Source organism: Occallatibacter sp., from assembly GCF_035317045.1.
Taxonomy (GTDB): Bacteria; Acidobacteriota; Terriglobia; order Terriglobales; family Acidobacteriaceae; genus Telmatobacter.
This window is the reverse complement of the sequence record NZ_DATHHT010000017.1, coordinates 1-99,226: the sequence shown is the minus strand read 5'-3', so window position 1 is coordinate 99,226 and position 99,226 is coordinate 1. Positions and strand designations below refer to the sequence as shown.

94 protein-coding genes and 1 tRNA gene are annotated in these 99,226 nt (G+C 58.6%); 47 read left to right on the top strand and 48 right to left on the bottom strand.

Going from position 1 to position 99,226, the window contains the following annotated elements:
• The 7 genes from VK574_RS07230 to VK574_RS07200 all read left to right on the top strand — a co-directional run.
• The coding region (locus VK574_RS07230; RefSeq protein WP_472799158.1) for a type II secretion system F family protein at nucleotides 1–481 on the top strand (481 nt) is incomplete at its 5' end.
• 8 nt (nucleotides 482–489) lie between these two features.
• Entirely contained in the window at nucleotides 490–2,133 is a 1,644-nt protein-coding gene (locus VK574_RS07225; protein ID WP_472799157.1) for a GspE/PulE family protein, read from the top strand.
• Complete coding sequence (locus tag VK574_RS07220; RefSeq protein ID WP_472799156.1) at nucleotides 2,133–3,050, top strand: type IV pilus biogenesis protein PilM; 918 nt, start codon at nucleotides 2,133–2,135, stop codon at nucleotides 3,048–3,050. Before VK574_RS07225 ends, VK574_RS07220 begins: the two co-directional genes overlap by 1 nt.
• A 1-nt stretch (nucleotide 3,051) precedes the next feature.
• A complete protein-coding gene (locus VK574_RS07215) occupies nucleotides 3,052–3,798 on the top strand; it encodes a fimbrial assembly protein (RefSeq protein WP_472799155.1) in 747 nt (248 codons plus the stop codon).
• Nucleotides 3,795–4,427, top strand: coding sequence for a hypothetical protein (locus VK574_RS07210; protein WP_472799154.1), 633 nt, complete (start codon nucleotides 3,795–3,797; stop codon nucleotides 4,425–4,427). Before VK574_RS07215 ends, VK574_RS07210 begins: the two co-directional genes overlap by 4 nt.
• A 1-nt stretch (nucleotide 4,428) precedes the next feature.
• Complete coding sequence (locus tag VK574_RS07205; protein WP_472799153.1) at nucleotides 4,429–5,034, top strand: hypothetical protein; 606 nt, start codon at nucleotides 4,429–4,431, stop codon at nucleotides 5,032–5,034.
• A gap of 289 nt (nucleotides 5,035–5,323) precedes the next feature.
• A complete protein-coding gene (locus VK574_RS07200) occupies nucleotides 5,324–6,232 on the top strand; it encodes a type II secretion system protein (RefSeq protein WP_472799152.1) in 909 nt (302 codons plus the stop codon).
• A gap of 76 nt (nucleotides 6,233–6,308) precedes the next feature.
• Here the strand turns inward: VK574_RS07200 and VK574_RS07195 are convergent, their stop codons facing one another.
• Nucleotides 6,309–6,689 (bottom strand): HesB/IscA family protein, encoded by a 381-nt coding sequence (locus VK574_RS07195; protein ID WP_472799151.1) that lies wholly within the window; start codon nucleotides 6,687–6,689, stop codon nucleotides 6,309–6,311.
• Nucleotides 6,690–7,030: 341 nt separating this feature from the next.
• Between VK574_RS07195 and VK574_RS07190 the strand changes: the two genes are divergently transcribed.
• The gene (locus VK574_RS07190) at nucleotides 7,031–7,303 is read left to right on the top strand and encodes a hypothetical protein (RefSeq protein ID WP_472799150.1); all 273 of its coding nucleotides are present in this window, start codon (nucleotides 7,031–7,033) and stop codon (nucleotides 7,301–7,303) included.
• A 77-nt stretch (nucleotides 7,304–7,380) separates the two neighbouring features.
• Here the strand turns inward: VK574_RS07190 and VK574_RS07185 are convergent, their stop codons facing one another.
• Nucleotides 7,381–8,586 carry a VWA domain-containing protein gene (locus VK574_RS07185; RefSeq protein WP_472799149.1) on the bottom strand — a complete coding sequence of 402 codons (1,206 nt, stop codon included), beginning with the start codon at nucleotides 8,584–8,586 and terminating at the stop codon, nucleotides 7,381–7,383.
• 105 nt (nucleotides 8,587–8,691) lie between these two features.
• Here VK574_RS07185 and VK574_RS07180 point away from each other — a divergent pair, with 105 nt between their 5' ends.
• Together VK574_RS07180 and VK574_RS07175 are read left to right on the top strand one after the other, a co-directional pair.
• On the top strand, nucleotides 8,692–10,647 hold the full coding sequence (locus tag VK574_RS07180; RefSeq protein WP_472799148.1) for a SpoIVB peptidase S55: 1,956 nt from the start codon (nucleotides 8,692–8,694) through the stop codon (nucleotides 10,645–10,647).
• Between the two features lie 96 nt (nucleotides 10,648–10,743).
• Nucleotides 10,744–11,751 (top strand): NAD(P)-dependent alcohol dehydrogenase, encoded by a 1,008-nt coding sequence (locus VK574_RS07175; RefSeq protein ID WP_472799147.1) that lies wholly within the window; start codon nucleotides 10,744–10,746, stop codon nucleotides 11,749–11,751.
• A gap of 206 nt (nucleotides 11,752–11,957) precedes the next feature.
• On the opposite strand, the gene VK574_RS07170 is transcribed toward VK574_RS07175, so the two are convergent.
• Nucleotides 11,958–12,431, bottom strand: a complete 474-nt coding sequence (locus VK574_RS07170; protein ID WP_472799146.1) for a response regulator — start codon at nucleotides 12,429–12,431, stop codon at nucleotides 11,958–11,960.
• Between the two features lie 275 nt (nucleotides 12,432–12,706).
• On the opposite strand from VK574_RS07170, the gene VK574_RS07165 reads away from it, so the two are divergent.
• The 4 genes from VK574_RS07165 (at nucleotide 12,707) to VK574_RS07150 (ending at nucleotide 17,155) form a co-directional block, all read left to right on the top strand.
• Nucleotides 12,707–13,003, top strand: a complete 297-nt coding sequence (locus tag VK574_RS07165; protein ID WP_472799145.1) for a hypothetical protein — start codon at nucleotides 12,707–12,709, stop codon at nucleotides 13,001–13,003.
• A gap of 18 nt (nucleotides 13,004–13,021) precedes the next feature.
• The gene (locus tag VK574_RS07160) at nucleotides 13,022–13,420 is read left to right on the top strand and encodes an RNA-binding S4 domain-containing protein (RefSeq protein ID WP_472799144.1); all 399 of its coding nucleotides are present in this window, start codon (nucleotides 13,022–13,024) and stop codon (nucleotides 13,418–13,420) included.
• A 152-nt stretch (nucleotides 13,421–13,572) separates the two neighbouring features.
• Nucleotides 13,573–15,861: a ligand-binding sensor domain-containing protein gene (locus VK574_RS07155; RefSeq protein WP_472799143.1), complete on the top strand. Its 2,289-nt coding sequence runs from the start codon at nucleotides 13,573–13,575 to the stop codon at nucleotides 15,859–15,861.
• Between the two features lie 46 nt (nucleotides 15,862–15,907).
• Nucleotides 15,908–17,155, top strand: coding sequence for an FtsX-like permease family protein (locus VK574_RS07150; protein WP_472799142.1), 1,248 nt, complete (start codon nucleotides 15,908–15,910; stop codon nucleotides 17,153–17,155).
• Nucleotides 17,156–17,476: 321 nt separating this feature from the next.
• Here VK574_RS07150 and VK574_RS07145 read toward each other — a convergent pair whose 3' ends face one another.
• Genes VK574_RS07145 through VK574_RS07135 form a run of 3 tightly spaced genes read right to left on the bottom strand, consistent with a single transcriptional unit; the run spans nucleotide 17,477 to nucleotide 18,850 of the window.
• The gene (locus tag VK574_RS07145; RefSeq protein WP_472799141.1) at nucleotides 17,477–17,974 is read right to left on the bottom strand and encodes a GNAT family N-acetyltransferase; all 498 of its coding nucleotides are present in this window, start codon (nucleotides 17,972–17,974) and stop codon (nucleotides 17,477–17,479) included.
• Nucleotides 17,975–17,999: 25 nt separating this feature from the next.
• Nucleotides 18,000–18,200 carry a hypothetical protein gene (locus tag VK574_RS07140; protein WP_472799140.1) on the bottom strand — a complete coding sequence of 67 codons (201 nt, stop codon included), beginning with the start codon at nucleotides 18,198–18,200 and terminating at the stop codon, nucleotides 18,000–18,002.
• Nucleotides 18,201–18,256: 56 nt separating this feature from the next.
• Nucleotides 18,257–18,850, bottom strand: a complete 594-nt coding sequence (locus VK574_RS07135) for a flavodoxin domain-containing protein (protein WP_472799139.1) — start codon at nucleotides 18,848–18,850, stop codon at nucleotides 18,257–18,259.
• 283 nt (nucleotides 18,851–19,133) lie between these two features.
• On the opposite strand from VK574_RS07135, the gene VK574_RS07130 reads away from it, so the two are divergent.
• The 3 genes from VK574_RS07130 to VK574_RS07120 all read left to right on the top strand — a co-directional run bounded on the left by VK574_RS07130 (nucleotide 19,134) and on the right by VK574_RS07120 (nucleotide 22,199).
• Nucleotides 19,134–20,015 carry a Cof-type HAD-IIB family hydrolase gene (locus VK574_RS07130; RefSeq protein WP_472799138.1) on the top strand — a complete coding sequence of 294 codons (882 nt, stop codon included), beginning with the start codon at nucleotides 19,134–19,136 and terminating at the stop codon, nucleotides 20,013–20,015.
• Between the two features lie 30 nt (nucleotides 20,016–20,045).
• On the top strand, nucleotides 20,046–20,795 hold the full coding sequence (locus VK574_RS07125; protein ID WP_472799137.1) for a lytic transglycosylase domain-containing protein: 750 nt from the start codon (nucleotides 20,046–20,048) through the stop codon (nucleotides 20,793–20,795).
• Nucleotides 20,796–21,074: 279 nt separating this feature from the next.
• Nucleotides 21,075–22,199, top strand: a complete 1,125-nt coding sequence (locus VK574_RS07120; RefSeq protein WP_472799136.1) for a lysylphosphatidylglycerol synthase transmembrane domain-containing protein — start codon at nucleotides 21,075–21,077, stop codon at nucleotides 22,197–22,199.
• 252 nt (nucleotides 22,200–22,451) lie between these two features.
• On the opposite strand, the gene VK574_RS07115 is transcribed toward VK574_RS07120, so the two are convergent.
• Both VK574_RS07115 and VK574_RS07110 read right to left on the bottom strand, forming a co-directional pair.
• On the bottom strand, nucleotides 22,452–23,669 hold the full coding sequence (locus tag VK574_RS07115) for an SGNH/GDSL hydrolase family protein (RefSeq protein WP_472799135.1): 1,218 nt from the start codon (nucleotides 23,667–23,669) through the stop codon (nucleotides 22,452–22,454).
• 936 nt (nucleotides 23,670–24,605) lie between these two features.
• Nucleotides 24,606–25,277 carry a DUF502 domain-containing protein gene (locus VK574_RS07110; protein WP_472799134.1) on the bottom strand — a complete coding sequence of 224 codons (672 nt, stop codon included), beginning with the start codon at nucleotides 25,275–25,277 and terminating at the stop codon, nucleotides 24,606–24,608.
• A gap of 99 nt (nucleotides 25,278–25,376) precedes the next feature.
• On the opposite strand from VK574_RS07110, the gene VK574_RS07105 reads away from it, so the two are divergent.
• Nucleotides 25,377–26,180: a hypothetical protein gene (locus VK574_RS07105; protein WP_472799133.1), complete on the top strand. Its 804-nt coding sequence runs from the start codon at nucleotides 25,377–25,379 to the stop codon at nucleotides 26,178–26,180.
• 328 nt (nucleotides 26,181–26,508) lie between these two features.
• A complete protein-coding gene (locus tag VK574_RS07100; RefSeq protein WP_472799132.1) occupies nucleotides 26,509–27,312 on the top strand; it encodes a GvpL/GvpF family gas vesicle protein in 804 nt (267 codons plus the stop codon).
• A gap of 169 nt (nucleotides 27,313–27,481) precedes the next feature.
• Here VK574_RS07100 and VK574_RS07095 read toward each other — a convergent pair whose 3' ends face one another.
• Together VK574_RS07095 and VK574_RS07090 are read right to left on the bottom strand one after the other, a co-directional pair.
• The gene (locus tag VK574_RS07095; RefSeq protein WP_472799131.1) at nucleotides 27,482–30,235 is read right to left on the bottom strand and encodes an ABC transporter permease; all 2,754 of its coding nucleotides are present in this window, start codon (nucleotides 30,233–30,235) and stop codon (nucleotides 27,482–27,484) included.
• A 9-nt stretch (nucleotides 30,236–30,244) separates the two neighbouring features.
• Nucleotides 30,245–30,574 (bottom strand): PadR family transcriptional regulator, encoded by a 330-nt coding sequence (locus VK574_RS07090; protein WP_472799130.1) that lies wholly within the window; start codon nucleotides 30,572–30,574, stop codon nucleotides 30,245–30,247.
• A 486-nt stretch (nucleotides 30,575–31,060) separates the two neighbouring features.
• On the opposite strand from VK574_RS07090, the gene VK574_RS07085 reads away from it, so the two are divergent.
• A complete protein-coding gene (locus tag VK574_RS07085) occupies nucleotides 31,061–32,176 on the top strand; it encodes a hypothetical protein (protein WP_472799129.1) in 1,116 nt (371 codons plus the stop codon).
• Nucleotides 32,177–32,189: 13 nt separating this feature from the next.
• A complete protein-coding gene (locus tag VK574_RS07080) occupies nucleotides 32,190–33,062 on the top strand; it encodes a hypothetical protein (protein ID WP_472799128.1) in 873 nt (290 codons plus the stop codon).
• A gap of 17 nt (nucleotides 33,063–33,079) precedes the next feature.
• On the opposite strand, the gene VK574_RS07075 is transcribed toward VK574_RS07080, so the two are convergent.
• The 3 genes from VK574_RS07075 to VK574_RS07065 form a co-directional block, all read right to left on the bottom strand.
• Nucleotides 33,080–34,087, bottom strand: a complete 1,008-nt coding sequence (locus VK574_RS07075; RefSeq protein ID WP_472799127.1) for a tyrosine recombinase XerC — start codon at nucleotides 34,085–34,087, stop codon at nucleotides 33,080–33,082.
• Nucleotides 34,084–35,154 (bottom strand): site-specific tyrosine recombinase, encoded by a 1,071-nt coding sequence (locus VK574_RS07070; RefSeq protein WP_472799126.1) that lies wholly within the window; start codon nucleotides 35,152–35,154, stop codon nucleotides 34,084–34,086. The genes VK574_RS07075 and VK574_RS07070 overlap by 4 nt, the downstream gene beginning before the upstream one ends.
• 88 nt (nucleotides 35,155–35,242) lie before the next feature.
• Nucleotides 35,243–35,980 (bottom strand): hypothetical protein, encoded by a 738-nt coding sequence (locus VK574_RS07065; protein WP_472799125.1) that lies wholly within the window; start codon nucleotides 35,978–35,980, stop codon nucleotides 35,243–35,245.
• Between the two features lie 364 nt (nucleotides 35,981–36,344).
• Between VK574_RS07065 and VK574_RS07060 the strand changes: the two genes are divergently transcribed.
• From VK574_RS07060 to VK574_RS07050, 3 genes are all read left to right on the top strand, one after another.
• Nucleotides 36,345–37,091, top strand: coding sequence for an HAD family hydrolase (locus tag VK574_RS07060; protein ID WP_472799124.1), 747 nt, complete (start codon nucleotides 36,345–36,347; stop codon nucleotides 37,089–37,091).
• A gap of 336 nt (nucleotides 37,092–37,427) precedes the next feature.
• Nucleotides 37,428–37,796 (top strand): (deoxy)nucleoside triphosphate pyrophosphohydrolase, encoded by a 369-nt coding sequence (locus tag VK574_RS07055; protein ID WP_472799123.1) that lies wholly within the window; start codon nucleotides 37,428–37,430, stop codon nucleotides 37,794–37,796.
• A gap of 80 nt (nucleotides 37,797–37,876) precedes the next feature.
• The gene (locus tag VK574_RS07050; RefSeq protein WP_472799122.1) at nucleotides 37,877–38,731 is read left to right on the top strand and encodes a tetratricopeptide repeat protein; all 855 of its coding nucleotides are present in this window, start codon (nucleotides 37,877–37,879) and stop codon (nucleotides 38,729–38,731) included.
• 130 nt (nucleotides 38,732–38,861) lie between these two features.
• Here VK574_RS07050 and VK574_RS07045 read toward each other — a convergent pair whose 3' ends face one another.
• Both VK574_RS07045 and VK574_RS07040 read right to left on the bottom strand, forming a co-directional pair.
• Nucleotides 38,862–39,938 (bottom strand): SDR family oxidoreductase, encoded by a 1,077-nt coding sequence (locus tag VK574_RS07045; protein ID WP_472799121.1) that lies wholly within the window; start codon nucleotides 39,936–39,938, stop codon nucleotides 38,862–38,864.
• A 179-nt stretch (nucleotides 39,939–40,117) separates the two neighbouring features.
• On the bottom strand, nucleotides 40,118–41,368 hold the full coding sequence (locus VK574_RS07040; RefSeq protein WP_472799120.1) for an Nramp family divalent metal transporter: 1,251 nt from the start codon (nucleotides 41,366–41,368) through the stop codon (nucleotides 40,118–40,120).
• Between the two features lie 336 nt (nucleotides 41,369–41,704).
• Here VK574_RS07040 and VK574_RS07035 point away from each other — a divergent pair, with 336 nt between their 5' ends.
• The 10 genes from VK574_RS07035 to VK574_RS06990 all read left to right on the top strand — a co-directional run bounded on the left by VK574_RS07035 (nucleotide 41,705) and on the right by VK574_RS06990 (nucleotide 52,103).
• Complete coding sequence (locus VK574_RS07035) at nucleotides 41,705–41,980, top strand: ribbon-helix-helix domain-containing protein (RefSeq protein ID WP_472799119.1); 276 nt, start codon at nucleotides 41,705–41,707, stop codon at nucleotides 41,978–41,980.
• 295 nt (nucleotides 41,981–42,275) lie between these two features.
• Nucleotides 42,276–42,812: a hypothetical protein gene (locus VK574_RS07030; RefSeq protein WP_472799118.1), complete on the top strand. Its 537-nt coding sequence runs from the start codon at nucleotides 42,276–42,278 to the stop codon at nucleotides 42,810–42,812.
• Nucleotides 42,813–43,052: 240 nt separating this feature from the next.
• Nucleotides 43,053–44,240 carry a glycoside hydrolase family 172 protein gene (locus VK574_RS07025; protein ID WP_472799117.1) on the top strand — a complete coding sequence of 396 codons (1,188 nt, stop codon included), beginning with the start codon at nucleotides 43,053–43,055 and terminating at the stop codon, nucleotides 44,238–44,240.
• A gap of 329 nt (nucleotides 44,241–44,569) precedes the next feature.
• A complete protein-coding gene (locus VK574_RS07020) occupies nucleotides 44,570–46,087 on the top strand; it encodes a phospholipase C (RefSeq protein ID WP_472799116.1) in 1,518 nt (505 codons plus the stop codon).
• 300 nt (nucleotides 46,088–46,387) lie between these two features.
• Nucleotides 46,388–48,805 carry an ABC transporter permease gene (locus VK574_RS07015; RefSeq protein ID WP_472799115.1) on the top strand — a complete coding sequence of 806 codons (2,418 nt, stop codon included), beginning with the start codon at nucleotides 46,388–46,390 and terminating at the stop codon, nucleotides 48,803–48,805.
• Nucleotides 48,806–48,989: 184 nt separating this feature from the next.
• Complete coding sequence (locus VK574_RS07010) at nucleotides 48,990–49,535, top strand: GbsR/MarR family transcriptional regulator (RefSeq protein WP_472799114.1); 546 nt, start codon at nucleotides 48,990–48,992, stop codon at nucleotides 49,533–49,535.
• Nucleotides 49,535–50,425 (top strand): SAM-dependent methyltransferase, encoded by an 891-nt coding sequence (locus VK574_RS07005; RefSeq protein ID WP_472799113.1) that lies wholly within the window; start codon nucleotides 49,535–49,537, stop codon nucleotides 50,423–50,425. The genes VK574_RS07010 and VK574_RS07005 overlap by 1 nt, the downstream gene beginning before the upstream one ends.
• A 193-nt stretch (nucleotides 50,426–50,618) precedes the next feature.
• Complete coding sequence (locus tag VK574_RS07000) at nucleotides 50,619–51,089, top strand: SRPBCC family protein (protein WP_472799112.1); 471 nt, start codon at nucleotides 50,619–50,621, stop codon at nucleotides 51,087–51,089.
• A gap of 2 nt (nucleotides 51,090–51,091) precedes the next feature.
• The gene (locus VK574_RS06995; protein ID WP_472799111.1) at nucleotides 51,092–51,451 is read left to right on the top strand and encodes an ArsR/SmtB family transcription factor; all 360 of its coding nucleotides are present in this window, start codon (nucleotides 51,092–51,094) and stop codon (nucleotides 51,449–51,451) included.
• A 109-nt stretch (nucleotides 51,452–51,560) separates the two neighbouring features.
• Nucleotides 51,561–52,103 carry a VOC family protein gene (locus tag VK574_RS06990; RefSeq protein WP_472799110.1) on the top strand — a complete coding sequence of 181 codons (543 nt, stop codon included), beginning with the start codon at nucleotides 51,561–51,563 and terminating at the stop codon, nucleotides 52,101–52,103.
• Between the two features lie 146 nt (nucleotides 52,104–52,249).
• Here the strand turns inward: VK574_RS06990 and VK574_RS06985 are convergent, their stop codons facing one another.
• The 4 genes from VK574_RS06985 to VK574_RS06970 all read right to left on the bottom strand — a co-directional run bounded on the left by VK574_RS06985 (nucleotide 52,250) and on the right by VK574_RS06970 (nucleotide 55,885).
• Nucleotides 52,250–53,728 carry a nitronate monooxygenase gene (locus VK574_RS06985; protein ID WP_472799109.1) on the bottom strand — a complete coding sequence of 493 codons (1,479 nt, stop codon included), beginning with the start codon at nucleotides 53,726–53,728 and terminating at the stop codon, nucleotides 52,250–52,252.
• A gap of 154 nt (nucleotides 53,729–53,882) precedes the next feature.
• On the bottom strand, nucleotides 53,883–54,413 hold the full coding sequence (locus tag VK574_RS06980) for a hypothetical protein (protein ID WP_472799108.1): 531 nt from the start codon (nucleotides 54,411–54,413) through the stop codon (nucleotides 53,883–53,885).
• Nucleotides 54,414–54,440: 27 nt separating this feature from the next.
• On the bottom strand, nucleotides 54,441–54,611 hold the full coding sequence (locus tag VK574_RS06975) for a hypothetical protein (RefSeq protein WP_472799107.1): 171 nt from the start codon (nucleotides 54,609–54,611) through the stop codon (nucleotides 54,441–54,443).
• A gap of 17 nt (nucleotides 54,612–54,628) precedes the next feature.
• Nucleotides 54,629–55,885: a magnesium transporter MgtE N-terminal domain-containing protein gene (locus VK574_RS06970; RefSeq protein WP_472799106.1), complete on the bottom strand. Its 1,257-nt coding sequence runs from the start codon at nucleotides 55,883–55,885 to the stop codon at nucleotides 54,629–54,631.
• A gap of 462 nt (nucleotides 55,886–56,347) precedes the next feature.
• On the opposite strand from VK574_RS06970, the gene VK574_RS06965 reads away from it, so the two are divergent.
• Nucleotides 56,348–56,788 carry an ATP-binding protein gene (locus tag VK574_RS06965; RefSeq protein ID WP_472799105.1) on the top strand — a complete coding sequence of 147 codons (441 nt, stop codon included), beginning with the start codon at nucleotides 56,348–56,350 and terminating at the stop codon, nucleotides 56,786–56,788.
• Between the two features lie 129 nt (nucleotides 56,789–56,917).
• Entirely contained in the window at nucleotides 56,918–57,262 is a 345-nt protein-coding gene (locus VK574_RS06960; protein ID WP_348261832.1) for an STAS domain-containing protein, read from the top strand.
• 436 nt (nucleotides 57,263–57,698) lie between these two features.
• On the opposite strand, the gene VK574_RS06955 is transcribed toward VK574_RS06960, so the two are convergent.
• Nucleotides 57,699–57,896 carry a hypothetical protein gene (locus tag VK574_RS06955; protein WP_472799104.1) on the bottom strand — a complete coding sequence of 66 codons (198 nt, stop codon included), beginning with the start codon at nucleotides 57,894–57,896 and terminating at the stop codon, nucleotides 57,699–57,701.
• 234 nt (nucleotides 57,897–58,130) lie between these two features.
• Nucleotides 58,131–58,838 (bottom strand): hypothetical protein, encoded by a 708-nt coding sequence (locus VK574_RS06950; RefSeq protein WP_472799103.1) that lies wholly within the window; start codon nucleotides 58,836–58,838, stop codon nucleotides 58,131–58,133.
• A gap of 82 nt (nucleotides 58,839–58,920) precedes the next feature.
• On the opposite strand from VK574_RS06950, the gene VK574_RS06945 reads away from it, so the two are divergent.
• Nucleotides 58,921–59,574 (top strand): TetR/AcrR family transcriptional regulator, encoded by a 654-nt coding sequence (locus VK574_RS06945; RefSeq protein WP_472799102.1) that lies wholly within the window; start codon nucleotides 58,921–58,923, stop codon nucleotides 59,572–59,574.
• 164 nt (nucleotides 59,575–59,738) lie between these two features.
• Here the strand turns inward: VK574_RS06945 and VK574_RS06940 are convergent, their stop codons facing one another.
• The 3 genes from VK574_RS06940 to VK574_RS06930 form a co-directional block, all read right to left on the bottom strand.
• Nucleotides 59,739–60,317 carry a LemA family protein gene (locus tag VK574_RS06940; protein ID WP_472799101.1) on the bottom strand — a complete coding sequence of 193 codons (579 nt, stop codon included), beginning with the start codon at nucleotides 60,315–60,317 and terminating at the stop codon, nucleotides 59,739–59,741.
• A gap of 90 nt (nucleotides 60,318–60,407) precedes the next feature.
• The gene (locus VK574_RS06935) at nucleotides 60,408–61,262 is read right to left on the bottom strand and encodes a TPM domain-containing protein (RefSeq protein WP_472799100.1); all 855 of its coding nucleotides are present in this window, start codon (nucleotides 61,260–61,262) and stop codon (nucleotides 60,408–60,410) included.
• 361 nt (nucleotides 61,263–61,623) lie between these two features.
• A complete protein-coding gene (locus tag VK574_RS06930) occupies nucleotides 61,624–62,343 on the bottom strand; it encodes an SDR family oxidoreductase (protein WP_472799099.1) in 720 nt (239 codons plus the stop codon).
• A 121-nt stretch (nucleotides 62,344–62,464) separates the two neighbouring features.
• On the opposite strand from VK574_RS06930, the gene VK574_RS06925 reads away from it, so the two are divergent.
• Together VK574_RS06925 and VK574_RS06920 are read left to right on the top strand one after the other, a co-directional pair.
• Entirely contained in the window at nucleotides 62,465–64,711 is a 2,247-nt protein-coding gene (locus VK574_RS06925) for a S9 family peptidase (protein WP_472799098.1), read from the top strand.
• A gap of 357 nt (nucleotides 64,712–65,068) precedes the next feature.
• Nucleotides 65,069–65,884, top strand: coding sequence for an energy transducer TonB (locus VK574_RS06920; protein ID WP_472799097.1), 816 nt, complete (start codon nucleotides 65,069–65,071; stop codon nucleotides 65,882–65,884).
• A gap of 21 nt (nucleotides 65,885–65,905) precedes the next feature.
• Here VK574_RS06920 and VK574_RS06915 read toward each other — a convergent pair whose 3' ends face one another.
• Entirely contained in the window at nucleotides 65,906–67,180 is a 1,275-nt protein-coding gene (locus VK574_RS06915; RefSeq protein ID WP_472799096.1) for a nickel-dependent putative hexonate epimerase, read from the bottom strand.
• A gap of 941 nt (nucleotides 67,181–68,121) precedes the next feature.
• Nucleotides 68,122–68,198 (bottom strand) — tRNA-Val (locus VK574_RS06910).
• A gap of 129 nt (nucleotides 68,199–68,327) precedes the next feature.
• On the opposite strand from VK574_RS06910, the gene VK574_RS06905 reads away from it, so the two are divergent.
• Together VK574_RS06905 and bshA are read left to right on the top strand one after the other, a co-directional pair.
• Nucleotides 68,328–69,197, top strand: coding sequence for a ChbG/HpnK family deacetylase (locus VK574_RS06905; protein ID WP_472799095.1), 870 nt, complete (start codon nucleotides 68,328–68,330; stop codon nucleotides 69,195–69,197).
• A 102-nt stretch (nucleotides 69,198–69,299) separates the two neighbouring features.
• Entirely contained in the window at nucleotides 69,300–70,439 is a 1,140-nt protein-coding gene (gene bshA / locus VK574_RS06900) for an N-acetyl-alpha-D-glucosaminyl L-malate synthase BshA (RefSeq protein WP_472799094.1), read from the top strand.
• A gap of 20 nt (nucleotides 70,440–70,459) precedes the next feature.
• On the opposite strand, the gene VK574_RS06895 is transcribed toward bshA, so the two are convergent.
• From VK574_RS06895 to VK574_RS06885, 3 genes are all read right to left on the bottom strand, one after another.
• On the bottom strand, nucleotides 70,460–71,023 hold the full coding sequence (locus tag VK574_RS06895; protein ID WP_472799159.1) for a 3-hydroxyacyl-CoA dehydrogenase NAD-binding domain-containing protein: 564 nt from the start codon (nucleotides 71,021–71,023) through the stop codon (nucleotides 70,460–70,462).
• Nucleotides 71,023–71,205, bottom strand: coding sequence for a hypothetical protein (locus VK574_RS06890; protein ID WP_472799093.1), 183 nt, complete (start codon nucleotides 71,203–71,205; stop codon nucleotides 71,023–71,025). Before VK574_RS06890 ends, VK574_RS06895 begins: the two co-directional genes overlap by 1 nt.
• A 105-nt stretch (nucleotides 71,206–71,310) precedes the next feature.
• Nucleotides 71,311–71,868, bottom strand: coding sequence for a hypothetical protein (locus tag VK574_RS06885; RefSeq protein WP_472799092.1), 558 nt, complete (start codon nucleotides 71,866–71,868; stop codon nucleotides 71,311–71,313).
• Between the two features lie 304 nt (nucleotides 71,869–72,172).
• Between VK574_RS06885 and VK574_RS06880 the strand changes: the two genes are divergently transcribed.
• Together VK574_RS06880 and VK574_RS06875 are read left to right on the top strand one after the other, a co-directional pair.
• Nucleotides 72,173–73,072 (top strand): hypothetical protein, encoded by a 900-nt coding sequence (locus tag VK574_RS06880; RefSeq protein WP_472799091.1) that lies wholly within the window; start codon nucleotides 72,173–72,175, stop codon nucleotides 73,070–73,072.
• A 26-nt stretch (nucleotides 73,073–73,098) separates the two neighbouring features.
• Nucleotides 73,099–73,827: a TraB/TrbI/VirB10 family type IV secretion system protein gene (locus VK574_RS06875; RefSeq protein WP_472799090.1), complete on the top strand. Its 729-nt coding sequence runs from the start codon at nucleotides 73,099–73,101 to the stop codon at nucleotides 73,825–73,827.
• 816 nt (nucleotides 73,828–74,643) lie between these two features.
• On the opposite strand, the gene VK574_RS06870 is transcribed toward VK574_RS06875, so the two are convergent.
• From VK574_RS06870 to VK574_RS06830, 9 genes are all read right to left on the bottom strand, one after another.
• The gene (locus VK574_RS06870; RefSeq protein WP_472799089.1) at nucleotides 74,644–75,756 is read right to left on the bottom strand and encodes an ABC transporter permease; all 1,113 of its coding nucleotides are present in this window, start codon (nucleotides 75,754–75,756) and stop codon (nucleotides 74,644–74,646) included.
• The gene (locus VK574_RS06865; RefSeq protein ID WP_472799088.1) at nucleotides 75,753–76,802 is read right to left on the bottom strand and encodes an ABC transporter ATP-binding protein; all 1,050 of its coding nucleotides are present in this window, start codon (nucleotides 76,800–76,802) and stop codon (nucleotides 75,753–75,755) included. The genes VK574_RS06870 and VK574_RS06865 overlap by 4 nt, the downstream gene beginning before the upstream one ends.
• Nucleotides 76,799–77,866 carry an HlyD family secretion protein gene (locus VK574_RS06860; RefSeq protein WP_472799087.1) on the bottom strand — a complete coding sequence of 356 codons (1,068 nt, stop codon included), beginning with the start codon at nucleotides 77,864–77,866 and terminating at the stop codon, nucleotides 76,799–76,801. The genes VK574_RS06865 and VK574_RS06860 overlap by 4 nt, the downstream gene beginning before the upstream one ends.
• On the bottom strand, nucleotides 77,850–78,605 hold the full coding sequence (locus tag VK574_RS06855; protein WP_472799086.1) for a TetR/AcrR family transcriptional regulator: 756 nt from the start codon (nucleotides 78,603–78,605) through the stop codon (nucleotides 77,850–77,852). The genes VK574_RS06860 and VK574_RS06855 overlap by 17 nt, the downstream gene beginning before the upstream one ends.
• 467 nt (nucleotides 78,606–79,072) lie before the next feature.
• On the bottom strand, nucleotides 79,073–81,244 hold the full coding sequence (locus tag VK574_RS06850; RefSeq protein WP_472799085.1) for an FUSC family protein: 2,172 nt from the start codon (nucleotides 81,242–81,244) through the stop codon (nucleotides 79,073–79,075).
• A 2-nt stretch (nucleotides 81,245–81,246) separates the two neighbouring features.
• Nucleotides 81,247–82,485 (bottom strand): multidrug transporter, encoded by a 1,239-nt coding sequence (locus VK574_RS06845; protein WP_472799084.1) that lies wholly within the window; start codon nucleotides 82,483–82,485, stop codon nucleotides 81,247–81,249.
• Between the two features lie 30 nt (nucleotides 82,486–82,515).
• The gene (locus VK574_RS06840) at nucleotides 82,516–82,803 is read right to left on the bottom strand and encodes a YtcA family lipoprotein (RefSeq protein WP_472799083.1); all 288 of its coding nucleotides are present in this window, start codon (nucleotides 82,801–82,803) and stop codon (nucleotides 82,516–82,518) included.
• 16 nt (nucleotides 82,804–82,819) lie between these two features.
• Nucleotides 82,820–84,265 carry a TolC family protein gene (locus VK574_RS06835; RefSeq protein ID WP_472799082.1) on the bottom strand — a complete coding sequence of 482 codons (1,446 nt, stop codon included), beginning with the start codon at nucleotides 84,263–84,265 and terminating at the stop codon, nucleotides 82,820–82,822.
• 110 nt (nucleotides 84,266–84,375) lie between these two features.
• Complete coding sequence (locus VK574_RS06830; protein WP_472799081.1) at nucleotides 84,376–84,783, bottom strand: YciI family protein; 408 nt, start codon at nucleotides 84,781–84,783, stop codon at nucleotides 84,376–84,378.
• Nucleotides 84,784–84,805: 22 nt separating this feature from the next.
• On the opposite strand from VK574_RS06830, the gene VK574_RS06825 reads away from it, so the two are divergent.
• Nucleotides 84,806–85,678, top strand: a complete 873-nt coding sequence (locus tag VK574_RS06825; RefSeq protein WP_472799080.1) for a maleylpyruvate isomerase N-terminal domain-containing protein — start codon at nucleotides 84,806–84,808, stop codon at nucleotides 85,676–85,678.
• Between the two features lie 41 nt (nucleotides 85,679–85,719).
• Here VK574_RS06825 and VK574_RS06820 read toward each other — a convergent pair whose 3' ends face one another.
• From VK574_RS06820 to soxR, 3 genes are all read right to left on the bottom strand, one after another.
• Nucleotides 85,720–85,983 (bottom strand): hypothetical protein, encoded by a 264-nt coding sequence (locus VK574_RS06820; RefSeq protein WP_472799079.1) that lies wholly within the window; start codon nucleotides 85,981–85,983, stop codon nucleotides 85,720–85,722.
• A gap of 107 nt (nucleotides 85,984–86,090) precedes the next feature.
• Nucleotides 86,091–86,693 carry an ankyrin repeat domain-containing protein gene (locus VK574_RS06815; RefSeq protein WP_472799078.1) on the bottom strand — a complete coding sequence of 201 codons (603 nt, stop codon included), beginning with the start codon at nucleotides 86,691–86,693 and terminating at the stop codon, nucleotides 86,091–86,093.
• Between the two features lie 227 nt (nucleotides 86,694–86,920).
• Nucleotides 86,921–87,424, bottom strand: coding sequence for a redox-sensitive transcriptional activator SoxR (soxR, locus tag VK574_RS06810; RefSeq protein ID WP_472799077.1), 504 nt, complete (start codon nucleotides 87,422–87,424; stop codon nucleotides 86,921–86,923).
• Between the two features lie 69 nt (nucleotides 87,425–87,493).
• Between soxR and VK574_RS06805 the strand changes: the two genes are divergently transcribed.
• A complete protein-coding gene (locus VK574_RS06805; RefSeq protein ID WP_472799076.1) occupies nucleotides 87,494–88,042 on the top strand; it encodes an NADPH-dependent FMN reductase in 549 nt (182 codons plus the stop codon).
• Nucleotides 88,043–88,354: 312 nt separating this feature from the next.
• Here the strand turns inward: VK574_RS06805 and VK574_RS06800 are convergent, their stop codons facing one another.
• A complete protein-coding gene (locus tag VK574_RS06800; protein WP_472799075.1) occupies nucleotides 88,355–89,827 on the bottom strand; it encodes a two-component system sensor histidine kinase NtrB in 1,473 nt (490 codons plus the stop codon).
• 711 nt (nucleotides 89,828–90,538) lie between these two features.
• Between VK574_RS06800 and cyaY the strand changes: the two genes are divergently transcribed.
• Nucleotides 90,539–90,862 carry an iron donor protein CyaY gene (cyaY, locus tag VK574_RS06795; RefSeq protein ID WP_472799074.1) on the top strand — a complete coding sequence of 108 codons (324 nt, stop codon included), beginning with the start codon at nucleotides 90,539–90,541 and terminating at the stop codon, nucleotides 90,860–90,862.
• Between the two features lie 114 nt (nucleotides 90,863–90,976).
• Here the strand turns inward: cyaY and pstS are convergent, their stop codons facing one another.
• From pstS to VK574_RS06780, 3 genes are all read right to left on the bottom strand, one after another.
• Nucleotides 90,977–91,978, bottom strand: coding sequence for a phosphate ABC transporter substrate-binding protein PstS (gene pstS, locus VK574_RS06790; RefSeq protein ID WP_472799073.1), 1,002 nt, complete (start codon nucleotides 91,976–91,978; stop codon nucleotides 90,977–90,979).
• A 96-nt stretch (nucleotides 91,979–92,074) separates the two neighbouring features.
• Nucleotides 92,075–93,505 (bottom strand): sensor histidine kinase, encoded by a 1,431-nt coding sequence (locus VK574_RS06785; protein WP_472799072.1) that lies wholly within the window; start codon nucleotides 93,503–93,505, stop codon nucleotides 92,075–92,077.
• 38 nt (nucleotides 93,506–93,543) lie between these two features.
• Nucleotides 93,544–94,242 carry a winged helix-turn-helix domain-containing protein gene (locus VK574_RS06780; RefSeq protein WP_472799071.1) on the bottom strand — a complete coding sequence of 233 codons (699 nt, stop codon included), beginning with the start codon at nucleotides 94,240–94,242 and terminating at the stop codon, nucleotides 93,544–93,546.
• Between the two features lie 298 nt (nucleotides 94,243–94,540).
• Here VK574_RS06780 and VK574_RS06775 point away from each other — a divergent pair, with 298 nt between their 5' ends.
• Nucleotides 94,541–95,278 (top strand): aquaporin, encoded by a 738-nt coding sequence (locus tag VK574_RS06775; protein ID WP_472799070.1) that lies wholly within the window; start codon nucleotides 94,541–94,543, stop codon nucleotides 95,276–95,278.
• Between the two features lie 138 nt (nucleotides 95,279–95,416).
• Here the strand turns inward: VK574_RS06775 and VK574_RS06770 are convergent, their stop codons facing one another.
• From VK574_RS06770 to VK574_RS06760, 3 genes are all read right to left on the bottom strand, one after another.
• Complete coding sequence (locus VK574_RS06770; RefSeq protein ID WP_472799069.1) at nucleotides 95,417–96,763, bottom strand: TROVE domain-containing protein; 1,347 nt, start codon at nucleotides 96,761–96,763, stop codon at nucleotides 95,417–95,419.
• 169 nt (nucleotides 96,764–96,932) lie between these two features.
• A complete protein-coding gene (locus VK574_RS06765; RefSeq protein WP_472799068.1) occupies nucleotides 96,933–97,268 on the bottom strand; it encodes a hypothetical protein in 336 nt (111 codons plus the stop codon).
• Between the two features lie 1,034 nt (nucleotides 97,269–98,302).
• Complete coding sequence (locus VK574_RS06760) at nucleotides 98,303–99,052, bottom strand: class I SAM-dependent methyltransferase (RefSeq protein WP_472799067.1); 750 nt, start codon at nucleotides 99,050–99,052, stop codon at nucleotides 98,303–98,305.
• Nucleotides 99,053–99,226: the final 174 nt, after the last annotated feature.

The window sequence follows — 99,226 nt, the reverse complement described above, 5'->3', positions numbered from 1 at the left end:
CACTATCGACGGCATTCGTGTGCGCCTGCCGATCTTCGGCAAAATCTGGCTCAAGTACCAGGTCGCGCTTTTCTCGCGTACCCTTTCCACGCTGCTCACCGGCGGCCTTCCGCTGGTACCTTCGCTCGAAACGGCCGCGCGGTCCATCTCCTCGCGTCGCGTATCCAAGGCCGTCGGGTCGGCAGTCAGCACCGTACGCGAAGGCAAAAACCTCGCCGATTCGCTCAGCAACACCGGCGTCTTCCCTGACCTGTCGACCGAAATGATTTCGGTCGGCGAACAAACCGGCGCTCTTCCTCAAATGCTCAACTCCGTCGCCGAATTCTTTGAAGAAGACGTAGCCACGGCTTTGACTGCCGCACTCTCACTCATTGAGCCCGCCATCTTGATCGTGATGGGCGTGGTCGTCGTCTTTATTCTTATCTCGCTTTACCTGCCGATCTTCTCGCTCGGTTCGGCAGTTGGTGGACCACAGGGTTAATCGCACATATGGCAGACACTACAATCACGGTGCCAACCGGGCCGATGGTAAACGGTCTCGACGAGCGTGCCCAGGCTGAAGCCCTGGCAGCACGCTATCGCGCCGAATTCGTGGACTTAAAGAATTTCAAGATCCAGCACGATCTGCTCCGCACGGTTCCCGTGGAACTGATGTTCCGCTACAACTTCGTGCCCATCGAGCAGCAGGCAGATGTGCTCGTCATCGCCGTCAGCGATCCCTCGCGCCTTATGGTGCTCGACGAAATCGCCGGTCTCCTCGGTCATCGCATCATTGCCCGCGTCGCCACGCTCTCCCAGATTACCGACCTGCTCAAGAAAACCGAGCAGTCGCAGCGCGTCCTCGACGAAGCCAGCGAAGGCCTCACCTTCGACGTCGTCACAGGCGATGACTCGAATCCCGACGAAAATATCTCCATCGAAAAGCTGACCAGCGATGAGGACATCAGTCCCATCATCCGCCTGGTCGACACCACCATCTTCACCGCCCTCGAGCGCCGCGCATCCGATATCCACATCGAGACCTACGACGATTCGCTCCACGTCAAGTACCGCATCGATGGCGTCCTCCAGGAAGCAATGGCGCCCATCGCGCGCGAGCACCACACCACCATCCTGAGCCGTATCAAGATCATGAGCGAACTCGACATCGCCGAGCGCCGCGTGCCTCAGGACGGCCGCTTCCGCGTCCGGTACAAGGGCCGCCTCATCGACTTCCGCGTCTCCATCATGCCCACAGTGCATGGCGAAAACGCCGTCCTCCGCGTCCTCGACAAGGAATCGATGAGCGAAAAGTTCCGCCACCTCACGCTCGACGTGGTGGGCTTCGCTGAAGAGGATCTCCGCCGCTTCCGCCGCTACATTCGCGAGCCCTACGGCATGGTGCTCGTCACCGGCCCTACCGGCTCCGGTAAAACCACAACCCTCTACGCCGCCCTCAACGAAATCAAGAGCGACGAAGACAAGATCATCACCATCGAAGACCCGGTCGAATACCAGATCCGCGGCATCACGCAGATTCCAGTCAACGAAAAGAAGGGCCTCACTTTCGCCCGCGGCCTGCGCTCTATTCTCCGCCACGACCCCGATAAGATTCTCGTCGGCGAAATCCGCGACCAGGAAACCGCACAGATCGCCATCAATTCCGCGCTCACCGGACACCTCGTCTTCACCACCGTCCACGCTAACAACGTCGTCGACGTCCTCGGCCGTTTCCTCAACATGGGCGTCGAAGCCTACAACTTCGTCTCCGCGCTAAATTGCATTCTGGCCCAGCGCCTCGTCCGCACCGTCTGCGAACACTGCGTCCACACAGTCAGCTATCCCGACGAAGTCCTCATCGCCAGCGGCATGAATCCCGCCGAATGGCGCGGGTTTGCCTTCCGTGAAGGCATCGGCTGTATCGAGTGCGGTGGCACGGGGTATCGCGGACGTACCGCCATCCACGAGCTTTTAGACTTGACCGACCCCATCCGTGAGTTGATTCTTGAAAAGAAGCCGACCTCTGAGATTCGCAAGCTGGCTCAGCGCGAAGGTATGAGCTTCCTTCGTGAATCCGCCCTCGACCGTGTTCGTCGCGGGCTCACCACGCTCAAGGAGATCAACAAGGTAACCTTCATCGAGGCATCGCGATAGTGAGTCCAATCTTCAGCAGATCGAAATCGGCAGCGCAATATGCAGGCCGTCCGCCCGCAGCAATCGAACTCACGTCAGAGGGCGTGCTGGCCGCCGCGCTGCCCAACAAGCATGACGAGCCTGTCTTCGCCTATGAACCTCTGCGTCCTGGCATCCTGATACCCGGCATCAGCGAACTCAACATGACGTCTCCCGAGGCCGTTTCTCTCGCGATTCGCAATGCCCTGGCAAGCGTCTCGCCGCGAAGCCGCTTCGTCACCGTCGTCATTCCGGATACGGCCGTGCGTGTCTTCGTGCTCGATTTCGATTCCATCCCTGCGCGCTCCAGCGAAGCGATTCCCGTGCTCCGCTTCCGGCTGCGCAAAATGGTTCCCTTTGATGTGGAGCACGCCGGCCTCAGCTATCAGATCCTCTCCGAAAGCAAGACCGAAGCTCGTGTCCTCGTCGCTATCCTCCCCAGCAACATCCTCGAGGAATACGAGACCGCGGTGCGCGCCGCCGGTTACGAGCCAGGCGCCGTCATGCCTTCTGCCCTTGCTGCTCTGGCGACACTCGAGTCTCCTGAACCGCTGCTTGCCGCCTGCCTCAGCAAGGTCGCCATCACCACCTCGATCACCCGGGGAGACGATCTGCTCCTCTATCGCACCCTTGACCTCCCTGAAGAGCCTCAGCAGCGCCTCCTTGAAGTCCAGCGCAGCGTGGCCGTCGCAGCGGCATATTATGAAGACAAGGTCTCCGTATTACCCAAGGAACTCTACTTTGCCGGAAACGGAACAGCCGCGGAGTTTGAGCATTGGTTTGGCACTTCCGAGTTGAAGATCATCGACCTGGCGTCCCGGCCCTCAACAGGCGTCACTACCAGTTTGTCGAACATGAGCATCGCCGGCCTTACCGGCGCTTTGGCAGGAGCCGTCTAGCGTGCGCGTAGCTATCAATCTTGCCTCACGTCACTTCGCCGACGTTGCACCGGCGCTCAAAAATCTGCGCATCGCTATGGGCGCTTTGGCGCTGGTTGCCATTGCCCTGGCAGTCGGCCTGCACGCTCTCCACGACAAGGCTGAAGCCGCACGCCAGCGGGCTCACTCCCTTGACGGACAAATTGCCCAAATCACCCACGAGCGCCAGCAGTACCAGGCGATGATGCAGCAACCCGACAACGCCCGCACCCTGCAGCAGTCAGAAAACCTCAACCGCCTCTTCGATGAAAAGTCCTTTTCGTGGACCCTCGCCATGGAGGACCTTGAAACCGTTCTCCCCGCTGGCGTGCAGGTCAACACCCTCGAACCGACTGTCAAGGATGGCCAGATCTCCGTCCGCCTTCGTGTTGTCGGTCCGCGCGATCGCGACGTAGGACTTGTCGAGAATCTTGAGCACTCCCGCCACTTTCTCCTGCCCCGCATCGTGGGCGAAACCGCCGAGTCCCAGGGCGGTCCGAATCAGGCCGCCGAACCGGTGAGCGCCTCCAACCGCGTCAATTTCGACATGCTCGCCGATTACACGCCGGGCACCTCGGAAGATCGCAAGCTCGTACCTGCGAAGGACCACTCAAAATCAAGTCCGGATAACGCGCCTCGGCAAAATGGCGTACCAACGGGTCGTTCTCCCTATACCGGCATGGCCCGTCCCCGCGTCCCCGTGCAGCCCCACAGAGGAGTACCGCAATGAGCCCGAACCCCGTCACGACGCGCGAACGGCTCTCTTCTCCTCTCACCTGGCACTACGTGGGCCTCGGCGTTATGGTCCTGCTCATGCTCGGCCTCGCCATTCGATTCGGAATGGACTTGTCGGCCACCGGTTCCAGTTCCACTGACGCCCTCACCGCAAAGCAGATCGAGCTCAAAACCCTCCAGCTGCAGACTGAGCCCCTTCGCGGACTCGAAGATCGCGTCAAGGAATCGCGCACTCATATCCAGGACTTCTACGCCACGCGCATTCCTGGCAACTACTCTTCCATCGCTGTGCAGTTGGGTGACCTGGCCGTCAAAAACGGGGTTCACCTCTCCCGTGTCGGGTACTCCCAGGGAACAACCTCAAGCGACCTCACCGAAATCTCACTCGACTGCGCTATCAGCGGCGAATACCAGCAGATCATGCACTTTGTGAACGGCATCGAGCGCGACAAGACTTTCTTTGTGGTTCGTGCCATGGCCTTCACCGGCCAGCAGGGCGGACTCGTGAGCCTTCGCCTCCGCGTCTCCACCTGGCTTCGCCCCTCCGACGTGCCGGGCTGGATGATGCCCACTCCCGCTGATACGCCGGCTGCAGCCGCTCCTGTCGCAAGGGAGGGCGAGTAACATGGCCATCGCTCTCGGTACAGAAAATAAACGCCAGGTTTACATCGTGATCGCGCTCGCGGCCATCATCGTCTTCGCCGGCGGCTACGAACTCTACAACTCCTTTGGCACCCCATCGACGCCGGCCCCCACAGCGCCCGCTCGAACCGCCGCCACTGCCCGTGGAACGAACCAGCGCGCAAATGCCGCGGGACCGCAGGCCCAGCACGTGGCCAGCAACAACATCGACCCGACCTTGCATTTCGATAAGCTCGCCCAAAGCGAAGATGTAGTCTATGCCGGAACCGGCCGCAACATCTTCTCTGCCGAATCCGCGCCGGTCGTCATCCCGAAACCTCTGATTGGAGCGAGGCCTGGTTCACAAGCGATTGTCACTGTGCCCGAAGTCCCGCATCCGCCCGCGATCGACTTGAAATACTTCGGTTACACCCAGACCCGCGACAAGACCATGCAGGCATTCCTCGTTCGTGGCGATGACATCTTCCTCGCCCATTCCGGTGACGTCGTCGATCACCGCTACAAGGTTGTCTCCATCATGCCAGCGTCCATTCAAATTACCGACCTCGGCTACAACAACACGCAGACCTTGCCCCTGAACGCGAACTAGGATCATCGAAGGGCTCGAACGAAATGAAACGATGGTTTTGAAATGGCACGGCTCGTGGCACCCTCTAGGTCGCGTGCCGATTATCGAAAGCACGCAAGGAAGTGTCATCCTGAGCGGAGCAGCAACACCCGTTGCAATGAAGTGTCGCTGAGCGGAGCAGCTTGGGGCCCCACGAAGTGGGGTAAGCGTAGCGAAGGATCTGCTTTCGTCTCGTATCAAGCCGCGTGCCGCAGGATGCAATAAGAACGACCGGGCTTCAGCCCCTGGGAAAACACAGAGCAATCACGCAATGAATCCGCACTCTCCAATCCGTCGCCGCCCTTCCGAAGAGGGCTACATCCTCGTGGCCGTCATTTTCATGCTCGCCATTCTTATCCTCTCGCTCGCCGTCGCGATCCCACGGGTCCGCGAGAGCATTCAGCGCGACCGCGAACAAGAAACCATGCAGCGCGGCAAGCAATACATTCGCGCCGTTCAGCTCTATTACCGCAAGTTCAATGCCTATCCGCCGAATGTCGACGCGCTCATCAAGACCAACGACATCCGCTTCCTGCGCAAGAAATACATTGATCCCACAACTGGCAAGGATGAGTGGAAACCCGTTCTCTTCGGCCAGAACAAGACACCCCAGGCCATGGGCTTCTTTGGTCAACCGCTGGCCGCCGCTTCCCTCGCCGGCATTGGCCCCGCGGGGGGAAACACCGGAATCGGTGGGGCGCCTGGAGCAAATCCGGCACCAGGTGGAGGTCTTTTCAATAGCACTCCCTCCGGCACGACAGGTGCAGCCGGCGCACCAGGTAGCCCCGCCAGTGGCACCGACGCCAACGGCAACCCCGTCGCCGGAACAGGAACCCCTGGAAACGCTTCGGGCGGAACCACCACAGGCTCTACATTCGGCTCCACCGCCAACCCCTCTGGCACTGGACAGACATTCGGAGGCGGCGGCATCATCGGCTTCTCTCCGCAGAGTCCGAAGCAGTCGATCTTCGTCTACAAGAAGAAGAACCACTACAACGAGTGGGAGTTCCTCTACAGTCCTCTGATGGACCAGCAGACTGCGGCAGGCGGCAACACCGGCCTCATCGGCCAACCCGCGAGCGGCACCACTACGCCCGTCGGCGCAAACCCGACGACGCCCTTCGGCACAAGCCCCACGATGCCCACCGCACCCACAACCCCCACCACCCCGCAGCAATAGTTCCGCGAAATGCCCTCAAACGCACCAAAGCCCGTCCATCTGGACGGGCTTCTTTGTGCCTAAACCGAAAGTCGCGCTAAACGCTGAACGAAGAACCGCAACCGCAAGTCGACTTCACCTGCGGATTTTCAAACTTGAAACCCGCCGCTTCCAGCGTCTCGACATAATCCACGATACAGCCGTTCAGATACATGAGCGACGTCGCATCGACGTAGACACTCAGGTCGTCGAACTTGAACACCTTATCCATCATCCCAGCCTGGTTTTCAAAGGCCATCGAATACTGGAATCCAGAGCAGCCGCCGCCAACCACGCCAATGCGCAAACCCGCGGGAAGCGGATCCTGGGTAGCCATAATCTCGCGCACCTTGGTGATCGCCTGCGGGGTCAGGATAAGAGGAGCTTTCTTTTCAGTTTCCTGCGTCGTTGTTGCCGGTGCTGCAGTCGTCGTTGCCATGGTTTCTCCCAGTCCTCTTGAGGTCTTCCTTAAATGGTACTGTACTGCCCCGCAAGGAGCCGCACAAGACCCATTCGTCTATCCATCCCATTGGATGCTACGAGGTACCCAAAAGTCGCGAAGATCTCGCCGAGCCCTTCCCATCCTAATCCCTGCATTCTCAATAGATTCAAGCCGCCGCCCCCGGTTCTCCCGGCCCAAAATTACCTGTGATTCGCGTCACGGGCACTGGCTCGAACCAAGGCTATGATTTCACCCGTACAACCCCCGCGTCGCCGCAGGACGTCCAATCCACGGGATCTTGCCGATAGCCGGGTGGAATACTCGCTGGAGGTAATTTTATGCCGTTCGTTCCCGTCATGTGGTCCGTCTGGGGATTCACCATCCTTGTTTTGGCGGCCATGTTCCTTTACCGTTCCCGCCTTAGCCGGGACGAAGAAGATCAACTGTTTCTCGGCGACTCCTTCAGCCATGAACAAACAGCCCAGCAGGCGATCGTTGCCAGGGTTAACAAAGTTCAGCCGCTGATTCGAGTTTCCGAGATCGTTGCTGCAGTTGCGACGCTCTTCGTCATCGGCTACTACATCATGGATGTCGTCAACCAATTTAAATAAGCCAGTTTTGCCCTCTCCCGCCAAGGACAAGCGGCAGCTCATCTGCTGCCGCATGCCCGTCTTCAATCTTCACCGCTCTACTCCACTTCCTGCTTCGCCCGGTACCCGTCGCGCGCAATGATGTCGTACTTCAGAGCCTTGTGCTTCTCATCCTGGAAGCGTAACGGCTTCCCTTCGTCATCCACCAGTTCCACGCGCAGCTTGCGATAGGTGCCATCCTGTTTGGCGTCGGTCGGGTGGTACACCAGTTGGTACTTCGACCGGATCGCCTTGTTGATGTCCGAGAAAATGTCCGGCATCTCCCCCACAAACCGCGGCTGAAAAAACATCCCGCCGGTCATCTTGGCGAATGTCTTCATCTCGTTATCCGCCTGCAGATAATCGATGTCCCGCATCTGCTGGTTGACACCCCCACCACCCTCCGTCATCGCCCGCATTGCACCGCCCGTCGAAATGGCAAAGATCGTGATGTCCGGCGTGGTCTTCACCTTCTGATAGATCTTGTCGAGCGTGAGCTTCGAGAATGTGTCGCGCCCCGACGCGATCAGGATGATGTACTTGTGTCCATCGATCCGGCTCAAGCGATCTTCTGCCTCATACAACGCGTCGAAAAGGTTCCGCTCTGAAAATCCCGGAATGACCAGCGACTGAATCGCATTCAAAAGCGCCCGCTTGTCCTGCGTGAAATCGAGCCAGATTTGCGTGCGCATGTCGAACGTCATCAGCGCAACGTAATCCTGTGGCCGCAGTTGCTGTGCAAACTCCCACGCCGCATTACGCATGTCGTAGAGAAATTGGTAGGTGACATTGCTGTTCGCAAATTCGCACAGCATCAGCGCGGTGATTGGCGCCTCTACCCGCTTGAAGCCCGTGACCTTCTGCTCGACGCCGTTTTCGTACAGTTTGAAGTTTGAAGGCTTCAGCCCCGGAACAAACTGGCCAGTCTTTTCGAGCAGCACACCCACATCGACCGAAACCTCGGGAACATTCACCCGCAGCGAATAGTCCGCCGCCCCATCCGGATTCTTGAACTTCGGTTGAGCCGGTGCGGGCGGCGGCGCGGTTTCCGGCGCATCCTTCTTCTTCGGAAGTGCAATGGCTCCGTTATCTCCAGTCGGACCGCCCGCATCGGGAGCAGTCTGATCCGGCTGCTGGGCCGGCGGGGTCTGCGGTGCGGGTGGCGTACTCTGCGTCCAGGCCGCTGGCGAGAGCGCCAGTACGACCGGCAGCAGAAACAAAAGAAAACGGAAACGGCGAATATCGTAAGGGCAATTCGTTGGCATAACGGCCTCTGTGTTCACAGCATAGGGATTACCCGAAGGAATCGGCAAGCAAAGCAGCGCAACCGCGAATACAACCCTCAGCTTCGGGCGTCAAAACCTTAGCGCATGACAATCGGAAAGAACACGCAATCTCCCGGGGCGATGCGGGACCGGTTTACTCTTATAGACGTGAAACCTTGCCATAAGGCATTCCCGACCCCGATTCGAACTCTCGCCCCAACCCTCGGCCTGGCCTTGTCTCGAATTCTCGCAACCGTCCTGCTTGCAACGCTCGCCACCTCCACCCTTCCCGCCCAAACCACACCATCCGGCCCTCCGCCCTCCGGAGAAGGTTTTTTCCCGCTCAACCAGGTGCACCGCGGACAGATAGCCACCGCCTGGACCGTTTTCAGCGGTACCAAACCCGAGCCCATGCAGGTTGAAATCCTCGGGGTTCTGCGTGGCGCGCGCGGGCCCGGGCACGACATGATCCTTGCCCAGCTTCGCGGCACCAAGCCTGAGTACACGGGAGTAGTCGCCGGCATGAGCGGAAGCCCCGTATACATCGGCAACAAACTCCTCGGTTCCCTTTCCTACCGCATCGGACAGTTCGCCAAAGACCCCATCGCCGGCATTACGCCCATCGCGCAGATGCTCGAAGTCAAAGACATGCCCGTCAACACCCAATGGGCTTCGGCATCGCCCGCATCCCCGCTCGCACAAACCGAAACCGGGCTATCCTCCGGCGGCATGACCTTCCAGGCCATGGAGACTCCACTCGTCATGAGCGGCTTCCGCCCCGAGGCCATTCGTCTCTGGCAAAAGGAAATGGCCGGCACCGGTCTCGACATCATCGCCGCCGGTGGTGGCAGCGGTTCCTCAAAGGCTGACACTGATGGCTCCTTTGGCGCCATCTCCCCATCCGCCATTGCCAGCGTCGTTCCCGGCTCTGCTGTCAGCGCCCAGCTTATCCGCGGCGATCTTGAAGTTTCGGCCACCTGCACGGTCACCTACGTCGACCCCAAACAGCTTCTTGCATGCGGTCATCCCATTCTTCAGGCCGGCTCGGTCTCCCTGCCTATGACCACCGCTGAGGTTGTTGACACCCTCGCCTCGCCGCTCAACGCATTCAAGATCATCAACACCGGCGATCCCATCGGCACTTTCACCGACGATCGCGATTCCGCTATTCGCGGCGTGCTCGGTATCAAGCCGCATATGATTCCCGTCCACATCACCGTTCGCGGTGAAGGCGCTGACCGCAAGCTGAATATTGAAGTCGTAGACCTGCCATCGCTCACCCCGCAGGCCGTACTGGTATCGCTCTACGACGCTCTGCTCCAAAACAACCGGAGCGGTCTCGAAACCAGCTATCACGTTACGGGTAGTGTCAACATCGAAGGCTATCCGCCATCGCCGCTCGACCTCTGGGCCCCCGCAGGCGACCAGCTCTCTGCGCAACTTTCCGCGGCCATACAGACCGATCAAACCTTCGCCCAGCTCTACGCAAACGGTGCGCGCCAGGGCGCTATCAAGGCCATCGAACTCGACGTCGATTCCATTCCCCGACGTGCGCAGGTAGAACTCGAAACCGCCCGCATCGACTCCGGCAACATCGTCCACGCCGGCGACACCGTTGTCATCGAAGCGACCCTGCGCCCGTGGCAGCAGCCTGAGCGGAACATCCGCATCCCCATCGTTCTGCCACCGGAACTCCCCGCTGGACCAATCCGTCTTCTCGTCTCCGATGCCGGCACCCTCGACCGCGCTCTCAACCCTCCGCGCATCTCCACGCGCACCGTCGACCTCGACACCGCGCTCGCCGAGGCGCAAAACCACCACGCCGCCGATCGCATCTTTGTCAGCCTTCTGCTGCCCGACGCCCAGGCCGGCGTCGATGGCCACACGCTTTCTACACTTCCACTCTCCATGGCCAATGCTCTGGAGCCCCTGCGCTCCGCCAGGGATGTCACCCTCAACGGTGAGTCCGCTGTGGTCTCCGCCGATTCTCCCGCGGGCGGCGTGCTCACCGGATTTCAAATCCTCAATCTGCACATCGAACCCGGCGCCGGTTTAGACTAAACTTGACCTGCACCGCTTACGTAAATTTTGTCGCACTTTTCTGGGCCCTGCTATACGGCCCTGTTTGCGACCCCCAGCGAGGACTGCGGAACGACCATGGCCTTAATCCAAGGACTAGCAGCTCACGCAGCGGGCGCCGAGCTTTTGCCTTTTCGCTATGACCCGGGAGACCTGGGCTTGCAGGAAGTCGAAATCGGCATCACCCACTGCGGCATCTGTCATAGCGACCTCCATCTCATTTCAAACGACTGGGGCATCAGCCAGTATCCCTTCATCCCAGGGCACGAAATCATCGGGACCATCACCGCAGTCGGTTCGCACGTCAATTCCCTGAAGATCGGCCAACGCGTTGGCCTTGGATGGCAAGCCAACTCCTGCGGCGAGTGCGAGTGGTGCAGCCGCGGCCTCGAGAATCTATGCCCGTCGATGGAAGCCACCTGCGTCCATCGCAATGGTGGATACGCCAGCAGCGTGCGCGCCAACGCCCGCTTCGTCGTGCGTATCCCCGACGCCCTCCCCAGCGAACAGGCCGCCCCGCTTCTCTGTGGAGGCATCACCGTGTATAGCCCGCTGCGCGACCACGGCGTCAATCCCTCATCCCGCGTGGGCGTCGTCGGAATCGGCGGCCTCGGACACATCGCTATCCAGTTCGCCCGCGTCTTCGGCGCAGAAGTCACCGCCTTCTCCACCTCGACCGGAAAAGAGGAAGAAGCTCGTGCCCTTGGCGCACATCACTTCGTGCATTCACGCGAATCGAAATCAATGAAAGAAGTCACCGGCTCGTTCGATTTCATTCTGAATACCGCCAACGCTGACCAGGATTGGAACGTCTACATCCAGGCACTCCGGCCCACTGGTACGCTTTGCTTTGTCGGCGTGCCTCCGTCGCCCGTCTCCCTCCAGGCTTTTCCCCTCATCTCCGGCATCCGCACCGTCACCGGAAGCCCCATCGGAAGCCCGCAAAAAATACGCGAAATGCTCGACGTCGCGGCCCGTCATGAAGTCAAGGCGACCACAGAAGCCTTCGCCATGGCCAAAGCCAACGAGGCCATCGAGAAGGTCAAAAAGAACAAAGTCCGCTATCGCGCCGTCTTAGCCAACTAAATATCTGCCGGCTAAATCAAACGGGCGCCCCTTGGGGCGCCCGTCACGTTGATGAAAACCCTCCGTTTTGAAAGGGCACGGATTTATCCGTGTCATAAGTCCAGCACTATAAGGACGCCTTTAGCCGCTGAGGAATGGTTTCGAGCTTTGTGAGCAGTCAAACGGGCGCCCGTCGAACTTTCTGCTCTCCGATCCTTCGCGGGCAACTATTTCGCTTCAGCGGCTACAGGCCTGTTCGCTTTCAGCCCTTCCGAAACCCGCAGCAGCAGATCCTGCGGATGCAGTGGCTTGTTCAGCAATGTGAAGTGATGACCATCTGCCCGCGCACTTGCCAGCAGATCGGCTGTCGAAGCCTGCCCCGAGAAAAGGATGATCTTGCAGTCCGGGAAAATGCGCCGCACGGTAATCGCGAGTTCGATTCCTGTCATGCCCGGTAGAACCACGTCGGTGATCAGCATCTCCGGTGGCATCAGAAGCGCAGTCTCCAGCGCGCTGTCGGCATCGTATTCAGCCACTGCGGTGTAGCCACTTCGCGTCAGAATCTCCGCCAGCGTGTCGGCAATCACGCTCTCGTCATCGACAACGAGCACCACAGGGCGATACCCGTTGGCATTATTTTCTTCAATGCTCGCGGGCACATCCTTGAGCGGAATCGTGGAGAAATTCTTGTTCTTGCTCACTTGTTTTTACCTCTGAAATTACCCTAGCAGCTTTCTTTTTATACGTGCTAACTCTTTGAGTTTACGGCGTAAATAATTACAATATCGAGAGTTATAGCGCATCATTACACTACCTGTATGCATTCTGCGACATACGAATCTCTGCCCTATCTTTTCCATATAAGAGCTTGACTTTCACTACCGGCTTAGCACTAGGATAGTTTTACGATGGTTTAGCCATACGTTAAGAGCACGTCTCCAGAACGGCGAAGAAATACAACCGCGAGGGTACTTGCATGTCCACAAATCCGAATTCCGACACACCGCCAATGAAGTACCAGTCGATCAAGCAAATCGATGTCCCGAAAGGGAGAGACGGCAAGCACAAGGAAATCGTCACGCAACTCCTCAGCGACATTGAACAGCTGGAAGTAGATCGCGCTCTCAGGATTCCCCTGGAGGCATTGCCCGACACCAAGGAGAACATCCGGTCCGCTCTCAATCGCGCAACCCATCAGAGAGGCATAGAAGTGGCGACATCAAGCGACGCCGAGTTTCTCTACATCTGGAGAATGTCAGACAAGTCCTCGTAACGCTTCCCGCGAGATCTCGTGACCGCTGGGCAAAAATCAAACTCCGTTCGGATCGACAAGTGGCTTTGGGCTGCGCGTTTCTTCAAGACGCGCGCCCAGGCCTCCAAAGCCTGCGACCTCGGCCGCATCCGTTCCAATGAGATCGAAGCCAAGCCGGCCCGCGACGTCCGCGTCGGCGACATGCTCCGCATCCGCAACGAAGGCGGCGAGTTCCAGATCGAAGTCCTTAAACTGAGCGAGATTCGCGGTCCAGCCGCCGTGGCGCAAACCCTCTACCGCGAAACCGAAGCCAGCAAGGAACAACGTCAGCGCGAAGCCGCCGAGCGCAAAGCCATGCAGCAATACGCGCCCCTGCCCGAACGCCGTCCGTCCAAGCGCGACCGCCGCCGCATCATCCAATTCCGCACCGGCCGATAATCCTTTTGATCCAGAATTGTCATCCTGAGTGCCGCGAGCCTGGGGCTCCGCGAACAACGTTCGTGGGGTAAGCGGCGCGAAGCATCTGCTTTTGCTCCTGCCCAAGTTCCTGACCGCCCCGCTTTAGTAGACTCAACGTCAGAATGTTTGCTGTGAATTCCCACTCTCTCCGCCGCTCCTTCGCATTCGGTCTCGCTGCGTTCGCCACACTTTTCCTTGTCCAACCCCTCGCTGCACAGGGCACTCATCTCTGGATGCAGTCCCGCATCGAAGAATTTGAAAAAGGGACACCGCAAGGCGTCGCCATTGGCAGCAATGGCTATCTGCGCGAGGGCCCTGGACTCACCGACATCCTGACCACGCCCTCCGCGTTCGTCTGGTCCGTGGCCGTCGACAAGAACGGCACGCCGTATCTCGGAACAGGTTCGCCCGCTACTGTTCTGCGCGGAGACACTCAAAAAGATTCAAAGCCAATCACTCTCTTTGAATCGCGCGACGTCAGCGTGCAGGTTGTGCGCGTCGGGCCAGACGGCTCGCTCTACGCCGCCACCCTTCCCAGTGGCAAGGTCTACAAGCTCAACCCCAACGCAACTGCAAAGCAGGATGAATCCAGCGCGAAAGTCATCTTTGACGTAGCCAAAGCAGACGGCAGCGCAACAGAATCGAAATCGACCCGCGAATCAAAATCCCACTACATCTGGGACATGACCTTCGACACCGCCGGTAAACTCTACATCGCCGTCGGCGGACCCGGTGCAATCTACCGCGTCGATCCCGCAAATCCCGATGCCCGTCCCGAATTATTTTTCAAAAGCGACGAGCAACATATTCGCGCTCTCGCCTGGGACGCAAAAGGAAATCTGATCGCGGGCTCCGACGGCTCCGGTCTCGTCTATCGCATCAGCCCGCAGGGCAAAGGCTACGTGCTCTTCGAAGCGCCCCGCCGCGAAATCACTTCCGTCGCCGTAGCCGCGAACGGCACCATCTTCGCCGCCAGCGTTGGCGACAAAAGCCACAATCCGCTGCCTCCCCTCACTGTGCAGGGCGTTGGCAGCGTCACCTTCACCATCGTCCAACCAGGCTCGCTGCAGGCCGCAAACGCAAGCACCTCCACGCCGGAGGGCACCGAAATATATGCCCTCGCGTCAGACCAGGCGCCACGCAAAATCTGGTCCAGCAAAGACGACATCGTCTACGCCCTCGCTGCTCAATCCGGCGGCCTGCTCGCCCTCAGCGGCAATCGCGGACACATCTTCCGCATTCAGGAGAACGGCGATTATGCCGACATCGCACACGTCGAAGCGCAGCAGGGCCTCAGCCTCGCTGAAGATCGTGGCAATGCCATCCTCGTCGGTACCGGCAATACCGGCAAGCTCTACACACTCGGCAAATCCGAAAAACATGAGTACGCCAGCGACGTCCTCGACGCCGGAGCATTCGCCCGCTTCGGCCGCATCGAAATCGACCCCGATTCCGCAAATTACGAAATCCTCACCCGCACCGGCAACGTCGAGCAGCCCATGCGCGGTCGCGGCGACTGGGGCTGGTCCGATTGGCAACCCCTTAAGGATGGTGCCGTCCAATCACCCGCCGGCCGCTTCCTCCAATGGAAAGCCGTTCTTCACACAAGCGGCAAACTCTCCGGCGTCGGCGTGAATTATCTCCCCGTCAACGCCGCACCTGAGATCGACGACCTCGTCGTCGTACCCGGCGCACGCCTCAATCCGCAGGCCTCAAATCTGGCCCAGCAGCAAACCGTGAATATCAACTTCCCCGCCGCAAATCAATCCATTGTGATTCCTGTCGATCCCGGCAGCGCCAGCACGCCGCTCCCGGCCGTCAAGGACCGCACAGCCGTCACCATTCGCTGGGCCGCCCACGATGAGAATGGGGACGACCTCGTCTATTCCCTCTATCTCCGCGGCGACGGCGAACACGACTGGCACCTGCTCAAAGACGATGTGACCGACAAAGCCTACAGCTTCGACGCTGCACTCATTCCCGACGGCGGCTATCGCATCAAGATCGTTGCCTCCGACTCGCCCTCGCACAGCCCCGGCGAAGCGCTCACCGGCGCAAAAGAAAGTGAGCGCTTCGAAATCGACACCACGCCCCCGGTCGTCAGTGATCTGCATGTTGAAGAAGCCCTGGCGAAGTGCGCGCAGGCGCCCTGCCCCGCTCCCGTGCACGTAACCTTCGATGCCGAGGACGCAGCCTCACCCATCTCGCAGGCCGAGTACGCGCTCGACGCGGGCACATGGCAGTACATCGACCCCGTCGGCAAACTCTCCGATGCGAAGCGTGAACACTACGACTTCGAGATTCCCGCCAAAGCCCTCGAAGGCAAAACCGGCGAACACCTTATCACCGTGCGCGTCTACGACCGCCACGACAACATCGGCGTAGCTAAAACCGTCTTCGGCTCGTCGGCGGCAAAGTAAGCAGGCACGAAAGTAAGAAGCAGGCACGAAGTAAGAAGCAGGCAAGATGCGATTTGAGCTCTACGTGGCGGCCCGATATCTGAAAGCCAAGCGGCGCCAGGCCGTCGTCGGCGTCGTCACCGCCATCTCCATCACCGGAGTTGCCGCTGGCGTTGCTGCACTCATCATCGCCCTCGCCATCACCAACGGCATGCAGCGCGACCTGCAGGACCGCCTCGTCGACTCCAGCGCCCACGTCCAGCTCTTGCGCGTCAAAAACGATGGCATCCGCGACTGGCAGCCTCTGATCGCAAAGCTCTCAAAGCTCCCTCATGTCGTTGCTGCCGCCCCTGAACTCGATGAACAGGTCGTGGTCACACGTGGCGCTCGCGAAGGCTACGCACTTGTTGAGGGCATCGTGCCTGCATACGAAAAGGACGTAAACAAAGTCCTGGCTGGTGCTTCAACCGCCGCTGTGAAAGCACTCGAACCACCGAGCGAAACCTCGCCGCCGTCAGGCCCCGCAGACCGTCCTCTCATTCTCGGCAAGGATCTCGCCGACTCGATCGGCGCCACCATCGGCGATTCTGTAACCCTGATTAGCCCGCAGGGCGATCTGACACCCCTTGGCGTCGTTCCCAACATCGTCCGTTTTCGTCTGGCCGGCACTTATCACAGTGGCTTCTACCAGTACGACTCTGCGTGGGGATTCATGCGCCTCGCCGATGCCCAGCACCTCTATGACGAGCCCGACTTGGTCTCAGTCATCAGCTTCAGAGTCGACAACCTCAAAAACGCTCCCGCAATCGCTCAGGAAATCGAGCAAGCCGCAGGCCCAGGCTTTCAGACCACCAATTGGAAAGATCAGAATCGCGAACTCTTTCGCGCCCTTGCGCTGGAACGGATCGTCACCTTCATCGTCATCACGCTCATCGTGATCGTGGCCGCGCTCAACATCCTTATCGCGCTTACCATGATGGTCATGGAGAAAACCCGCGACATCGCCGTCCTCATGAGCTTCGGCGTCGATCCTTCGCAGATCCGCCGCATCTTTCTCTTGCAGGGCCTCCTCATCAGCGTCGTCGGAACTATTCTCGGTCTCGTCCTCGGATACATTGGCGCGTGGGCCGGCGGCCAGTACCATGTCCACCTCTCGCCTGACGTCTACGCCATTGACACGCTACCCTTCGCGCCCCGCGCGCTCGACGGCCTTCTCGTCTCCGCCGTCTCCATCAGCATCTCGCTCCTCGCTACTCTCTATCCCTCATCGACCGCCGCAAGAATCCGCCCCGCTGAAGCCCTCCGCTACGAGTAACCGCGGCATGGCTTGGAACTCACGAAACTCTGTCTGTCATTCCGAGCGACCAGCGGAAGCCGAGGAACCTGCAGTTGCTTTTTCGACGCTCGCCTCCAAGACCCCTACCCCGCTCCGTCCCATCCCCGCCACACTGTCATTCCGAGCGACCTGCGGGAGCCGAGGAACCTGCGGTTGCTCTTTTTCATTCTCGCCTCCAAAAACCCCTACCCCGCTCCGCCCCATCCCCGCCACACTCTCATTCCGAGCGACCAGCGGGAGTCGAGGAACCTGCGGTTGCTTTCTCTCCGCCCCTAGATAGCCTTGAATATCCGTGCCGGATCAAACCAACGCCAACACCATCTCGTACTGCTTGATTGTCGCGTCATTCGGATAAGCCTCTGCCTTCCCCGTCATCCTGAATCCCAGCCGTTCATAGAACGCGATCGCGCCCTGATTCACGCTCGTCACCATCAGCTTCACATCGCGCATCTCGCGCCCTCGCGCCCACTCCATCACCGCCTCAATCAATCGCCGCCCCACACCTTCGCGACGAACCTCGGGCGCCACCCACATTGAAACCACTTGCGCCCGCAGCGGATTCAACTCCTCGGCAAAACTGAAAACCATGCCGCATCCGCGATCCCCGTCAAACGCCAGAAATCCCGCGGACCCGCCGCTGCTCCAGCGCATCGCGCGCTTCTTCCACTCCTCATCCAGAAACGCCGCCTCCTTCGCATGCGTGCTTGAGAACGCCGTAGGCGCCTCCCGCAATGCGCGCAGCCGCACATCCTTGAAGACAAGGGCTCTCCCCAGTGTGATGTGTTCAATCGCGATCAATGGGACTCCGCAAAAAAGGATGAACCTACTGCGGCGTGATGATTCCGCCCAGTGCATGCCTTCGCGGCAACACGATGCCGCGATGATCCACTTCCGCCGCTGCTGCCTTCGCTGCGGACGCCGGCAATCCGGCACGCTCCATCAATGCCCCACCGCACGCCGGGCACCAGTCCGCCTTCGTATCCTCAGCCAGCACCGCATGGCAATGCGTACATATTCGTTCCATGAACCCAGTCTACTCAATGGCACACAGCACCGCGCATGAACTCCCCGAAGCGAATCTCAGTGTCCCAGCAAACTATTTTTATACGCACTGTACTCGGCAAACTCTCCCCGCCGCACTGCGGTCCCCTTCTGCACGTGCTCCGCAATCCCACCTGCCCACCTGCGGATAAAGTCCCAGTCGCGAATATCCGAAGCCGGAACCTTTCTCATGGGATTGCCGGGAAGCTTCATCGCCAGTCTGAAAACAAACGGCAGATTCAAATGGCGCGGATCGAAACTCCCTCCCATTACGCGCACATCCGCTGCATGAAGCCACGGATACTTCGCCAGTTCCTTGCGCGCCTGTTCCTCTGATGCAGCGAAATGCTTCGGCTCGTTCTCCGTCGGTCCCAGAACAAAAATCCATGGGCGTACATTCCCAAGCTCTCGCCGAAACCTCATCACAAACTGTCGAAACTCCCTCGGAAAACGGCCGACATACAAAGCCGTGCCGATCACTACCGACATATCGTCCGCAATCGACTCCACGTTCGCCATTGGTCTCACATCCACGTTCACGCCGGCATCTTCCATGGTCACGCCCATCGCCTCGGCAACGTCTTCCGTCGACCCGCTCCGCGAAACATACGCAATCAGCACTTCCGCTTGCATACGCGCCTCCGTCAAGCGCAATTCTGCCCCTATTTCCCATTTCCAGGGCGTGCCCACGGTCACATGGTGAAGCATCCCACCAACTCGTTGCACAATTTTCCACTCCCTGAGCACGAGGCCGGACTGGCGCTTCCACTTGGAAGGAGAGTGGGTCTTTTCAGCTTCACGAATAACGCCAAAGGAATGAATGGGTCTTGTCCCGGATCTCTCTTCGTAACATCGCGTATCGCCTTTTCGCCTCCCCCTCCCCGATCTTTGGGATGGCTCCCGGTAAACTAAACACATGCATCCCCCCGTGCGCCTGGTGGCCATTGACATGGACGGCACCCTTCTGCCCACCTTCAGCCAGTCCATCAGCCCCCGCAACGCAAAAGCCCTCCGCGCGGCGCAGCAGGCCGGTATTACCGTCGCTATCGCCACCGGCCGCCGCACCGCCTACACCGCCCCACTCCTCGAAGGACTCGGTCTCCGAGCGGACATGCCCCTCATCACGTCCAATGGAGCAGTGACCAGGACCCTCGGCGGCGACCCGATTGATCGCTCTCACCTCGAAGCTCGCGTGGCCCGCGGCCTCTGCAGTCTCCTCAGACCCTTCGGAACACTTGTCTTCACCTTCGACCACATCGGACGCGGCGAACTCGTCCTTGAAGACTTCGAACAGGCGCATCACCGGATCGCTATTTGGGTCGAAGCCAATCGCGACGCCATCGAAGTCGTCCAGCCGCTCGAGAACGCTCTCCCCGATGGCAACGACCCCATCCAGGGCATGGTCACCGGAGGCCTCGATAAAATGCGTCAGGCCGAGAAAGCCCTCAAAGCCAGCCAATGGAGCGGTTCCTGCGAAGCCGTCCGCACCGAATATCCAGGGCGGGACCTCTCCATTCTCGACCTGTTGCCCCCAGGCGTTTCCAAAGGATGGGCCCTCGAACGCCTCGCCGCCCGCCTCGGGGTCGATCGCAAAGAGACCATGGCCATCGGCGACAACTGGAACGACGTCGACATGCTCGAGTGGGCCGGCCAGGCCGTCATGATGGCCAATGCCGCCCACGATCTGCGTACCCTCGCCAAGACCCGTGGATGGAAGCAAACTCCACCCAATGACGAAGATGGCGTAGCAGTGACTTTGGAGATGGCTGTAGCCCGCCGCACCTCTGATAGAGTCTGAACCAGCCGGAGCAGAAGCAGGAACCTACCTTTGCGTACGCGCCTCCAAATCGCCGTCGCCCTCGCAGCACTCCTGCTCGCGGGCGCATCGCGTCCCGCACAGTCCGCGGAGCGCGTCAGCCTCACCAACGGCTACGACATCGTTTGCCATCATCACGCACAGGTCGGCTCCCACATTCGCCTCTACTTGGGAACGGGCGAAAGCAGCTATATCGATCGTGTCCCTTCCGACATTGCCAAAATCGAAACTGTCCCCGATCCGCCACCACTTCCCGCAGAGCCACTCTCCATCAATCCCCATAACGAACCACGGTCCGAAGCCCGCCTCAGCCCCCTTGACCTCCACGAAATGCTCGCCCAGGCCGGTCAGCAGCACAACCTCGACGCCGACCTGCTCGCCAGCGTCGTCAAGGCGGAGAGCAATGGCAATGCTCACGCCGTCAGCCGTGCCGGCGCCCGTGGCCTCATGCAACTCATGCCCAAAACCGCGGCCGAAGAGGGCGTCAGCGACAGTTTTCGTCCTGATCAGAATGTGCGCGGCGGCTCGGCCTACCTCAACGAACTCCTGGTGAGGTACCACGACAACATCGCCCTGGCGTTAGCGGCCTACAACGCCGGCCCCGCTGCGGTCGACAAATATCGCGGCATCCCGCCCTACCACGAAACCCGCGCCTACGTAGCCCGCGTAATCCACGAGTTCAACCGCCGTGTCCTAGCCCGCCAGGCCGAAGCCCGTCAATCCGCACCGCCTCCTTTCCGGCCTTCCCAGCCCACTAACTAACTCCGTTCCCCCGGCTAGAATTGTCATTCCGAGCGACCAGCGGGAGCCGAGGAACCTGCAGCTGCTTTTTCGACGCTCGCCTGCCAAACCCCTAGCCGCTCCGCCACATCCCCTCCACACTGTCATTCCGAGCGACCAACGGGAGTCGAGGAACCTGCAGTTGCTTTTTCGACGCCTGCCTGCCAAAATCCGCACCCTGTTAATCCTCACACCAACATCGAATAAACCAATTCCGGTTCTTCCCCTAAAATCAAATGCAGTACTTCAAACGGAGAACGCTTGAAAAAGAAGCAATGGATCCTGGGTCTGCTCGTGCTTGCTGCCTTTGTTGCGCTCTTCCTCTGGGGCCGGCAGAAATTCCACTTCGATTTCCACGTCTTCCGTGAACAGATCGCCCAGGCAGACTGGCGCAAGATCCTCATCGGCCTGCTTTGCATCTACTTCGCCTATTTCTTTCGCGCTTTCCGCTGGGCCCGCCTCCTCAAGCACCACCAGAAGGTCTCGCCCATGTCCCTGCTCGGACCCCAGATCATGGGCTTCACGGCCATCGCCCTCATCGGCCGCGTTGCCGACCCCGTCCGCCCCTACCTCGTTTCAAGGAAAACCGGCCTACCTCTCAGTTCCCAGTTCGCCGTCTACATCGTCGAACGCCTCTTCGACGCCGGCTCGATGGCGCTGATCTTTTCCATGGCCATGTTATGGATTCCTGAGGCTGACATCGCACGAGCCACCAGCCACTCCGGCATGATCGCTTCCATGCAGAAGCACTCCCCGCTTCTCGGCACCATCCTCGCCCGCTATGGAGGACTGGTCTTGACCCTCGCCGGAGCCATCTTCCTCGTTGCTGTCCGCCTCTCGGGTCAGGCGGTCGCCACGTTCTTCGAGCACACATTCGGCCTCGTCTCAAAAAAGCTCGGCGTCGCCGTCGGAGAAAAAATCCGCACCTTCCACTCCGGCCTTGACACCATGCGCACCTTCGGCGAGTTCGCAGCCACCGCCGCTCTCTCCCTTGGCATGTGGCTCCTCATTGCCTTTGCCTACTTCATCACCTGCCGGGCATTCAGCGGGAGCCCGCAACTCGTCGCCATATCTCCACAGAAATGCGTTCTCCTCATGATCGCCAGCGGCGGAGCCAGCATCTTCCAGTTGCCCGTCCTCGGCTGGTTCACCCAGATCGGCATCGTCGCCGCCGCCATCACCGGCCTCTTCGGCGCCTCTCCTGAGGCCTCCACGGCTTGTGCCGCAACTCTCCTGCTGGTCACATTTCTGGGAACTATACCCATCGGTCTCATCTGGGCGCAGTTCGAGCACATCAGCCTGCGCAAGGTCACTCACGAAAGCGAAGAAGAAGCCGAACACATCCCCACAGATCCGCCAGCCGCCGCCAATCCAGAGCCGCTATAGGACTGAAAATTTCCCCTGTTCCTTGGCACGATCATCATTGTTCCCTGGCCGCTGTCATCCAGATTCTTTCCCGATGGTGTCATCTTGATTCTTTCCGGATGGTGTCATCCTGCCCGACACAAGCCTGGGGCCCCATCGTCCGCAGCAGCGGACGATGGAGTAAGTGTCCCGAAGGATCTGCTTTTGTTTATTCCGCGGACAGCCTAGCGAACAGCCGATTCGCGCGCTGTTCACTGTTCACTGTCTCCGCCTTCACCGGAACAACCCCAAATCAATCGAATCCGCCATCGCGGCATACCCCGCATCCTTCGGATGCAGATGGTCGCCGCTATCGTATTGCGGCGCGAACATCAGCGGATTCGCCGGATCGCCCGTCGCCTTATCGAAATCGATCACTCCGTCAAACACGCCCGAAGTCAGAATCCAGTGATTGACCGCCTCGCGTATCTGTTCGCCCTTCTCCGTAAAGTAGCCCGCGCCCTTGTATCCCGTCAGCGTCGCTCCGAAGACCTTGATCCCGTGCTCATGTGCCCGCGCCACAAGTTGCGCAAGCCCCTGCTCAAGATCCTCGGCTGTGAGTTTGTAGTCGGGCTGGTTGGGCTCATGCAGCCTGCCGATGTCGTTGATTCCCTCCATCACGATTACGTACTTCACGCCCGCCTGTGAAAGCACATCGCGATCGAACCGGGCCAGCGCATTCGCTGCGACGCAGTGAATCAGAACACAGTTACCCCCGATACCCTCATCAAGCACCGAAAGATGAGCAGTCGCAGGATTATTCTGAAGCCGCACCGCGAGATAGTCCGGCCAGCGATGGTTGGCATTTTCCGTTGACAACGCTCCGTCCGTGATCGAGTCGCCAAACGTCACCACTGCGGCGGCGTGCGTGCTCGTCGCTTCAACATCCACGCCCTTCAGGAAATACCAGGATCCCACCACCACCGGAGAAGCAAATGAAGCATCCCGCACATGGTTGCCAGTCTGGATAAAGTTGTCCTGCTGCGCACTCGAATGCACCGTAACGTCGCTCACCTGCTGCAGCGGCAGGTAGATGCTGACCGCCAAATTGGCAAATGCCGGCGCAGCCATCGAGACAGCGTCGGACACCACTTCCGCACCGGGCGGAATCACGATCGAGGGCGAACCGCCAAACGTGAGATCGTGCAACGTCGCCGCGTCCACACTGCTTACCCCTGCACTCACCCCAATCGTCGCAGCATCCACGCGCAGTGGCTCCGTGCCAAACTCATTCGTCAGCCGCACGCGCACTGTGTTGCCGCCCAGCGAAGTGTGCACAATCTCGCGCAGCGTGGAATCCACCAGTGTCGGCACCGTGTGCCACGGATCGCCGTCGAACGCCGAGGCAGCCCATGTTCCCACCCATGGTGCAGGTACCGATTTAGTCGAAGGCGACTGAGCAGAAACGGCGGCAGCAGCAATGAACAAAAACACAGCAACACGAAAGCGCATTTTAGCGTTGTTCCCTTCCAGCAAAATTAAAGAAGGTCCATCATAAAACGGCAAAGTGACAAAGCGTGTCCGATTCTCAACACGGTCCATTGCCGAATCGTCCACGATTCTCGCGGAGCACTTTTTCGCAGCGACCAAACCGATGTGTGCTGAGCAGCACACTTCAGGCGATTGGGCTGTGATTTCATATTTGCAGGTTTCAGGCTGCATGGGGAGAGCCTTCGCATGGTCCGCGGAACACGGTCAGCCTTGGCGCTGGGTAGTAGCAAGCCTCATGTCGCTCTTACTTGTTGTAGCGCGAGCACAGGAAACAAACATGTTGATAGGTGGCTCCAGAACGGTACTCTCTGAGTCAGAGATTCCCGGGGCAATTCAGACAACAGAAGGCGGCTGTTTTACTCTCACTCCCGAAAAGCCTTAGAGAGCGGTGAGTTCGGCTTCAGCCCGTTGGAGTCTTTAGACGCTTTTATGTTCGGGGTTGGAGACGTCACCAAATAGAACGGGCAAGGCGTGAGTGGGAGTGGCAAAAACTCCCGCGCCTCCAGCTTCCGCGCCGGTTCAAAATCCTTTGTCAACCCCTTGGTCCCACACATTTCCCGTAAACCCTTGAGGCCATTCGTCAAAAACTTCCCTGGCATTTGCAGGTCATTTCCGCAAAATTGCTATCCTTGAATCATGAGCCAGTATCCGGGCATTTCCACCAGCAGATCGCCCTCGGATTCAAGCGTCACAGCGACAAACCTCCACCGCTAAGTCATTTCCTGAGAAGACTCTACGGCTAAGTCCAATACCTGGAAGACTTTGGCGTCGGACCACACTGGCAACTTCTTTGCAATCACGATCTTTCTTGCAGAGTACGGGGGGGGGAGGGGGGAGGGCAACATGCAACCGTTAGATTGCGTATCTTGCAGCGGGAAATCTTGCGCTCACCAGCCGCTACCTCCTCGGCGTAACCGTGTCTTCCTGCCGCTGCGAGAACACCATCCTGTCCGGCGCCACGGCCCCTCCCGTCATCAGCATGCTCATCGCCTGCTCCATCGTCAGATCCGTCAACGTCACCCGGCTCAGCGGCAGCAGTTGTAGAAACGCCGACGTAGGATTGATCGCATTCGGCAGCAATACCGCCGCCAGTTCCTCGCCCGTGTTCGAGTCCACCAGCGTCCGCGTCAAAAACCCGATGCTCTTCTGCCCTGCGATCGGAAAATCCACCAGCACCACACGCTGGTTCGTATCCTTCTTCGCCATCATCGAGTCCAGCAGTTGCCGCACCGACGAATACACCTTCGCCACAAACGGCAGCCGCTCCAGCACTGACTCAAACAAGCTGAACGCCTGCCGTCCGATCACCAGCGACGTCACCCGCCCCAGCACATACAGCACCACCAGCGTCAGCACCACTGCCAGAACCGACTGCATCACCGGCCGCGCCAGCCAATCCTCGGGAAAGATGGCCGCCAGCAGCTGCACCAGCGGCAATCCTGCCTTCGCCAGGCTGCCCAGCACAAAGCTGAAGATCAGCCACGTCACAAATAGCGGCCCCACCGTGATGATTCCCGCCAGGATGTTGCGCTGCAGACTCCGTAATCCTCGTGCAATGACCGGGTTCACTTGTCAGCTCCTGCTCCAGAGCATACGAGAATTGCGCCCCGGTTTTTCAGAATTGGGCTTTCCCCCACCTTCCCCTATAGTTAAGAGAGTGGCAATTCGATGATTGATCCCCTTGGCCCCGATCCTGCTGACCCCGCCAACTCTTCCCGGCGAGTCGCCGAAATTGTCTCCGAATTCGAGACTCCGGGATCGTTCGCTCCCCTCCGGCCCAAGGTCCGCTACGCCAACTACGACAGTCCTGAAGCCCAGGTTCGCAAGGAACAATCACCTCGCATTGAAAATTCGCCCAGCAACGAAGGATCGCCCCGCGTCCAGATCATGGCTCGCAAAGGAGCACCGCCGCGAATTGAAGAAGTACCCCTCCCGATTCCGACTGCGGAACCCGTCGCTTCCGCGCTGCCCCCCGCTCCAAAACCCGGCCCGAGACCCTCACCCAGGCCCACCACCACCGCTTTGGCCCGCCCCACACCACCGAAACCCACCAAGTTAGAGCGCGCCATCAGTGTGGCCAGGACCGTCCTCCCCATCGTCGGCAAGATGCTTCCCCTGCTCGAAGGCAACGTCGTCTCAGCCGCTTCGAATCTCTTCGCCAACCGGCCCATGCACGAAGTCAATCTCAAGCCTCTTGAGGAATCGATTTCCCGACTCCAGTCCGAGCACCGCGCCCTGGCTTTCCACTCCGGTGAGCAGAAACGCGCGCTCCAACGCCTCGAAGACGACTTCACCGTGGTTCAGGAAGCAGTCCAGAAGAACGCCGCCGATCAGGCCGAACTCATCGAGCACGTAGCCAAACTCGCCAAACGCACCTCGTCCTTCATGCGCCTCGTAACCATCCTACTGGTCGTCTCTATCCTTTTCACCGCCCTGCTCTGCGTCCGAATTGCCTACCTCATTCGATTTTGACCAGCCGGATGGCTCCTACCGCCCCCCATAACTCCCTAAATCCCCCCAAAGATCTTCGTCACACCACAATTCGGACCACAATTGAAGTGATTTTGATATCCGCAATATTACATTCGATTTCGTAAAAGCGATTTTGGCCTCTCTACTCACCTTTTACGATCTTCGTGATGCAGGACATTGTCAGTCGTCTTATGTGCGGTCTAGTATTCAGTCCGTAGTTCAATTGGGGATCTTCCGCCCTGTGTCAAAACGCTGTTCTAACTGAGTTCACAGAGCTTCACTAACGAGCGGCGCGCTTACCGGGCGTCCGCACACGGAGTGCCTCCATATGGCATGGTATGCCTACTGCATTGGTGAAAAACAAGCCTTCCCAGAACTAGCCCGTCACCGAAAACCAGTTCCGCTCGAGTCAGTACACGGTGTCAGCGGAAATCAGGTCTTCCTTTACCCAGCCAGTGATCTAGCCGTTATTGTCAGCGAACACAATCCCACAGAATCCTTAAATCAGAAATCCGGTGTGGATCATGCTCGCGTCATCGCTGACTGCTTCAAACATTCCACCGTCCTTCCCTTCCGCTTTGGCACCGTATTCAACGACGACGAAAGCCTCCGCAAATCCATCCGGTCCAACCAGCGTCAGTTTCTCGGCAACATCGATAAACTCCGCGGCAAAACCGAGATGCACCTCAAGATCCTCGTGGACGATTGCTGCGGGCGCGAGCTCGCCCAGCTTTCGACTGACAAAGTGGGTCGCGGTTATCTCACCAATCTTCGCGAAACGGCATCCCGCCAGCGCGAACGCCAGACCCGAGCCCGCGCCGTCAGCTTCCAGATGCATCGCCTCTTTGCACCCCTGGATGAGGAAGTCAGCTGCCGCCTCACCGAGACCGGCAAGATGGTCCTCGATATCGCTCACCTGATCGACCGCAAGTACGTGGAACGCTATCAGAACAAGTTCACCACCACCTGTGCCATGATGCGCGACTGCCAGATGCAGCTCTCCGGCCCCTGGCCGCCGTATCATTTCGTGCACCGCCTCACCCGCGGCGCTCACGTCCCGGCGCAGACTTCCGTGGATTCCGTTACCCCCGCCGCCCCTTCAACCCCTCAACAAGTGGCGGCGATGGTCTAACTCAATTTGAGCCACCAACAAAAAGCCCGGCTCCGGCCGGGCTTTTTCCTTGCTCGATCCCCATCATTTCTCACAGACAACTGTTCCCTTTTCCTTTCTTGTTCACTATCACTCTGTTCCTTGTTCGCTCCACTCTTCACTCTTCACTGTCCACTGTTCACTGAATCGACTACTCGTACCGTAGCGCAACCATCGGATTGATCTTCGTCGCCCGGCGCGCCGGCATGTAGGAACCAAACAGCATGCAAGCGCTCACAATCGCCACCGCGGCAATCAGCGTAATCGGGTCCGCAGGGTTGACGCCGAATAAGCCAGACTTGATGGCCCGGCTCGCCGCAAGGCTCATCGGGATCCCCAGCGCCACGCCGATCCCCAGCAGCACCAATGCTTCCCTCAGCACCATCCACAGGAGCCCGGTCCTGGGCGCACCGAGCGCCATCCTAACGCCCAGTTCGTTCGTCCGCCGTACCACGTTGTACGTCATCACTCCGTAGAGTCCGATCCCAGCAAGAGTCAGTGCCAGCAGCGCGAAGAATCCCGCCAGCTTCGAAACGAACACCTGCAAATCGATAAGATCATCGAGTTGTTCGTCGATGGTCAGCGTCTTGAGCACCGGCAAATTCGGATCGATCTCAACCAGCGCCGACCGCACTTCTTCCGTAATCTTGGCTGGATCGCCCACGCTTTTCACTTGCAGCCAATACGCGTACTGATCGTCGCCCGTAAGCTGGGTTACAGCCAGAAATGCAAACGGCTCCAGTTTCTCCGCGGGACTTCTGTGTTTCGAATCCCGCACTATGCCCACGATGTGCCACACCCCCGGAGCCGCAGGATCGGCAATCGTGAAGCTGTGCCCGATCGCATCGCCATTGGGAAAGTAGCGATCCGCAAATGTCTTGTTCACCACGACAGATTTCACCGCATCCGCCGCATCCGCTGGTACGATCGTTCGCCCGCGCAGCAGTTGAATCCCAAGCGTTTCAAAGTATCCCGCTGACACCCGATTCAGCAGCGTGCTGATGTTCTCGTTCGGTGGCGTTGGCCGCCCATCAATATCTATAGGCGATCCCCAGTTTCCCCGGCTCACCGGCGGCCCTCCCGACATGCTTGCAGAACGAACTCCGGGCAGTTCATCCACCCTACTGATAATGCGCTCGTACAGCGCGTTCAATCGTTCCGGCGGGTAACCCGCAAACTTCGGATTGGTATTCACCAGCAGCACATTTGAACGACTCAGCCCCATGTCCTCCGAACGAAGATTCTGCAGCGTCCGCAGCAGCAGTCCCGCAACGCTCAGCAGCACCAGCGAAAGCGTCACCTGCGTCACTATCAATATCTTTGGCAACAACCCGCGGGAACCCGCGCTCGTGCCGCCCGAGTTGCGCGCATTTGCATTCAGAGCACCCGCCACATTCGTGCGCGAACTGCGCATCGCCGGAGCAATCCCGAACAAGGCGGCCGTAACGATGCACGTGCCAAACGTAAACAGTAGCACACGCATATCCGGCGTCGCCGAAAGCGCCGTCCGCGCCGCACCCTTGTCAATGAAATGAATCAGAACCTGCGTTCCCCAGAAAGCCAGCACCAGCCCCAGCGCCCCGCCAACCATCGCGAGGGCCAGCGCTTCCATCAGGATCTGGCGCGCGATTCGTCCTCGGCTCGATCCCAGCGCAAGACGCGCACAAAACTCCCGCTCGCGCGATGCCGACTTCGCCAGCAGCAGATTCGCGAGATTCGCGCACGCAATCAGCAGAACCACCCCCACCATGGCCATTAACACTTTCAATGGTGTCTGGTACTCGGAGCGCATGTACGACATTCCCGCTCCCCCCGGCAAGATCGGAATGAACGTCCCGCCGATCTGCTGCCGTCGCAACGCCGAAATCTGTGTCCCCTCTCGCAGCGTAAGAAAGCGCTGAAACTCCACTGTCGTCCAAGCCTGCGCCTGCGCCACCGAAACATCCGGCCTTCGCCGCGCCATCATGTGAATCCAGAACAGGCCGTCCGGCTTCAACAGTGACGGCTGCATCATCACTTGCGCCTGCATCGTGATCGGCAGCCACATGTCCGGCATCTGCTCGTTCAGATCCACTCCATAAAATGTCGCCGGCATTACGCCAACCACCATGAACGAAGTTCCGTTGATCGTGATCGAGCGTCCCACGGCATTCGGGTCAGCCGACAAATTCTCCAGCCAGTAGCGATAGCTGATTACCGCAACCGCATTGCTTCCCTCCGTCGCCGTATCGTCTGCATTCAACGCACGGCCCATCAACGGCTGCGCGCCAAGCACACTGAAGAACGTTCCCGAGACAAGATGCCCTTTTGCCTGCGTCGCTGGGCCCGCCGAACCCGATCCCGTTCGCACGCTCACCATCGTCGGAAAGCTCGCAAACGCACAGATTCCCTCGAACTCTTTCCTGTCCCCGCCGATGTGTCGATAGAAGTCGTACGGAAAAATGTCGTAGGGTCCCGGACTACTGGAAGCGATAATTCCGTTGTCGCTTCCATCGCCGAACAAAACCAGCATGCGCGGATCTTGAACCGGCAATTGCTTCAACAGCAAATCGTCAATCACCGTAAAGATCGCAGTGTTTGCGCCAATCCCGAGCGCCAGCGAAAGAACCGCCACCACCGACAATCCCGGCGACCGCAGAAGCTGCCGAAAACCGTATCGCACGTCCTTCCACAACGATTCCACGCGCGACTCCCAACTCGAAGTCCACACGTTGTGCCGAATCATTTCCGAGCTGCGGATCTCCGCCCGCGCTGCCCGCTCTGCATCCGCCCGGCTCATTCCCTGCTGGATTCTGTGTTCCACCGCCGCCTCGCGGAAGCCCTGCACCTCGGCCTCGATCTCGGCATTGCGGGCGCTCGGGCGGAACAGTGACTTGATCCCACTCAAGAAACTTTGGAACAGCATGCCATCTCCTTATGCTTCGAGAATTTTGCCGATCGCCGCCGTCCGGCGATCCCACTGCTGCCGTTCCTCTTCAAGGGCCTTCAATCCGCGTTTTGTCAAAACGTAATACTTCGCGCGCCGATTCGTTGCCGACACGCGCCACTCCGATTTCACCCGTCCCGCCCGCTCCATGCGATTCAGCGCCGGCAATAGCGATCCGGGATTCACGCGAAAAACACCCGCGCTGATCTGCTCGATCCGCAAAGCAATGCCGTATCCATGCATCGGCTCCAGGGCCAGCGTCTTCAAGACCAGCATCTCCAGGGTTCCCTGCACCAGTTCCCGCGATTCATCACCCATCGTCTCTCCACCACTAGATAATCAAGAGGTATACCCATCACACCTCTCGATTGTCAAGTGGTGCGGCGCATCAAAGCTCCCGAGCCTCGAATCCAACCGCCAATAACTACTTTTTCTCTCTGGTGAGCCGATTGTGCGCGATTCTACGTTTCTCAAAGTAGAAGCCACTCGGGAACAGCTCGGCGCGTTCGATCTTCTTGATCGAAAGCACCTTCCCCGCGAAGAAATTCGAAAGGAGTTCACCGTGCCTCGGCGTTTCCTGAGTTTTGCCTCCCGCTGTCCCATTCTTTACTCCAAAGGCCATAGATGAACGGTCGTGATCACAAGGTCGTAATAGGAACTCTGGCGACGTTGGCTGTTGCTTTCGCACCACTGCAAGTTTCTGCGCAAAAAGGTTCGTCCTGCCCTTTAACCGAGGCCCAAAGCAGCAAGGCAGTCGCAGCCTGGGCAAAGATCTCCGCTTTCATAGTCAATGAGCCGCGCTGCGTGAACTGCCATGGACGGGTCAATCCATACATCGATGGCGTTGGACTCGATCCCGCCGACCCCAATGCTCCGGCATCGGAGGTGCAACATGGCGGAGGACGTGAACCTCACGAACACAACGTAAATCCAGCGGACGGTACGGCCGAGATGGATCGTGGCTGCAAAGATTGCCACAGCAACATGGCACCCGGGCGAGATAGCAACTGGACGCTCGCTCCCAGCTTCCTTTCATTCCCGCACAAGGATGCGATAACGCTATGCCGTCAGATCAAGAGGTCGACGGGAACGGCTGATGGGTTCATGCGCCATCTTCAGAATGATGATGGAGGAACTAATTTTGCAGGCACAGCGTTCCTCGGCACGCGAGGCCTCGACGCTGACCAGTATTTGGACAAAGACAATCCAGCATACATAGCGCCAGCGCCGCCTTCCATCACCCACGATGCGTTTATACAGATAGGCAGAGACTGGATTGACGCCATGGGGGGAAAGTTCCAGGGAGACGAGAGCTGCGGATGCGAATTGAAGCTTCCCAGGTGGAGCGGCCAGATCTCCTACTGGGGGCCGCGCACGCGGGTTGAGACCCACAACGAACTGAATGATGTGTCCAGCGCTTTGCAGGATACCGTCATGATCGACGTGCAGGATGGCACCGCAAACTATCACGGCCATGTCGAGCGAACAGTCCAGGCCCAGGGTCGCGTGCGAGTGTCCGATGGAGGCCGCGCCTACCATCTTCAGAAGATCAGCGCGGAAACCATGGATGGAAACGCAGACGGAGATCGCCGGGTAAAGTTAGGCATCGCGGTAGATGATGCCCACCGAACATACTCCATATGGATTGCCGGGTTCGTGGGGCCCAGTGGAGCACCAATGCCTCCTCCGATCATCGGGAAGTCGCATCAATCCAGTTGCGGCCTCAACGATGGAAAATGGGTTTGCTTTCCGCGGGAAGATGACGTTTATATGCCGTCTCTTCACCTGACAGGCCCGCTGTCTGGGAATATGCAGGATCCCAACAATATCCATACCTCGGTAGATATACCGGGCGGCGGGACGATCATGGTGACGCTCGCGCGCTCCGGAAGTCCGAATCACTCCAAAACATCGAAATGAAAAGGTGCCCCTCATGAAAAGTCTTCGGTCAGCTCCTCTGCTTCCAGCGTGCTTGATGATTGTGCTGCTTATATCAGGTTTGGCCGCGCATGCTCAGGATTCCGAGCTTGCGCACAAGCGCTTCACCAACGATGACGTTGTCAGCATGGTGCAGATGGGTCTCTCCGAGGAGGTCATCACCGCGAAGATTCGCGCCATGAATGCGGCAGATCCAGGCTCGTTGCGATTCGACACCAGCGTTCAGGCCCTGCAAGCTCTGAAAACTGCAAGCGTACCTGACGGAGTGATGCGGGTAATGATCAATCCCACACCACCGGCAACTTTCGTTGCACAAGGGGCGGCTCCAATGACCCTCGATCCCAACCTGCCGCCACCCGAGGTCGGCGTGTATTGGAGAGACGAGAGCCGCTTCGTCCTGATCGATGGGCACGTGCTGAGTAACACCAAGATCGGCGGCAAGGCAGGCAGTATGTTCACGTATGGTGTTCGCGGGCTTCACTGGGATGCGACATTGAGTGGCCCGACTTCCAGCCACATCGTTCGAGATCGCCGCCCCGTGTTCTATCTGTATGTTCCCGATGGCGGCAGCTCCTCCGACTATGCGTTATTGAAGCTGATCAAGAAAGGCAATCGCCGCGAATTCCAGGTTGGTGGTTTGGGAGGCAAGTTTGGCGGCGGCAAGGCGGGATTGAAATCGGACAAAGAGATTCCGTTCGAATCGGCGCACGTGGGCATACGCACTTACAAGGTCACGCTGAGCCAGGATCTGAAACCCGGCGAATACGGGTTCTTCATGGCCACCGGCCAGCAGGTGAACGGCACAGAAGGACGCGGCACGGGCGGTGCCGCCACCGGCCGCATCTTCGATTTCAGCTTGCCGGAATGACACTCGATGGCTAAACGCTATCGCGCCCGCGGATGCGTCCGGTCGTAGACCGCTTCCAATTGCGAGGTCGTCAATTGCGTGTATCGCTGCGTCGTCGACAATCTCTCGTGCCCCAGCAACTCTTGAATCGCCCGCAAGTCCGCGCCCTCTTCGAGCAGATGTGTGCCGAACGCATGGCGTAGCGTATGCGGATGCACATCGGCTGAAAGCCCGCGCAGAATCGCCACCCGCTTCACAATCCGCCCCACACTCCGCGTCGTCAGCCGCGCCTCACCGCCCGGCTTTCCCAACCCGCGCAGTTGCAGGCTCAAAAAAAGTGCCGGAGTTGATTGCCCCTTCCCTCCAGCCAACTTCGCCGTCAACCGCGCAGCCCGTTCACCGAGATACGCACGCAGCGCCAGCGCCGCCGCATCCCCTAGCGGAACCAGCCTCTGCTTGTGTCCCTTGCCACGTACCAGGATCGCCTCATTGGCCCAGTGAATATCGTTCAGATTCAATCCCGTCAATTCCGCATTTCGGATACCGCATCCATACAGCAATTCCAGAATCGCCTTGTCCCGGGCCGGCCAGCTCGCTGCATCTTCTTCAACGCTGTCCACCACGCGATTCATCTGCTCGATTGATGGCACGCGCGGCAAAAGCTTCGGCAGTCGCGGAGTCGCCACCAGCGAAGCCTCGTTCTGTTCCACGCGCCCCGTCCGCGCCAGCCACTTGAACCAGCTTCGAATCGCCGCCAGCGCCCGCGCCGTCGAAGCCTTCGACAATCCACGCTCCAGCAACGCCCCAAGATAAGCGCGAATATGAGTATGCTCGATCTGATCCACTGCTTTCAGTGCCGCATGCCGCTTCGCAACATACACAGCAAATCCCATCAACTCCCGCCGATACGCGCGCAGTGTGTGCTCCGATGAGCGACGCTCGAACTCAAGCATGCGCAGATACTCTTCCACCAACCCGGCAAGCGGCGGCGGTGCGAGTTGCGCCGGCGTTTCCAGCTCATCCAACGCATCTTGCGCGATGCTCATTTCTGCTCCTTGTCACCACTGCTCGCGTTCTCGCCTTGGTCGCCGACCCGCTTCTTCTCCTTGCCGCCGTGAATAATGCGCAGCGAGCTTCCCCGCACAGCCTCGCCCTTTGTCGCATTCTCGGCCTGCATCCTGGTCTTCGCTCGCGGATGATGCTCGCGATGCACCGCCTTCAACCGCCCCAGCGCCAGGTGCGTATACACCTGCGTCGTCGAAATGTCCGCGTGCCCAAGCATCGTTTGCACGCTGCGCAAATCCGCGCCATGTTCCACCATGTGCGTCGCGCAGCTATGCCGCAGCTTGTGCGGACTTGCGTCCTTGTTCGCCATCTTCACCAGGTGCCACACCCATTGCCGCGTCAGCGGCATCCCGCGCAATGAAAGAAACAGCCGTGTCGCATCCTGACGCGAAGGAATCGTCTTTGGCTTCGTGCTGATACGCGCCAGGTGCGGACGGCCCTCGCGCAAGTACGTCTCAAGCGATTTCACTGCCGTGCGCCCCAGCGGTACAATTCGCTCCTTGTCGCCCTTTCCGCGCACAAGCACCCGCCCCGCATCCAGCGACAGATCGCCCGTACCCAATCCCGTAATCTCCGAAACCCGCAGCCCGCCCGCATACAGCAACTCCAGAATCGCGCTATCGCGCAATGCTGTCGCCTGCGCCTGCGGATGCTCTGCAGTCATTGCCGCGCGCTCCAGCATCTCCGCCACTTCCGGCTCCGCCAGCGACTTCGGCAACACCTTCCACGACTTGGGCGACTCAATATTCACGGTTGGATCGTGATGGATGCGCCGGTCCAGCAGCAGCCATTTGTAGAATCCCCGCAGGCAACTCAGCTTCCGCGCCGCGCTGCGCGAATCAATCGAATGCTTGCGCAGATGCTCCAGAAACGCGGCCACATCCTGCTGCACCGCCGTCACCAGCACGCCCTGCCGGCCCTCCAGAAACTCGGCGAACGTCTTGAGATCGCCGTCGTAGGCCTCGCAGGTCAGTGGGCGCAACCCCTTTTCCACCCGCAAGTAAGCTTGGTAGTCCTTTAGGAGCCCGATGTTGTTTTCAACGCCCACACGATCAATTATCCGCGCCGAATGAGGTGACCTGAGTCATCTTGCGGAGTTACCGAACCTGCTTCATCAAGGCCTCAAGTTCGTTAACTCAATCCTTGTCGGCTTTCGAGTGGCGCACAAGCGTCTTCACCTGATCAAAAACCTTGAACTCCATCACCACATTCAACGCGGTGCTGACGCCAATATTGATCAAGTACCCCTCCATCGTGTCGCCGTAGCCCACACTGTCGCGCGGCGTATACGCATTGGCCGTAAGTGATGCCAATCCAAGTCCTACCAGGTTGCCGTAATTCGGCATCTCCCGCCCATCATCCCTGAAAGCCACAAATTCGTGCTTGATCGCCCACGCTACCCGCGTCTTCACCGGGCCCTGCCCGAGCACCGGGTATCGCGGGTCCTGATGCACCAGTGCCGGCACAAACGCCGTGTCGAAAAAGATTGCGGTCGAAATATTCAGCCCGTTGTAGCCGACCCTCTTCCCAAATGCACTCAATCCATTCCTCTGAAAATCCGGGCCCGTCCCCGCCGCCATCTCGAACCCTGAGTCCAACGCCGCCTTCAAGGGAGTCTGCGGAGACACAATCCTCCGATACGCCAGAGCATACTTTTGCCGCCCGCTCAGCCTCGCCATTGCAACCGGCGGTCGCGTCGGCATCGGCACAGCGCTGCGCCCGATGGACCCACCTTGCACAGCCGTGCGAGGAATCGGATTCGGTGTGGGCGCATCTGGAAGCACATGCGATGGATCTTGCGCACCCGCCGTCAAGCTCACCGCTCCAAGCGCGCACATCATCAGTACTGACAATCGCGAGAGCCTGTGATCCATGCCTTGTTTCACCACCTGGGCCTTCGCGAAAGCGCAGTCCGTTCGCCTCTCCCGCGAGTCAATAACCAATCTCGTGGCTTAGATGCCGATCCCGCCAGACAAGGATCGGATTCTCGTTATTTCAGATCCAGCCGCCTCAGAATGCCGCCGGCCGCGCGCGATATGCGCATCGAGCTGGCCGATCGATTATTCGGAATCAAGGACTCTCTCCAGTTCATTTCCAGGAGAAGCAGATCCGTCTCGCCCTGAACTGCTTTACCGCATCGATGACTCCGTAGGTAACCGTTCATTCTATGGCCAGGTGCGCTCCCAGGCTGTGATCGACGAGAATAGAGGTGGACGCTTTGAAAAAGGACCGAATCTCTTGTCATCTGCGCAACTTGAAGTAACCCGCTGGACCGCACAACAACTCGAACGCCTCGTCACCGCGGCTTCTCCACGAATCGCCGTCTTCGACTGCGACGGCACCCTCTGGAGTGGAGATTCCGGCAACGGTTTTATGGTCTGGTCGATCGACCAGGGCCTCGTCTCCCGCTCCACCACCGATTGGATGGATACGCGCTATCGCGCCTACGTCGCTGGAAAAGTAGACGAGGCCCAGATCTGCGGAGAGATGGTTCAGATCTATGCGGGCCTTCGCGAGCAGGAACTCCGCGAGGCCGCGGCGCGCTACTTCAACGAGCACGTGCGCCCCAACATCTTTTCGGAATTGGCCGCGCTCATCGAAACGTTGCGAAAACGCAACATCGAACTCTGGGCCGTCAGCTCCACCAACAAATGGGTCGTCTCCGAAGGCGTTCGCGGCTTCGGCATTCCCGAAGAACGCGTCCTCGCCGCCGAAGTTAAAGTGGTCGACGGCCTGATCACCAGCGAACTCGTCGACGTGCCCACCGGGCCGGCAAAAGCTGCGGCCCTTCGCCGCATCGGCCTTCCCCGTCCCGACGCCGTCTTCGGCAACTCGCTCCACGACCTCGCCATGCTCGAGATCGCCGCCCATCCGTTCCCCATCAACCCCTCATCCGCACTTCTCGAAGAATGCGCCAAACGCGGCTGGGGCTATTTCCGCCCCCGCGAAGCTGAAGAATTGCCGGCCCCCATCGCCGGCGAATAGGTTTCTGGTTCGGAATCAAGGTTCACGGTGGAACTTCCTTCGCCGCTGACCTGCTGACTCGCTTGATCGCGAAGCGATCGCTAACTTGCTGTATTTGTCAGAACAAAAACCTCGCACTCTGTTTAAATCCGCCAACGATTCTCGCCCTGTGAAAGAATTATTTGTAAATACAAACAACAAAACATGCGGTCTTCAATTGAATCCTTGAAACATGCGTTGCCCACGTCACACCAACTTGTACTGCAAAGCATTTACACTGGAGAAGTGGAAGAACCGCAGCCTCTACTAAACCCGCGCCCCCCGGGTCCTGCGCTACGTTTTGTCGTCGCAGGTTTGTTGCTTCGCGACGGTCTTGTCCTCATCTGCCAGCGCCGCCCCGACCAGCCCATGGCCCTCCAGTGGGAGTTTCCCGGCGGCAAAATCGAGCAGGGCGAAAGCCCCGAACAGGCTTTGTTTCGCGAACTCCAGGAAGAACTGGGTATTTCCGCCACAATCGGACCGCGCGTCACGCACATCCGCCATAACTACCGCCACGGCGGCGCGGTTGACCTGCAATTCTTCTCCATACCCTCCTTCAAGGGCGAACTGGAGAACAAGATCTTCCACCAGTTCAAGTGGGTCAAACTCGAAGAACTCCCCGATTACGAATTCCTCGCCGCCGATCGCGGACTCATCCGCGACCTCGCCGCCGGCAAACTTCTCTAGTTTCTCGACCCCGTCACAATCCAATCCATCATTTCGAACTATGATGGCTTGTCCGCCATTCCGTTTGACCGAAGGTGCGCATGTTGAAATGGGTGCTCCGCCAGGTTCCTCTTGCAGTCTTCAGTTCACTCTTCCTTCTCTCCGTCCCTTCACCAGGACAAACTCCAAACTGTCTGGGTTCGAGCGCATCGGATAACCCGGCAGCCCGCGAAGAGCTCAATCAGGGCGTCGACTCCTATAAGGGTGCTCGCTATTCTGAAGCCATCAGTCATTTTCAAAAAGCGACTGAACTCGCTCCGTGTCTCACGCTCGCCCGAGCGTATTTAGGTACTGCCCAAGCTCAAAACGTGGTCCCCGGCCTCCACACGCCCGACAATTTGAAAACCGCAGATGCTTCCGTCGAGAACTTCAAGGTCGTTCTCGCCCAGAATCCGCACGATATCAACAGCCTCAAGCAGGTCGCCGCCGTCTACTTCAGCACAATGCGCTTCGACGATGCCCGGGAATGGCAGAAGAAAGTTCTAGCGGAAGATCCCAACGATTCCGAAGCCGCCTACACCATCGGCGTCATCGACTGGACCCGGGCGCACACCCATGCACTAGCTGCGCTTACCGTGGCTGGCTTACAGGATGACGGTGAAGGCAACCACGATGCGCCGCCAGAGGTGCTCGAATCGATAAGCCGGCAGAACCGCGCATTGGTCGAAGAAGGTCTCCAATACCTCAGGCGTGCAATCGAGGGTCGGCCCAACTACGATGACGCGATGGCGTACATGAATCTGGTCTATCGTCGCCAGGCCGATGTGGACTACCAGAACCCCGCCCTGCGCGACGAAGACGTTGCCAAGGCAAAAGAGTGGGCGCACAAAGCCATGCAAACCCGCAAAGAGAACGAAGAGAAGAAGGCCTCTTCCACAGATTCACCCCAACCATGATCTAAGAACACCAGAAGTGAATACAAGAAGCGACCGCCTCAACGGTCATTCCACTTGACCAGCGCCGCATTCCGCAGAATCAGCCTGATGCTCCCTACTCCCTCGACCATGGTCGTTACGTCCCTAGTCCCTAGTCCCTGTTCCTCAGCAGCCCCAGCCGTATCATGCTTTCCGCCGTAGCCACCACGCTATCTTCGCGTGAACGCGGCATCCACCCCAGCACGCGTTGCGCTTTCTCGCTCGTAGCATTTTTCCATTTGCCTAACTCGGGAATAATCTGCTTCACTGCCGGCTCTTTCAACACCGCCAGCCGCATCAGCCAGTTGGGCAACTGCCGCGTTGGCACCCGCTTCGCCGCGTCGCCCAGCCGCGCTTTAATCACCTTGGCGATTTCCACCAGCCACATGAAGTCTCCTGTCACCGCCAGGAATCGCTCGCCCTTCGCCAGCGGATTCATCATTGCTTTCAAATGCAGATCCGCCACATCGCGCACATCCACCACGCCGATACACATCCGCGGAACTCCCGGCATCTCACCGTCCATCATCTTCTGCACCAGCAGAATCGACGTCGCATAATCCGGCCCCAGCACCGGTCCGAACACCCCTACCGGATTCACCACAGCCAACTCAAGTCCCGCACCGTCGCGCGCGATAAAATCCCACGCCGCCCGTTCCGCCAGCGTCTTCGATTTCGTATACGGCATTACGTCCGGTTGTGTCGGATCAGTCCAGTCCTTCTCCGTGAAAACCTCCTCTTGCTCTGGACCGGGTCCCCCACGAACAGGTCCCGGTTCGCGCCGTGGAGGATGCCCATATCCCACGGCGGCAAACGACGACGTCAGCACCACGCGCTTCACGCCCGCATCCCTGGCCGCGCGCAGTACCCGTAGCGCACCCTCGCGCGCCGGAACAATCAACTCATCCTCATCCTTCGGAAGCTTTGCAGGAAACGGCGAAGCCATGTGCAGCACAAATTCGCAACCAGCGACCGCCGCCGGCCACCCCGCATCGTTCATCAGATCCGCCGCGACAAAGGAGAGGCGGCTCGCCTGATCGCAGCCCCCGTTCTTCAACATCGCGCGCACATCGCCCTCGCGCGAAAGACTCCGCACCGTAGTCCGCACATGGTATCCCGCCGCCAGTAGTTGCACAATCGTATGGCTGGCAATAAATCCCGAACCACCCGTAACAAGAACTGTACTCATCGAATGCCCCCTGCCATCCCGATATCCCCGAGTAGCGATCAGCTATCAGCCGTCAGCTCTTTGTCCGTGGCCGGTAAATCCCCGAGGAGTGCCATTGCTGTAGCTTTACCTCGATAAAGCTGATAGCTGAAGCCTGAAAGCTTCTTTCAAAACTGACCACTGTTCATTGACCACTGCATCTAGTGCCCCGGAATCATCCCCCAAAGCATCACTCCCGTCATCCCGATCACGATAATGCTGGTGCTCCACGCCACCACGTTCCACACGTGCGAATTGCGGTGTTTGCCCATCAGGTCCTGACGGTTGATCAGCATCAGCATCAAAATGATCACAACCGGCAACAGCACGCCATTCAATACCTGCGACAGAATCGCAAAGTTGATTAGCTGCGCATCCGGCAGCATCAACACTGTCACCGCGCCCCCCGCGATCAGCAGCGTATAGAGCCAGTAGAACGTCGGCGCCTCTTTGAAACTCTTATCCACACCCGACTCGAATCCAAGGCCCTCGCACACTGTGTACGCCGTCGACAGTGGAAGAATCGAAGCCGCAAACAGGGATGCGTTGAATAATCCGAATGCGAAAAGAAGAAATGCGTAGTCGCCCGCCAGAGGCCGCATCGCCTCCGCTGCATCCGCCGCTACCTGGATTGCGCCCATCCCATGCACAAAAAGCGTGGCCGCGCACGCCACAATAATGAACCACGCCACAATATCCGTGAAGAAGCTCCCCACAATTACGTCAAGCCGCGAGGCCCCGTAATCCTTCACGCGAATGCCCTTCTCCACAATCGACGACTGCAGATAAAACTGCATCCACGGCGCGATCGTTGTGCCTACAATCCCGATGGCCATGTAGATGTACGCCTTGTCGTGCCACACGCTGCGTCCGGGCAACTGGATGGTTGCATGAAGTGCCTGGCTCCAGCTCGGCTGCGACAGAACCCCGGCAAAAATGTACGCAATATAGACCACCGAAGCGACAAGGAAAATCTTTTCCGTGCTCTTGTAGTTCCCTTTCACAACCATGAACCACACCAGCAACGCACACAGGGGCACGGAGATGAACTTGGTCACGTGAAACAGGTGCAGCGATCCCGCGATGCCGATGAACTCCGTCACCACGTTCGTGTAGTTCACAAACACCAGCAGCAGCATCAGCACGAAGGTCAGGCGCAGGCCAAACTCTTCGCGGATCAGGTCGCTCAGACCCTTGCCCGTGACCACGCCCATGCGGGCGCACATCTCCTGCACCACAATCAGCGCAATCGTAATTGGAATGATGGTCCACAGCAGGCTGTAACCGTACTGCGCGCCTGCCTGGGAATAGGTAAGGATGCCACCCGAATCGTTATCGACGTTGGCTGTAATAAATCCGGGGCCGAGAACGGCCAGGAACAGCAGTATCCGGATTCGCCAGCGCTTCCACATGGCTGCGGGTTCCTAGGGTGGGGTCATTTTTCTTCTGCCTTCACGACCATAACAGGCGGACCGCCGATTGGCGAGTGACCAGCTCGCGTCCATCGCACGTTGCGAAAGAAAGCGGTGTCATCCCAAGCACGGGCCCCGAACGCTTTCCGTTTCGGGTGGCATCAGCGGTGTCATCCTGAAAGAACGGGGCCCCAAACGCAGTTCAGTTTGGGAGTGGTGAGCGAAGGATCTGCTTCAGTTCTTCGTGACCTCGCCTGGTGCCAAGCCGCGGCTTGCCACAACGGTCATCTCGCAATCTTCTTGCGCACACCTGTGTATTTTGGTACATTGGTACCAATGGTACAGGAAAAGCAAGATCATCCTCTCGTCGAAGTCGAGCGCGTCCAGACCGGCGTTCGCCTCGAAAAGCGCATGCTCAAGGTCCTCAAAGCAATCGCCGAACAAAAAGACATGACCCTCGGCGATCTCATAGAGGGCATCGTCCTTCACGCCTTCGAAGGCAAAGCACCCTTCTCGCCGCAGACCCTGAAAGAGATCGAGCAGTTCAAATCCCTCTACGGCATGTCCCTCAAAGCCTCTGACAGCCATCACCTCAAGGAGCGCAAACGATGATTTCCAACCATGAGCTTGCTCCATGTCTCAAGCCGCTAGTGCTCCGGAACTTGCCTTCCACAGATTGTCATTCCGAGCGACCAACGGGAGTCGAGGAACCTGCGGTTGCCTTTGTCTTCGCTCTCGCGTCGCATTTCTACTGCGAATAAAGGCTCCCGGAGGGAGCAATCGAAAATAGCCAAGGATGAAATCAGGGAATTCAATTGGCCACAGATCTTTCCGCCCCGTAGGGCCGGACTGAACCCGGCTGCGTTGCAAGGATCCGTTTGTTCGCTCGCCAAAGGAGTTGCAAATAATGAAACTCAACCACGCCGCCGGCGCGATCATCGCCGCCGCAACCGCCATCAGCGCATCCGCACTCGCCCAACCCCCATCACCGCGACTCCTGCGAACCCAAACCGCTTTCGACATCGTAGTTAACCTGCCGTATGCCGAAGCAGCGCCGCTCTTCGGCCCCGAAGGCGAACGTTCCTGGGCCGGCAAACACTGGAACCCGCAATTTCTCTACCCCCAGCCCGCGCACGACGAACAAGGCGCCGTCTTCACTGTCCGTCACGGCTCCGCCACCGACCTCTGGGTTAATACGCTCTTCGATCTCCAAGCTCGTCACTTCATCTACGCCTACTTCATCCCCGACATCATGGTCACGACAATCGACGTGCGTTTCACGTCCTCCAATTCAGCCACTACCCAGGTTTACGTCGCCTACACCCGCACCGCCCTGACATCTGAGGGCAACGACCACGTCACCACATTCACCGCCACCGACAAAACCGCCGCGAAAGATTGGCAACGATCGATCGACACCTACCTCGCCGCACGTAGACGATAGTTTTCCTTCGATCTCTCAACCGTCGGCTAAAGCTGAAAAGCTCAAAACCAAAATGCACTGTCGTTCCGAGCGACCAACGGGAGTCGAGGAACCCGCAGTTGCCTTTGCATTTGCTGTTGCGCACACATTTCGAAACAAATCAACGACCGCACCGCCCTGCTATATTGGAGAGTCTTTTCAAACTGCGCCAGACACGCAGCCGAGCACAACAATCTCCTCCTCTATTCAAGGAGCAGCACCATGTCCAGCGAAATTCCCTCCGACAATCTCGCCAACACCGACACCACCGCCGCTCCCACTCGCCGCAAAATGCTCGGCACCCTCGCCGCCGCCGGCGCCCTCTTCGGCCTCGACGCCGCCACATCCTCTGCCGCTACCACAAAAAAAGAGGCCGAACCGCCCGCTCCCACTCTGCCGTCAGCGCCCGACGCCCTCGTCTCCATGGCCCGCCTGCGCGACTACAAATGTCGCCGCTCCTCTAGTTGGGATCGCACCGGCGGCAACGGCGACTTCATCCCCCTCGATCCCGGCGCCACCGCCACCTTGCTCGACGTCAAGGGTCCCGGCGTCATCACACACATCTGGTTCACCATCAACTCCGATGACCACATGCATCTCAAGAATCTCGTCCTCCGCGCATGGTGGGACGGCGAATCTTCTCCCTCCATCGAAGCTCCAATCGGCGACTTCTACGGCCTCATGCTCGGCGACTATTTCGTCTACCAGTCCGCGCTGCTCGTCGTCGCTCCCATGAAGGCCCTCAACGCCTACTTCCAGATGCCCTTCGACACCGCTGCCAGAATCACCATCAGCAACGAGGGCAAAGTCCGAACCAACAATCTCTACTACGCCATCGATTACACCGCCGTCTCTGCATTACCAGCTAACCTCGGCCGCTTCCACGCTCAATATCGCCAAGCCGCGCCGTGCAAAAAATCCGCCAACGCCAGCGGCAAAAATCTCAACGGCCATGACAACTACGTCTTCCTCGAAGCCACCGGTCGCGGACACTTCGTCGGCGTCACCCACGGCGTCCTCCAAAACGCCGACGGCTGGTTCGGCGAAGGCGACGATATGTTCTTCATCGATGGCGACTCACAGCCCACCATCGACGGCACCGGTACCGAGGACTATTACAACGGCGCATGGGATTTCTACGGCAACGCCTTCGCCAATCTCCGCCAGGGCGCGCCCTACATCATCGACCCGGAACGCACCGGCGGCCGCTATTGCCTCTACCGCTGGCACACCGAGAGCTTCATCACCTTCGACAAGTCCATCAAGGTCACGATCGAACACGGCCACGCCAACGACCGTGCCGACGACTTCTACTCCGTCGCCTACTGGTACCAGACCGAGCCCCACGCCGACTTCCCAGCACTCCCGCCCCCCGAATCCCGCGTCCCAAAACTCATCATGTCGAGTTGAAGCCGGGTGCCCCATCCTTGCGAAGCAAGGCTGGGAAAGCACGAACCCACCCCAGCCGTTGCCGGGTGCCCCATCCTTGCGAAGCAAGGGTGGGAAAGCACGAACACACCCCAGCCGTTGGACAAACCCAGCCCGTGTCATCCTGAGCCGCGCACGCTTGGGGTCTCACAGAGTGGGGTAAGCGGCGCGAAGGACTGCTTTTACTGCCCTCTCTCCAAAACTGAATCCCAATCATCCCCCAAAAAAGTTCGCAGGCCCCCTGCACACCTCACCAATAACGCTTCCCATGGTCCAATCAGCATCCTAGTTAAGTGGGACGTCGATACTCAATGCCACCCAAACGATTAACCCGTCGCGAAATATTGAAAATCGCAGCCGCAACCGGAGCGGCAGGCCTTACCGGCTCCCTGCTCAACAGTTGCGGCGGACGCCCCGCCGTACCCACACCTCCCGGAACCTCCACCTGCGCCAAAATCACCGACATCGATCACGTGGTCATCTTCATCCAGGAAAATCGCTCCTTCGATCATTACTTCGGCAGCTATCGCGGTGTTCGCGGATTCGCCGATGCGAGCGCAGCCTTCAACCAGCCCTATCCCGGCAATACTTCCAGCTCTCCCACCGGCGTGCTCCTGCCCTTCCACCTCGACACCACGCAGACCAACGCCGCCTGCACACACGACATCACGCACGACTGGATCCCGCAGCACCAAAGCTGGGACAACGGCGCGATGGATGGCTTCGTCACCTCGCGCCTCTCCATCAATGCGAACGACGCCGTCCTTTCCATGGGCTACTACACCCGCGCCGACCTGCCCTACTATTACGCAGTCGCCGACGCCTTCACCCTTTGCGACAACTACTGCTGCTCCGTCATCGGACCCACCGATCCCAATCGTCTCTACACCATGGCCGCATCCATCGATCCCGATGGCAAAAACGGAGGCCCGCTCCTGCAAACGCTCGTCTCTAATCGCGCCACCATGTTCGGCAAGCTCACGTACACCACCATGCCCGAGCAGCTACAGACCCGCGGCATCTCGTGGAAGATCTACTCCACCCCTGACGAGAGTGCATTCGGCTCTCTCGAAACCGACAACGTCCTCCCCTACTTCAAGATTTTTCAGGACACGACAACAACGCTCTACAAGAACGCATTCAACCCTGTGTTCCCCACCGACTTTGTTGCCGATGCACTCTCCGGCAATCTCCCGCAGGTCTCGTGGATCACCGGCTCCGTCATCACCTCTGACCATCCTCCATCGCCCTCGCTTTTCGGCGAGAACACGCTCTCCGCCATCATCACAGCCCTGACCGCCAACCCAATCGCATGGGCGAAGACCGTCCTCTTCGTCACCTACGACGAAAACGGCGGCTTCTTCGATCACGTCCCGCCCGTCACTGCGCCCCCGGGTACAGCCGGCGAATACATCACCGCACCGTCAGTCCCCGACCCCACCGTCGAAGGTTCCATCAACGGACCCATCGGCCTCGGCTTCCGCGTGCCCATGTTCATCATTTCGCCCTTCACTCGCGGCGGATTCATCTCCTCCGATCTCTTCGACCACACCTCGGTCTTGCGCTTCCTCGAAACGCGCTTCGGCGCCGAAGTTCCCAATCTCTCCGCCTGGCGTCGCGCCACTGTTGGCGACATGACCAGCGCCTTCAACTTCACCAGGCCCGACACGTCCATCCCCTCACTGCCCTCCACCGTCGCCGCCCTCCAGTCCATCCTCACCGAATGCACCAACAACCTCGCCGGCTTCGCTGGCTTCACCCTTCCAGCCACGCAGACCATGCCCACACAGGAATCAGGCTCCCCCGTCCGCCCCAGCGGCAAGTGCTGAGCTCAATCCCGTCCTCCTGAGTGGAGCGAATTCAAAGGATCTGCCGTGAAATTTCAGACACCGGCACGAACGAGGGTGCCCCATCCAAGCTCTGCTTGGGTGGGAAAGCACGATCTAACCAACAGTGATTCTTGTTCTTTCCGGGTGTCGCGCAGCGACATCCACGACTGCTGTTTCTCTCGAACTGTTTAAACGCCCCGCGCCGCTCGCCTCGCGCCAACCGCCGTCCGTCACTTTCCCCCTAAGAACGCGTCGTTTCGATTACCGTAGAAACATCTGCGCGTCCTATCAGGAGCAGCGATGCAAACCCTTCTGCGCGATCTTCGCTATGCCGCCCGTCAACTCCGCAAATCTCCCGCATTCGCCATCACGGTTGTTCTCACCCTGGCGCTCGGCATCGGAGCCACCACCGCCATCTTCAGTTGCGTCTATGGCCTTCTCCTCAAATCTCTTCCCTTCCAGGATGAGCACAGCATCATCACCATCTCCGAAACCAACTCGCAGGTGAAGGGCGGCAGCGAAGCCACCTACCTCGACTATCTCGATTGGCGCAAACAGCAGATCAGCTTCAGCCAGGTTGCCGCCTACACAACCCTCAACCCGGAATCCGTTTCTCTTCTGCTCGATGGCAAGCCGGCACAGGTGCATCGCGTGCTGGCCTCCGGCAATTTCTTTTCGCTCCTCGGTGTCTCTCCCCTCGCCGGTCGCCTCTTCAACAGTCAGGACGACATCACCGGCAAAGATCACGTCGCAGTTCTCAGCGCATCCGCTTGGGCTACCTACTTTGGACGTGATCCCGGCGCCATCGGCCGGTCTCTCTCTTTGAACGGCACCAACTACACGCTCATCGGCGTGCTCCCATCGAATGCGTCGTTCCCGGCGGATGGTGAAGTGTGGCTGCCCCTCTCACTCCTCGACCAACCCACCCAGGCATCGCGCGTCTGGCACTCAGTTAAAGTTCTCGGCCGTCTGCGTCCCGGCGCCTCTCTCTCTGCCGCGCGTGCTGACATGCAGACCATTGCGCAGCGCCTCTCTGCCGCTTATCCCGCCACCAACCGCAATGAAGGCGTCGCACTCGCCCCGCTGCACGATGACCTCGTCAGCACGCTCCGTCCCGCCATGCTGTGCCTCATGGGCGCGGTTGTTCTCGTGCTCATCGTCGCATGCGTCAATGTCGCCAATCTCCTCCTGGTGCGCGCCACCGAGAGCCGACGCGAAGTAGCAGTCCGCCAGGCACTGGGCGCCGACCGCCAGCATCTTTTCCGCCAGTTCCTCGTCCAGACGCTAGTGCTCTCCCTGCTCGGCGGATCGCTCGGCGTTCTGTTGGCCTCCGTAGCCCTTCCTCTTCTACACGTAGCGCTCGCCCATACCGAAGGCTTCGACGAATCGCTCCTCCAATCCATCGGCCTCAATCTTCCTGTGCTGCTGTTCACCCTCGCCATATGCACGCTCACGGCGTTCCTCTTTGGACTTCTCCCCGCTGCCCGCACATCCTCACCACTGGTCGATGTCCTCCGTTCCGGCGATCGCAGCAGCAGTCACAGCCATCGCGGCCGCGCTATTCTCGTAACCGCCGAAATCGCCATCGCAGTCGTCGTCGTTTTTCTCAGTTCGCTCGTTGTCCGCAGCTTTCAAAAGTTGATTGCCATCGATCCCGGCTTCCGTACCGATCACGTCCTCACTGCCGAAATCACTCTGCCCACTCCCCGCTATAACGACAGCGTTCTCACCAATCGCTTCTACGAGCAGGTCCTCGAAACAATCTCGCAGTCAGGCGGAGTCCTTTCCGCCGCCACCACCACGCAAGTTCCTCTCCGGCCTTCACAGTTGATGACGCGCTTTCTCATCGAAAGCGCTCCCCCGCTCGCACCCGGCACCTTCCCTTATACGCAGATCCGATTCGTCAGCCCTGACTACTTCCGCACCATGGGCATCAGCCTCCTCAAAGGCAGAACCTTCACCCGCGGCGACATCGACAGCACTACTGGCTTCTTCGTCGTCAACGAAGCATTTGCGCGCCACTATCTCTCCGCAAGAGATCCCATCGGCGCCAACATTCTCATCGGCGTCATGAGTCCCGCTCCGAGTAAGATTCCCGTCGTTGGCGTAGTCTCCAATGCTCGCGACCTCGGCATCGACACTGATCCTGAGCCGGAAATCTACCTCCCCGGATTCGGCCTTCACGCCGTCCTCCTCGTCCGCTCCTCACTCGCCCCCGACGCGGCTGCAACGCTGGTTCGGAATGCAGTCCTCGCCGCCGATCCCACCCAGCCCGTCTATCACGTCGAAGACATCGACACAGTCCTTGCTGACTCCGTCGCGCGCCAGCGCATGACTGCCACGCTTCTCGGCTCCTTCGCGCTCATCACTCTCCTGCTCGCCGCCATCGGATCCTTTGGCGTTCTCTCCTACTCCGTCGCCCAGCGCACGCGCGAAATCGGCGTCCGCATGGCCATTGGCGCCAATCGCGGCGACATCCTTCGACTCATCCTGCGTCAGGCTGCCGGATCCACTGGAATCGGCATCTGCGCCGGTCTTCTCGCCGGCTTCCTCGGTGCCCGCCTTATCAATGGCCTGCTCTTCCAGACCAGCCCCACCGATCCCCTCTCGCTCGGAATTTCCATCTCCGCCCTCATCTTGGTAACCCTTCTCGCTGTCAGCATCCCCGCCGTTCGCGCCGCCTCCGTCGATCCCGTCGAAGCCCTGCGCTCCGAGTAGGGCCGTCCCACCGCCTGTCGCACCCCACCGCCCGAGCCGCTGTCATCCTGAGCGCAAGGGGCCACAAACGTAGTTCAGTTCGGGGGTGGTAAGCGAAGGATGCGCTTCTAATTCTCCGAACTCCAAATTAATCTGCAATATCAGATATTTCAGTCATGACAGAAATATCTGATATAATGAACGCATGACGCTGACCAGTTCCATGCAGGAATTCATCCTCCACTGGGGCGAAATGGGCGCTCGCTGGGGAGTCAACCGCACCGTCGCCCAGGTTCACGCCCTGCTCTACCTCTCCGCTGAACCCCTCATCGCCGAAGACATCGCCGACGCCCTCTCCGTCGCGCGCTCCAACGTCAGCAACAGCCTCAAGGAACTGCAGAACTGGAACCTCGTTCAAATCGACAGCCGCATGGGCGACCGCCGCGACTACTTCCGCACCAACGCCGACGTCTGGACGCTCTTCCTCACCGTCGTCGATCAGCGCGTCGAACGCGAGATCATCCCTACCATGACGATGCTCCAACGCCTCGTCGTCCAAACCCGCGCCGAGCGCCCCGCACAGCCTCTCGTCACCGCCCGCATCACCGCCATGCAGCTCTTCCTCGAAGAACTCCACGGCTGGTACACCCAAATCAAAAAGCTGCCGCCCGCCAGCCTTCACTCCCTCATCAGCATCGGCAGCGGCATCACCCGCTTCCTCCCCAAATCCCGCAGACGGAGGTTGGACTAATGCCTGCCACTCTCACCGCCATCGCACCAAAAGTCGAATACACTTCCGACAACTTCCAGCGATACTATGAAGAAGCCGGCCCCGACTACGCTGCATGGAGCCCGCACTTCAACATGCACTTCGGATTCTTCCGCTCTTGCATGAATCCCTTCAATCGCGAAGCGATGCTCGAGCAGATGAATCGCGAAGTCCTTGATCGCTTGCAAACCTCCAGCGATCATCCCCGCATTCTCGACATGGGCTGCGGCCTTGGCGCCACGCTCCGCAGCTTCGCCCGCCGCCTTCCCACAGCCGATCTGCACGGCATCACTCTCGTTCACTGGCAGCTTGAGCAAGGCCGTCTCCTCAACCAATCCACCCCGCAATCGACAAACATCACCCTGAATCTCGGCAACTACGAACACACAGCCTACCCTTCAGAATCCTTCGACGCCATCTGCGCCATTGAGAGCAGCTGCTACAGCGCCGGCCGCAGCAAATCCCGCCTCATCCGCGAAGCCTATCGTCTCCTTCGCCCGGGAGGCCGCTTCGTCGTCGCTGACGGCTTTCTCGGTGCCGGAAAACTCCGCGGCTTGCAACAATCCATCTATCGAAAACTCTGCGATTGCTGGGTCATCGAAGACCTTGGCGAGATTCACGCATTCACCCGCGAACTTCAACGCGCCGGTTTCACAGAAATCGCAATCGAACAGATCCAATCCCGTGTCACTCCGTCCGTCCTTCACGTCCCCTGGGTCACCCTCAAATTCCTTCTGACCTCCGTCATCTTCGGCCAACGAAAAATGACCCGAGCCCGCTGGAACAACATTCTCGCCCCCATCCTCCTGCCCTTCGTCGGCCACCCCATCGGTCCCCTTGCCTACTACATCGTCAGCGCCACCCGCACCTAGAACTCCCCGAATAAATCACGCCGGGTGCCCCAGGCCTCGCTTCTGAGACCTGGGAGGGATGCAAGCCGAAGGATCTCCTAAATGAGGTTCTTCGGACACTCCCCAAAATACTGAAGTCCCCACTTGACAATTTTCCAGGTCTGCCCGATACTGAAGTAGTTGCTTCACTATTAAATACGCAGGAGGTATCCAAATGTCCGATCCAACCGTCGTTCACAGCACCTTCGTTATCGATCGCAACTACCCCCAACCCCCTGACCGCGTTTTCGCAGCTTTCACCCAACCCGCCCGCAAGCGCCGCTGGTACGCCGAAGGCGATCACGAAATTCAAGAATTCGAGATGGAATTCCGCGTTGGCGGCACCGAGCGCTTCCGTTACCGCTTCAAGGAAGGCCACCCCATCGCCGGCTCTGAAATCGCCAACGAGTCCACCTACCAGGACATCACTCCCGAGAATCGAATCGTCACCACCACGAAAATGTCCCTGAACGGCAAGCCCATCCTGATCGCAGTCCTCACCTTCGAGTTCGTCCCCTCAGCATCCGGCACTAACCTCGTATTTACCAATCAAGGAACGTACATCGATTGGCCCGACGGCCCGGGAATGATTGAGCAAGGCTGGCGCAGCCTCTTCGACCGCCTCGCAAAAAACCTGGCAAGCTGACCATGTCGCCCAAAATCAAACACGCAATACCCACAACGCCGCAGCAAATCGACCTCCTGTTCCATGCACTCGGAGATCCCACACGCCGTGCGATCCTCGACCGCCTCACCAGCGGTCCTATGTCCGTCTCGCGTCTTGCGGAACCCCTCGGCGTCACACTCACCGCCGTCGCGCAGCACTTGCAGATCCTCGCGGAGGCCAGGCTAGTGCACACTGAGAAGCTCGGCCGCGTAAGAACCTGCCGCATTGAGCCCGTCGGCTTTCGCGCACTCGAGCAATGGATTCGCGATCATCGCACCGCCTGGGAACGAAAGCTCGATCGCCTCGGCGCATTTTTAGCTGAAGAAGACGAAGCCCGCTAGCCAAAATCTGGGTGCCCCATCCTTGCGTAGCAAGGGTGGGAATCTACCAGTTCGGCCAGCCAACTTAATTCCGCTCCAGCGTCAGGATTGCATCGCCTTCAGAGAAAAGATGATGCCCAAATTCACCAGCCTCTCGCGCCGCAAATTCGTCGCCATCGCAGTTCCAGCCGCTGCGCTGGCAACCTTACCCGCGCCCTCAATTGCCGGCGCCCCCATCGCGCCCTCACAAGGAGAAGACATGATGACCCTGACCCCTTACCTCTTATTCGAGGGCACCTGCCACGACGCCATGGAGTTCTACAAATCCGTCTTCGGCGGAGAACTCACATCAACCAAAGTGAAGGATTCGCCCGCGAAGGACCACATGCCCGCGTTCCAGCAGGACAAGACGATCAACGCTCGTCTGCGCAGCAGTGCGATTGAAATCTCGGCATCCGATTGGCTGATGCCCAATCGCACCCCGGTTCGTGGCAACACGGTTTGTCTTTACTTGAGTGGTGGAACGTTCGAGGACTTGGACTCCCTCTTCGAAAAACTTTCCGAAGGCGCCGATGTCACCGATCCTCTGCGGGAAATGTTCTTCGGAGCCTACGGCGCACTCAACGACAAGTTCGGCGTCCGCTGGATGTTTCAATCCAACAAACCATCCTGACCGCGAGGCGCTGACTTGCAACTGTGTCATCCTGAGCGACACACGCCTGGGGCCCTGACGCGGAAACGCGACGGGGTAAGCGTCGCGAAGGATCTGCTTCATCCTTCAATCTCATCCCGACGCATCGTCTTTTTTAAAATGAGAAATCAGGCCGTTGCGGTTTCAAATTCAGCCTGCATCTGCAGCGGTTGCGGCTCCAAATCAACTTTGCTCAGCAGCTCGTTCACCACGTCCACTGCCGAATAGCTCAATTGACCCGCCTCGAGAAACTGCGACGCGGTATTCAAATCGTCGCCGATCGTTACCAATGGCGGTTCAGCCGAACCGTCCTTGCGCGTCTGCGCGTGGCCAATGTTCGCCATCAGCGCATTGCACAAGCACTTCCGGCCAACCGTGTCTTCAATCTTGCCGCCCTTGGCTACATAGTTTGCCACAGGCTCGGCCGAGCAGCGATACCCGATCTTGTCCTCGCCTATCGCGTACGGTTCACGCAAATACCCCAGATCGCAAACCCGCGTCCGCGCCTGCGCAACGCCTTCGTCTGAATAGGACCCGGCAAGCTGCGCTACCTTGAACGGAAACCCCGTCGGCGATGCCAGTGGATCCGTGAACACCTTCCCCGTCCCCGCTATCGCCTGCCCCAGCAGGGTCCGCTTCAAGTCCGCCCGCATCCCCGATTCCTCGCTGAATGCAAACGCCGTACCCACCTGCACGCCTGCTGCGCCCATGTCGACGGCTTCCTTCACTTTGTCCGCATGCCCATAGCCGCCGGCCAGCCAGAAGGGAACACCCAGCTCGCGCATCTCCGCAATATTCACCTTGTCCCGTTCGCCGTAGATCGGTTCGCCCGCTTCATTCAGCTGCAGCTTTCCGCGCGGCGGAGCATTGTGCCCTCCCGCCGTCGGGCTCTCAATCACCAGTCCGTCCACGCGCCCACTTGCACGCCGCAGCATGGTCGTTGCCAGCGTATTCGACGAGACAATCGCCAGAAACCGCGGCCGTTCCAAAAGCGGCACCCGTCCGTCCGCAAACTCCGCCGGATCGAACCGCATCATCGTGTCCTGGGTCGCAGCAGCTCCCGTCACCGCCAGCCGGTACTCCGCCGGCTTTCCCGCGGCCAGATTGTCCAGCACCCCCGGAATGTGCAGCGGGATTCCCGCGCCCATCAGCACGTACCCCACACCCGCCAGCATCGCTCCATATATCGACGCCAAATGGGGCAATTGCACCTTTTCCAGAAAGTTCACCCCAACCTTGTTCAAGTGCCCCTGGCGCGCAAGAAATACTTCAACAAAGTTGCTTACCATCAGCAATTCAAGCAGGTTGCGCGAGTCGCGCCGCTGGTGCATTTGCGTCGTCGGATACGGTATTCCACTCGGCTTTCCGCCGGGAACAAAGTAGTCGTTCCAGATCTTCCTCGCCATCTCGGGGAACGGAAAAGCGTCCAATCCCCTGCGCATTTGGCCGTCCTTGTCACCATCGGCCAGCCGCCGCACCAGTACCTGGTCAACCGCAGTACCCGACACGACGCCAAGCTGTCCCAGTTTTGAGACGGTCTGCGCCAGGCGCCAGTTGGACACACCGACACCCATTCCGCCTTGAATAATCCGTGGAAGTTGGACCATCCTTGAATTGTTTCACATATTCTGTTCGATATCGGTCTTTAATTTGGAGCTGCCAGTGAAGCTGGTAACCAGTGCGTATCAGTCAAACTCCGCATCACCCGAATGGCTGATCAACCGGCCTGCTAACTGACTGACGGGACTGAGCAATCCCGTCTCAATCCCACGGTGTCTCCTTGAATGCCTGCGCCATCCCCGGATAGAACGCAAGGTATCCGCAAATCAGAAAATTGACCCCCACACTGATGAAGAGCGCCGCTTCCTGCCCCGGCGACATCGGCGTCGGATTTCCTGCCGCCTGGTTGGCGGCATAATTGATGAGCAGCTTTATTGCTGTCGCTCCGGACATGAACATCACCACCCACCGCACCTTCCAGTCGCGGCTATACCACCGCCACGCCATCACACCGTAGAGCAGCGCCGTGATGTAGAAAACTGCTTCAGCTGACACCGCCTTCGGCCACGGATCAAAATTCGCCAGAATATAGTTCGCCGCATCCGTGTCCGGCGCCAACCCCAACGTCAATCCGAATATCAGGTTTACCACTGAACGAAACACCAGGAGCCAGATAAACACCCGGATCAGCGTCGGCAGTTTGTATTGCTCCACATGATCGCCGCGTTCGCGATTTGGCCCTGTCTGCGTCTGCTGCGGTACATACGTCTTGATCGGTTGTAATGGCGGCATACTCCTCCTGATGGTTTAAATGTCCACTCACATCCAAAGCATTTGCGTATCGTCACCTTCGACCGAGAACGCCTTGAATACATCGCGCCTCGCCAAAACCACAATCGCGGCCACATCGATGGTCAACACGACGAAGAGCATCGTTCCAAGTATGTATTCTTTGATCGTTTCAAGGCAGATTTCTGTGAAGGGTAACACGACCTCCGCAAAGGCAACTACAATTTTTCGCGAAGGAAACTGATCACGTGATCGGCCGTCACCACGCCCACCATGCGCCCCTGCGTATCCACCACCGGCAGCGCATGCAGATTATATTTATCGAACATCTCCGCCAAATCGATCTGCTTCATGTCCGCCGGGCACGACAGCACCCGCGCCTCCGCCAGCACTGAAAGACGTGCATCCGGCTGCGCCACTACCAGCCGCGCCAGCGGAACCGACCCTTTCAGCACGCGCTTCTCGTCCAGGAGATAAATCTCGGTCACCGTCTCAATGTCCCCGTCGAAGCTGCGCAGCGCCGGCCCCACCTGCGATACCGTCGCATCCGTGCCAAGATAGACAAAGTCCGTCGTCATCGCGCCGGCCGCCGAGTGCTCGTCAAACTCGAGCAACTCTGCGACCTCCTGCCGCTCCTCCGGTTCCATTTCTTCCAGAATCGCGTCCGACCGTTCCTCCGAAAGCTCGGCCAGCAAATCCGCCGCCGCTCCAGGATCCATCTCCTCCACAATGTCGGCGATCTTTTCTTCGTCCAGTTTCTCGAGCAGAGAAATCTGCAGCTTTGGATCGACCTCCTCCAGTGTCTCCGCCGCCACTTCTTCATCGAGCGATGTAAAAACGGCGTCGCGCTCCGCGGGAGCCAGGTCTTCCAGAATCTCCGCCAGGTCGGACGGGTGCATCTCAGCCAGCCGCTCGTACTCGATGCGCAGCTTGACCCGCCGCGCCGGATCCACCTCGATCACATCCACAAACTGCCACGGAATCCCGCGCTCTTTGAACTTGCGCGACAGCACCTCGAGCGATGTCCTCGGCAGCAATCCTTTGAACACCCGCCGGAATGCCCCGCGCAGCCCTACTTCCACCTCGGCCACCCGCAGCGTATGCTTGGTGCCTTCTTCCTTCCACTCCAGATCGACGTCATTCACGCGAACCACCTTGCGCCCGTGAATGTCGATGATCTGTCTGTCCACCAAATCCTGCTGCAGGTAGAGGTAGTTGCCCTGGTCCTGCAACGGCACCAGCGTATCCGTCGACGTCAGTTCGAGCGTTCCCGCAGGCGTCTCATGCACATCCTGCGAAGGCACCAGCAACAGACCCGTGCGCGTCTTCAGCACCAGTCCTGCAACCTGCCCCGCTTCAGCCCCTGTCGCGACGGCAACGTCCTTCAGCTTGCCGCGCACCTGTCCCTGCGCATCCGTCACCAGCGTCCCCAACAGTGCCGTCAAACTCACGCGCCTTGTGGTGCGCTGATTCATATGCTGAGTGTACTGCGAAGAACTCCAACGTGATCCACCTGCATCCTCCCTCCCCCGCGTCCTTCCCTCGCCACGCCGGGAACGTGTCATTCTGACCAATCACAAGCGCAACGAGTGGAGCGGAGGAACCTGCAGTTGCTTTTCCTTCACACGCCGCAAATCGATCATCGATGCTGCTCACGTTCAATATCGAAATCCCTCATGTTGACCGCTTCAAATTCTTGTCACTCCCCTCGGCACTTTTCCGGTTCGCGATCCCACCCAAACCTCGCCTAACTCAAACCAGTTCTTGACACAACGCCCCTTAGCTATGAAACTGCCCTCTATACACGTTTTCCCGTTCAACTAGGAAAACCAAATTACTTCCTCTCGCGGTATGTCGCGGGGTCCCTGCGAACAGGTCCTGGTTCGTGGGGTCAGAGCCGGGCTTTGCCATTCCCGGTACAGGCGGAGACGAAGCCTTTGATCGAGCCCAGACCAGGTAAGCGGAGCTTCTCGCTACCCTCTACGATGGAGAGCGTCGGCGAAATTGAAGCCGCCGCGGACAAGCTGGCCGAAGACGCTGGCATTGACGAAGAAGAACGTTTCCGCATCACCATGGCCGTGCGCGAGGCCGCCGTCAATGCCGTCCTTCACGGCAACGACTACGACCCCGCCAAACAAGTCACCGCCAGCTTCGAAAACAACGGAAAATCGCTCGTCTTCACCGTCGCCGACCAAGGCAAGGGAGTGGACTGGGAACACCTCCCCGATCCGCTCGCTCCTGAAAATCTCCTGCGCGGCACTGGCCGCGGCATCTTCCTCATCCGCTCCTTCATGGATGAGGTCCACTTCCGTCAACTCGAACCCGGAACAGAACTGACTCTGGTCAAGCATCTCGTCCCGGCGCAGAAAATAACCTGACGCATCTCTGTCTCATCACTTCTGTGGATTGCGCAGTTGCGCTATGGCCCAGAGGCGCCCCGCAAACTGATGTTCGTTTGCGGGGTGTCAGATGCTATAACTTGTATGACTCACAAAGGAGGAATTTCCGTGGCACTTACTATTGCTTCCCGTGAATTGGACGGCGTCACCGTCCTGGACCTCAGCGGGCGGATCACTCTGGGCGAGGGCAGTGTGCAGCTGCGCGAAGCGATTCGCGACCTGATCAGCAAGGGATCCAAAAATATCCTGCTGAATCTGGGCGATGTGAACTATATCGATAGCTCGGGACTGGGCGAACTCGTTGGCGCCTACACCACAGCCAAGAACCAGGGTGCCGCTCTCAAACTGCTCAACCTGACCCGCAAGGTCAAGGATGTCCTGCAGCTCACCAAGCTTTACACCGTGTTCGACATCTACGACGACGAAGCCAGCGCCATCGCCTCCTACAAATAGCCGGTCCGTATGCTCGTTCCGTGAGTCGAAGTTCGCGATCTCATTTTGTATCGCGCCATCAAAGTAAGGCAGAGCAGCCCCCTGCCCGTTTTTCTTCAGACACTCCAGGGCCATCCTCCGCGGATGGCCCTCTTGCTTTCTAGACCCCTTTGCATTTCGGTCGGTCGAGATTTCCAAAATCTGGGTGCCCCATTCATGGCGTAGACTCATCGCGCCATGAGTGGCAAAACTACGAAATCAGAACCATGAAGTCCAAATTCTCTGGGTGCAGCCCCATCCTTGCGAAGCAAGGGTGGAAAAGCACAATGCTCACTCCATTCGTGTCAACCTGAGTGCCGCACGCTTGGGGCCTTGAGAACGCGCCAGCGCTCATGGGGTAAGCGGCGCGAAGAATCTGCTTTGTCTTTGTCTCTATCTGTGACGCAACCAACGCAAACTAAGCACTGCCTTCCGGCCTCACCCACGACCGGATGCTCACCGCATACACGCCGATGCAAAACAGATTCGCCGGAATAAACCCAAGCTGCCCCGTGCGCATGCCGATGACGCAAACGATCACGCTGTTCACGCTCGCTACAACGAGCCCAGTCCACCGCTTGCGCCCCACCAGAACCGTCGAAAACACCGTTAGCAAACAAGAAATAATCTAACCGGAACACAGCAACACCCAGCCTTCCCCTGCCTCCAATCTGCCAGAAGTCAGCCCGATCTACTGTGATTTATCGCACTCCAACTAAATCGAAGGTACTCAAATTCTCCCCGCCCAAAACATCAGGCCAGAGCAGCATCGCCACTCCGGCCACAACTGAAGAAACTGACAGCCCCTAGCAAGCGACTGACACAACTGAGCACTGCTCACTGACCAATGTCACTGCCTGGGAGCCCCAGGTCTCGCTTCTGAGATCTGGGAAGCGATGTCTACATGAGAGACTGCCTTCCACATCTCCACCCCCACCCCCACAAACCAGATCGCATGTGCCAGCACCACCGCCGCCATCCCATGCACATCCAGCCGCAGATGCCCCACACCGATCAGCACAATCAACACCGGCGCAATCAAGCATCCATAAACAGCAATCACCTTTCCCAACCCGCCATTCCGCAGCGCCGATACCGACCAGAGCATCACCGCCACCGACGCTGCCACCGAGTAGATCCGCGCGAACGCCTGGTTGAACTGGAAGACCGCATCAATGATCATCCGCCACTGCGAAACATTCGCTGCGCCGTCGCGAATCATGTGCCTCATGATGTCCGGAACAATGAAGCCGCTTACTGCCGTAGCCAGCAGCAAAGCAACAGCGCCGAATCCATAGCCAACCAACCCGGAAATCGCCAGCCGATCCTGCCGCTCGCCCTCTCGCGCCGCGAGCCGCCTCGTCAGACCGATCGCTCCCAAAAACATCACCAGAAAGCTCACCATCGCCAAGGAGTGTGCAATCCCCGATACCACCGCGAGCCGCTCGAACTGCGCCGGCGTCAGCACTCCAGCACTCGTTGGGTGAATCGCCATCGTTACCATGCCGCCAATGGAACCGGCAATGAACGCCAAACCTGCCTTACGATCGTCTGTCATGTGAGGTACTGTAGAGGGAATCCCAGCGCGCGTGGTGCCCAATCTTCAAGCAGCGACGCGATACTGAACAAAGGACCGCGAAATGTCCGACAACCTCGCCGCACTCAAACCCGAGCCCGCAAAGCCGCAAGCGGAGAAACCTGAATCAGCACGACCCGAGACAACAAAAACCGATCGCCGCATTCTTCGCACCCGCGACACCCTCGGCGACGCCCTCGTCGAACTCATGCACGAGAAACCCTTCGAGAACATCACGGTGCAGGAAATTCTCGATCGCGCCGGAGTCGGACGCTCCACCTTCTACACCCACTATCGCGACAAACACGACTTGTTCCTCAGCGATGTCGAAGACTTCTTCCAGCTCTTCTCCACAGCGCTTACACGCAACGGGGCTGATCCCCGCCGACTCGCTCCTGTGGCTGAATTCCTGACCCACCTCTCCGAGGTACGCGACTTCTACGCCGCCGTCGTTGCTTCGGGCAAAGTGAATGACGTGCTCGCACTCGGTCGCGGATTCTTCGCCCGCTCCATCGATGAGCGTCTCCGTCTTGCCGGCATCCATGCTGAGCCCACACAGTTAGCCGCCCAGGCGCACGCCCTTGCAGGCAGCCTCTTCGCACTCATCGACTGGTGGATCGATCGCGGCATGAAGACCGATCCCAAAGAAGTGGACGCAATCTTCCACCGCATGGCCTGGTCCGGTATCAAGGCAAAAGCTGCCGTCCGCGGAAGTTGAAGATCTTGGTGATTCACATAAGCAACAGAATCGGGTGCCCCATCCTTGCGAAGCAAGGGTGGGAAAGCTGAATGCACCAAGCGGAAACACCAACCTGGGTGCCCCAGGTCTCGCTTTTGAGACCTGGGATCGGCTAACTGAAAACTGATAACTGAAAACTGTTTCTAGAACTTCACGCTAGGCACCTGCTGCGCCGCCGGGCTTGCCTTGAAGTACGCATCATTCGTGTGGAATCCCGCCATCCCGGCCCAGATGCTGTTCGGAAACTGTCCGATAAACGTGTTGTAGTCCTGGATCGCCTGGTTATAGCTCCGGCGCGCCACGCCGATCCGGTTCTCAGTCCCCGCCAGCTCATCCTGCAGCCGCATGAACTGCTCGCTCGACCGCAGTTGCGGATAGTTCTCCGTCAACAGCAGCAAGCGTCCCAGCGCCCCATCCAACTGCCCGTTCGCCGCAATCTTCGACTGCGGAGTCTGCGCGTTCAACATCCCCGCCCGCGCATTCGCGATATCGGCATACACAGAGTTCTCTTCCTTCGTGAACCCCTTCACCGTCTCCACCAGGTTCGGAATCAAATCCGCTCTCCGCTCCAGCTGTACATCCACCTCAGACCAGGACTGCTTCACCGCCTGGTCCTTCGCCACCATCTGGTTCTTGGCGCTTACATAGCTCCCACCCACCAGCAGCAGCGCCACAATGATCACACCCACCACACCCAGCACAACCAGCATTCCCTTGCTCATACCGTTCCCTTCTCCTCCGACCTCAAATTTCTTTTCCTTACGTCCCTAGTCCCTGGTCCCTTGTTCTCTCGTTCCCGTCGTTCCCCGCTCCTACCAGCTTCCCCCCGCTCCCCCGCCTCCAAAACCTCCCCCACCAAAACCGCCAAACCCACCGCCTCCACCCGAATCGCCCCCGCCGCCTCCAAATCCCCCGCCACCCATAAACGGCCCGCCTCCGCCATAGTACCGGCGTCCGCCCAGCGCGCTGTTCAGCAATCCCATCGCAAACAGCAACCGCAGTCCGCCAAACCCGCTGAAAATCAGAATCAGAAAGATGAATGGAATCAAATTCGCCAGTCCGCCCGAGCGATGCCGCTGCGGTACCGGCGGCGGAACCGGCAACTGATCGCTCAGCGTCACATGCGCATCCGTCGCGATCACCTGTGCCACCTGCCCTACCGCGCCCAGAATCGCGGCATCATAATCCTTCGCTCGCAGCGACGGCACCATCGCCCGCCCAAAGTCCCCCACCTTGGCGTCGTTCAGAATCCCCTCAAGCCCGTATCCCACATCGATTCGGTACTTGTGATCGTCCACCGCCAGCAGCACCAGCACGCCGCGATCCGACCCCTTCTTGCCCATGTGCCACTTGTTTTCGAGCTCATTCGCCCAATCGGCCGCGTCATCGCCATCCAGATTACGCACCGTCACCACTGCCACCTGCGCGTTCGCCTGCGAGTGGTCCAGCTCCGCGCAAATACGGTCCAGCTTCGCCACGGCATCCGGCGACAGCACATGCGCATAATCATTTACGTAGTCATTGGGCTTGGGCAGACTGCTGGCTTGCTCGGCTATCGCAATCTGCAAAGGAAGAAGAAGGAAAAGAGCCGCCAGCATCAGCCGGAACATCGTCGAACTCGTGCGGTGAAAGCCTTCCATCGCACTCAATTGTACGTTCCACCCCACCCCAAAGTTCCCGCACCGGTCCCGCAGGGACGTCCGATAATAGCCCAGGGTGAAACCCTGGGACAAATCCGAGCCATCGCCTCCCGCCCCGTAGGGCCGGTCCGAATCAGAACAGCGGGCGCACGGGGCCTTTCACCTCTGCCCTGTCACTCTGAGCAAACGGCCTCCACGAAGTTCCGGGAGGGAACGCAGGAAAATAGCCCAGGGTGGAGCGCAGCGGAACCCTGGGGATAGCAGACGACATGAACCCAATCCCGGAGGGACGTCCGAATCCAGCGCGTCTTCATCTGCGACGCGGGAGCGCCATCCAACCACTGCTTTTACTTTTTGTTCTCGCGTCGGCAAACAAGACTGACCACGACTAGCTATCCCCATAAACCGGAATCGCCGCCCCATGCACCACCTTGGCATCCTCGCTGCACAAAAACAGAATCACCTTCGCGATATCCTCCGGCTTCGGCCATTGCGCAAAGTCAGCGCCCGGCATCGCCTTCCGATTCGCTTCCGTATCGATAATGCTCGGCAGAATCGAATTCACCCGCACGCCGCTCCCCTTCACATCCGCTGCCAGGGAATCCATCATCGCCACCGCCGCCGCCTTCGATGCCGCATAGGCCGCAGCGCCCGCGCCATGATCCACCGCCGCCTTCGCCGCAACATTCACGATCGATCCATGCTTCTGCTTCAGCATCGGCACAATCGCCGCGCGCGACAGCGCGTAGCCCGTTCGCAGATTCAGAGCCAGCATCTGGTCAAAGGTCTTCGTCTCGAGTTCCCAAAGCTTGATGCCCCCGGCATAACCGCCCACCGTATTCACCATCGCATCCAGATGCCCGTGCGACCCAAGTATCCCATCGACAAGTTTGCCGACAGCGCTCTCATCGGTCACGTCAACGCGAAACCCTTCCAGCAATGCTGTCGCAGCTCCCGCCGACTTCTTCAATGCCGCAAATTCCTCCTCGCTTCGATACGTCACTACCACCGCCGCACCCTCAGCCAGAAACGCGAGACTCACCGCTCGTCCCAGTCCGCCCGTTCCGCCCGCCACCAGCACCACCTTGCCTTCAAAGTTTTCTCTCATAGCCCACCTCATTCGTCCGTGTGCCCGTTATACCACCACGCATTCAGACCGCCAGCGCACCTCGCTCACGTTCCCTAGTCCCCTAATCCCTGATCCCTGCTCTTCTACACTTGAAGTTGCCATGACCGACCAAACATCCTTCACACCGCCCATCGCTCGCAAGGACCACCACGAAACCGTCCTCCACGGCATCACCCTCTCCGACGACTACGCCTGGCTCCGCGACAAGGAAAATCCTGAAGTCACTGCCTACCTAAACGCTGAAAACGCCTACGCCGAAGCCGACACCGCCGACCTCGCTCCCCTGCGCGATCAGCTCTACAACGAGATGCTCAGCCACATCAAGCAGACCGACGAGTCCGCCCCCTACCGCGAAGGCGACTGGTGGTACTACATCCGCACCGAAGAGGGAAAGCAATACTCCATCTTCTGCCGCAAGCGCGCATCTGACACAAACCCGGATGCCCCATCAAGCCCGGGCGCCCCATCCTTGACAGCAGCTTCATCGCTGTCAAGGGTGGGAGACCGCAACACTCAACCCGGACCAGACGCTCCCGAAAACATCATCCTCGACGGCAACCAGCTCGCCGAAGGCCAGGCCTTCTTCTCTATCGGCGCCACCGACATCTCCGACGATGGCCGCTGGCTCGCCTACACCGTGGACTTCACCGGCTTCCGCCAATACACGCTCCACATCAAGGACCTCAAGACCGGCGAAACCCTTCCAGGCAAAGTCGAGCGTGTAGGCTCCGTAACCTGGGCGTCCGACAACATCACGCTCCTCTACTCCGTCGAAGACGAAGAACAGAAGCGTCAGTTCCAACTCTTCCGCCACACCCTCCACGCGCCTCACGCCTCCGACGTCCTCGTCTACCAGGATGACGACGAGCGCTTCAACATTGGCGCAGGCCGCACGCGCGACGGCAAGTTCATCATCCTCGAATCCGGCAGCCATACCACCACCGAGTGCCGCGTTCTCCCCGCCGACCAGCCCAGCGGCGAGTTCATCCTCATCAGTCCCCGCGAAGACGAGCACGAATACTCCGTCGACCACCGCAACGGCCAATGGTTCATCCGCACCAACGATCGCGGCCGCAACTTCCGCCTCGTCACCGCACCCCTCAATGCGCCCACGCGTGAAAACTGGGTCGAGCGCATCCCTCACCGCGACACCGTCATGCTCGAAGACATCGATCTCTTCGCCAACTTCTTTGTCGCCTGCGAACGCGAAGATGGCCTGCCGCGCCTCCGCCTCTGGAAGTTCCAGGACGAAACTCCCGATGCCAATCCCGCCGGCGAAATCGCCTTCCCCGAGCCCGCCTACAGCGCCTCATCCGGTATCAACCGCATCTGGGAGACGAAACTCTTCCGCTACGGCTACCAGTCCCTTGTCACCCCGGGATCCGTCTACGAATACGACCTCGAGACCCGCCAGTCCGATCTCCTCAAGCAGCAGGAAGTCCCCGGCGGATTCGACCGCACCCTTTACGCCAGCGAGCGCATCCACGCCACCGCACCCGACGGCGTCCAAGTGCCTATATCCCTCGTCTATCGCCGCGACCGATTTGCAAAGAACCTGGGTGCCCCATCCTCGACACAGTCTTCTCGGGTCGAGAGTGGGAAAGCTCAAGACTCAACCAGCCACGATGCGAATCGATCACCGCTCTATGTCTACGGATACGGCTCTTACGGCTACGCCCTCCCGCTCGGCTTTAATTCCAACCGCCTCAGCCTCCTCGATCGCGGCATCGTCATCGCTTACGCCCACATTCGCGGCGGAGGCGACCTCGGCAAGCCCTGGCACGACGCCGGAAAAATGCTCGTTAAACTGAACACCTTCACCGATTTCATCTCGGCGACCGTGCACCTCACCGCCAACGGCTACGGCGATCCCGCCCGCGTCGCCATCGAGGGTGGCTCCGCTGGTGGACTCCTCATGGGCGCCGTCACCAACCTCCGCCCCGATCTCTTTCGTGCCGTCCTCTCCCACGTCCCCTTCGTCGACGTCATGAACACCATGCTTGACGCGTCTCTCCCGCTCACCGTGCCCGAATACGAAGAGTGGGGCGATCCCAATCAGGAAGCTTACTTCAAATACATGTTGAGTTACTCGCCCTACGATAACTTGAAATCAGCAAGTTATCCAGCCATGTTAGTCAAGACCTCGCTCAACGACAGCCAGGTCATGTACTGGGAACCCGCAAAGTACGTAGCCAAACTCCGCGCACTAAAAACCGATGGCAATCCGCTTCTCTTAGTCACCAACATGGAAGCCGGCCACGGCGGCGCCAGCGGCCGCTACGACTACTTGAAGGAGATCGCCTTCGACTACGCCTTCCTCCTCCGCGAACTCGGATTGCTAAGCTAGTATCCAGTCCACGAAATTCATAAATGCGCGAAGTTCGTAAATGCGCGAAGTTCACAATAAAAGTTGAAGGCGTCATCCTGAGGGAACGTGACCCCAAATGTAGTTCAGTTCGGGAGTAAAAGTTAAAGGTATCATCCTGAGCCAAAGGAGCCCCAAACGTAGTTCAGTTTGGGGGTGCTGAGTGAATGATCTGCTTTCTCTTCTCTCGATGTGACTCCCACCACCAATAAAACTGCCCGCTGTCATTCCGACCGACCGCAACGGAGTGAAGGGAGTGGAGGAACCTGCAGTTGCTTTTCGCGCTTCCCGCTACGCCCATCCCGCGTGATAAAGTGTCTCTTGCTTCCTCCAATCAGCATGAAATCCGCCTTCCTCATCATCCTCCTCGCCCCCTCATTCCTCGCCGCGCAAACCGCGCAAAGCGATCCAGTCAAGATCTACACCTCCGGCCCCGGCGTCACCGCCCCGGAGCTTTTGCCTCATCAAATGTCGGATCCGTATGTCTCCGACCATTGCACCGGCGATCAGCAGGGCAAGATCTCTTTCTCGCTCATCGTCGATGCCGGCGGCACGCCCCGTAATATCTTCTTTCTCCAACCCCTCGGCAATGACCTCGATGTGCTGGCCCTCAGGCACGTCGCGGAAGACCGCTTCAAACCAGGCACCCTAAACGGCCAGCCCGTTGCTGTCGCCGGGTCGCTCGATGTATCCATGCGTACCTGTCTGCGCGACGAAAAAGATGCACACAGCCAGAAACGCATGGTGCTTCACCTGGCCGCTGAGCCCGAACAGGAACTCAAGCCTCCGATTGATCCGCCTCAGCAGGTGGTGCTCGTCTCTGGAAATGGGGTCACTCCAAATCCCGAAGAGCCGAATCCGCTTGTCTACAAAGTCGGCGGCGATGTCAAAGCGCCCCATACGTTCCCTCCATCAGCAGACGCGATGGCGTTTGCCCGCGGGCTTCTCGATCTCGGCGACTACAAAGTTTCCGTCCTGGTGGATCGCAATGGAATGCCCGAAAGCATCAGAATCCTCGACACCGCTCAACCGGGCCGAGAACAGCAAGTCGCGGGAATCATGCGCACATGGCGCTTCAAACCCGCTATGCTCAACGGCCAGCCCGTACCGGCTCGCGTTGAAATTAGCCTTCGATTCACGGCTCATGGCAGGTAATGAGATTCTCAAAATGCCGCGCTAACTTGACAGTCGCGAGTGATGCGCCCACAACCCCAGCCCCGGATTCGAAACAAAGAATAGCTCTTCGCCATCTAGCCTGTTATATCCATGCGATAACTTATCCGGGTTATAGTGCTCCGACGTCTCCGTATAGTTGCCGTACTTGAAGCCCACGCCCTCGATTTCCTCACGGCTCATTCGCCCAGGGCACCACGTAATCGTGAACCGCCCTTCCGACGACCCGTGAATCAGGTGTGCAGCCGCACCCAACTCCGCCGCAAGATCGGCATTCGCTTCCACCGCCGCCAGCGTCGCCGGCGTCCCGCGATACCCGTATTTGCGAATCAACGCATCAATGCACTTGTCCTCGCCAAACTCTCGCACCGCAGGCGCAAGAATAATCAGCTCCGCGCCATCGGCCAGCGCCATGCGCGTCCGATACACCGCCTTGTTTCCCAGCCACGTCGAATGAAACTCGTGCGGATCGAGATACACCACGGCCTTCTTGATCGGCTCCGCAACCAGCTCAAAGTTCACCTTAAGGCTCAGCTCCGACGCCCGATGGAAGCACTCCACATCGTCTCCGATAAACAATCCACGCACCGCCAGCCCGCCATCCGTCCGCCGTCCAACCACAGTTTGCACATACACAATCGGCAGTTCGCGTAGAAAATGATCCGAAGCATAATTCAGCACCGCGCGCACCGGATTCTCCGCGCGCCCCATGATGCGTTCCATCCCGTAAACCGCGCCCAGGTAATGGCTAAGATTAATGCTCTGGCGCCCGCCGGCGCCGATAAGAATGTTCTTGTTGTAGTTCGCCATTCCGATCACTTCATGCGGCACAACCTGCCCGATCGAGAGGATCAGATCAAATCCCCCCTGCGATATCAACCGATTCGTCTGCGCCGGCCAAGGAAAGCTCAGCTTCCCCTCCGACTGATCGCGAATAAACTCCGCCGGAACCTCGCCCAGCGTCTCCACATCCGTTCGCCAGTTGTGTACCCGGAATAACTCATGCGGCATCCCGGGATACATGTGGTCAATCTGCGCCGGCGTCATTGCCGTATGCGTCCCAATCGCCGGCAAAATTGCCTTCAGGCGATCGCCCAGAAGCTCCCTGGCCGCGCACGTCAAGACGCCTGCCTGCGAATGCAGACGCGTCATGTCCGGTGGCACCGCAAGAACTCGCTCGCGCTGCCCAAGTTTCCCAAGGCTCTCCGCAAGCAACTCCTTCAACTGCCCTGGGCCAAGCTCAACGTCGATTCCACCGACTGCGCAATACATACCCATGCGCTCACTTTAACTCAAATGCGGGCCCATGTGCCCCTCACAGCCGGCGAACGGCTCCAAACGGCGTTAGGCCGCTGGCCTATTGGGAAATCGTCATGGAAGAGCAGCTCGAAAGCGGCAGTGTGGTCCGCGCAAAGAAAGGCAGCGGAAACTTGAAACTGTAACCCACCGTGACCTGCACCACGCAGTTGGGGCTATTGGCCCCGTCTTGCGAATCGCATGTCCCGCCCGTTGAGTTTGTACCGGGCCATGAGGTCGACACTGTAAGGTTCGAGGACGAAAGCCCCGGCGGCAGCACCCTGACTGGTGTTAATGCGACTTACCTATGACTTTAACTGCATAACTTTTCTCAATTCCGTTGTCTTCGGGCACAAACTGGCAATCTCGCAGGTGATATCACCAGGGACATCATAACTTTGTTGCAAATTATTCGCTTCGAGTTATAAATCGATCGCAAGGACAAGAACGCACCTGGCGCGTGCAACATCACCCGCGATATCATAACTCCCGATGAAACTCAGCATGGCTGGGTGCTTTCAGTGCCCATCGTGGTCGGAGTATTTGCGAATATGGCTTCCGTTGACTCGGAAAGTTCAACCGAGTTAGCGGTCATCTTTCGTAACTTGAGCACCTAACTCTTCGCATCGGCGAGATAGGGGATTCCCTGATGTCTCAACGCTTTCCGCGTCCTTCGCGAGTTTCGGAAGCAGTCTCTTTGCGCCTCTTTTTAAGATAAGTGTTTTATAACTTCCGTTGACTTGCGGCACGTTCGCCACACGAATCTGAAGACTCTCGCGCCCCTTCAACCTGATCTCCGCAGCTTGTAAAATGTCGTGCGCTGCTTTTGCCGCAATTCTCCGCCTCTCGGAGCGCGAACGCACCGCATCATGCCGAAGCTTGGCACAATCCGTTGCTTTCGGGAGAAATGAAAGAATGGGGGATGGTGGGCGGTCAGGGACTCGAACCCCGGACTTCCTGCTTGTAAGGCAGGCGCTCTAACCAACTGAGCTAACCGCCCCCAAAGGCTGAGGACCGAAAAACGGCCCTTGCTCATCATACCAGCGTTGGAACTCCAAGGCGGATTCCGCTGGCATTCCTCTGGAACAGCCCACAGCGGCATGGCGCTTGGATTGATAAGCTAGTCCTTGTGCCCCGTCTCATCGTGAATGCCGACGACTTCGGACTCGCCCCAGGTGTCAATCGCGCCGTCCTCGAGCTTCATGCTGCCGAGGTGCTTACCAGCGCCACGCTTATGGCGCAGGCCAGTGCTACAGAAGAAGCTGTAAAGATGGCCTTGGCGATGCCTACACTTGGAGTAGGTTGTCATATTGTTATGGTCGACGGCACGCCGGTCTCTGACAGGAACAAGATTCCATCCCTCGTCGATCGAACAACCGGGAATTTCTATCCGAGCCTTGGGTCCTTCCTGAAGAGATCCTTCACGGCGCGCATCCGCAGCGCGGATGTCGAAGCCGAAGCTTCCGCCCAGATAGCTCTTCTGCAGAGTTACGGACTTCGACTTACGCATGTTGACACCCACAAGCACATCCACATGTTTCCCTCAATCCTGCGGTCTGTGCTGCGCGCAGCGAAGACGGCCGGCATCCACACCATCCGCAATCCCTTTGAGCCGATTTGGAGTCTGAATGCCACCACCAATGCGCCTGAATTACGCCGCGCTGAAGTCGTCCTGTTGCGCCGCTTCGAGTCAAAGTTTCGCCGCATTGTCGAAGAAGAAGGATTCCAGACCACCGATGGCGCCGTCGGAGTCCTGGCCACCGGCACCGTCAACATCGCAACCGTCAATGCGCTGATAACCGCAATGCCCGAAGGTACATTCGAACTGGTCTCCCACCCCGGCTATCGCGATGAACATCTGGCAAAGACAAACACCCGCCTCTTGGAATCGCGTGAAATCGAGCGCAACGCGCTCATGGCGATCAAGGACTACCAGGGCATCGACCTCATATCATTTGCCAGTCTCGCTCACCCGATCCAGGAGAAAGCTGCTGACTGAAATCACAGAAATTGCGGGTTTTGCATCCCCCTTCAAACCCGAAGCGTCAAACCTGAGCAGGGTGGCTCTCAAAACCTGATCTCTGAAATGTAAGGCACCGGCATGCGTATCGGCATCACGTGTTATCCCACCTATGGCGGCTCCGGAGTGGTCGCGACCGAGCTCGGCATTGAACTCGCCGCCTTGGGCCACGAGGTCCATTTCATTTCGTATTCACAGCCGTTCCGCCTCAGCGGTCGCGACGACGGTATCTTCTACCACGAGGTTCCCGTCTCAAGCTATCCTCTCTTCGAATTTCCCCCATACGACCTGGCCCTGGCCTCGCGGATGGCTGAGGTCGCCGAATTCTGCAATCTCGACCTTCTCCATGTTCACTACGCTATTCCGCACTCCGTCAGCGCCCTTCTCGCCCGGCAAATGCTGGCCGTGCGCGACCGAAGACTGCCCTTTGTAACAACCCTGCACGGTACAGACATCACGCTCGTCGGCCTTGATCGCAGTTACTTGCCCATCACGCGCTATTCCATCCAGGAAAGTGACGGCGTAACCAGCATCTCAGACTATCTCAAAGCAAAAACCGTCGAAGACTTCGGAATCTCGCGGCCCATCGAAGTCATCCCGAACTTCGTCAATTGCGATGTCTACACGCCGATCGCCGACGAAGAGACTCGAGCCAATGCCCGAGCCAAATTTGCCAGTCCCGACGAAGCCATCTTTATCCACTTGTCAAACTTCCGCCCCGTCAAGCGTGTCGTAGACGTGGTAAAGGTATTCGCCCAGGTGGTGCGTGAAGTTCCGGCTCAATTGATCCTTGTTGGTGATGGCCCCGATCGTTCTGCCGCCGAGTGGCTCGCACATGACCTCAATATCAACCATCGCGTTCATTTCCTGGGCAAGCAAGACCGCGTAAACGAGCTTCTTCCTCTCGCCGACTTGATGGTCATGCCCAGCTCGCTCGAATCGTTCGGACTGGCCGCCCTTGAAGCCATGGCTTGCAAGGTTCCGGCGATCGCAACCCGTGTTGGCGGCGTTCCTGAACTCATAGAAGATGGCGTGACTGGACTGCTCTTTCCCGTGGGAAATGTAGACGAAATGGCCGCCGGAGCCATCGCCCTCCTGAAAGATCGCCCGCGGCTTGATGCAATGCGCGACGCAGCACGCAAGGACGCACAGAAGCGCTTCTGCGCCTCTTTGGTTGTTCCCAAATACATCAAGTATTACGAAGAGGTGCTTGCCGGTTGACTTTCTCCTGGCAAGCTCGATCACGCTGTGCGGTCGGCTTCGAACTTCGGATTGAATCCCACCCGCATCCAGAACTCCCGCACCAGCGCCACGGTTTCCGGCGTCACTTGCGGTGGTGTTCGCAGCAGAATCCCCGCGCCGCTTCCCTTCTCGTCGCCATCCTTCATCGAGTAGCTGGCAAGCTCCCGCATTTCTACGGCAAGCGCCACACACTTATCCGCTCGATAAGTACACGACGCCAGGTCCGCGATCGAGAGTCTCGTCGTCGGCGTAATCAAGACTGTTCGCGGCGGAGCCATACGGTCGAGCAGACAGAAAATCTCCAGCTTCGACTCCAGTTCATCCGGCACGCAGTCGATTACCACGTCGGCCTCGCGCACCGCATCTTCTATCGTGGAAGCAAACTTGACCATAGGCAATGCCGCCGGCCCCAATTGCTGGCGCAGATACTCCTGCGCATGGTGCAGGTTTGCGGGCATTATGTCTTCCATCAGCACCGTGTAGCCCGCGCGGGCCGCAGCGAGCGCGAGCCATCTGCCCAGAGGCCCAGCACCGATAATGGCAACTTGCATTGGATTCCGGATTACTTGGCTGCGAGTGCCTTGGCCACGTCGTCTGCGTTCGGGCTGGAGTGCTCCAGGTGATCGGCGATCCGTGTGCGCTCTTCAGCCGTGAGGGTGGGTATGAGCGCAAGAATGCGGCGCAGCGTCACCGCAACATCATCAATATAGTTCATCAGTCGAATGGCTTCACCAGACAGCGGCATTGGGGTCCTCTTGATTGAAGTCAGTCCCCATTGTAGGCGGTAGGGCTGCTGAGGGAAAGCGCGCCGGATGAGCGATGACCAGGCCTGCTTCTGGAAAATGCGGCCCTACTGGTCAAATCGCATGAGTGTGGAGATCATTCCCTTTGCCAGGTCGTCGGTCTGCTCTGTGAGCAAAGTCGTTTGAGAGAACCACGCGGTCGCGTCCACGCCGTCACGGTCCTGCACCACCAGCTCGTATACGCGCTCGAATCCAAGCACTTTCCCGCTGAAGGTAACCTTCTTTCGGTCGGGATCAAACTGGATCAAAAATCCCTCTTCATCTTCGCGACGGATTTCCAGACGATTTGGATCGGGCATGGCCCCACGCAAAACAGTGCGGCTCGCTTTGGTGTTGACGCTTTCGCAACGAATCGACATAACCTCGCACAAGGCGTTCCATTGGTGCGGAAGCTGTCGCACCAGGAGCGCTGCCCTGCCGTCCGCCTTCCGTTTTTCCTCAACGGCAACGGCCCGCTTGGGCTCGTAGTTCTGCAGCTCTTCTTCTTCCCAGGTCAAGGCGCGCTTTTTCTCGGGCGCAGCAAGACCGTCCACTGGCTTCGTTACCTCGGCGATGCGTTTGGAAATCGCGTCAGATGCGGTTTGGGCTTGGGCTGTCGTAGGCATAGGGGTTTCTCTTCCGATGTTAGCCCAGGTCTGCTCTTCAACAACTGCCACTACCGTGCAGGGTAACGGTACTTTTTGGTGATGCTTCGTTTCGAAGCAATGGCTCTATCGATGGCCGCCTGGCAGGCAGAAGCCTTGCAGTCGCATCAAAAGTTCTACCGGACTTACTGTGACAATCAGAGGCGGCAGCTGGCCTTCTAATTTCGTAGAACCAACCGCCTCGCGCAACCGTCTCCATATCAGTTGTCGCAGTTTCGCATCTTGGTCAAGGTTCACCCATAGATGACGAAACGGAGGCGTGAGCGTGAAACGGGTCGCAAGGTTCGCAGGCTTTGCTTTCATCGTGTGCGCAAGTGGGCAGAGTTTCGCCGCCCCCGCGCAACCAGATTCAACAAGCACAGACTTAACAACCCTCCCCATCGGCACGAAGATTGAACTCGCCGTCACCGCACCTGTCTGGGCTCGCACCGCAAAAGCCGGAGACGCTCTCTACACGCAGGTGGATTTTCCAGTCACCGCCGGAAAGGTCATCGCCATTCCAGCCGGGACCTATGTGCAGGGTGCGATTCAGTCCATCGCCCGGCCATCGCGCTTCAAAGGTCGCGCTCAAATTCAAGCGCTGTTCACGACCCTCATTTTCGCGAATGGGTACGCGGTCCCGCTGCCCGTTCTCTCGACAGCCGCCAGTCCGGCACAACCAGCGGCAGATCCGCTTCAAACCCAGGGTGCAGCCTCGCCACTTTCGCCAACGGTAATGGACTTGACCGTCAACGTCAGTTCTTCGAATGATCTGCTGCTCGATAACGGCACGCAATTCGATATAACACTCGCGGCTCCCATTTCGCTTGACGCAAGACAGGTCGCGGCCGCGATTCCGCTCAGTCGCACGGTCGACCTGGGCAAGTTCAAATCGGCAACCCTGTGCCGTCCAACCCCCGGCACGCCTGGCAGCCCCGGCACCCCAGACACCGTGATCCCCGGCTCACCGGGAACTCCAGATACAACCATCCCCGGCGGCCCAGGTATGCCTGACACTGTCATCCCAGGGACTCCGCCGACACCTCCAACCGTAATTCCGGGAATCCCCGGCACATCGGGGTTTCCTGGAAGTAACTGCCCCGGACCGCCAATTGTGACATCGAGCGTACCCGTTCCATACAGCGCGCTTCGCAGCCCAAACTCCTCATCCACGAACAACCATTGACGCTTTAGCCAAACGGGAGACAAACCATGCGGCTTAAAATTGTTGCCTTCTTCCTGATCGCCTCCATCAGCGCTGCACAAACGCCTACCATTCCGCAGCCTGTCGATCCCGCGGCGACCACCAACACCATCACAGTGCCCATGGGAACCCTCGTTGCGCTCAACCTCATCACCTCCATCAAGAGCAAATCCACCAGGCCGGGCGATCCGGTGCGCGCTGTTGTGGCGTTCCCTCTCGCAATCGGAACGCGCGTCGCCATCCCAGCAGGCACTTACGTTGAAGGAATTGTCGACAAGGTGAATGCGCACCCAAGAGCCGGTAACTCAGCGACCGCACAACTTCGGTTCACCCGCCTTCTTTTCGCGAACGGCTACTCGGTTCCGCTGGTTGCCACAAACGTGCAGGCTAAATTGTCTGTTCCGGGCGCGGAAACACAGCCAACGTATCTGCTCGCAGACGCCCGCGACGGCGCGCCATACCTCGGCAAGGCGTTCGTCGCTGAAGGCCAGAACCCTCCATCGCTTCCACCGCTGCCGCCGCTGCCCTCCGTAGGACCGTCTCCCGGAACCCTGGCAGGCATCGGCATCGGCACAGGCGTAGGCATTCTCGTGCTCTCCCTCGTAATCGGTCATCACCACGCCGGCAGCACCGACTTCATCCTCTTCGATGCGGGATGGCAATTCCAGATGTCGTTGCAGGAAAATCTCACACTTGATGCCGCACAAACCTCCGCCGCTGCGGCCACGGCGCGATGAAGCTCGAAATTGCGGATCTAGTGTCCTGTTTCTAAAATTCGCATCAGAATTGATCTGTCATCCTGAGCGAAGTTTGGCCGGCTATTCGGCCAGGCGGAGTCGAAGGATCTGCCGTGAAAATTCAGACATCGGTACGAACCAGGGTGCCCCATCCAAGCTCCGCTTGGGTGGGAAAGCACGAACTAACTCCGCAATCACGCGCGAAGCGCGGCTAACTCCGATAACCCGTCAAGCCCCCTTCGCGAAAATTCCCGCTAACTCCCTCATTCCACTCGCAAAAAACTTCCCGCCATTTTGCAGGTAATTATCCCCTCCCGGCGCACAATGGAATCGTGATTGAATCCACCAGTTCCGTGATCGTGCGCATGGCGCCCGATACCTCCGCCAGCACCGCCTGTCCGCTAAGTCCAATCCGCAGAAACCTCTATAGCGATCCCCAAGCCTCACAGATCTTTAGCGCCACCCTCGTCTGCAAGTCAATGTAAATAAAATCTTTACCCAGAGAGAGTGAGTAATAGGGCCAAGGAGTCACGTCCATGTTCATCGAATGCCGGCATATACCGCCGGAGCGCAGGTCCCCCTCAATCAGGTCTTCCGCGGGCACTCTCCAGAAGCGCCAAGGCGGCCCACCCTCCCACAAGGAATGGACCGCCTCATCGCATTCCGGACTAACCGTCCTACCCGCCGGAAACTCAAACCTCTAATCCCTATTCGCTGTTCTCGCCTACTGGTCCCGTTCACTGATCACTGTCCACTGTTCACTGTCCACTGTCCACTGTCCACTGTTCACGGCTCTCTGTTCACCGTCCACTGTTCTTAAAGTGTCCTCTTGAACAGCGGCGTTGCAATCAGCAGCGTGCCGATCCCAAACAGAAACAGAAACAGTAAATCTCCCCGAATCGCAACGAACCCGCCATCCTTCAGCAGGATCGCCTTGAACCCATGAATCGCATACGTGAATGGATCGACAATCGCGATAGCCCGCAGCCACTTCGGAAACGCCGCGATCGGATAAATCGCACCCGAAGGAAAGAACAGCAGCGTATTCAGCACCCCAAACATCGCGCGCGGCACCAGCGGATCGTCCACCCGCACCATCATCAAAAACATCATTCCGTTGAACGCGATCGACACTCCCACGATCAGCAAGAACAGCTGGAACAATGCGAGAGGGTGAAAAATCGTGCCCAACCCCGCCATCAGCGATCCAATCACTGTCAGCGAAATCCCCGCCAGCACCGCCTTGATGGCGCCGGCCGCATTGAGTCCCATCACCAGTTCAAGCTTGCTGATCGGTGTCACCAGGTATCCCTCGTGCACACCGCGCGCCTTGTCGTCGATATAAAGCATCCCGCCGCCGATCATCACCGAGATGTACATCGCAAGCGCAATCGACCCCGACAGCAGGTACTTCATGTACTCGACGTAGGGATACAGCTCGACAATCTCCAGCGCGATATTCTTCACCACCCGATCCTGGATCACTGGCTGATTCAGCGCGTCGATCAGCGATTGCATCTCCGATTCAAGGCTGCCGCTCATAAACTGATCGGAGTTGTCGACCACCAGCCCGATCCGTGGTGCATCCTGCGAATAGACGCGCCGCGAATACTGTGCCGGGATGATCACAGCCGCATCCACCTTCCCGGTCCGAACATCCTCCCGCGCTTGTGTTTCATCGTCGTAATTGACTGTCGTGAACGTTGCAATGTTCACCGCAACCGAATCGAACGCCTCGCGAATCCTCAACGCTTGCGGGCCATGATCGTGGTCAACGACCGCCACCTTCGCCCCGCGAATCTTCCCGCCAAAAGCATTTCCCAGAATGATCAATTGCACCAGCGGCAACATCATCGACATGATCATCAGCACCGGCGAGCGGAAAAACTTCCGCATTTCGCGCTCGACAATCGCCATAAACCTGTTCATGGTTGTGCTCCCGGACGCGGCGGCATCATGAAGACCGACTTCACCTGCTCATCGCGCAATTGCCTGCCCGTGTAGTGCACAAAAACGTCATCGAGCGATGTGTTCTGCACGCTCAGCGAAGTCAGCTGCTCGCCCAATGCCTTCGCCATCTCCACCAGCTCCGTCGTGGTCTGCGATCCATTCGACGTCAGTACGCGATAAACGCCCGCTGATTGCGATTGCACCTCCGTCACATCCGGAAGGGCCTCCAGCCGCGCCTTCCACTCTGCATCCTCACGATTGAATTGCACTTCAACCACATTCGATCCCGGCACGCTCTGCTTCAACTCCACCGGACTGCCCAATGCCACCAGCGTTCCGTGATCGACAATCGCAATGCGGTCGCAAAGCCGGTCGGCTTCTTCCATGTAGTGCGTCGTCAACAGCATCGTCAGGTTGCGCGTCTTCTTCAGATTGTTCAGCATCTCCCACACCGCGATGCGCGAGACAGGATCGAGTCCGGTTGTCGGCTCGTCAAGAAAGAAAATCCGTGGATCATGCACCAACCCACGCGCAATCTCAAGCCGCCGCCGCATGCCACCCGAAAGTGTCTTGGTCTGCGCACTCCGCCATTTGGTCAAGTCCACAGCTTCCAGCACATCGGTAATATTCTTCTCCCGCTGCGCCCGCGGAACGCTGTACAGCTTCGCATAAATACTCAGGTTCTCTTCGACCGTTAGATCCTGGTCGCTAGTCAGCGCCTGCGGAATCACCCCGATCATTCGACGCACCGCGTCCGATTCCTTGCTCACATCGTGGCCACCCACAATCGCCTTCCCGCTCGTCACTGGAATCAGCGTTGTCATCATCCGGATCAGCGTGCTTTTCCCGGCACCGTTCGGCCCCAGCAGTCCGAAGATCTCTCCGTCAGCCACGGTGAAATTCACGCTCTTCACTGCTTCGAAATCGCCGTATTTCTTGCAGATGTTCTCCACGCGAATCGCAGCCGACGCATGGCCATGCAAAGGGTCCGGCGTAGGGGTGACGGTATGTGCGTGCGACGTCATTGCTTCACCAGCTTGTTCTTGGGCACGTAGACCTCAGCAGTCATCCCCGGCACAAACTTCTCATCCGGGTTATCGATCAACAACTTCAGCCGCACGGTTCTGATGTCGCGCTTGCGGCCGCCGTTGATGTCGCGCTGCGTCGCAAAATCCGCCTCCGCACTCTTGGCAATCACCTTTCCCTGCACCGACGCGCCGCTCGGCATCACCACCCGCAGGCTGTCGCCAACCTGCACAGCGTCGGCCTGTGTCTCCGGCAGCGGAGCATATACCCAGGTCTGCGTCAGGTCCATAATCGTCGCGATGGTCCCACCCGCCGTCAACACCTCGCCCTGTCTTGCCGCCAGTACATTCACCGGCCCTGAGACAGGCGCAAACACCCTGGCATATCCAAGCTGCACACCAGCCTGATCGGCCAGCGCCTTCGCGTTCTGCACGATGCCCCGCGTCGATGCCACGGTTCGCGCTGAAACCTGCGCCAGCAACTCATGCGCATGCGCCTGCTGCAGCGCCGCTTTCGCTGCCGCCACGTTCGCCTTCGCCGTCTCCACTGCTGCCTCGGCAGCATTGAGGCTGGTTACGGCTTCGTCCTTGGCCTGGTCGCTCGCAATTCCCTGCTTGGCAAGTGCTACCGTGCGCGTCGTGTCTGCCCTCTGGTGCGCAAGATTCGCCTGCGCCTGGGCAAGTGCTGCCTCGCTCGCCTTCACCTGCGCCTCGGCATTGGTCGCCGCACTCGACACTTCGCCTTCATTCTGCCGCTGTGTCTCAACTGTCTCCGCCAGCTTCGATTGATCGCTCTGGACATTGGCCTGGGCCGCTTTTTCGGCCGCCGCCAGATCGTCGCTCTCCACAATCGCAATCAGCTCGCCGGCCTTCACCGTCTGCCCTTCGTCCACACTCAGCGTCTGAATGCGTCCGGGAATCTTCGCGCTCACCAGCACTTCATTCGCATCCACCGTACCAATCAGCTTCAGGTCACCCGAAGTGCGGGCGGTGAACAGATACCATACGAACGATCCCAGCGTAAGCAGCCCGAGGATCATGAAAACTCTATTTCTTGCGTTCATCGTTTCTCCCAAAGAGATGCCGCGTACTCGGCAGTTCCGGCATGGGCGTATCTGCAAGCACGCGAGCCGCTAATTCAGCGCCATGGGCGCGGTCGATAAAGACTGCCTGTCCCAGAAACTCCACCACCGCACGCCGCCGAGCCGCCAAGGCATCGGGCGCGAAAGGCTCAAATGGCATCAAGATCCGCCAAACCGGCGCTGCTAGAAAATAAAAAACATTCGCGCCGAGCGTAGCCAGATGAATCTGCAGCCAGTCGACGTCGATCAATTCGCCCGATGCAATTCCCTCGCGCATCATCGACTGGTACATCGTTTGCAGCGGAGCAAAAACCCGCTTCACTAGCACCGGCAGAGCATCCGACTCGCCCTGGTGCATGCGCATCATCTCCTGCTGCATCAGGCTCTGAAACTCGCCCTGCGCCAGGATGCGGTCAAAATGGTTAAGTGCGGCTCTCAACAACCGCTCACCCGGCGAAGCATCGCGGAGAAAAACAGCCATCGACAGATCCCGTATCTTCGCCGAAATCATCTCCACCGCGGCAATGTAGAGGTTCTCCTTGCTGTCGAAGTGGTAGTAAAGCAGCGCCTTGTTCACGCCCGCGGCCGCGGCAATCTGGTCCATGCGAGCACCTGCCATCCCCAGTGCGCTGAACTCACGCAAAGCCGCATCGAGAATCCGCGCACGGGTTTCGGAGGATCGGTCAGTGGATACGGATGCGTTTTGGATATCAGGATTCATCTTGACCAAATAGTTAAACTAACTGGTTAGTAAAATAACCGAGCCAGCAGAAAATTGCAAGGAAGTTTCATGTAAGAAAATCTTGGAATTCTGGATGGTGTGAGTAAAAATCAGCTCGGGCGCGAACAAATTGTCAAATTTCTAACCTTTTTGGAGAGTCTATGGGAAAGGTAGAGGCGTTCGCAGCTGCACGAAAGCTTTTGCCAGGCACTCAGAGGTTCGACTCGATGGAAGTCTCATTTTCCGCCGGTGATATCCAGCCAAACCGCTCCCAGACAGCTATTTACGCGAAACCGGGTGAAATTGGTCCTGAAAAATGCGCTTCTCTTGCCCATCGTCAGGACTCATTTCTGCTCGAGTCAGTAGCATGCTCTTCGTCCCGAACTATGTGAAAGCTATCATGCACAGCGCTGGCTGCGGTTCCCAGGTCTCAGCGTGGAAACTGAACGGGAATTCCCAGGCAGCCATCAGACTCCAGGGTCCGCTACAGGACCGGCGGGCATCTGGACTTCGTAGAGCCCTTCGAATGCGACTTCACCCTGGAGCCGATCGACAAGCTGTGCGATGGTCCGGGTGAGGCGCAGGAGAGCGCGTTCGCGTTCGGAAAATTCGGTTTCGATTTTTTCCGGCGAAGCATCGAGGCGATCGACGATGCTTGCGATCGAGCCGGGGGGATGAGTGCGCGTGGCAAGCTGGTTCTCGAGGCTCTCCGCGATATGCAGGAATATGCGCGAGCATTCAAAGCGAAAATCGTCCTCGAATGCGGTAAATGACCGGGACTTCAAATCGGTCGTGGCAAAGATGCGGAACTGAAGGAGCGGGGCTTCGAGCAGATAAACGCTGCGCAGGGGAGCCTGCCATCGCCGGATGCGGTCGCGAGCCGCCATATCCCCTGCACGCAAGGGTCCGGTTTCAAAGGGGACGGCGTCGGACTGGGCGTTGACTTCGCCGAAGTGGCGATAGACGGCATCGCGCTGGCGGCGAATCTTGAGAATGGCTGCCGGGTCATCCGCACGCGGTGTGGATGAGAAGAGATCTGCCAGCAGGCGAAGATTGGCGACAAAGATGCGCACCATTTCGTCGGCAGCGGAGCGGGAAAGTAGCCGCTCGAACACGAGCCACATGATGGTGATGCCGAGCAAGACGCCGAGGACGCGGTCGCGCGCGATAGTGAGATTGGTCTGGATGGAAAAGTCGCTGAGGTGGATGAGGTAGAAGGCGAATGCGAATTGCAGGCCGGCGTAGGAGAGCCGTGTGCTCGATGTCCCGATCCACGCGGCGACAAAGGTTGCGGTGGCGAACAGGATCGTGAATCCACCGATGGAATCGAGAAAGGGGAGAACGAAAATCTGGGATCCGAGGCCGAAGATGACTCCGCCGAGAACGAATCCCGCCATGCGGAGGATCTGTTTCTGACGGGAAGAGCCGATGGTGGTAAGTGCAGTGAGCACACAGGTGGTGACGGAGGTAGAGAGGTTGGGCCAGTCCAACGACACATAAAAGATGTAGCAGAGCATGGACGCCGCGGTTCCTCCCAGGATGTAGCGCAGATGCTCGGGATTGGAGAAGGCGTCGGGGATGAAGATGCGCGTAGTATCGGGCGGGTCCTCGATGCTCTGAAGGGCCGGATCGGGAGAGTTCTCTTCGCTAAAGATGGAGGGCATGAGCGAGACCATGGATTCAATCTCAGACATGAGCGGGGTGCCAGGACTGGGCCGGGGCTCAAGGACTGCCTCGCAGGGTTGGCCGTGGGTGTGAAGGCAATGGCGGATGTCGGCGATGCTTCGAGTCAGGCGCTCGGCGCGCTCCTCAAGCCCGGGCAGCAAAGGATAGGCGTCGGCGAGGGCGGCAGCAAAATCAATGGAACGCCCCACCTGGGATACCAGGGCACTCATGCGGGTGCGATAGAACTGCGAGTAGCTTCCGCGGGCCACGTGACGCCGCAAGGCGCCGGCTCCCACCATGGCAAACTGCGGAAGGCGCGCGCGTGTGGCGGCGGAGATGGGCCGTGCCGCAGCGTAATCCGCCATGAGGTCTTCAATCAGGGCAAGACGTGTATCGAGGCCATCGATCAGGTCGTCGCGGCCATGCAGCGCGTAATAGACGACTTCGACGCATAGCGTTACGAGCGCACCAATGAGAGTGGCAGCGACATTCCACAAAGTCAGTTCGACATTTCTTTCCGCAGGACCGGGCAGGTACCAGATGCCGACAACGTTGGCAACGACGAGCGCCATACCGGAGGCGACGGCGTAATTGGCGAGGCAACGGAGCAGAAAGAAGACGATGAACAGGCTGCCGGCCACCCACAGAAAATGCGTCTCGGGAGTGGAAGCGAACAGACGTGCGCCGATGGGGATGAAGAGGGTTCCGAGAGCAAACGCGGTGATCAGGAAGATTGCCGAGCGGGCGGTGGCCACCAGGTTTTCACGCGAGAAGATGAAGGCGGACAATGCACCCACGACACCTCCGGGAATGCGGAAGGTGACGATGAGAATCATGGTCAGGGTGGCGGCGATGACGATGCGTGCGACGAGCGCCCCGCGGCCGGGATAAGGCGCGAGTTCGTTCTTGAGGAAGTCGGGGAACCACTGGTTGAAGTGTTCCTCGTGCGGGATGTGGATTGCCTCGGAGGCCATCTCTATTCCCCGATCTTCGGAGGCGCGTTGCCGCGGATGATGACGACCGCGGATTCGCCGAGGCGAAAGACGTCAGTGGGCTGGTCCTGAATTCGCACGCGCACGGGAAAACGCGAGGCCAGATGCACCCAGTTCAGGGTGCGCTGGACGTCTGGAAGGCCTGGCGCGGTGATATGGCCGACGATGTCGCTGTCGGGCGTGACTCCGAATCCGACGCTGTCGACGACGCCTTTATAGCGAACGCCGGGACGGGACATCACATAAACGTCGGCCGCCATTCCCGGCTGGATGCGGCGCAACTGGGTTTCGCGGAAATTGGCGATGACCCACCAGACGCGCGTGTCGATGAGGGTGAAGATGTGTTGGCCCGCGGTTGCGTATGCTCCCTGGGAAAGGGTGAGGTTGGTGACACGGGCATCGAAGGGAGCGAGGATGCGGCAGTTGTCGAAGTTGTATTTTGCCGTGTCGATGGCAGCCTGCTTGCCGAGAATCTGTCCTTCGAGCGGCTCGAGCGTGGTGACGTTGTGCGTTGCCTGCTGGACTTGCTGGTGGCTCTGATCAAGCAGGGCCTGCACCTGTTTGTACTGTGCCTGGGAGGCGAGGAGGCTTGCCTCGGCCAATTCGAGTTGCGATTTGGCCTGGTTGGCGGCCTGCGTACGCGAAATTTGCAACGTGCGCGCCTGGTCTACCTGGTCGACGGTGACAAACTGGCGCGCCAGCAGCGGTTCAATCCGGTGGAGATTATTCGAGGCGTACACGAGCTCTGCATCGGAGCGGTCAACGGCGAATTTGGCGCCGGCAACATCAGCCTTGGCCTGTTCGATGGCAGCGGCGGCGCGGGCAACGCCAGCCTCGGAGCCAAGTACACTCGCCTTGGCCACGTCGATGCCACTCGATTTGGCGGCGATGATACGGCGCTCGTCGCTGATCTGGCCTTCGAGCGCCTGCTGGTCGGAGCGGGCGCGGGCTAGCGCATAGGCATAGGGGCGTTCGTCGATATCGAAGAGCGGATCGCCGGCCTTCACCTGCTGATTGTCGGAGACATACAAGTGGGTCACGGGTCCGTTGACGAGCGGGGCCATGCCGATGTAATTCGCGAAGACTTCGGCATCATCGGTGCGCGGATTGGCATTGACCTCGTGAACGACCAGCAGCGAGATGAGAACCGTACCGATCATCACCGCGATGCTGATGGTGCGGCCGACGATGTGAAGGCGGTTGTGCGATGGGTCAGAGGGCATCGTTCCTCCTCGAATCAACGAAACAGGAGATCAACTAAACAGGATTAGCCAAAGCGAGCAGGCAAAAAAGAGCGCGAGACACGGATAGACAACCACAGGCCAGAGCAGTTCCTTGTCGAGCGCGAAACGGGCGAAGATGCGATTGGCGATCGCGGCCAGAAGGATACCCGCAACCAGGCAGATGAGCCAGGACGGGAAGAAAGATCCGAGGATGTTGAACGTGGGTGAGCGGCCGCACCCTGTGAGTGCAGCCACGAACAGCGCTGCCGGGAGAGTCAAAAATCGTTGCACGCGATTCACGTTTTTGCGTCGCTCCATTCGCATGAGTTCGGGGTTAAGGGCCTGGGCTCCAGTGCTGGGTTTGAACAAGGTCGCCGGTGCGGAAAGCGAGGTTGGTGACCTGGAGTAACAACTGCGTGCGCGCCGCGATGTCTTCGGAACGGGCCTGCGCCAAGGACTTTTGTGCGGAAACGACATCGAGTAGATTGCGGACGCCATAGCCGTAAGCTTCATGTGCCGCTTCGTACGATTGTTGCGAAGCGGCCAAGAGCGCAGCCGCCGCTTGTTGTTGCCGCAGCGCTGTCTGCATTTCGGAGTAAGCTGCCCATACCTGGTTGGCAATTTGGTCGCGAAGCGCGTCGATCTCGGCTTGCGCAGCTTTTTTGTCGGCTGTGGCCCGGGCGATGTTGTATTCACGCCGCGCACCGTCGAAGAGGATCCATTTGAGCTCGAGTTGCGCGTTCCAGGCTTCGCCTTGTGCGTAGTGTCCTGGAAAAAGGTCTTGCTGTCCGTAGGCCCGCGCCAGGCCTCCATCGCCTGTGAAGCTGAGAGAAGGAAAGTAGCTCGATCGAGCCTGTTTGATGGAAGCATTGGCAGCACGTACACGCGCTAATTGCTGGAGCAAATCGGGGCGCTGGCCGAGGGCCCGATCGATCTCCTGATCGACGGAGGCGGCTATGGATGAAGGAGGCTTCAGTTCGTCAATGCCCTGGACTTTGAATACCGTGCCTGGCGCGAGTCCGACCGCCGTAGCAAGATCGCCGCGAGCGATGTCGACCGCTCCGGCGGCGGCCTGCCGGTCGTAGTCCGCCTGGGTACGCGCGGCGGTGGCTTCGAGTTCGTCGGGCTTGGTGGCGAGCCCGTTGGCGAGGCGTGCCTTTGCGTCCTCTTCGATGGTTCTTGCGTTTTCGAGGCTGACTTCCGCTGCCTGGCGCTGGCCTTCGGCGTTGAGGAGGCGGTAGTAGGCGGATGCGACCTGATAAATGACGCGGCGATGGGTATCGTTGAACGCGAGATCGGAAGCCAGCAGATTGGCTTTGGCCGCGTCGATTTCTCCAATGCGTCCGCCGATGTCGAAGACCAAATACTCGACATGGAGAACGGGTTCAAAGATGCCTTCCGTCTGGCGGTGAAAGAATTCGCCGACGAGGGCCGCGTCACGAAGGGTGACGGCAAGTGCAACTGCAGACATGGTGGGATAAAGAGCGCTGCGGGCAATGCCCAGAGTGGCAGCCTTCGATTTTGCTTGCTGCCATGCGACGCGCGTCTCGGGGTTGTGCTGCTGGGCCAGGTCGATCAACTCGGGGAGTGTATAGGTCTTGTCGGGAACGAGATCGACAGCCTCTTGTGGGCGGACGGCGAGTTCATGTTCCAGAGCCTGAACACCCGTAGGTTGCCAGACGGCGCCCGATGCAGGCGGGGCGCTTTGCGCTGCAAGACGGGCGTGCAGCACGGCCGACGCGAGGATTGCAATTGTCGTAACCCGGCCCGTCGTTGTCATGCGTGCATGATAACGTAGACCCGTCCGAGCACAGGGAAAATCAACTGGCAGTAGTCCCCAGAAACTGAATCAGGAGGAGCAGTCGCATCAAGCCGATACCGGGACTGCACTCAACGTGCGGTTTTCTTTCGTCGCCGCCGCTCGCTCTCCTTCATCATTTCGTTCAAATCCGCAGCCGGACCTATCACAATCGGTCCAAGTCCATACTTGAAGCCTGGAAGCTGTGAGACAAGCTGAATGGCGTGATTGAGGTCTCGCGCCTCAAAGATTTGAAGGCCGCCGAGCTGTTCCTTGGTTTCCACATAGGGTCCGTCGGTCGTTGCGACTTTGCCGTTTTTCCAGGACACAGTCAGCGCGGTCTCCGGAGGCTGAAGAGCTACTTCGGCAACAAGATGTCCGTTGGCGCGCAGATGGTCGTTGTGCTCAAAGCATTCGTCGAGCACTGAAGGGCTACCGTCTAGCCTGGGGCCGACATTGTTCACATGAACAATTTCGATCGAGCCCCTCACAGGATGCACCTCGCGCCACCGATTTGTCTCAATGACGATTTACTATAGCCTTCATCCCATGTCCGACCGAATCTCAGGCACCGAACCGATCCTATGCGCCCCGCTACTTCGCCATGTCGACGGAAAGCTGATTCAATTGCTGCGCGATCTCCGCCCCGCAGAATGGGAATTGCAAACCATTGCGCCCGCCTGGAAAATCCGCGACGTGGCAGCTCACCTTCTCGACACGGTGCTTCGCAAGCTATCCATGGTCCGCGATCATTGCTTCGTCGAAACGCCTCAGATCCGCTCCGACCAAGACGTCATCGACCTCGTCAATCGCCTCAATCGCGAAGGCGTCACGGTCTATCGCCGTCTCAGCCCGCCTGCTCTGATCGGCATCATGGAAATGGCCTGCCGCCAGAACGCCGACTTCCACGAATCCCTCGACCCCTTTGCGCCCGCCGTCTTCAACGTGAGTTGGGCCGGAGAATCCACTTCTCTCAATTGGTTCGATACCGCGCGCGAACTCACCGAGCGATGGCACCACCAGCAGCAGATACGTCATGCCACCGATCGTCCCGGCATCATGACGCCGGAACTCTACCATCCGGTTCTCGACTGCTTCGTGCGTGGACTTCCCTACGCCTTTCGCGATGTTGATTCGCCAGTCGGAACCGCGGTGCAGCTTGATATCTCCGGCAACTGCGGAGGGAGATGGCTTCTTTCGAAAAACAATCCACTTTGGGCATTCGTATCATCATCCGCGAATCCGCCCGCCGCCAGGGTCATCATTCCGCAGCAAATCGCCTGGCGCGTATTTACCAAGGGAATCGACCGCAATGAAGCCCTCGCGCTCTCGACCGTCGAAGGAAACACCACTCTCGGCGAACGCATCTTTCATCTCACGGCCATCGTCGCTTAACGACGCCCGCAAACCCCGTCTGCTTGGCCACGCACCGCGATTCACGCGAAAAAGTTAACATTGGTTTTTGAATCTGATTGGTTTGACAAGGCAGCCGATTGATCATCGCTCCCTTGGGGCTCTTCGGCTTCCTCCGGGTCTTCCTCTTCAAGCCCGCGCTCCGGCGGGTGATCTTTCCCGTCATAGGCGTCGTCTTCCATACGGGCAGCAGGATAGAAGGCAAACGGCGGCTGGATCTCACTCTCAGCCTTCGGAGTGCTTGCCGCTCCTATCGCTCGAACCTCGCGTATCGGGCCGATTTCCATAGAATTCACCGGACTGTCTGTTTAATAGTTATCGGCGGAAACGAGCAACACTTTAGAAAGAAGAGTCAGAATCAAACCTGCTGTCGCTGCGCAAAGCCCCCCAGAGACTACTCATGCCCGCCATGTTGGCGAAGGAATCGGGCTACGTCCTCGTGTTTGAAGAACACCGCTGCATGAAGCGGCGTCGCACTTGCTGTATCCCTGGCATTAATGTCCGCATGGTTCGCCAGCAATATCTTCGTCAGGCGAACAGATCCCGCTTCTGCCGCCATGTGCAAGGGCGTTTCTCCGTCGTCATCGGCAGCTTCAACTTCCGCGTGCCGTGCGATCAGAATTTTCACAATCTCTTCCTGCCGATAGAAAACCGCCGCATGCAGCGGCATTGCACCATGTGCGTCCTTGGCGTTGACATCGGCGCGATTTGCCAGCAGCAACTGCACGACTTCCTGCCAACCCTTTGCCGCAGCCAGGTGCAGCGGAGTGTCCCCATTTTCATCACGCGCAGCCACATCGGCGTGAAAAGACAGAAGAACGTTGGCCACCTCACGGCGCCCGTACAGAGCCGCGAGGTGAAGTGGAGTCGTCCCGTCTCCCTCTTTTGCCAGAGCCAGCGCTGGATTTGCTTCAAGCATCGCCCGCAGCGTCACTACGTCTCCGGCTGCGGCAGCGTCTTCAATCGTCGTGCAATGTGCGAGTGCACTCGAAGTCAAACCGACCACAAGTATGATTAAGCCCGGAACTCGTCGAAAGTGGAGTGCGCATTTGAGCAGTATCAGCGTACGCAGAGCCCCTCGCAGTTCCGCCCGACCCCAACGGAACTCACTGGGTAAAATTGATCTCTATTTGAAAGACGAAGAATATCGTTCTAAGGTTTACGATCACATGCGACGGCGAACACACGTGTATGCCATCTACGACCGCCAAATCGTGTCATCGTCTACCTAACTCCCTTTTTAAGACAGCACATCTCCGGATCCAGCAACCGCGGACCAGGTCCCTCGGCAGCCAGGCAATCCCAGGGGTTCCGAAGCGGGCAAGTTTCCAACGAGAGACATCCGCATCCGATACATCCATCCAACTGGTCTCTCAACCGCGTCAACCGCTCGATCCGATCGTTGAGACGCGCCCTCCACACGACCGACAGCCTTTTCCAATCCCCTGATGTTGGAGTTCGCTTCTCAGGCAGTGTTGCCAATGCTTCTCGAATCTCTTCAAGTGGAATTCCGGTTCTCTGTGCCACCTTGATCACCGCCACTCTGCGCAGCACCTCGCGCGCATAGCGCCGTTGGTTCCCGCTATTGCGCCAGCTGCTGATTAAGCCCTTCGCTTCGTAGAAATGCAGCGTCGATACGGCCACTCCACTCCGTGCCGCCACTTCGCCCACGGTAAGAGACAGGTGGATCTCCGGCCGCTGCCTCTTGTCGCCTGGTCGTGCAATCATCAATCTTCCCTCTTGACCTCAAGTTTACTTGAGGTTCTATTCTTGAGCCAGTGGAGGCAGCAAAATCTTATGGAATCACCAATCAGGGTCGGCCTGGTTTACGGATCGACGCGACCGGGCCGCTTTTGCGACACCGTTGCCCGCTGGGCCTCAGGCCAGATTGTCGCCCGTGAAGGTTTCGCCGTCGAGATCATTGATCCCGCGGCAGTCGAAACCGTGAGTACAGTCTCACTGAATGGCCGCGTCGCTGCATGCGATGCATTCATCGTCGTCACGCCCGAGTACAACCACGGCTACCCGGCTCCTCTTAAAGCGCTCATCGACTCGTTCGGGCCGGAATGGCACGCCAAGCCGGTCGCGTTCGTCTCCTATGGCGGAATCTCCGGCGGCCTGCGCGCAGTCGAACAGCTCCGCCTCGTCTTCGCGGAACTGCACGCCGTCACCATCCGCGACAGTGTAAGCTTCGCCGGTGCGTGGGAACAGTTCGATGCCAACGGCGCACTGCGCAATCCGGAGCGCGCCGAGCGATCTATGGACGCGATGCTCCGCCGTCTCCACTGGTGGGCTGTCAGCCTCGCGCATGCCCGCGACATCTGGCCTTACGCAAAAACCGTCTAGTGTCTGTCTCTAAGATTCGCACCAGAATTAAACTGTCATCCTGAGCGTAGTTTGGCCGGTGTTTCGGCCAAACGGAGTCGAAGGATCTACCCTGAAAATTCGGATATCGGCACGAACGAGGGTGCCCCATCCAAGCTCCGCTTGGGTAGAAAAGCACAATCTGACCAGCAGCGATTTTCATTCTCCCTGTGTTGCGCAGCGATATCCACGACTGCCGTTGCTCTTTGCGGCTTATACGGATCAATCCACGTCTCGGGGGCTGTGCGCAACACACGACTTCAGCGAAAGGGAGCCGCAGTGGCCAGCAGTGTTTCAGGCAGAAATGGAACGATCTTCCGCAGTTCGTTGCCCGCTCAATCCTTGGCGGTCGTACCATTCGCCGGAGGGATCATACGGTGTGAAGACGGGCAGAAAGACGCGAACGGTCGTACCTTGATCTCCCGCGTCTTGCCTGCTTTCAATCTCAATGCTGCCTCCGTGGCCTTCGACAAACTGCTTTGCAACGAACAAGCCGATGCCTGTACCCACAGTGCTTCGGGTCGTGAAAAAGGCCTCAAATACCCTTGGCAGATCACCTTCCGCGATTCCGACACCGTTATCCTGAATGGTCAGGACGATGCCAACCGGGGAATCTATCGCATCCTCGACGGAGATGGACAAGACGCCACCAGCCTGCATAGCGTAAATCGAGTTCATCATCAGGTTTGAGACCACCTGCATCATCTCCCCGCGACGCAGCACGATCTTCCTTGATGAATTAATCGCCTTCTTGATCTCAATGCCTGTAGCTGTACAGCGTGGCTCATAGATCGTGATTGCATTGAGAACGATCTCCCCGATTGAGGCACTGCTTGCCGGTGCATGTTCGCGATAATAACCAAGCGTCTGCTTGGCAATATGCGAGACACGCACGAGTTCCGTCTCCACTGACTGGTAGTAACTGATACCGGCCGGGTCGGTAATCATCGGACGAAGAAGGTAAATCAAGTTCATCACGGCTTCGAGAGGATTGTTGATTTCATGGGCGATCGTCGCCGCCAAGCGGCCGGTTGCCGCAATCTTCTCTGCCTGCAACAGGGCTTGCTCAAGCCGTTTGCGCGTGGAGATATCGCGCAAAATCTTGGACGCGCCGATAACTCGACCGTGCTCGTCTCTTATCGGAGAAACGGTGAGAGAAACATCGAGCAACTGACCGCTCTTGGTGCGGCGCACGGTCTCAAAGTGCTCGACTCGGCGTCCGGCACGGATATTCTCCATGATGTTCTTTTCATCGGAGTGAAGTTCCTCCGGAATAAGCTTCAGAATCGGCGCTCCGATCATCTCGTCCGCGGAATAACCGAAAAGACGCGTAGCGGCCGCGTTCCAGCTTGTAATGATGCCGTTCAGATCCTTGCTCACAATCACATCGTCAGAGGATTCAACAATAGCTGCGAGTTGGCCAAGGCGCTTGGAACTGTCTTCCAGCATCTGCTCCCGTTCAAACAGGCGATCCTCTGCCCTCTGATGTTCGGTGCCAAGCAACGCATAATCCTGTTTGAGCCTTAAATGTCGCTCGTTCAAATCGCGCAAGGAAATCATATCTTCTGAGATGCGACGATCAAGCCTGTTTTCCAGCACTTCGGCCGGGGCTGCAAGGACACACGCAGCGATGGCTTCATGGGTAGCCAGGAACTCCTTGATGTCGTCTTCCAGAACCAGTTCGGGATGTATCTCGGTCCAGTAGTGGGCTGTTCGAATAAATGCAAGAAGGAGTTTGGTGTACTCCAGCGTCTTCCCATCAAACACACATTTCAGGGCACGGAGCGCTCTCGGCGCATCCGGAGTTTTCAAGAAGACATGTGCTGCACAAGCAAAGATTGCTCTTTCCTCCGCGCTGTCCGGCTCTGGAGGCAAAGACAGCAGGCCCAGCCCTTCACACAAGGCAACGTGCTGATCGAGGTCGGATTCAAAAGGAAGATCCCGTCGGAGCAGCGGCAACACTTCATCTAGCGATTGGGGCAGACACTGAGGGTCGCCCGCCGGACGGCCTAACCCCACCAGGAATCCAAGATGTCTGGCGATACAGTAACGGACACTGCAGAAAAGGGATAAGTAAACAAACAACCTCTCCTTCAACAGGGAGGGCAACGGGTTGTCCAGGTACGCGAACTGAGCAAATCCCCACAGATTCTCTGTGATCTTCGGGTCGTCCGTGGTGAGCCGAAAGAAGTTGGGGAGAACTCCAAACCGTTCGAGAATTCTGGATTCCAGCTGACTACCCGTTTGTGCCATGCTCCCCCGTCTAAACACCCCCAGATTACGTCGCTTACAAACCTGTGAGCTCCTCACCACCGTGTAAATTGCGGCAGAGAGAACGATCGTACGCTCTTTGACCAGACAAGTCCGCTCGATTCCATATGAAGGTGCTATGGGGTCAGAGACGCTGGCTGACGAGAATTTCGATTCTTGGCAGATGCGGCTACCGCACCGCCAGCCATCGATTGCTACACTTGAATCATGCAGGATGAAATCGAGTTTCGCCGAGCGGCGGAAAGCGCTCTCGAGGCACTCAAGAAGCACCTGATCGCCCGCGAAGAAGAAGACGAAGCCGGCTTCGAGGTAGAGGAGCAGGGCGGCGTGCTGAACGTTGTCTTCGAAGAGCCCGCGGTGAAATTCGTGATCACACCGAACACCCCGGTGCGCCAGATTTGGATCTCCGCCCTCTCCACCAGCTTCAAGCTCGACTGGGATGCCGCATCCGGCACGTTCGTCCTGCCCCGTACCGGCGAGAAATTGATTCCGCTCGTTGACCGGCTCATCCACGAGAACAGGCAAATCTAGCACGGTTGCATAACTGGGTTTTGAAAGGTCACGGCCTTGGCCGTACCGCGATAAGCGCTCAAAAAAGTGGGGCCGCGCCTTTGCGCAGCCCCGCATATTTGGCCCTGGATGTCTCTACTGCAGCGAGTAAACCGTCTTCAGTTCCTTCTCAACCAGCGTATCCGGCAGTGGAGCATATGACAGCGCCGAAACCTGTCCTTCGCCCGACTTCAGAATCCAACTAAGCAGATCCTTCAGTACGGTGCGATTCGCCTGGTTCGCGCCCTTCACCGGAATTAGCAGATACGTGAAGCTCGAAATCGGATACGCATTTGCACCCGGAGCATTTGTAATCGACACACGATAGTCAGCGGGCATCTGCTTCACGCTCGCAGCCGCGTCAGTCACTCCCTGAATTGAAGCGGTGATAAAGTTCCCTGCCGGGTTCTTTACCGAGCCAAATGCAATTTTGTTCTGCAGTGCATAAATCAACTCGACATATCCAATGGCACCCGGCAGCTGGCGAACAAGGCCCGCGACACCTTCATTACCCTTGCCACCCACTCCCACTGGCCAGGATGGGGACGATCCTTTGCCAGGCCCACCGGCCCAATCCTTGCTCACCTTGGTCAGGTAGTCGGTCCAGATGAAACTGGTGCCGGAGCCATCCGAACGATGCACCACGATGATCTTCTGGTCCGGCAGCTTCGCATCCGGGTTATCTTTCGCAATTCTTGCATCGTTCCAGTTTGACACCTTGCCGAGATAGATATCCGCCAGGACGTCGGAGCTGAAGCGAAGCTCTTTTGCGCCCGGAACGTTGTACACCGGCACAACTGCTCCAAGCACCGTTGGAATATGAATCAGCTTTACCGGTGACGACGAGAGCATTTCGTCGGTCATCGGCATGTCTGACGCTCCAAAGTCGACCAGCCCTTTGGTCACCTGGGCGATACCGCCGCCGGAACCAATCGAGGCATAGTTAACCTCGACTCCGGGGTGCGAGCTACTGTATTCGCTGAACCATTTTGAGTAGATCGGGTATGGAAATGTTGCACCGGCTGCGGTTAACTTCTGCGCCTGGGCTACACTCATCGCCAAAACTAACAAACCCATTGTAAGCAAAGTCTTTTTCACGTAATCGCTCCCGTGCAGGATCACTGCCGTACTTCATTCTCTCTAGCGAATGTTACTGGGATTTGAAAAGCAGGCAGCTTTCTGATTTTTATCAACTTAAACGCCGTTTTGTGCTATTGCGGGGGCGTCGGCATGCTCATCAAGGCGGTGCTTTGAGGGGACAATTGGCAGAGTGAATAGAAACGTCGTTCCCGAGCCAAGTTCGCTCTCCGCACGGATATGTCCCCTGTGCGCTTGAACGATATGCTTCACAATGGCCAGTCCAAGGCCAGTTCCGCCAGCTTCCCGCGATCGCGCCTTGTCAATCCTATAAAATCGCTCAAAGATCCGGTTCAGGTGCTCCGATGCAATGCCTGGGCCAAAATCCCGCACATAAAACTCGATCTCTCCATCCAGCGCGCGCGCGCCTACCTGGATCCTTCCGCCCGACTTTCCATATTTGACGGCGTTTTCAATCAGATTCCCAAAAACCTGGTTCATTGCGTCGGGATCGACCATCACAGAAATATCCGGCGCTCCCGACGACTCCAACTCCACTCCCGAATCCACCACAAGGCCGCCGAGCGAATCAATCGCATCATTCACCATTTCACTCGCCCGCGTCGGCTGCATGGCAAGCTTGTAATCCGGGCTCTCGATCGTTGCCAATGCGAGCAAATCCTCCGTCAATCGGTTCATCCGCGTCGCATTCTTCAGGATCACCTGGAGGAATTCATTGGTCGTTGCCGGATTGGGATGCGGATCCTCCACGAGCGTTTCGACATATCCCTGAATCGACGTCAAGGGCGTGCGCAGTTCGTGGCTCACATTGGCAATGAAATCGCGGCGCGACCGTTCCGCCGACTCAATACGAGTCACATCATGCAGAACGGCGATAACTCCGCCGGTTGGCAGCGGAGCTGCGCTAATCTCGAAGCTCCGGCCCGCTGCCAGCGAATTCGACCGACCATACCGTACTTCGCGCGATTCCTGTGCGCTTTTCACACAGTCAAGCAGTTCCGGATCACGTACCGAATGCACCAGGGGGCGGCCAACGCGGATTTCAGTTCCAGCAATGCGCTTCATCACGGCATTTGACCAGCGGACCAGGCCTTCCGCCGTAACCGCAACCACTGCCTCCTGCATCGAGTCCAGCATCGTCGCCAGCTCGTGTCGGCTGCTTTCGATCTCAGCAAAACTCTGCCCCAATCGCTCAGCCGTCTGGTTCAGCGCGGCCTCCATCGCGGCCAGTTCACCTCCGCGCTCGTGCGCCAGGCGCGCACTCAAATCTCCTTGCGCGATGCGGTGTGCAAACGTCATCACCCGTTGCAGCCGCGCCGTGATACGGCTGGCCGCAAATGCTGCGATCGGCAGCGCTACAAGCAGCGCGATCAGCCCGGACCAGATGGCCTCCCGCCCCAGGCGATGCAGCGTCTCTCCCGCGGAGTGCTCCATCATCCGGCGCAGAATGATCTCCATTGCCGCTGTCTCAAACAGCAGCAGGAGCACGAACAGCGCCATCAATTTTGTGAATACTTTGCGCGTCAATTCAGGGCCTGCTCATGCCAGGATCCTGGCCTGCGGTCTCACTCACCCTTTGGGATCTCGAATCGATATCCGGCCCCGCGCACGGTTTTCAGGTAGCGCGGATTCTCCGGATCGACCTCGATTTTCTCACGGATGCGGCGCACATACACGTCCACCGAGCGGGGCGTGACAAAGCGTGCATCGCCCCAGACCGAGTCCAGAAGGTGGTCGCGGCTAAATACCCGCCCTGGGTGCCGGGCAAGGTAATCCAGCAGCCGAAACTCCGTGGCTGTCGTCGTCGTCAGATCCCCGCGGACCCTGAGCTGCATGGCATTTGCGTCGATCACAACTTCTTCAAAGCTGATCACCGACGGCGTAGTCGGGCGCTCAAATCGCCGCAGCACCGCCTTTACGCGCGCAACCAGTTCGCGCGTGGCGAACGGCTTGGTAATGTAATCGTCTGCGCCCAGCTCCAGCCCGAGTACCCGATCGTTTTCGCCTGCGCGCGCCGTCAGAAATATGATGGGAATCGTGGAAAGTGCCGGATGTGACCGCAGCCTCCGGCAAACATCCAGTCCATCGCCTCCAGGAACCATGATGTCGAGCAGAAAAAGCGCCGGAGGCTGGCGCTCGGCATCGGAAATCACGTTGTTCGGGGTATGGAAAATCCGGGGTGCAAATCCTGCGGCTTCAAGATGATGCTGTACCAGCCGCGCGATGTCAGTATCGTCTTCCAGTACAAATACGGTTTGGCTCAAACCGGAATGCCTTTCACTGGCGGCCGTTGGATTTTCAGTGCAGAGGCCGCTCAATATCGTTAACAGAGTAATTCAGGGAGGCAAACAAATTGCAAACGTTTGATGAATTTGAAACATCGGCCGGCCCCTGGTTGTCGTTCTTGACTCTATTCGGCTGCCTCTGCGACACTCGCTCCGCATGAAGCAAAGGGCTTCTGCCCGTCTCTCCTCCCTCACCGGTGCAGTTTTGGATGTCCGGCACACGCACGAAACCGGGCAACGGCAGTTCTAAGCTGTCAAACAACGACTGGAGGAACCCATGAAAAAGTACTTCGCTGAGTTGGTAGGCACATTCATCCTCGTGCTCTTCGGTTGCGGAACCGCCGTGGTCGCAGGGGACAAGGTTGGTATCCTCGGCATTGCCTTCGCCTTCGGATTAGCACTCATCGGAGCGGCCTACGGAATCGGGCCCATCTCCGGCTGCCATATCAATCCCGCCGTCAGCCTCGGGGTGTGGTCCGCGGGCAGGATGAAGACTGGCGACATGATCGGTTATTGGATCGGCCAGTTCATTGGCGCAATTCTCGCAGCTGGCGTGCTTTCGTTCATCGTTCGCGGCGTTGGCACCGGCTATGACGTGGCCACGAGCGGCCTCGGCCAGAACGGTTGGGGCCCTGGCTACCAGGGAGGATACAACGTCACCTCCGCCATCGTCTTCGAATTCGTGGCGACGCTCATCTTTGTAATCGTCATCCTCGGAGCGACGCAGAAAGCCGCTCCCGCGGGCTTCGCGGGCCTCGGCATCGGCCTGACCCTCGTTGTCATTCACATCTTCGGCATTCACATCACCGGCGTCAGCGTGAACCCGGCGCGCAGCCTCGGCCCGGCGCTCTTCGTTGGCGGCACGGCGCTCGCGCAGGTCTGGCTCTTTCTACTCGTTCCCAGCGTCGCCGGCCTGGTCGCAGGGCTACTGTTCCGCTTGAAATTGCTCGAAGCCGATGAGCCCATGCCGGAAATCAAGAACCGTCGCGGAGTCGAGAACGAAATCGCGGTTTAGCCGATTCGTCTCGTCTTTGCCAAAAACAAACAGGGAGATCTGCTTTCACAAATCTCCCCGTTTGACTATTTGAACCGGGTGTCCCATCCATGACGTAGTTTCATCGCGTCATGGATGGGAAAGCACGAACCCAATCGCTCACTTTGAGTCCGACCGCTCCAGCTCGGCAATGAACTCAACCACCGCCTCGCTCCAGCCATCGACGTGCATCCACGCGCCGTATCCAACACCGTTGCGGTTCGATGCTACGTTGATCACGTAGCCGCGGCCGCGCGGCGCCGGCACCTGGTCGTGCGACTGCTCGTCGGTGATGACCACCATGCGGTCGTATCCCTTCCGCATGTCGGCCTCAACCTGCCCGATCGCCTTTCCCAGGTACGTCCCGCCATGCGGCTGGCTCTGGTCGAGCGCGTCGCGCAACGCCATTCCACGACGCGACGCCACCAACTTCGCCTCGTTCGAGAAGGTGTACACCGTCACCTTCTCTCCGATTTCTCGAAGCAGGATCGCCAGTCCGTAAGCCGCATCCGTACGACGCATATCCGAGCGATGCGAAATTGCCGCCTCCATCGATCCGGAAACGTCAACCAGCAACACCGTGTGCCCCGGCAAACGCCCGGCACGGCCCTCAAGCGCACGAAACATCGCCGTCTCAAGCGCCTGCTCCCACTGCGGAACAGAACGAGCCGCAGCCAGAAAACGGAACGGCAAAACGCGGTCCGTCTTCATCGCAGAAAGCGCGGAAAGCACGAGCTCTTCGCTCACGGCCGCCCCCTGCATATTGCGCAGGTTACGCAGCAAAGCCAGCGCGCCAAGCTTGCGCTCAGCCAGCAAGCGCTCCCACACCTCGCGTTTCTCCACGCCGTCACGTCCGGTTGCCGACAGCGCAACCTCCCACGTATCCGGCGTGGCCAGCTGGTTCTCGGCCAGACGCTTCCACAGCGAAGCCTGCGCCCCGTCCACCGGCCGCGCATGCGACAGGAACAGCACGTCACGTAGACGCACCGCGCCCGCACGGTCATACTTGGCCAGCGCGTACTCGTCGAACTTGCAGAATGCCGAAGCCAGTCCCTTCTTCACCTGCGCCGACAACGGCTGACGTCCGCCCGCCCAGTAGATGGCGACAAACTCCGACAGCTCATCGGCACGCTGAATCACGCGCGTCAGCGTTTCCGCCACCAGTCCGCGATGCGTTGTCAGTCGCGCCATCTCGCGCACCAGTAACAGCGGCGCGTGACGCAGTTTCATCCGCTCGCGAGCCTCAACGGCCAGCGCCGCTACCTTCTCGGCAGCTACCTTCGGCACCAGTTCGCCGATACGTCCGGCAATCTGCACGCCATCCTCGTAGAACTCCCCCTCCCACAACATGCAGGAAAGAACCGAGCGACGCAGCGCCTGCTCCGGAGTGATCGCCTTGGCCGGCGCTCCCTCGTGCGTGCGCAAACGCGGACGCCGGTAATGCTTTGCAATGTTCAGACGCATCATGCGCCTCCTTTCCAAAATCCCTGCCGGGGAAAAATCGGGTGCGGCCTTTACACCAGGCTCGCGCCCGGCGGCAGGATTCGAACCTGCGCTACCGAAGATACAATGCTTCCTCGGTCCTCTACCACTGAAGTATCCGTACCCTGCGCCACCGGCAGTTTACCTTCTTTGATCAAACAGCACGCGCCGCTTCGTCTTCATCCTCATCGTCATCACCCGCCGGTTGCACCTTCGTCACCGCATAGAAGCCCTTCGTTTTCGCGGAGACTCGCACAGGGTCCACATCGATCGCCAATTTCGTCATCTCATCCCAGGTCGGCTTGCGCTTGTCGCTAAACTCGCTGCAGTCGAACACCGTAAACGGCACCACGATATTCGGACTCGTATTCATGCAAATCACCAGCAGATCCGAATCGCGATAGCCCGCGACCACTTGCCCCCAGTTGCAACTCTTGCACAGGTGCGCGCTTCCCACCGGAGTTCCATTCTTCACATTCAGCTTGCTCATAACGCTATCGCTTCTATCCGGACGCGCCGGAGGTTTATTGACCGGGGAACCAGCGAAAACGGCATTGTTCCGATGCTCTGCCATTGAGCTACCAGGATCTACACCCCGGGTGGGACTCGGACCCACAACCGCCGGATTAAGAAGTATCCGTCTTCTACACCACCGGCCAATGTGGTTGACTGTTAAAGCGCTCCCGATACGAGCGCGGGTCAAGAGAGCAGCCGGGGAACAAGCGGAAGCGGAACGTTAGGTGCCTTTGCCATCAGACCACTTGAGTTCACACTCAAGGCAGGACTCGAACCTGCATCCCCTCGTTGGACAGACGAAGTATCCGCTACCTACACCACCGGCTGAATGATTTCCTTCCTACAACATGTTTCAAAAGCACGTCGGGGAACCTGCGAGAAGAGTGGACTCGGCGCCTCCGGTTCACGGGACCTTGTACATTGGGCTACGCCCCCGCCCGTGAACTAAGTACGACCGGCAGGTTTTCGTCCTGCTCGTCCTTCTGTGTCGAAGAAGTAACTCTTCTCTATCACCACCGACGCAATTCCATACTCGATAAGTCACCCAACGAGCGCACTTACCCCAGCGCACGCAACTAACTATTGCGGCGACACCAAAACGAGACACAACCCTGCTTAACTAACCCGAGGGAATAAGCAAAGACAGAACGGTTTTTCGAGTACCAATTCGAAGTACCTGTCTTCTTCGCCACTCGGGCTACCACACATTCGAAATGCGTACTGCCGCTTCGAATCTGCCCTGTTGCTTAAGTTTTCTGGAACGCGCGCAGGATAAGGACGCCAGAGACGTTATCGAGAACTGACGAAGTACGCCCGGCGACCGGTCAGACTCTTACCGAGCCATTCCAGCCTAAGCATCGAATTGGGTGTGATGCAATTCATCGGGCGTTTCTCCTACGCAGTTAGTACTTTGCCATAAGTAATTCCGAAAAGCAAGCATCCGAAGATATTTTCTTCGCAATTCAATCTATCTTAATTGCACTTATCGTCTTACTCAGAGAATACATATCAGGCGATGGCAACAAATCGGAGCCGCACATAATCCGCAATCCAATTTCCTACCTCATCCTGCAGGGCTGACGCAAGTAGTTCAGCCGTCTCCCTCACCACTGCTTCACGAACATCCTCCGGCAATCCATCCAGGACTCCGCGGCGAAATGTCCGCAGCCACCCCGCCATTCCACCCTCCGCAAGCTTGGTCGGCCGTGGAATCAGCGCCATATGTTCCAATCGAAATCCATGCCGCTTCAGCCGCTCCGTATAGCTCTCAGCGGTTGGATAGTAATTGACCCCATCCTCTCGATCTCCATATCCATGCCGCTCCAGCACCGCCATCAGCGCCACGCGAATCGCCGCAATGTTCCCATGTCCGCCCATTTCTGCGACAAAACGTCCACCGCTCCTCAGCACGCGATGTATCTGCGCCAGCATCTCGTCCTGATCGCGCACCCAGTGCAGCGCAGCATTCGAGAAAACTGCATCGAAGGTTCCATCATGAAACGGCAACAATTCAGCGTTCGCCTGCTCCGCCTCGATTCCCCGCCCACGCGCCGCCTCCACCATGTTCGCGGATGCATCGACTCCCAGCACATGAGCGCCAGTTACCGCAATGCGCTGCGTTAACTGGCCATCGCCACAGCCGAGGTCAAGGATGTACTCGCCCCTCTGCGCATCAAGCAACTCCAACACGCCCTCAGCGAGTCCGTGCACAAATGCGCCGTTCCGTTCGTAGGCCTGCGGGGCCCAGGTCTGCATCATCGTCAACCTCCGCCATCAGTTTCAGCGAACTCTGGAGCATAAGGCAAAGTTATTCTGTTTTGGGTTTGGATAATAAATTGTAATGAGTCTTTTAACCGCGAGGAATGCCTAGAGCGATTGCACGGGAAGCAGTGTCAGGTCGTCTACCAGGCCGACTTCCTTCTGTACGAATGG

Excerpts from the sequence above, each read along its gene's own strand:
- VK574_RS07225 (WP_472799157.1), top strand. The coding sequence starts at position 490 with ATGGCAGACACTACAATCACGGTGCCAACCGGGCCGATGGTAAACGGT.
- VK574_RS07210 (WP_472799154.1), top strand. The coding sequence starts at position 3,795 with ATGAGCCCGAACCCCGTCACGACGCGCGAACGGCTCTCTTCTCCTCTC.
- VK574_RS07205 (WP_472799153.1), top strand. The coding sequence starts at position 4,429 with ATGGCCATCGCTCTCGGTACAGAAAATAAACGCCAGGTTTACATCGTG.
- VK574_RS07200 (WP_472799152.1), top strand. The coding sequence starts at position 5,324 with ATGAATCCGCACTCTCCAATCCGTCGCCGCCCTTCCGAAGAGGGCTAC.
- VK574_RS07195 (WP_472799151.1), bottom strand. The coding sequence starts at position 6,689 with ATGGCAACGACGACTGCAGCACCGGCAACAACGACGCAGGAAACTGAA.
- VK574_RS07190 (WP_472799150.1), top strand. The coding sequence starts at position 7,031 with ATGCCGTTCGTTCCCGTCATGTGGTCCGTCTGGGGATTCACCATCCTT.
- VK574_RS07185 (WP_472799149.1), bottom strand. The coding sequence starts at position 8,586 with ATGCCAACGAATTGCCCTTACGATATTCGCCGTTTCCGTTTTCTTTTG.
- VK574_RS07180 (WP_472799148.1), top strand. The coding sequence starts at position 8,692 with ATGACAATCGGAAAGAACACGCAATCTCCCGGGGCGATGCGGGACCGG.
- VK574_RS07175 (WP_472799147.1), top strand. The coding sequence starts at position 10,744 with ATGGCCTTAATCCAAGGACTAGCAGCTCACGCAGCGGGCGCCGAGCTT.
- VK574_RS07165 (WP_472799145.1), top strand. The coding sequence starts at position 12,707 with ATGTCCACAAATCCGAATTCCGACACACCGCCAATGAAGTACCAGTCG.
- VK574_RS07150 (WP_472799142.1), top strand. The coding sequence starts at position 15,908 with ATGCGATTTGAGCTCTACGTGGCGGCCCGATATCTGAAAGCCAAGCGG.
- VK574_RS07140 (WP_472799140.1), bottom strand. The coding sequence starts at position 18,200 with ATGGAACGAATATGTACGCATTGCCATGCGGTGCTGGCTGAGGATACG.
- VK574_RS07135 (WP_472799139.1), bottom strand. The coding sequence starts at position 18,850 with ATGCAAGCGGAAGTGCTGATTGCGTATGTTTCGCGGAGCGGGTCGACG.
- VK574_RS07130 (WP_472799138.1), top strand. The coding sequence starts at position 19,134 with ATGCATCCCCCCGTGCGCCTGGTGGCCATTGACATGGACGGCACCCTT.
- VK574_RS07115 (WP_472799135.1), bottom strand. The coding sequence starts at position 23,669 with ATGCGCTTTCGTGTTGCTGTGTTTTTGTTCATTGCTGCTGCCGCCGTT.
- VK574_RS07105 (WP_472799133.1), top strand. The coding sequence starts at position 25,377 with ATGATTGATCCCCTTGGCCCCGATCCTGCTGACCCCGCCAACTCTTCC.
- VK574_RS07100 (WP_472799132.1), top strand. The coding sequence starts at position 26,509 with ATGGCATGGTATGCCTACTGCATTGGTGAAAAACAAGCCTTCCCAGAA.
- VK574_RS07095 (WP_472799131.1), bottom strand. The coding sequence starts at position 30,235 with ATGCTGTTCCAAAGTTTCTTGAGTGGGATCAAGTCACTGTTCCGCCCG.
- VK574_RS07090 (WP_472799130.1), bottom strand. The coding sequence starts at position 30,574 with ATGGGTGATGAATCGCGGGAACTGGTGCAGGGAACCCTGGAGATGCTG.
- VK574_RS07080 (WP_472799128.1), top strand. The coding sequence starts at position 32,190 with ATGAAAAGTCTTCGGTCAGCTCCTCTGCTTCCAGCGTGCTTGATGATT.
- VK574_RS07075 (WP_472799127.1), bottom strand. The coding sequence starts at position 34,087 with ATGAGCATCGCGCAAGATGCGTTGGATGAGCTGGAAACGCCGGCGCAA.
- VK574_RS07065 (WP_472799125.1), bottom strand. The coding sequence starts at position 35,980 with ATGGATCACAGGCTCTCGCGATTGTCAGTACTGATGATGTGCGCGCTT.
- VK574_RS07050 (WP_472799122.1), top strand. The coding sequence starts at position 37,877 with ATGTTGAAATGGGTGCTCCGCCAGGTTCCTCTTGCAGTCTTCAGTTCA.
- VK574_RS07045 (WP_472799121.1), bottom strand. The coding sequence starts at position 39,938 with ATGAGTACAGTTCTTGTTACGGGTGGTTCGGGATTTATTGCCAGCCAT.
- VK574_RS07040 (WP_472799120.1), bottom strand. The coding sequence starts at position 41,368 with ATGTGGAAGCGCTGGCGAATCCGGATACTGCTGTTCCTGGCCGTTCTC.
- VK574_RS07035 (WP_472799119.1), top strand. The coding sequence starts at position 41,705 with ATGGTACAGGAAAAGCAAGATCATCCTCTCGTCGAAGTCGAGCGCGTC.
- VK574_RS07030 (WP_472799118.1), top strand. The coding sequence starts at position 42,276 with ATGAAACTCAACCACGCCGCCGGCGCGATCATCGCCGCCGCAACCGCC.
- VK574_RS07025 (WP_472799117.1), top strand. The coding sequence starts at position 43,053 with ATGTCCAGCGAAATTCCCTCCGACAATCTCGCCAACACCGACACCACC.
- VK574_RS07020 (WP_472799116.1), top strand. The coding sequence starts at position 44,570 with ATGCCACCCAAACGATTAACCCGTCGCGAAATATTGAAAATCGCAGCC.
- VK574_RS07015 (WP_472799115.1), top strand. The coding sequence starts at position 46,388 with ATGCAAACCCTTCTGCGCGATCTTCGCTATGCCGCCCGTCAACTCCGC.
- VK574_RS07010 (WP_472799114.1), top strand. The coding sequence starts at position 48,990 with ATGACGCTGACCAGTTCCATGCAGGAATTCATCCTCCACTGGGGCGAA.
- VK574_RS07005 (WP_472799113.1), top strand. The coding sequence starts at position 49,535 with ATGCCTGCCACTCTCACCGCCATCGCACCAAAAGTCGAATACACTTCC.
- VK574_RS07000 (WP_472799112.1), top strand. The coding sequence starts at position 50,619 with ATGTCCGATCCAACCGTCGTTCACAGCACCTTCGTTATCGATCGCAAC.
- VK574_RS06995 (WP_472799111.1), top strand. The coding sequence starts at position 51,092 with ATGTCGCCCAAAATCAAACACGCAATACCCACAACGCCGCAGCAAATC.
- VK574_RS06990 (WP_472799110.1), top strand. The coding sequence starts at position 51,561 with ATGATGCCCAAATTCACCAGCCTCTCGCGCCGCAAATTCGTCGCCATC.
- VK574_RS06985 (WP_472799109.1), bottom strand. The coding sequence starts at position 53,728 with ATGGTCCAACTTCCACGGATTATTCAAGGCGGAATGGGTGTCGGTGTG.
- VK574_RS06980 (WP_472799108.1), bottom strand. The coding sequence starts at position 54,413 with ATGCCGCCATTACAACCGATCAAGACGTATGTACCGCAGCAGACGCAG.
- VK574_RS06970 (WP_472799106.1), bottom strand. The coding sequence starts at position 55,885 with ATGAATCAGCGCACCACAAGGCGCGTGAGTTTGACGGCACTGTTGGGG.
- VK574_RS06950 (WP_472799103.1), bottom strand. The coding sequence starts at position 58,838 with ATGACAGACGATCGTAAGGCAGGTTTGGCGTTCATTGCCGGTTCCATT.
- VK574_RS06945 (WP_472799102.1), top strand. The coding sequence starts at position 58,921 with ATGTCCGACAACCTCGCCGCACTCAAACCCGAGCCCGCAAAGCCGCAA.
- VK574_RS06940 (WP_472799101.1), bottom strand. The coding sequence starts at position 60,317 with ATGAGCAAGGGAATGCTGGTTGTGCTGGGTGTGGTGGGTGTGATCATT.
- VK574_RS06930 (WP_472799099.1), bottom strand. The coding sequence starts at position 62,343 with ATGAGAGAAAACTTTGAAGGCAAGGTGGTGCTGGTGGCGGGCGGAACG.
- VK574_RS06925 (WP_472799098.1), top strand. The coding sequence starts at position 62,465 with ATGACCGACCAAACATCCTTCACACCGCCCATCGCTCGCAAGGACCAC.
- VK574_RS06920 (WP_472799097.1), top strand. The coding sequence starts at position 65,069 with ATGAAATCCGCCTTCCTCATCATCCTCCTCGCCCCCTCATTCCTCGCC.
- VK574_RS06915 (WP_472799096.1), bottom strand. The coding sequence starts at position 67,180 with ATGGGTATGTATTGCGCAGTCGGTGGAATCGACGTTGAGCTTGGCCCA.
- bshA (WP_472799094.1), top strand. The coding sequence starts at position 69,300 with ATGCGTATCGGCATCACGTGTTATCCCACCTATGGCGGCTCCGGAGTG.
- VK574_RS06890 (WP_472799093.1), bottom strand. The coding sequence starts at position 71,205 with ATGCCGCTGTCTGGTGAAGCCATTCGACTGATGAACTATATTGATGAT.
- VK574_RS06885 (WP_472799092.1), bottom strand. The coding sequence starts at position 71,868 with ATGCCTACGACAGCCCAAGCCCAAACCGCATCTGACGCGATTTCCAAA.
- VK574_RS06875 (WP_472799090.1), top strand. The coding sequence starts at position 73,099 with ATGCGGCTTAAAATTGTTGCCTTCTTCCTGATCGCCTCCATCAGCGCT.
- VK574_RS06870 (WP_472799089.1), bottom strand. The coding sequence starts at position 75,756 with ATGAACAGGTTTATGGCGATTGTCGAGCGCGAAATGCGGAAGTTTTTC.
- VK574_RS06865 (WP_472799088.1), bottom strand. The coding sequence starts at position 76,802 with ATGACGTCGCACGCACATACCGTCACCCCTACGCCGGACCCTTTGCAT.
- VK574_RS06860 (WP_472799087.1), bottom strand. The coding sequence starts at position 77,866 with ATGAACGCAAGAAATAGAGTTTTCATGATCCTCGGGCTGCTTACGCTG.
- VK574_RS06855 (WP_472799086.1), bottom strand. The coding sequence starts at position 78,605 with ATGAATCCTGATATCCAAAACGCATCCGTATCCACTGACCGATCCTCC.
- VK574_RS06850 (WP_472799085.1), bottom strand. The coding sequence starts at position 81,244 with ATGGCCTCCGAGGCAATCCACATCCCGCACGAGGAACACTTCAACCAG.
- VK574_RS06845 (WP_472799084.1), bottom strand. The coding sequence starts at position 82,485 with ATGCCCTCTGACCCATCGCACAACCGCCTTCACATCGTCGGCCGCACC.
- VK574_RS06840 (WP_472799083.1), bottom strand. The coding sequence starts at position 82,803 with ATGGAGCGACGCAAAAACGTGAATCGCGTGCAACGATTTTTGACTCTC.
- VK574_RS06835 (WP_472799082.1), bottom strand. The coding sequence starts at position 84,265 with ATGACAACGACGGGCCGGGTTACGACAATTGCAATCCTCGCGTCGGCC.
- VK574_RS06825 (WP_472799080.1), top strand. The coding sequence starts at position 84,806 with ATGACGATTTACTATAGCCTTCATCCCATGTCCGACCGAATCTCAGGC.
- VK574_RS06820 (WP_472799079.1), bottom strand. The coding sequence starts at position 85,983 with ATGGAAATCGGCCCGATACGCGAGGTTCGAGCGATAGGAGCGGCAAGC.
- soxR (WP_472799077.1), bottom strand. The coding sequence starts at position 87,424 with ATGATTGCACGACCAGGCGACAAGAGGCAGCGGCCGGAGATCCACCTG.
- VK574_RS06805 (WP_472799076.1), top strand. The coding sequence starts at position 87,494 with ATGGAATCACCAATCAGGGTCGGCCTGGTTTACGGATCGACGCGACCG.
- cyaY (WP_472799074.1), top strand. The coding sequence starts at position 90,539 with ATGCAGGATGAAATCGAGTTTCGCCGAGCGGCGGAAAGCGCTCTCGAG.
- VK574_RS06775 (WP_472799070.1), top strand. The coding sequence starts at position 94,541 with ATGAAAAAGTACTTCGCTGAGTTGGTAGGCACATTCATCCTCGTGCTC.
- VK574_RS06770 (WP_472799069.1), bottom strand. The coding sequence starts at position 96,763 with ATGATGCGTCTGAACATTGCAAAGCATTACCGGCGTCCGCGTTTGCGC.
- VK574_RS06765 (WP_472799068.1), bottom strand. The coding sequence starts at position 97,268 with ATGAGCAAGCTGAATGTGAAGAATGGAACTCCGGTGGGAAGCGCGCAC.
- VK574_RS06760 (WP_472799067.1), bottom strand. The coding sequence starts at position 99,052 with ATGATGCAGACCTGGGCCCCGCAGGCCTACGAACGGAACGGCGCATTT.